The sequence below is a fragment of the Curtobacterium sp. PvP017 genome, assembly GCF_054060195.1.
In genome coordinates this window covers 1-107175 of sequence record NZ_JBSSCY010000009.1, presented here as the reverse complement: position 1 = coordinate 107175, position 107175 = coordinate 1, and the positions used below count along the sequence as shown (strand labels likewise).

105 protein-coding genes and 1 tRNA gene are annotated in these 107175 nt (G+C 71.5%); 44 read left to right on the top strand and 62 right to left on the bottom strand.

Going from position 1 to position 107175, the window contains the following annotated elements:
- Window positions 1-163: 163 nt before the first annotated feature.
- The gene (locus tag ACVKXF_RS16120; RefSeq protein WP_123310550.1) at window positions 164-589 is read right to left on the bottom strand and encodes a DUF3151 domain-containing protein; all 426 of its coding nucleotides are present in this window, start codon (window positions 587-589) and stop codon (window positions 164-166) included.
- A 272-nt stretch (window positions 590-861) separates the two neighbouring features.
- On the opposite strand from ACVKXF_RS16120, the gene ACVKXF_RS16115 reads away from it, so the two are divergent.
- Entirely contained in the window at window positions 862-2433 is a 1572-nt protein-coding gene (locus ACVKXF_RS16115) for an ABC-F family ATP-binding cassette domain-containing protein (protein ID WP_456796336.1), read from the top strand.
- 7 nt (window positions 2434-2440) lie between these two features.
- On the opposite strand, the gene ACVKXF_RS16110 is transcribed toward ACVKXF_RS16115, so the two are convergent.
- From ACVKXF_RS16110 to ACVKXF_RS16060, 11 genes are all read right to left on the bottom strand, one after another.
- Window positions 2441-3136, bottom strand: a complete 696-nt coding sequence (locus ACVKXF_RS16110; protein WP_456796335.1) for an SDR family oxidoreductase — start codon at window positions 3134-3136, stop codon at window positions 2441-2443.
- Between the two features lie 10 nt (window positions 3137-3146).
- On the bottom strand, window positions 3147-3638 hold the full coding sequence (locus tag ACVKXF_RS16105) for a VTT domain-containing protein (protein ID WP_340197460.1): 492 nt from the start codon (window positions 3636-3638) through the stop codon (window positions 3147-3149).
- Window positions 3639-3681: 43 nt separating this feature from the next.
- Window positions 3682-4713, bottom strand: a complete 1032-nt coding sequence (locus tag ACVKXF_RS16100) for a YihY/virulence factor BrkB family protein (RefSeq protein ID WP_123310554.1) — start codon at window positions 4711-4713, stop codon at window positions 3682-3684.
- Between the two features lie 4 nt (window positions 4714-4717).
- Window positions 4718-5233 carry a hypothetical protein gene (locus ACVKXF_RS16095; RefSeq protein ID WP_123310557.1) on the bottom strand — a complete coding sequence of 172 codons (516 nt, stop codon included), beginning with the start codon at window positions 5231-5233 and terminating at the stop codon, window positions 4718-4720.
- Between the two features lie 200 nt (window positions 5234-5433).
- Window positions 5434-6477: a Gfo/Idh/MocA family protein gene (locus tag ACVKXF_RS16090; protein ID WP_123310559.1), complete on the bottom strand. Its 1044-nt coding sequence runs from the start codon at window positions 6475-6477 to the stop codon at window positions 5434-5436.
- A 247-nt stretch (window positions 6478-6724) separates the two neighbouring features.
- Entirely contained in the window at window positions 6725-7651 is a 927-nt protein-coding gene (locus ACVKXF_RS16085) for a prenyltransferase (RefSeq protein WP_123310561.1), read from the bottom strand.
- Window positions 7648-8046, bottom strand: a complete 399-nt coding sequence (locus ACVKXF_RS16080) for a lycopene cyclase domain-containing protein (protein ID WP_340197270.1) — start codon at window positions 8044-8046, stop codon at window positions 7648-7650. Before ACVKXF_RS16080 ends, ACVKXF_RS16085 begins: the two co-directional genes overlap by 4 nt.
- Window positions 8043-8375 (bottom strand): lycopene cyclase domain-containing protein, encoded by a 333-nt coding sequence (locus tag ACVKXF_RS16075; RefSeq protein WP_456796334.1) that lies wholly within the window; start codon window positions 8373-8375, stop codon window positions 8043-8045. Before ACVKXF_RS16075 ends, ACVKXF_RS16080 begins: the two co-directional genes overlap by 4 nt.
- Window positions 8375-10015 (bottom strand): phytoene desaturase family protein, encoded by a 1641-nt coding sequence (gene crtI / locus ACVKXF_RS16070; protein ID WP_456796333.1) that lies wholly within the window; start codon window positions 10013-10015, stop codon window positions 8375-8377. The genes ACVKXF_RS16075 and crtI overlap by 1 nt, the downstream gene beginning before the upstream one ends.
- Window positions 10012-10950, bottom strand: coding sequence for a phytoene/squalene synthase family protein (locus tag ACVKXF_RS16065; RefSeq protein WP_456796332.1), 939 nt, complete (start codon window positions 10948-10950; stop codon window positions 10012-10014). Before ACVKXF_RS16065 ends, crtI begins: the two co-directional genes overlap by 4 nt.
- Window positions 10947-12005 (bottom strand): polyprenyl synthetase family protein, encoded by a 1059-nt coding sequence (locus tag ACVKXF_RS16060; RefSeq protein WP_456796331.1) that lies wholly within the window; start codon window positions 12003-12005, stop codon window positions 10947-10949. Before ACVKXF_RS16060 ends, ACVKXF_RS16065 begins: the two co-directional genes overlap by 4 nt.
- 21 nt (window positions 12006-12026) lie before the next feature.
- Here ACVKXF_RS16060 and idi point away from each other — a divergent pair, with 21 nt between their 5' ends.
- The 7 genes from idi (at window position 12027) to ACVKXF_RS16025 (ending at window position 21449) form a co-directional block, all read left to right on the top strand.
- Window positions 12027-12569 (top strand): isopentenyl-diphosphate Delta-isomerase, encoded by a 543-nt coding sequence (gene idi / locus ACVKXF_RS16055; RefSeq protein ID WP_111085474.1) that lies wholly within the window; start codon window positions 12027-12029, stop codon window positions 12567-12569.
- Between the two features lie 271 nt (window positions 12570-12840).
- Complete coding sequence (locus ACVKXF_RS16050) at window positions 12841-13905, top strand: magnesium and cobalt transport protein CorA (protein ID WP_123310569.1); 1065 nt, start codon at window positions 12841-12843, stop codon at window positions 13903-13905.
- 42 nt (window positions 13906-13947) lie between these two features.
- Window positions 13948-15933, top strand: coding sequence for a CshA/CshB family fibrillar adhesin-related protein (locus ACVKXF_RS16045; protein ID WP_456796330.1), 1986 nt, complete (start codon window positions 13948-13950; stop codon window positions 15931-15933).
- A gap of 160 nt (window positions 15934-16093) precedes the next feature.
- Window positions 16094-17113 (top strand): LacI family DNA-binding transcriptional regulator, encoded by a 1020-nt coding sequence (locus ACVKXF_RS16040; protein ID WP_123310573.1) that lies wholly within the window; start codon window positions 16094-16096, stop codon window positions 17111-17113.
- Window positions 17114-17480: 367 nt separating this feature from the next.
- Window positions 17481-19004: a multiple monosaccharide ABC transporter ATP-binding protein gene (gene mmsA / locus ACVKXF_RS16035; RefSeq protein ID WP_181437544.1), complete on the top strand. Its 1524-nt coding sequence runs from the start codon at window positions 17481-17483 to the stop codon at window positions 19002-19004.
- Window positions 19001-20293, top strand: coding sequence for a multiple monosaccharide ABC transporter permease (mmsB, locus tag ACVKXF_RS16030; protein ID WP_123310575.1), 1293 nt, complete (start codon window positions 19001-19003; stop codon window positions 20291-20293). The genes mmsA and mmsB overlap by 4 nt, the downstream gene beginning before the upstream one ends.
- A 52-nt stretch (window positions 20294-20345) precedes the next feature.
- Window positions 20346-21449, top strand: a complete 1104-nt coding sequence (locus ACVKXF_RS16025; protein ID WP_123310577.1) for a substrate-binding domain-containing protein — start codon at window positions 20346-20348, stop codon at window positions 21447-21449.
- Window positions 21450-21611: 162 nt separating this feature from the next.
- On the opposite strand, the gene ACVKXF_RS16020 is transcribed toward ACVKXF_RS16025, so the two are convergent.
- The 3 genes from ACVKXF_RS16020 to dcd all read right to left on the bottom strand — a co-directional run bounded on the left by ACVKXF_RS16020 (window position 21612) and on the right by dcd (window position 23180).
- Window positions 21612-21959 (bottom strand): HepT-like ribonuclease domain-containing protein, encoded by a 348-nt coding sequence (locus ACVKXF_RS16020; protein WP_123310579.1) that lies wholly within the window; start codon window positions 21957-21959, stop codon window positions 21612-21614.
- Entirely contained in the window at window positions 21956-22471 is a 516-nt protein-coding gene (locus ACVKXF_RS16015) for a helix-turn-helix domain-containing protein (protein WP_185021238.1), read from the bottom strand. The genes ACVKXF_RS16020 and ACVKXF_RS16015 overlap by 4 nt, the downstream gene beginning before the upstream one ends.
- A gap of 121 nt (window positions 22472-22592) precedes the next feature.
- Window positions 22593-23180: a dCTP deaminase gene (gene dcd / locus ACVKXF_RS16010; RefSeq protein ID WP_111085408.1), complete on the bottom strand. Its 588-nt coding sequence runs from the start codon at window positions 23178-23180 to the stop codon at window positions 22593-22595.
- 89 nt (window positions 23181-23269) lie between these two features.
- Here dcd and ACVKXF_RS16005 point away from each other — a divergent pair, with 89 nt between their 5' ends.
- The 3 genes from ACVKXF_RS16005 (at window position 23270) to ACVKXF_RS15995 (ending at window position 27240) form a co-directional block, all read left to right on the top strand.
- Window positions 23270-24364: a GNAT family N-acetyltransferase gene (locus ACVKXF_RS16005; RefSeq protein WP_185021239.1), complete on the top strand. Its 1095-nt coding sequence runs from the start codon at window positions 23270-23272 to the stop codon at window positions 24362-24364.
- 9 nt (window positions 24365-24373) lie between these two features.
- A complete protein-coding gene (locus ACVKXF_RS16000; protein ID WP_396290020.1) occupies window positions 24374-25072 on the top strand; it encodes a DUF6882 domain-containing protein in 699 nt (232 codons plus the stop codon).
- A 107-nt stretch (window positions 25073-25179) separates the two neighbouring features.
- Window positions 25180-27240 carry a cytochrome c oxidase assembly protein gene (locus ACVKXF_RS15995; protein ID WP_456796329.1) on the top strand — a complete coding sequence of 687 codons (2061 nt, stop codon included), beginning with the start codon at window positions 25180-25182 and terminating at the stop codon, window positions 27238-27240.
- 28 nt (window positions 27241-27268) lie between these two features.
- Here ACVKXF_RS15995 and ACVKXF_RS15990 read toward each other — a convergent pair whose 3' ends face one another.
- Window positions 27269-27616 (bottom strand): hypothetical protein, encoded by a 348-nt coding sequence (locus ACVKXF_RS15990; RefSeq protein ID WP_123310590.1) that lies wholly within the window; start codon window positions 27614-27616, stop codon window positions 27269-27271.
- Entirely contained in the window at window positions 27606-28724 is a 1119-nt protein-coding gene (locus tag ACVKXF_RS15985; protein ID WP_456796328.1) for a DUF6177 family protein, read from the bottom strand. Before ACVKXF_RS15985 ends, ACVKXF_RS15990 begins: the two co-directional genes overlap by 11 nt.
- A 198-nt stretch (window positions 28725-28922) precedes the next feature.
- Here ACVKXF_RS15985 and ACVKXF_RS15980 point away from each other — a divergent pair.
- From ACVKXF_RS15980 to ACVKXF_RS15955, 6 genes are all read left to right on the top strand, one after another.
- Window positions 28923-28996, top strand: a tRNA-Gly gene (locus tag ACVKXF_RS15980).
- Window positions 28996-29946 carry a class A beta-lactamase gene (bla, locus tag ACVKXF_RS15975; protein WP_456796327.1) on the top strand — a complete coding sequence of 317 codons (951 nt, stop codon included), beginning with the start codon at window positions 28996-28998 and terminating at the stop codon, window positions 29944-29946. The genes ACVKXF_RS15980 and bla overlap by 1 nt, the downstream gene beginning before the upstream one ends.
- Before the next feature lie 90 nt (window positions 29947-30036).
- Window positions 30037-31305, top strand: coding sequence for an NAD(P)/FAD-dependent oxidoreductase (locus tag ACVKXF_RS15970; RefSeq protein WP_456796326.1), 1269 nt, complete (start codon window positions 30037-30039; stop codon window positions 31303-31305).
- Window positions 31302-32438: an FAD-dependent oxidoreductase gene (locus ACVKXF_RS15965; protein WP_456796325.1), complete on the top strand. Its 1137-nt coding sequence runs from the start codon at window positions 31302-31304 to the stop codon at window positions 32436-32438. The genes ACVKXF_RS15970 and ACVKXF_RS15965 overlap by 4 nt, the downstream gene beginning before the upstream one ends.
- Window positions 32435-33994 carry an ABC transporter substrate-binding protein gene (locus ACVKXF_RS15960; RefSeq protein ID WP_456796324.1) on the top strand — a complete coding sequence of 520 codons (1560 nt, stop codon included), beginning with the start codon at window positions 32435-32437 and terminating at the stop codon, window positions 33992-33994. Before ACVKXF_RS15965 ends, ACVKXF_RS15960 begins: the two co-directional genes overlap by 4 nt.
- Complete coding sequence (locus tag ACVKXF_RS15955; protein WP_456796323.1) at window positions 33991-35385, top strand: M20/M25/M40 family metallo-hydrolase; 1395 nt, start codon at window positions 33991-33993, stop codon at window positions 35383-35385. Before ACVKXF_RS15960 ends, ACVKXF_RS15955 begins: the two co-directional genes overlap by 4 nt.
- Window positions 35386-35413: 28 nt before the next feature.
- Here ACVKXF_RS15955 and ACVKXF_RS15950 read toward each other — a convergent pair whose 3' ends face one another.
- The 6 genes from ACVKXF_RS15950 to ACVKXF_RS15925 form a co-directional block, all read right to left on the bottom strand.
- Entirely contained in the window at window positions 35414-38980 is a 3567-nt protein-coding gene (locus ACVKXF_RS15950) for an HtaA domain-containing protein (RefSeq protein WP_456796322.1), read from the bottom strand.
- A gap of 70 nt (window positions 38981-39050) precedes the next feature.
- Complete coding sequence (locus tag ACVKXF_RS15945; protein WP_456796321.1) at window positions 39051-39626, bottom strand: hypothetical protein; 576 nt, start codon at window positions 39624-39626, stop codon at window positions 39051-39053.
- 55 nt (window positions 39627-39681) lie between these two features.
- The gene (locus ACVKXF_RS15940; protein ID WP_456796320.1) at window positions 39682-40686 is read right to left on the bottom strand and encodes a hypothetical protein; all 1005 of its coding nucleotides are present in this window, start codon (window positions 40684-40686) and stop codon (window positions 39682-39684) included.
- Window positions 40683-41486, bottom strand: coding sequence for a heme ABC transporter ATP-binding protein (locus ACVKXF_RS15935; RefSeq protein WP_456796319.1), 804 nt, complete (start codon window positions 41484-41486; stop codon window positions 40683-40685). The genes ACVKXF_RS15940 and ACVKXF_RS15935 overlap by 4 nt, the downstream gene beginning before the upstream one ends.
- Entirely contained in the window at window positions 41483-42586 is a 1104-nt protein-coding gene (locus tag ACVKXF_RS15930; protein WP_456796318.1) for a FecCD family ABC transporter permease, read from the bottom strand. The genes ACVKXF_RS15935 and ACVKXF_RS15930 overlap by 4 nt, the downstream gene beginning before the upstream one ends.
- Window positions 42583-43710, bottom strand: a complete 1128-nt coding sequence (locus tag ACVKXF_RS15925) for a heme/hemin ABC transporter substrate-binding protein (RefSeq protein ID WP_456796317.1) — start codon at window positions 43708-43710, stop codon at window positions 42583-42585. Before ACVKXF_RS15925 ends, ACVKXF_RS15930 begins: the two co-directional genes overlap by 4 nt.
- A 126-nt stretch (window positions 43711-43836) precedes the next feature.
- Here ACVKXF_RS15925 and ACVKXF_RS15920 point away from each other — a divergent pair, with 126 nt between their 5' ends.
- Entirely contained in the window at window positions 43837-44874 is a 1038-nt protein-coding gene (locus tag ACVKXF_RS15920; RefSeq protein WP_456796316.1) for a glycerate kinase, read from the top strand.
- Between the two features lie 117 nt (window positions 44875-44991).
- Entirely contained in the window at window positions 44992-46038 is a 1047-nt protein-coding gene (locus ACVKXF_RS15915; protein ID WP_123310619.1) for an NAD(P)-dependent alcohol dehydrogenase, read from the top strand.
- Between the two features lie 79 nt (window positions 46039-46117).
- Here the strand turns inward: ACVKXF_RS15915 and ACVKXF_RS15910 are convergent, their stop codons facing one another.
- The 4 genes from ACVKXF_RS15910 to ACVKXF_RS15895 form a co-directional block, all read right to left on the bottom strand.
- Window positions 46118-47527 (bottom strand): hypothetical protein, encoded by a 1410-nt coding sequence (locus ACVKXF_RS15910; RefSeq protein ID WP_456796315.1) that lies wholly within the window; start codon window positions 47525-47527, stop codon window positions 46118-46120.
- Window positions 47517-48344: a TIGR03943 family putative permease subunit gene (locus ACVKXF_RS15905; RefSeq protein ID WP_456796314.1), complete on the bottom strand. Its 828-nt coding sequence runs from the start codon at window positions 48342-48344 to the stop codon at window positions 47517-47519. The genes ACVKXF_RS15910 and ACVKXF_RS15905 overlap by 11 nt, the downstream gene beginning before the upstream one ends.
- A complete protein-coding gene (locus ACVKXF_RS15900; RefSeq protein ID WP_456796313.1) occupies window positions 48331-49350 on the bottom strand; it encodes a permease in 1020 nt (339 codons plus the stop codon). Before ACVKXF_RS15900 ends, ACVKXF_RS15905 begins: the two co-directional genes overlap by 14 nt.
- Before the next feature lie 227 nt (window positions 49351-49577).
- Complete coding sequence (locus ACVKXF_RS15895; protein ID WP_260232933.1) at window positions 49578-50156, bottom strand: TetR/AcrR family transcriptional regulator; 579 nt, start codon at window positions 50154-50156, stop codon at window positions 49578-49580.
- 97 nt (window positions 50157-50253) lie between these two features.
- On the opposite strand from ACVKXF_RS15895, the gene ACVKXF_RS15890 reads away from it, so the two are divergent.
- Complete coding sequence (locus ACVKXF_RS15890) at window positions 50254-50568, top strand: DMT family transporter (protein WP_456796312.1); 315 nt, start codon at window positions 50254-50256, stop codon at window positions 50566-50568.
- A gap of 1 nt (window position 50569) precedes the next feature.
- Window positions 50570-50941 (top strand): DMT family transporter, encoded by a 372-nt coding sequence (locus ACVKXF_RS15885; protein ID WP_456796311.1) that lies wholly within the window; start codon window positions 50570-50572, stop codon window positions 50939-50941.
- Between the two features lie 216 nt (window positions 50942-51157).
- Here ACVKXF_RS15885 and ACVKXF_RS15880 read toward each other — a convergent pair whose 3' ends face one another.
- Window positions 51158-52297: a CE1758 family FMN-dependent luciferase-like monooxygenase gene (locus ACVKXF_RS15880; RefSeq protein ID WP_123310633.1), complete on the bottom strand. Its 1140-nt coding sequence runs from the start codon at window positions 52295-52297 to the stop codon at window positions 51158-51160.
- A gap of 98 nt (window positions 52298-52395) precedes the next feature.
- Entirely contained in the window at window positions 52396-53295 is a 900-nt protein-coding gene (locus ACVKXF_RS15875) for a phosphatase PAP2 family protein (protein ID WP_148061693.1), read from the bottom strand.
- A 151-nt stretch (window positions 53296-53446) separates the two neighbouring features.
- Between ACVKXF_RS15875 and ACVKXF_RS15870 the strand changes: the two genes are divergently transcribed.
- Complete coding sequence (locus tag ACVKXF_RS15870; RefSeq protein ID WP_456796310.1) at window positions 53447-53983, top strand: DUF4383 domain-containing protein; 537 nt, start codon at window positions 53447-53449, stop codon at window positions 53981-53983.
- A 102-nt stretch (window positions 53984-54085) separates the two neighbouring features.
- Here ACVKXF_RS15870 and ACVKXF_RS15865 read toward each other — a convergent pair whose 3' ends face one another.
- The 12 genes from ACVKXF_RS15865 to ACVKXF_RS15810 form a co-directional block, all read right to left on the bottom strand.
- Window positions 54086-55417, bottom strand: a complete 1332-nt coding sequence (locus ACVKXF_RS15865) for an ATP-dependent DNA helicase (RefSeq protein ID WP_123310641.1) — start codon at window positions 55415-55417, stop codon at window positions 54086-54088.
- Window positions 55414-57393, bottom strand: a complete 1980-nt coding sequence (locus tag ACVKXF_RS15860; protein WP_456796309.1) for a cytochrome c oxidase assembly protein — start codon at window positions 57391-57393, stop codon at window positions 55414-55416. The genes ACVKXF_RS15865 and ACVKXF_RS15860 overlap by 4 nt, the downstream gene beginning before the upstream one ends.
- 231 nt (window positions 57394-57624) lie before the next feature.
- The gene (locus ACVKXF_RS15855; RefSeq protein WP_111085379.1) at window positions 57625-57912 is read right to left on the bottom strand and encodes an HU family DNA-binding protein; all 288 of its coding nucleotides are present in this window, start codon (window positions 57910-57912) and stop codon (window positions 57625-57627) included.
- A gap of 290 nt (window positions 57913-58202) precedes the next feature.
- Window positions 58203-58508 (bottom strand): 30S ribosomal protein S14, encoded by a 306-nt coding sequence (gene rpsN / locus ACVKXF_RS15850; protein WP_017886455.1) that lies wholly within the window; start codon window positions 58506-58508, stop codon window positions 58203-58205.
- Window positions 58509-58510: 2 nt separating this feature from the next.
- Window positions 58511-58681 (bottom strand): 50S ribosomal protein L33, encoded by a 171-nt coding sequence (rpmG, locus tag ACVKXF_RS15845; RefSeq protein ID WP_017886456.1) that lies wholly within the window; start codon window positions 58679-58681, stop codon window positions 58511-58513.
- On the bottom strand, window positions 58681-58917 hold the full coding sequence (gene rpmB, locus ACVKXF_RS15840; protein WP_111085377.1) for a 50S ribosomal protein L28: 237 nt from the start codon (window positions 58915-58917) through the stop codon (window positions 58681-58683). Before rpmB ends, rpmG begins: the two co-directional genes overlap by 1 nt.
- Window positions 58918-59147: 230 nt before the next feature.
- A complete protein-coding gene (locus ACVKXF_RS15835; protein WP_123310645.1) occupies window positions 59148-59840 on the bottom strand; it encodes an alpha/beta fold hydrolase in 693 nt (230 codons plus the stop codon).
- A gap of 10 nt (window positions 59841-59850) precedes the next feature.
- Window positions 59851-60300, bottom strand: a complete 450-nt coding sequence (locus tag ACVKXF_RS15830; protein WP_456796308.1) for a Fur family transcriptional regulator — start codon at window positions 60298-60300, stop codon at window positions 59851-59853.
- Window positions 60297-61274 carry a metal ABC transporter permease gene (locus ACVKXF_RS15825; protein ID WP_456796307.1) on the bottom strand — a complete coding sequence of 326 codons (978 nt, stop codon included), beginning with the start codon at window positions 61272-61274 and terminating at the stop codon, window positions 60297-60299. The genes ACVKXF_RS15830 and ACVKXF_RS15825 overlap by 4 nt, the downstream gene beginning before the upstream one ends.
- Window positions 61274-62119, bottom strand: a complete 846-nt coding sequence (locus ACVKXF_RS15820; RefSeq protein WP_456796337.1) for a metal ABC transporter ATP-binding protein — start codon at window positions 62117-62119, stop codon at window positions 61274-61276. Before ACVKXF_RS15820 ends, ACVKXF_RS15825 begins: the two co-directional genes overlap by 1 nt.
- A gap of 47 nt (window positions 62120-62166) precedes the next feature.
- Window positions 62167-63078, bottom strand: coding sequence for a metal ABC transporter solute-binding protein, Zn/Mn family (locus ACVKXF_RS15815; protein WP_456796306.1), 912 nt, complete (start codon window positions 63076-63078; stop codon window positions 62167-62169).
- Window positions 63079-63205: 127 nt separating this feature from the next.
- A complete protein-coding gene (locus ACVKXF_RS15810; protein WP_456796305.1) occupies window positions 63206-64474 on the bottom strand; it encodes a PTS transporter subunit EIIC in 1269 nt (422 codons plus the stop codon).
- A 178-nt stretch (window positions 64475-64652) separates the two neighbouring features.
- Here ACVKXF_RS15810 and ACVKXF_RS15805 point away from each other — a divergent pair, with 178 nt between their 5' ends.
- Together ACVKXF_RS15805 and ACVKXF_RS15800 are read left to right on the top strand one after the other, a co-directional pair.
- Window positions 64653-64889 carry a PTS transporter subunit EIIB gene (locus ACVKXF_RS15805; RefSeq protein ID WP_071253138.1) on the top strand — a complete coding sequence of 79 codons (237 nt, stop codon included), beginning with the start codon at window positions 64653-64655 and terminating at the stop codon, window positions 64887-64889.
- A complete protein-coding gene (locus ACVKXF_RS15800) occupies window positions 64886-65338 on the top strand; it encodes a PTS sugar transporter subunit IIA (RefSeq protein ID WP_456796304.1) in 453 nt (150 codons plus the stop codon). Before ACVKXF_RS15805 ends, ACVKXF_RS15800 begins: the two co-directional genes overlap by 4 nt.
- Window positions 65339-65439: 101 nt before the next feature.
- Here ACVKXF_RS15800 and ACVKXF_RS15795 read toward each other — a convergent pair whose 3' ends face one another.
- A complete protein-coding gene (locus tag ACVKXF_RS15795; protein ID WP_123293453.1) occupies window positions 65440-66174 on the bottom strand; it encodes a GntR family transcriptional regulator in 735 nt (244 codons plus the stop codon).
- A 219-nt stretch (window positions 66175-66393) separates the two neighbouring features.
- Here ACVKXF_RS15795 and ACVKXF_RS15790 point away from each other — a divergent pair, with 219 nt between their 5' ends.
- The 3 genes from ACVKXF_RS15790 to ACVKXF_RS15780 are packed head-to-tail and all read left to right on the top strand — an operon-like array spanning window position 66394 to window position 69498.
- Entirely contained in the window at window positions 66394-66786 is a 393-nt protein-coding gene (locus ACVKXF_RS15790) for a lactococcin 972 family bacteriocin (RefSeq protein WP_123310656.1), read from the top strand.
- A 55-nt stretch (window positions 66787-66841) separates the two neighbouring features.
- Window positions 66842-68869, top strand: coding sequence for a hypothetical protein (locus ACVKXF_RS15785; protein WP_456796303.1), 2028 nt, complete (start codon window positions 66842-66844; stop codon window positions 68867-68869).
- The gene (locus ACVKXF_RS15780; protein WP_456796302.1) at window positions 68866-69498 is read left to right on the top strand and encodes an ABC transporter ATP-binding protein; all 633 of its coding nucleotides are present in this window, start codon (window positions 68866-68868) and stop codon (window positions 69496-69498) included. The genes ACVKXF_RS15785 and ACVKXF_RS15780 overlap by 4 nt, the downstream gene beginning before the upstream one ends.
- Before the next feature lie 6 nt (window positions 69499-69504).
- On the opposite strand, the gene ACVKXF_RS15775 is transcribed toward ACVKXF_RS15780, so the two are convergent.
- Entirely contained in the window at window positions 69505-70086 is a 582-nt protein-coding gene (locus ACVKXF_RS15775; protein WP_456796301.1) for a GNAT family N-acetyltransferase, read from the bottom strand.
- Window positions 70087-70208: 122 nt separating this feature from the next.
- Here ACVKXF_RS15775 and ACVKXF_RS15770 point away from each other — a divergent pair, with 122 nt between their 5' ends.
- Window positions 70209-71267: a hypothetical protein gene (locus ACVKXF_RS15770; protein WP_456796300.1), complete on the top strand. Its 1059-nt coding sequence runs from the start codon at window positions 70209-70211 to the stop codon at window positions 71265-71267.
- A gap of 71 nt (window positions 71268-71338) precedes the next feature.
- Window positions 71339-72103, top strand: a complete 765-nt coding sequence (locus ACVKXF_RS15765; RefSeq protein WP_456796299.1) for a hypothetical protein — start codon at window positions 71339-71341, stop codon at window positions 72101-72103.
- A gap of 6 nt (window positions 72104-72109) precedes the next feature.
- Here the strand turns inward: ACVKXF_RS15765 and ACVKXF_RS15760 are convergent, their stop codons facing one another.
- The 4 genes from ACVKXF_RS15760 to ACVKXF_RS15745 all read right to left on the bottom strand — a co-directional run bounded on the left by ACVKXF_RS15760 (window position 72110) and on the right by ACVKXF_RS15745 (window position 77049).
- Window positions 72110-73717, bottom strand: a complete 1608-nt coding sequence (locus ACVKXF_RS15760; RefSeq protein ID WP_456796298.1) for a dihydrolipoamide acetyltransferase family protein — start codon at window positions 73715-73717, stop codon at window positions 72110-72112.
- Between the two features lie 46 nt (window positions 73718-73763).
- The gene (locus ACVKXF_RS15755) at window positions 73764-74723 is read right to left on the bottom strand and encodes an alpha-ketoacid dehydrogenase subunit beta (RefSeq protein WP_123312162.1); all 960 of its coding nucleotides are present in this window, start codon (window positions 74721-74723) and stop codon (window positions 73764-73766) included.
- 86 nt (window positions 74724-74809) lie between these two features.
- Complete coding sequence (locus ACVKXF_RS15750) at window positions 74810-75946, bottom strand: thiamine pyrophosphate-dependent dehydrogenase E1 component subunit alpha (RefSeq protein ID WP_123310666.1); 1137 nt, start codon at window positions 75944-75946, stop codon at window positions 74810-74812.
- A 23-nt stretch (window positions 75947-75969) separates the two neighbouring features.
- Window positions 75970-77049, bottom strand: coding sequence for a histidinol-phosphate transaminase (locus tag ACVKXF_RS15745; protein ID WP_340197231.1), 1080 nt, complete (start codon window positions 77047-77049; stop codon window positions 75970-75972).
- Window positions 77050-77099: 50 nt separating this feature from the next.
- Between ACVKXF_RS15745 and ACVKXF_RS15740 the strand changes: the two genes are divergently transcribed.
- The 5 genes from ACVKXF_RS15740 (at window position 77100) to ACVKXF_RS15720 (ending at window position 81730) form a co-directional block, all read left to right on the top strand.
- A complete protein-coding gene (locus ACVKXF_RS15740) occupies window positions 77100-77498 on the top strand; it encodes a phage holin family protein (protein ID WP_111087052.1) in 399 nt (132 codons plus the stop codon).
- Window positions 77499-77545: 47 nt separating this feature from the next.
- Window positions 77546-78058 carry a low molecular weight protein-tyrosine-phosphatase gene (locus ACVKXF_RS15735; RefSeq protein ID WP_123312163.1) on the top strand — a complete coding sequence of 171 codons (513 nt, stop codon included), beginning with the start codon at window positions 77546-77548 and terminating at the stop codon, window positions 78056-78058.
- Window positions 78055-79440: an adenylosuccinate lyase gene (purB, locus tag ACVKXF_RS15730; protein WP_456796297.1), complete on the top strand. Its 1386-nt coding sequence runs from the start codon at window positions 78055-78057 to the stop codon at window positions 79438-79440. Before ACVKXF_RS15735 ends, purB begins: the two co-directional genes overlap by 4 nt.
- 212 nt (window positions 79441-79652) lie before the next feature.
- A complete protein-coding gene (locus ACVKXF_RS15725) occupies window positions 79653-80918 on the top strand; it encodes a hypothetical protein (protein ID WP_456796296.1) in 1266 nt (421 codons plus the stop codon).
- A 2-nt stretch (window positions 80919-80920) separates the two neighbouring features.
- Window positions 80921-81730: a L,D-transpeptidase family protein gene (locus tag ACVKXF_RS15720; RefSeq protein WP_456796295.1), complete on the top strand. Its 810-nt coding sequence runs from the start codon at window positions 80921-80923 to the stop codon at window positions 81728-81730.
- Between the two features lie 86 nt (window positions 81731-81816).
- On the opposite strand, the gene ACVKXF_RS15715 is transcribed toward ACVKXF_RS15720, so the two are convergent.
- On the bottom strand, window positions 81817-82731 hold the full coding sequence (locus tag ACVKXF_RS15715) for a LysR family transcriptional regulator (RefSeq protein ID WP_123310680.1): 915 nt from the start codon (window positions 82729-82731) through the stop codon (window positions 81817-81819).
- 71 nt (window positions 82732-82802) lie between these two features.
- Here ACVKXF_RS15715 and ACVKXF_RS15710 point away from each other — a divergent pair, with 71 nt between their 5' ends.
- On the top strand, window positions 82803-83792 hold the full coding sequence (locus ACVKXF_RS15710; protein WP_456796294.1) for an EamA family transporter: 990 nt from the start codon (window positions 82803-82805) through the stop codon (window positions 83790-83792).
- Here ACVKXF_RS15710 and ACVKXF_RS15705 read toward each other — a convergent pair.
- Both ACVKXF_RS15705 and ACVKXF_RS15700 read right to left on the bottom strand, forming a co-directional pair.
- Window positions 83761-84738, bottom strand: coding sequence for an epimerase (locus tag ACVKXF_RS15705; RefSeq protein WP_456796293.1), 978 nt, complete (start codon window positions 84736-84738; stop codon window positions 83761-83763). The genes ACVKXF_RS15710 and ACVKXF_RS15705 overlap by 32 nt on opposite strands.
- 1 nt (window position 84739) lies before the next feature.
- Window positions 84740-85408, bottom strand: a complete 669-nt coding sequence (locus ACVKXF_RS15700; RefSeq protein WP_456796292.1) for a DUF4166 domain-containing protein — start codon at window positions 85406-85408, stop codon at window positions 84740-84742.
- 47 nt (window positions 85409-85455) lie between these two features.
- On the opposite strand from ACVKXF_RS15700, the gene ACVKXF_RS15695 reads away from it, so the two are divergent.
- Window positions 85456-86370, top strand: a complete 915-nt coding sequence (locus tag ACVKXF_RS15695; RefSeq protein ID WP_456796291.1) for a cation diffusion facilitator family transporter — start codon at window positions 85456-85458, stop codon at window positions 86368-86370.
- A gap of 249 nt (window positions 86371-86619) precedes the next feature.
- Here the strand turns inward: ACVKXF_RS15695 and ACVKXF_RS15690 are convergent, their stop codons facing one another.
- Both ACVKXF_RS15690 and ACVKXF_RS15685 read right to left on the bottom strand, forming a co-directional pair.
- Entirely contained in the window at window positions 86620-87225 is a 606-nt protein-coding gene (locus tag ACVKXF_RS15690) for a hypothetical protein (RefSeq protein ID WP_456796290.1), read from the bottom strand.
- 132 nt (window positions 87226-87357) lie between these two features.
- The gene (locus ACVKXF_RS15685) at window positions 87358-88647 is read right to left on the bottom strand and encodes an MFS transporter (RefSeq protein ID WP_456796289.1); all 1290 of its coding nucleotides are present in this window, start codon (window positions 88645-88647) and stop codon (window positions 87358-87360) included.
- Window positions 88648-88728: 81 nt separating this feature from the next.
- Between ACVKXF_RS15685 and ACVKXF_RS15680 the strand changes: the two genes are divergently transcribed.
- Window positions 88729-89607: a LysR family transcriptional regulator gene (locus ACVKXF_RS15680; protein ID WP_185021243.1), complete on the top strand. Its 879-nt coding sequence runs from the start codon at window positions 88729-88731 to the stop codon at window positions 89605-89607.
- Window positions 89608-89679: 72 nt separating this feature from the next.
- Here ACVKXF_RS15680 and ACVKXF_RS15675 read toward each other — a convergent pair whose 3' ends face one another.
- From ACVKXF_RS15675 to ACVKXF_RS15650, 6 genes are all read right to left on the bottom strand, one after another.
- Window positions 89680-90447, bottom strand: a complete 768-nt coding sequence (locus ACVKXF_RS15675; RefSeq protein WP_456796288.1) for a hypothetical protein — start codon at window positions 90445-90447, stop codon at window positions 89680-89682.
- On the bottom strand, window positions 90437-90976 hold the full coding sequence (locus ACVKXF_RS15670) for an RNA polymerase sigma factor (protein WP_340195964.1): 540 nt from the start codon (window positions 90974-90976) through the stop codon (window positions 90437-90439). Before ACVKXF_RS15670 ends, ACVKXF_RS15675 begins: the two co-directional genes overlap by 11 nt.
- A gap of 123 nt (window positions 90977-91099) precedes the next feature.
- Window positions 91100-91369: a hypothetical protein gene (locus ACVKXF_RS15665; protein WP_456796287.1), complete on the bottom strand. Its 270-nt coding sequence runs from the start codon at window positions 91367-91369 to the stop codon at window positions 91100-91102.
- Complete coding sequence (locus ACVKXF_RS15660; protein ID WP_456796286.1) at window positions 91366-92025, bottom strand: DUF308 domain-containing protein; 660 nt, start codon at window positions 92023-92025, stop codon at window positions 91366-91368. Before ACVKXF_RS15660 ends, ACVKXF_RS15665 begins: the two co-directional genes overlap by 4 nt.
- Before the next feature lie 146 nt (window positions 92026-92171).
- Window positions 92172-94127, bottom strand: coding sequence for a hypothetical protein (locus ACVKXF_RS15655; RefSeq protein ID WP_456796285.1), 1956 nt, complete (start codon window positions 94125-94127; stop codon window positions 92172-92174).
- Between the two features lie 110 nt (window positions 94128-94237).
- Window positions 94238-95893, bottom strand: coding sequence for a glycoside hydrolase family 13 protein (locus ACVKXF_RS15650; RefSeq protein WP_456796284.1), 1656 nt, complete (start codon window positions 95891-95893; stop codon window positions 94238-94240).
- A 124-nt stretch (window positions 95894-96017) separates the two neighbouring features.
- Between ACVKXF_RS15650 and ACVKXF_RS15645 the strand changes: the two genes are divergently transcribed.
- The 5 genes from ACVKXF_RS15645 to ACVKXF_RS15625 all read left to right on the top strand — a co-directional run bounded on the left by ACVKXF_RS15645 (window position 96018) and on the right by ACVKXF_RS15625 (window position 99800).
- Entirely contained in the window at window positions 96018-96575 is a 558-nt protein-coding gene (locus ACVKXF_RS15645) for an NADPH-dependent FMN reductase (RefSeq protein ID WP_123310704.1), read from the top strand.
- 88 nt (window positions 96576-96663) lie between these two features.
- Window positions 96664-97176, top strand: coding sequence for a MarR family winged helix-turn-helix transcriptional regulator (locus ACVKXF_RS15640; RefSeq protein ID WP_340195968.1), 513 nt, complete (start codon window positions 96664-96666; stop codon window positions 97174-97176).
- Between the two features lie 101 nt (window positions 97177-97277).
- Complete coding sequence (locus ACVKXF_RS15635; RefSeq protein WP_111086918.1) at window positions 97278-97784, top strand: Dps family protein; 507 nt, start codon at window positions 97278-97280, stop codon at window positions 97782-97784.
- An 8-nt stretch (window positions 97785-97792) separates the two neighbouring features.
- On the top strand, window positions 97793-98593 hold the full coding sequence (locus tag ACVKXF_RS15630) for an SDR family NAD(P)-dependent oxidoreductase (RefSeq protein WP_123310708.1): 801 nt from the start codon (window positions 97793-97795) through the stop codon (window positions 98591-98593).
- Window positions 98594-98606: 13 nt separating this feature from the next.
- Window positions 98607-99800, top strand: coding sequence for an NAD(P)/FAD-dependent oxidoreductase (locus ACVKXF_RS15625; protein ID WP_456796283.1), 1194 nt, complete (start codon window positions 98607-98609; stop codon window positions 99798-99800).
- 99 nt (window positions 99801-99899) lie between these two features.
- On the opposite strand, the gene ACVKXF_RS15620 is transcribed toward ACVKXF_RS15625, so the two are convergent.
- From ACVKXF_RS15620 to ACVKXF_RS15605, 4 genes are all read right to left on the bottom strand, one after another.
- Window positions 99900-100979 (bottom strand): alpha/beta fold hydrolase, encoded by a 1080-nt coding sequence (locus ACVKXF_RS15620; protein ID WP_456796282.1) that lies wholly within the window; start codon window positions 100977-100979, stop codon window positions 99900-99902.
- A 71-nt stretch (window positions 100980-101050) separates the two neighbouring features.
- Window positions 101051-101926: an SMP-30/gluconolactonase/LRE family protein gene (locus ACVKXF_RS15615; RefSeq protein WP_456796281.1), complete on the bottom strand. Its 876-nt coding sequence runs from the start codon at window positions 101924-101926 to the stop codon at window positions 101051-101053.
- 61 nt (window positions 101927-101987) lie between these two features.
- Entirely contained in the window at window positions 101988-102821 is an 834-nt protein-coding gene (locus ACVKXF_RS15610; protein ID WP_123310716.1) for a DUF1206 domain-containing protein, read from the bottom strand.
- Window positions 102822-102948: 127 nt separating this feature from the next.
- Window positions 102949-104115: an RtcB family protein gene (locus ACVKXF_RS15605; protein WP_456796280.1), complete on the bottom strand. Its 1167-nt coding sequence runs from the start codon at window positions 104113-104115 to the stop codon at window positions 102949-102951.
- Window positions 104116-104582: 467 nt separating this feature from the next.
- Here ACVKXF_RS15605 and ACVKXF_RS15600 point away from each other — a divergent pair, with 467 nt between their 5' ends.
- Window positions 104583-106412, top strand: coding sequence for a glycoside hydrolase family 15 protein (locus ACVKXF_RS15600; protein ID WP_456796279.1), 1830 nt, complete (start codon window positions 104583-104585; stop codon window positions 106410-106412).
- Between the two features lie 13 nt (window positions 106413-106425).
- Window positions 106426-107028, top strand: coding sequence for a DnaJ family domain-containing protein (locus tag ACVKXF_RS15595; protein ID WP_123310722.1), 603 nt, complete (start codon window positions 106426-106428; stop codon window positions 107026-107028).
- Window positions 107029-107175 lie beyond the last annotated feature (147 nt).

The window sequence follows — 107175 nt, the reverse complement described above, 5'->3', positions numbered from 1 at the left end:
GCGGCGGGGGGGCGGGGGGGGGGGGCGGCGGGGGGCGGGGGGGGGGGGGGGGGCCCCCCCCCCGGGGCCCCCCCCCCCGGCCCCCCCCCCCCCCCCCCCGCGGCGCCCCCCCCCCCACCGCCACGGGGCGCGAATCGTCGGCCGCACCGTGCGCCGCGCTGCGCTACGCGCCGGCGGACAGGGCGCGCAGGGCCTCGGGGTCGCTCGCGTCGAGGAAGTCGGTCAGGCGCTCGGCCTCTCCGGGCTCCTCGATCGCCTCGGCCGCACGGCGCAGGGCGAACAGCGCCCGCAGGACGCCACGGTTCGGTTCGTGCGACCACGGCACCGGACCGACACCGCGCCACCCGGCCTTGCGCAGGGCGTCGAGCCCACGGTGGTACCCGACACGGGCGTAGGCGTAGGACTCCAGGGTCGCGCCGCGCGCCCACGCCTCGTCGGCGAGCAGGGCCCACGCCAGGCTCGACGAGGGGTGCGACACCACCACGCTGGCGACGGGAGCGTCGGCGGCGAGCGCCGCGGTCACCTCGGGTTCAGCGGGCAGCAGGGTCTCGGGGTTCGTCGAGGGGTTCGGCAACAGGTTCTCCGGCATGCCCCCAGCCTGTCATCCCTTGCGCGTCCCCGTGGCCGGGATTACCGTGGGTGGCACCTCGTCGTCATCGCGAGGCCCCCGGGGCGGGAGACCGACCGGCGGCGCGGATGGCGGTCACGGGGGTCCCCGACGGAAGAAGACGGATTGCTGTCGATCACCGGTTCTGCTCAGCCCACGCGCTGACACCGTGATCGCGCGCCCCGTCGGGCGCTCCACCGCACCGCGGTGGGTTCGGTGTCGTGCGCCCAGCATCGACACCGGGAGGCATCCCCATGCCCAGCAGTCCATCCGTCGTCCTGCACGACGTCACGTTCGCCTGGCCCGACGGCACCGTCGCGCTCGACCACCTCACCGCCGCCTTCGGGCGGGGCCGGACCGGCCTGGTCGGGAGGAACGGGGCCGGCAAGTCCACGCTGGTCCGGCTCGCCACCGGCCGGCTCCACCCCACGTCGGGCACCATCTCGACGTCGGGTCCCGTCGACCACCTGCCGCAACGCATCGCGACCGGGAGGGACGACGCCGTCGCCGACCTGCTCGGCATCCGGTCGACTCTCACCGCGCTCCGGGCCGTGCTGTCCGGTGACGCGTCGCCCGAGCACTTCGAGGCGGTCGGCGACGACTGGGACCTCGAGGAGCGGGCTGCCGCAGCGATCGCGAGCGTCGGGCTCGACGGCGCCGATCTGGAACGTCCGGTGTCGACGCTGTCGGGCGGGCAGTCCGTGCTCGTCGCCGTCGCCGGGGTGCGGTTGCGCGGCCGGCCGATCGCGTTCCTGGACGAGCCGACGAACAACCTCGACCGGCGGACACGCGGGCTCCTGCTCGACCTGGTCGACGACTGGCGCGGGACCCTCGTGGTGGTCAGCCACGACCGGGAGCTCCTCGAACACGTCGACGAGACGGTGGAGCTGCGGTCCGGGTCGATGACCGTGTTCGGTGGGACGTTCAGCGCGTTCGAGGACCACCTCGCCGTGCAGCAGGCGGCCGTCGAGCGCGAGGTCCGCGTCGCCGAGCAGCGGCACCGCACCGAGAAGCGACAGCGCATCGAGGCGGAGACGAAGATCGCCCGACGGGCGAAGGCCGGCGAGAAGGCCGGCCGCTCGATGCCGAAGATCCTGGCGAACGAGCAGCGGAAGAAGGCGCAGGAGACCGCCGGCCGGCTCCGCGTCGGGTACGCCGACGACGAGGCCGCTGCCCTCGAGGCGAAGCGGGAGGCACAGCTCCGGCTCCGTGACGACGAGTCCATCCACGTGACGCTGCCCGACCCGCACGTTCCCGCGTCTCGGCAGATCGCGACCGTCACGGTGCGCGGGCGGGACCAGATCGTGCAGGGACCGGAGCGCATCGCGGTCACCGGGGACAACGGCGTCGGCAAGTCCACGCTGCTCGAACAGCTCGTCGGCGACCCCGCGGCCCGCGAGCACCCGTTGCCGGAGACCACGGCCGTCGCGCACGTCGACCGGATCGCCTACCTGCCGCAGCGCAAGGACACCCTCGACGACGCCGCGACCGTGCTCGACAACGTGCGCCGGGACGCCCCGCACGTCGCCGTCGCCGAGGTGCGGAACCGGCTCGCGAAGTTCCTGGTGCGCGGCGACACCGTCGACCGGCCGGCCGGGGCGCTGTCCGGCGGAGAACGGTTCCGGGTGGCGCTCGCGGCCCTGGTGCTGGCCGACCCGCCGCCACAGCTGCTGGTGCTCGACGAACCGACGAACGACCTCGACCTCACGAGCGTCGACCAGCTCGTCGACGCGTTGCGGGCCTACCGCGGGGCGCTCGTCGTGGTCAGCCACGACGAGACGTTCCTGGAGCGCCTGGAGCTCGACGCGCGCATCGAGCTGTCGTAGCCCGCGGTCAGCGCCGTCGGGTCGGTCGGATCGCGAGCGACTCGACGGTGCCGCGCTCGGGCAGGTCGACGACGGCGCGGACCGCGGCGGCCACGTCCTCGGGTGCCAGGTAGTAGGCGGTGTCGTAGGACTCCCCGAGCTTCGCCACGAGCTGCCGCTGCATGTCCGAGTCGGTCCGTCCGGGGTGCACGCTCGACACCCGCACGCCGTTCGCCCGCTCCTCTTCTCGCAGGGCGTCGGCGAAGGCCCGCAGTGCGAACTTCGACGCCGCATACACGCCACCACCCGGGCCGGAGTGGAACCCGGAACCGCTGTTGATCGGCACGACGATGCCCCGCGCCGTCCGGAGTGCGGGCAGCGCCAGCCGGGTGAGCTCGGCGACGGCGAAGACGTTCGTCGCGAAGACCTGCTCCCACACGGCACGCGGGGTGTCGGCGACGGTCGTGCCCTGCTCGACGCCGGCGGAGTGCACGAGCACGTCGAGCCGCTCGGGCAACGCGGGGAACTCGCCCGCGCCCAGGTCACCGACGAACGGCGCCGCGCTCGGCAGTTCCGCGACGAGGGAGTCCACCGCGTCGGCGGACCGGCCACCCACGAGGACGTGGTGGGTGCGGCCGAGGTCGGCGGCGATCGCCCGGCCGATGCCGCGGGTGGCACCGGTCACCAGGGCGACCGGACGGTTCTGGAGCTGGTCTGTCGTCACGGAGGCCAGCCTACGGAAGCCGGGCCGGGCCTCCCGTCCGCTTCCGCGATCTGTGGAGAACCGTCACCGCGACGACCGCCGCGACCACCAGGACGGCCACCGCTGCGATGCCCCACGGCGAACCGGCGAGTGCAGCCACGACCGCCCAGAACACCGCGAGCCCGACGGTCGCGTAGAGGAAGGCCCACGCGACGCAGCCCGGCACCATCGCCATCGTGTACCGCCACCACGCCACCCGGGCCAGGCCAGCGGCGGCGTTCATCACCGTCTGCAGACCGACGACCACGAAGCTCACCGTCACCACGGGCAGTCCCCAGCGCTCGAGGAGCGTCGACCCACGGCGGACCGCTGGCGAGTGCAGCCAGCCGCCCCAACGGGAGCGGGACGCCCCCGTCACCGCGAGTCGCGCCACCCAGTACGTGGCCTGCGCGCGGCAGAACACGATCGCGAAGAGCGCGAGGACGAGCCACCGGAACGGCAGTCCCTCGAGGAAGTCGGGCACGCCTCGCACCGTAACGCCTCCGCCCGGAGGAACGCCCCGCGGGTCAGTCGCCGTCGGCGCCCTGCCGGATCCGGATCCCCTCGAGGACGTCCTGCGCGCGCTTCTCGTCCTGCTTCTCGATCTGACGGGTGTCGCGCTCGGGGAGCTGGATGTCCTCCTCTGCCCGGATGCCCGCCTGCAGCTCGCGGCCGCGCTCGATCTCGGCGTCGAACTCGGCGCCGAAGAGCAGCGCGTTGTTCGTGATCCAGATCCACAGCAGGAACACGATGACCCCACCGAGGGAGCCGTAGGTGGCGTTGTAGTTCGAGAAGTTCCCGACGTAGAAGCCGAAGCCGACGCTCGCGATGATCCAGATGAGGAGCGCCAGGATCGACCCGCCGCTGACCCAGGTGAACTTCGGCTGCTTGACGTTCGGCGACCAGTAGTAGAGCACCGCGACCACGACGATCGCGATGATCAGCAGGATCGGCCACTGCACGATGAGGAGCACCGTCGCAGCGACGTCCCCGAGGCCGATGACGTCACCGAAGCTGCGGGCGAGCGGACCGGAGACGAGCGTCAGCAGTCCGAGGACGAGCAGGATGACGGTCGCGAGCGTCACGCCGAGCATCGTCGGGCGGAGCTTCCAGATCGGACGCCCCTCGCGGACGTTGTAGATCCGGTTCATCGCCCGGCCGAACGCACCGACGTAGCCGGAGGCCGACCACAGGGCACCGACGAGACCGACGATGAACGTGACCGGGGCGGCGGGCGAGCGGACGAGTCCCTCGATCGGGTCCTGGAGCAAGTCCGCGACCTGGCCGCCGCCGACGTTGCGGACGACGTCCAGCAGCGACGTGATGGTGTCCGACGGGTTCGACACGAGACCGAGGATCGAGACGATCGCGAGCAGTCCGGGGAACAGCGCGAGGACCGTGTAGTACGTCAGGCCCGCTGCGAGGTCGGTGCACTGGTCGCTCGAGAACTCGCGCAACGTCTTCTTGAGCGTGTAGACGAGCGTCGGCTTCGTGAGGTCGGTGGGGTTGTCCGGCTTCCGGGAGTCGTCCGGGTCCGGCTTCTGCTGTTCCTGTGCCATCGGACTACCCCCGCGCCTTCAGGGCCTGCTTCGACCGCTTCACCGCTGCCTTGCGGTTCTTGTTCGCTCGTCGCTGCACCGCACTGATGCCGACCTGCTGCTTGACCCGGGCCTTGTGCGCCGGATCGCGTTCGAGCGCCTCCTCGGCAGCCTTCGCGCGGGCCTTGCGGCCCTTGCGGCCGGACTGCGCCTGCTCCTTGGCGGAGGGGGCGTCGCCGCGCGCGCCGAAGGGCAGCAGCGCGGTGAAGGCCGAACTCGCCGGCGGCGCGGCCAGGTGCCCAGCAGGGCGGTTCCGCAGCGCGATGCCGAGGACGATCGCCGCGACACCGGTCAGCCCGGTGATGCCCATCGCGACGAGCGGGGTCGGGTCGCGGTGCCAGCGCTGGCGGGTCTTCGCAGCAGCGAGACGTGCCCGCGCGGGGAGGTTCGCACGGCGCTTGAGTTCGGTGACGGTGTCGGTCATGCGCTCACGCGTGCGGACGTTCGCGAGTTCGAGCTCGGGGAGACTGTCCTTGGCCATTCCCCAGTTTCTACACGTCCGCGCCGGGGGCGCGCCCAGATGGCCGCGGCGCGGTCACGCGGGCCGTGTCGCGAGAGCGACAGTCCGCCGCGAACGTTCCGCGGCAGACCGTCGCTTTCGCAGCAGTGGGCGCGACCCCACGGCGGACGGGAGGCCCGGTGCGGGCCCGCCACGCGCCTCCCGTCCGTCAGCCGGTGCGCTCAGGACGGGACGACGACGTCCTCTGGCTGGCCGCTGGCCGCCGAGCGGGTGGCGGCCTCCATCAGCGCGAGGCTGCGCAGGTTGTCGCGGCCGCTCGTCGCCGGTGCGGGACCACCCTCGACCGAGCGTGCGAAGGCCTGCAGTCCACCCTGGCGGTCGGTGTGCTCGAGCACGGGCAGCTCGACGGGCTCGGCCTCGTCGTCCTGGGTCCGGCGGAGGGTGACGACGTCGCCGTCGATCGCGTTCGGCGCGCCGTCGCGGCTGGTGAACCAGAGCTCGCCGTCCTCGCCCTGGATGCTCCACTCGCCGGCCCACGCCGTACGGGGCCCACGGCTCAGCCAGCTGCCGCGGTAGCTGACCACCAGGCCGCCGTCGAGCTCGATGATCATCGAGGCGATGGCTTCGTCCTGGTACTTGCTGTACGACGGGAAGGTCGCCTTGGCGAAGACCCGGACGGCCTCCTGCCCGGTGACCATCCGGAGCAGGTCGAAGTGGTGGATGGCCATGTCGTTGATCATGGCGTGGGGGAACTTGTAGTGCGGGTGCTCCTCGAACGCCAGGTCGTTGTCCCACTGCCGGAAGTCGATGTTGATCGCGGACAGCTCGCCCACGGTGCCCGCAGCGAGCAGGTCCTGGACGGCGCGCGGTGCCGGGTACCAGCGGTAGTTCTGGCTGACCTGCAGCACGAGGCCGAGTTCCTCGGCACGGCGCACGGCGGTGACGGCCTCGTCCGTGGTGTTGGCGAACGGCTTCTCGACCAGGACGTGCTTGCCGGCGTCCAGGGCCTCGAGCGCGAGCGGCACGTGCGTGACGGCGGGCGCGGTGATGACGACGGCGTCGGCGTCGACCCCGGCGAGCGCCTCGGTCAGGGACGCGAACGCGGCGGACTCCGGCAGCCCGAGGTCCTGCTGCACGGCGGTCAGCGTCGCCGGCACCGGGTCGACGAGCCCGACCACCTCTACTTCGGCTACCTCTGGGATGGCGGTGCGGGCCCAGTTGCCGCCCCACCCTCCGAGACCGACGTGGATGATCCGGACCGTCATGCGTGCACTCCTTCGTGGCTGCTGCGTCACGACTCCCGTGGCGCGTCCGTCCAGTCTGTCAGGGCTGCGTACGGCGGCGCCGAGGTTGCGCGGCTCGCCGTGCGCGTGGCGCCGAGGTTCCACGACTCGCCGTGCGCGTGGCGCCGAGGTTCCACGGAACGCGCTCCGCGGCGCCGAGATGCCGAGATTTCGGAACCCGGAGCGGAGCGGGCGGGCGGGCGGGCGGGCGGGCGGGCGGGCGCAGCGCTCAGTGCGTGAAGGCGTAGGCGATGAGGGCCATCGTCACGATGAATCCCGCCAGGTAGTTGATCCAGAGGAACCGCTTCCACCCGGCGTTCGCGGCCTCGGCCCCCTGGTCCGTGATGTTCCACCACGGCAGCACGTTGAGCGCGTACGGGATCACGACGACGGCGGCGATCGGCCCGGGGAACGCCGAGAACAGCAGCGCGACGCCGGCGACCAGGTACGCGACGAACGCGAGGCGCACGGTCGCCCGCGCACCGATGACGGTCGCGACGGAGCCGATGCCGCCGGCCCGGTCGGCGAGGACGTCCTGCACGGCGCCGAACGCGTGCGAGGCCACGCCCCACAGGAAGAACGCGATGCACACGGCGACGAGTTCGCCGGTCCAGTGCGGGCCGGCGAGGGCGAGGCCGTAGATCGCGGGCGAGACGAAGTGCGTCGACGACGTGAGGGAGTCGAGGAACGGCTTCTCCTTGAACCGCAGCCCCGGCGCCGAGTACGCGATGACCGCGAACACGCTGATCGCCAGGACGAGCCACGACCACGGCCCGTTCCCGCTCACCGCGCCGAGCACGACCAGCGCGACCAGGAACGGCACGTTCGTGACGACGACGGCCCAGAGGGTGGTGCGGTGGACGCTCTTGTCGAGCAGGGCACCCTCGACGCCGCCCTTGCGCGGGTTGCGCAGGTCGGACTCGTAGTCGAAGACGTCGTTGATGCCGTACATCGCCAGGTTGTAGGGCACCAGGAAGTACACGACGCCGACCAGGAACGCGACGAGCGAGAACCCGCCGCCGCCCTCGACCCCGACCCCACTGCCGAGCAGGTAGGCGGCACCGAACGGGTAGGCGGTGTTCACCCAGCTAATCGGTCGGGACGACACGAACAGGGCGCGCAGGGTCGACGGCCTGGAGGCGGTGCTGGCGTTCACTTCGTGTCCTCCGGTGGTGCGGTGGTCGGGTCGGTCGCGGGGCGCGCGCCGGTCCGGTCGAACAGGACCCACAGGCTGGGCAGCAGCACGATCGCCGCCATCGCGTACGCGAGGTCCTCGACCGGGATCGCGCCGATCTTCGCCCCGCTGATGAGCGAGGGGTCGTAGGCGACGATGCGCAGGGTCACGATGACGTTGTCGAACACGATCGTCATCACGAGCAGGGCGATGCCCGCGATCACGGACGTGAGCACCGCGACCCGGCGCCCGACCGCAGGCCGCCGACCCGCCGCTCGGGCCCGGCGAGCGGCGACGACACCGGCGAGTACGGCCACGACGGCCGTGACGCCGAAGAACGGCAGGGCGAGGAGCGCGTACGCCCCGGTGCCGTTCACGCGCGCCGCCGATCGGTCGCGCGCTGCACGACGGGCCGGACGAACCCGACCAGGTCCATCGTCGAGTAGCAGAGCAGCAGCAGGAAGAAGAGTTCCTCGAGTGGCACCTCGGGCGCCAGGAGCACCCCGGTCAGCAGGCTCTGCGGGCCGATGAAGAAGATGCCGAACGCGACACCGGCGACGTCCCACACCATGAAGAAGGTGACGCCGACGACCATCACGGCCGCAGCACGCCACGGTGCCCGCCAGAAGAACAGCCGGAAGCGGGCGTCGAGCACGGTCATCCCGACCAGCGAGACGACCAGGCCGGCGAGGTACAGCCCGGGCATCAGACGGTGCCGGCCCGGTTCCGCGGGGTGCCGAGCGGGGTGGGCAGCGGTTCGGTGCTCGTGTCCCCGTGGATGCGCTTGAGCAGGACCTCGGCGCTGATCAGGCACATCGGCAAGCCGATGCCCGGGATCGTGGACGCCCCGGCGTAGTACAGCCCCTCGACCTTGGCGGACGCGTTCTTCTCACGGAAGAACGCGCTCTGCTTGAGCGTGTGCGCGGGGCCGAGCATCGACCCGTTCCACGCGTTGAGGTCGTCGGCGAAGTCGCGCGGGCCGATCGTCCGACGGACCCGGATGCGGTCCCGCAGGTCGGGGACGCCCGAGCGCTCGGCGACGACGTCGATGGCGCGGTCGGCGATCTGCTCGACCTCGAAGTCGCCCGCGCCGTCGATCCCGCCCTTGCCGATGGACAGGTCGGCGGGCAGCGGCACCAGGATGAACAGGTTGCTCGAGCCGCGGGGCGCGACGGACGGGTCCGTCTCCGAGGGCGCGCAGACGTAGATCGACGCGGGGTCCGGTACGTGCCGGTCCTTGCCGAAGATCGCGCCGAAGTTCGCCTTCCAGTCCTCGGTGAAGACGAGCGTGTGGTGCAGCAGGCCGGGCGTCGGTCCGTCGATGCCGAGGTAGACGAGCACGGCGCTCGGCCCCGGGTCGCGGGTCTTCCAGTGCTCGGCGCCGTGGGTGCGGTGCTCGCGGTCGAGCAGCTGCATCTCGGTGTGCTGCAGGTCGGCGGCGCTCACGACCAGGTCGGCCGGGGCGGTGTGCTGGACGCCGTCGCGGTCGCGGTGGACGACGCCGGTGGCGACGCCGTCCTCGACGACGATCCGCTCGACCTTGGCACCGGCGATGATCTTCGCGCCCTCGGCGCGGGCCACCCGTTCGACCGCCGCGATCACCTCGGTGATGCCACCCTTGGGGTAGAGCACCCCGTCGGCGAGGTCGAGGTGGCTCATCAGGTGGTACATGCTCGGAGCGGCGTACGGGCTCGTGCCCAGGAACACCGCCGGGTAGCCGAGGATCTGCCAGAGTCGCCGGTCCTTGACCGCCGAGGCGGCACGGGACGACAGCGGCTGCAGCAGGAGTCGCGCGAGCTTCGGCAGACGACGGAGCACGTCGGGCGCGGCGAGCTTCGTGAGGTCCTGGAACGTCGTGTACAGGAACCGCCGGATCGCCATCGCGTAGGTGTCCTCAGCCGAGGCGAGGTACTTCCGGATGCGCTTGCCGGCTCCGGGCTCGACGGACTCGAACAGCGCGATGTTCGCCTCGGCGTCGGCCCGCAGGTCGATCGGCTCGTCGTTGCCCTCGCTGTACACGCGGTACCCGGGGTCGAGCTTCACCAGGTCGAGTTCGGCGTCGGCCGAGGTGCCGAGCAGCTGGAAGAAGTGGTCGAACACCTCGGGCATGAGGTACCACGACGGCCCGGTGTCGAACCGGAAGCCGTCACGCTCCCACGAACCGGCACGGCCGCCGAGCTGGGAGCGCTGCTCGAGCACGGTCACGGCGAAGCCGTCCCGCGCGAGCAGCGCGGCGGACGCCAGTCCGCTGATGCCACCGCCGATGACGACGGCGCGCCGCGCCGGCACCTTGCGCCGGGTGGTGGAGGCGGCGGCCTTCGGACGGGAGGCGCGGGGCGGGGTCATGACGAGCCTCCTGGCTGACGGGTGGCCGCCTTCGACCGCACGGGGGCGCGTCCGGCGAGCACCTGTGCGGCCAGGCGGGCCTTGACCGGGTTCGGGACGCGCACGCGCGTCGTCACCAGACGCGTCGCCGGCGTGCGCGCGATGCGGTCGTTGAGTTCCTGGAACAGGGCGTGCGCGAGCCCGACGGCGGCGCGCGCGTCGGACGGCAGCAGGCGGATCGTCCGGGCCGCGTGGTCGAGGTCGGCCTGCACGTCGGCGACCAGCCGGTCCTTCGTGGCCTCGTCGAACGAACGGATGTCGACCCCCGGGAAGTAGGAGCGACCGAGCACCTCGAAGTCGGCGTGCAGGTCCCGCAGGAAGTTCACCTTCTGGAACGCGGCGCCGAGCGCACGGGCCCCCGCGACCAGTTCTGCCTGGTCGAAGGTCGGTCGGCCGGCGCGGTGGACGAAAGCCCGCAGGCACATCAGCCCCACGACCTCGGCTGAGCCGTACACGTAGGCGTCGAACGAGGCGTCGTCGTGCTCGGTGCGCTCCAGGTCCATCCGCATCGACGCGAAGAACGGCTTCGTGAGCTCCGCGCCGAAGCCCGTGACCCGCGCGGTCCGGGCGAACGCGTGCACGACGGGGTTCACCGAGAAGCCGAGGGCGATCGCTCGCTCGGTGTCGGCCTCGAGTTCGTCGAGGACCGTCCGAGCCAGGTCGGGGTCGAGACCCGCCTCGGTCGCGGGACCGTCGACGACCTCATCGGCGACCCGCACCAGCGCGTAGACGTTCCGGATGTGCTCGCGGGCGTCCTTGGCGAGCAACCGGCTCGCCAGACCGAACGACGTCGAGTAGCGGTCGATGACGACGCTCGACGCGGCCTCGGCCGTGGCGTCGTACAGGGGCAGCCGACCGGACGGCGCGCTGCCGGTCCGGGTGGTCTCGGTCGTCACCGGGCGCGCTCCACGAGTTCGGTCACGAGGCCCTCCAGGCGGTCGGCGAGGTCGTACGGCAGTCCGGAGAGCTCGGCACGGGCGAGTGCGACGTGGTCGGCGATCCGGGACTCGGCTGCGGCACGGGCGCCGCAGGTGACCAGGGTCGCACGGAGTTCGGCCGCGCGTTCCTCGGTCAGGTCCGGGTCGCCCAGGTAGGGAGCGATGTCCGGCCAGCAGTCCGTCGTCGCCGCGTACGCGATGAGCATGGTCCGCTTGCCCTCGCGCAGGTCGCCCAGCACGCTCTTGCCGGTGGTGGTCTCGTCGCCGAACACCCCGAGCAGGTCGTCGACGATCTGGTAGGCGATGCCGATCTCGCGGCCGAAGGCGCCGAGCGCGGTGACGACGGTCTCGGGCGCGCCGGCGAGCACGGCCCCGGACTGCAGCGGCGCCTCGAACGAGTACACGCTGGTCTTCGCACGCTCCATCGCCAGGACCTCGTCCACCGTCGGCATCACGCCGAGGGCCAGGTCGACGTCGGTCATCTCGCCGGCGGCACTGGCGAACACGGCTTCGTCCAGCAGCTCCAGCAGGCGACCACGGCGGTCCCCCGTCACCCCCGCGGACTCGATGAACCGCGGTGCGCCGGAGAGCGCGAGGTCGCCCGCGATCACGGCGGCGCTCATGCCCCGGTGCTCGGCGGTGGGGAGCGGCAGACCGCCGGTCGTGCCGGCGTCGCGGTAGGACCCGGCGACGTTCGGCTGGCCGCGGCGGGCCCAGTCGCGGTCGATGACGTCGTCGTGCACCACGAGCGCGGTGTGCAGGAGCTCGTAGGCGGCGGCGACGTGTGCAGCGGCGTGCACGTCGTCCCCGCCGAGGCCGAGGTACGCGGTCAGGACCATGCGGGGCCGGAAGCGCTTGCCGCCCATGCTCGCCTTGCGGAGCACCCGCCAGAGTTCCTCGGACGGACGGCCGTAGCGCGCGGCACGAGCCGAGGACACGACGAAGAAGCGCTCGAGACAGTCGTCGACGAGCGCGAGGTCGATGTGCGCCACGGTGGCCGCTTCCTCGCTCATTGGCCTAACCTATCGGTGCAGATGAGCGCTTTCCCGGAAACCGTGGTCCTGCTGGCCGACGACCGTACCCCGATCGGCACAGCGGACAAGTTCACGGTGCACACAGACCACACGCCCCTCCACCTGGCCTTCTCGTGCCACGTCCGGAACACCGACGGGGACGTGCTGGTGACCCGTCGCGCCCTGTCGAAGAAGACGTGGCCCGGTGTCTGGACGAACACGTTCTGCGGGCACCCCGGCCCCGACGAGTCCTTCGAGGACGCCATCGCCCGCCGTGCCTCGCGCGAGCTCGGCATCACCGTGCGCGACGTCGAACTCGTGCTGCCCGACTTCCGGTACCGCGCCGTCGACGCCTCGGGCATCGTCGAGAACGAGGTCTGCCCGGTGTTCCGCGCCGTCACCGACGACCTGCCCGCCCCCGCGGACGACGAGGTCGCCGAGTACGCGTGGGTCTCCGAGGACTCCCTGCGGGCCGCCGTCGCCGGTGCACCGTTCGGCTGGAGCCCCTGGCTGGGCTGGCAGCTGACCGAACTCGAAGCCGCGGGTCTGCACATCACTCGCTGACCCGGGCGCACGCGCACCCGTCGACCGTCGGGTTGTCGGGGCGCGCCGGCGGGCGTACGCTCGACCGTCGGCAGCGCCCTGGGCGCCGCCGCAGGACCAACGAACGACGCAGACGAGAAGGGCAGGTGAGGCGCGATGTCGGGTGACCATCCTCGCGCGGGCCGGCAGCCCCTCCCCCTCCCCGCCGCGCCCGTGTCCTAGATCTCCTCCGCCCGCCGCGGTCCGCCGCGGCATCGCGTCTGCCTGCTCCCCGACCACGAGGAGCACGCGCATGGCAATGATCGACAACGCGATCTACGTCGAAGGACGTCGCGTCCAGTCGCCGTCGACCCTGGCGCTCGGCGCCCGCCACCAGGTCCCCCGCTGCGACCTGGCGTGGATCGGGCTGCTCCGCCCCGACCCGAAGGAACTCGACGCCGTCGCGACCGAGTTCGACCTGCACGAGAACGCCGTCGAGGACGCCCGCAAGGGACACCAGCGCGCGAAGCTCGAGCGCTACGGCGACACCCTGTTCCTGGTGCTCCGGCCGGCCTGGTTCGACCAGTCCGAGGGCACCGTCGAGTTCGGCGAGGTGCACCTGTTCGTCGGCGACCGGTTCGTGGTGAGCGTCCGGCACGCCGAGCGCCCCGACCTCGCGGCGCTCCGCGCGCAGGTCGAGGCCGACCCCGAGTTCCTGGCGCTGGGGTCGGAGGCCGTGACCGCCGCGGTGCTCGACGAGGTCGTGGACGGCTACGCGCCGGTCGTCGAGGTCCTGCAGGACGGGATCGACGCCATCGAGGACCAGCTCTTCGCCGGACAGGTGGACCCGGGTGTCTCGAAGCGGATCTACCAGCTGCTCAGCGAGGTGCTCTCGTTCCAGCGGGCCACGAAGCCGGTGCCGGCGATGGTGAAGGGCCTGCTGCGCGGGGCCGACAAGTACGGCGTCGACGACGAGGTGCAGCACCGCCTGCGGAACGTGCTGGACCACGCCCTGCGCGTGACCGAGCGGGTCGACTCGTTCCGGTCCCTGCTCGAGAACGCCCTGACGCTGCACGCGACCCTGGTGTCGCAGGAGCAGAACGAGGCCATGCGCCGGATGACCAGCGCCAGCCTGGCCCAGGGCGAGGAGAGCCGTCAGCTCGCCCGCGCGGCACACCGTCAGGGCGAAGAGGTCAAGAAGATCTCCTCGTGGGCGGCGATCCTGTTCGCGCCCGGCTTGATCGCCGGCGTCTACGGGATGAACTTCGACCACATGCCGGAGCTGCACTGGCGGTACGGCTACCCGGTGGCGATCCTCGGCATGCTCGCGCTGATGGGCGTGCTCTGGGCGATCTTCCGCAAGCGCAACTGGCTCTGACGATCCGGACACACCGCCCGACCCATGGTTATCGTCATCGCCATGAGGACCAGTCGGATCCGCGGCGTCGTTGCCGTGCTCGCAACCGTGACCGCACTCGTCGCGGCCGCGATGCCCACCAGCACGGCGGCCGCCGCTCCGGCCGCACCCGGCTGCGACTTCGCGGACCCCGGCACCGGGACGTACGCGGACACCCTCTGCTGGCTCGACCTGAGCTCGCTCGACCAGGCCGTCGCCGGCACACCCGAGGGCCAGGAACTCGACCTGCAGCTCCCCGGCGGGTACCGGCTGGCGGCGACCGTGACGGTGACCGGCGGAGCGGTCGCACCGGTCCGCCTGCCGACCTACGTCGGGTCGTGGCTCGGCAACCGCGGGCACTACACGGGCATCGACCCCGCCGTCCGACCGGCGCTGTACCAGCAGGCCGCCGCCACCACCACGACGGCGACCCTGGCCGACGTCCGGGTGACCGACGCCACCGGCACCCCGGTCACCGGGTGGTCGCTCGTCGGCGCCGACGCCGAGGAGACGGCCGCACGCGAGTCGATCACGTGGACGTCGGACGCGCCGATCACGTCGTTGACGGTGCGCCCGGACGGCGTCGACGAGCGCGGGACCGCGTGCGGCGGCGGCTTCACCGGCATCGGCACCACGACCGTGACCTGCACGGGGAACGGCGGAACCCCGACCGGCACGGCGATCGTGGCGACCCGCGAGCCGTCGACCTTCAGCCAGACGATGGCGAGCCGCGGCGGCCGCGAGGGCGTCGCCTTCGGCGTGCTCGTGTCCCGGGTCTCCCTGACCAAGCAGATCGTCGGCGGGTTCGGCGGCGACGCCTTCCGCGCAGCGGTCGTCGACGCGGCCGGCCGGCCGGTCGCCGCAGCCGACACGACGGGCTCGAGCAGCGCCTCCACGGGCGAGGTCACGCTGCTCGTCCCCGCGGACGGCACGCCCCTGACCTTCTCCGAGACACCGCTCGGCACGACCGACGTCGCCCGCTACGGCGACCCGTCGTGGTCCTGCACCCGGAACGGTGCGGCGGCGGCGGACCTGCCGGCCGGCACCGGGGTCGGGGCATCCGTCTCCGTCGCGGTCGGCGTCGGCGACGCGGTGGCCTGCACGATCACGAACACGGCCCTGCCCACGGGGCTCACCCTGACGAAGCAGGGCACCGCCACGGACGTGGACGGCGACCGCCTCGTCGACGCCGGCGACCGGGTCGCGTGGCTCCTCACGGCGGAGAACACCGGCCGCGTCCCGCTCTCCGACCTGTCCGTCGACGACCCGACTCTCGGCCCGGTCACCTGTGCGGCCACCGCCCTGGCCCCCGGCGAGCGGACCACGTGCCGGAGCGGCGCGACGACCACCCTCACGGACGACGACGTCACCGCCGGGGTCGTCACGAACACCGCGACCGCCGATGCCGTGGTGACCGGGACGAGCACGACCGTCCGTTCCGTCACTGCGACCGCCGAGGTCGGCGTCGACCGACCGCAGGTCGCCGTCGTGGTCACGGACACGACCGTCGACGGCCCGGACGCACACGTCGTCGTCGAGGTCGACAACCCCGGGACCGTGCCCTTGACCGACGTCACGGTGACGGTCCCCGGCGCCCAGCCGGTCGCCGCGCCCGACCTCGAGCCGGGCGCCGACGCGGAGGTCACCGTCGACGTCCCCCTGCCGGACGCCGCCGGGACCGTTCCCATGTCGGTCGTCGCGACGCCGACCACGGCGCTCGGCGAGGCACCGTCGGTCCGGGCCGCGGCCGAGGTGGCGCTGCCCGCAGCCGCACCGACACCGACTCCCGTGCCGAGCGCGTTTCCCACGGCGTCGCCGACCGCGCAACCCGCACCGCCCGCCGGTGCGGCCATCCCGCCGGGGTCGGCCCCGTCGGACCCGGCCGGACCGACCGGGTCGCTCGCCTTCACCGGGGCGTCCGGGGCGCTCCTGCCGCTCGGTGGCCTCGCCGTCCTGGCGGTCCTGCTCGGCGGTGCCCTGGTGGTCCGGCGCCGCACGGCTCGGGGCTGAGGCAGCCGCTGCCGCTCCCCTGGCGCGCTGTCTGCACGCACCGGAAGCCACGGCCGACGGCGTCGGGCTGGCGTGCAGCGCACGGCAGTGCATAATGATCTGGCCCGGAATGTGAACGTGCACATCGATGTGCCACGGACCCGGGCGGAAACGAGCAGCAATGGCGTCATCGCGGGCACAGCAACCGCGTTCGCCCAGCATCCGTGACGTCGCACGGATCGCGGGCGTCTCCCACCAGACCGTCTCGCGGGTGCTGAACAACTCCGACGCCATCCGCGACGCCACGCGCGACAAGGTCCTGGCGGCGATGGAGCAGCTGCAGTACCGGCCGAACCGTGCGGCGCGGGCCCTGGTGACGAGCCGGACCCACACGATCGGCGTCCTCACCGCTCGCCGCGCCCACTACGGCCCGGCGGTCGCGCTGCAGGCGATCGAGGACGCGGCCATGCTCCGCGGGTACTCGGTGACGACGGCGAACATCGCCGAGGCGACCGACACCGCCGTGCGCGAGGGGCTCGGGCACCTGCTCGACCTCGACGTCGAGGGCATCGTCGTCATCGCACCCCAGCAGCGGGTGTTCGACCTGATCGAGGAACTCGGCATCCGCACGCCGTACGTCACGATGCGGGCCAGTGTCGGCGAGGACCCGACGGCCCTGTGGGTCGACCAGATGGAGGGCGCGCGACTCGCGACCGAGCACCTGCTCGACCTGGGCCACGAGTACATCCGGCACATCGCCGGCCCGCAGGACTGGATCGAGGCCGACGCCCGCATGCAGGGCTTCCTGCGCGCCATGTCCGACCGCGACATGTCCGTCGTCCCGCCGATCCTCGGCGACTGGACGGCGGACTTCGGTTACCACGCCGGCCGTGAACTCCTGCGGTGGCGGGACTGCACCGCGGTCTTCTGCTCGAACGACCAGATGGCCCTGGGCGTCATGCACGCAGCGCGCTCCTACGGGCTCGACGTGCCGGGCGACCTGTCGGTGGTCGGCTACGACGACATCCCCGAGGCGAAGCACTACTGGCCGCCGCTCACCACGGTGCAGGTCGACTTCGCCGAACTCGGACGCCGCTGCGTCGACCTGCTCCTGCCCGGCGAGGACGAGCTCCTGCGGCCGATCGACATCGTCCCGCAGCTCGTCGTGCGTGCGTCCACGGGAGCCCCGCGCAGCCGCTGACCCGACCGGTGGAACGTGCGGGACTCCGCACGATCACCCCAACGCGGGGGACGTGATCGGCCTGCTTCCGCCAGATCACGCAGGCCGTTACGGAAACGCGACCAATCCGAATTGACAGCCGCACCGGGGCTGTGCGTAAATTACCTCCGTCCAGCCGATGTGACCGTTCACATGAGCGTCACACGAGCAGGACACCGGACGCGACAACGAAGTCCACGCAGGCCACCTGCGCCCATTCGCTGCCGCAGCAGAACCACCCGAAGAACTGCCGCATCGCAGCGGCAGAAGGAGATGCACTGTGGCGTCACACCCGATCGACACCGGACTCGAGACCCGGTCGATCACCGCACCCGAGACCATCCTCGAGATGCGCTCGATCACCAAGGAGTTCCCTGGTGTGAAGGCGCTCTCCGACGTCTCTCTCAGCGTCCGCGCCGGCGAGATCCACGCGATCTGCGGCGAGAACGGCGCCGGCAAGTCGACCCTGATGAAGGTCCTCTCGGGCGTCTACCCCTACGGCACCTACAGCGGCGAGATCGTCTACGAGGGCGAAGAGGTCCGCTTCTCGAACATCAAGCAGTCCGAGCAGGCCGGCATCGTCATCATCCACCAGGAGCTCGCGCTCATCCCGGAGCTCTCGATCACCGAGAACCTGTTCCTCGGCAACGAGCCCGGCCGCTTCGGGCGCATCGACTGGACCGCCGCGCAGCTCCGTGCGCAGGACCTGCTCGCCCGCGTCGGCCTGGCCGACGACCCGGACACGCAGATCAAGAACCTCGGTGTCGGCAAGCAGCAGCTCGTCGAGATCGCGAAGGCCCTGCACAAGGACGTCAAGCTCCTCATCCTCGACGAGCCGACCGCCGCGCTCAACGAGAACGACTCGCAGCACCTGCTCGACCTGATCGTCGGGCTGAAGGCCAAGGGCATCGCGAGCATCATCATCAGCCACAAGCTCAACGAGATCGAGCAGATCGCCGACGAGATCACGATCATCCGCGACGGCAAGGCCATCGAGACGCTCAACGTCAAGGCGGACGGCGTCAACGAGGACCGCATCATCCGCGGCATGGTCGGCCGCTCGCTCGAGAGCCGGTTCCCGGACCGCACTCCGAAGATCGGCGAGACCTTCTTCGAGGTCCGCAACTGGACCGTGCAGCACCCGCTCGACTCGTCACGTCTGGTCTGCAAGGGCTCGAACTTCCACGTCCGCCGCGGTGAGATCGTCGGCTTCGCGGGCCTGATGGGCGCCGGACGCACCGAGCTCGCGATGAGCCTGTTCGGTCGCTCGTACGGCACCTGGCTCGACGGCCAGATCATCAAGGACGGCCGCGAGATCAAGGTCACGAACGTCCAGCAGGCGATCGAGAACGGCCTCGGCTACGTCTCCGAGGACCGCAAGGCGCTCGGCCTGAACCTGCTCGACACGGTGAAGCGTTCGACGGTCGCCGCCGACCTGAAGAAGATCTCGAAGGTCGGCGTCGTCGACTCGCTCGAGGAGTACTCCGTCGCCGAGAAGTACCGCAAGATGCTCCGCACCAAGGTGCCGAGCGTCGAGGACAACGTCGGCAAGCTGTCCGGTGGCAACCAGCAGAAGGTCGTCCTGTCCAAGTGGATGTTCACCGACCCGGACATCCTGATCCTCGACGAACCCACCCGCGGCATCGACGTGGGCGCGAAGTTCGAGATCTACGGCATCATCCAGCAGCTCGCGGCCGAGGGGAAGGGCATCATCCTCATCTCGTCCGAGCTCCCCGAACTCCTCGGTCTCTCCGACCGGATCTACACCATCTTCGAGGGTCAGATCACCGCTGACCTCCCGGCCGACCAGGCCGATCCCGAATCGCTCATGCGCAGCATGACCTCCGCGCGGAAGGGCGCCACCGCCTCATGAACAACCTGAAACTGCTCTTCGGCAAGGGCAACAGCATCGGCCAGTACGGCATGATCATCGCCCTCATCGTGCTGTTGGTCTTCTTCTCGGTCACGACGAACGGGCTCATCCTCGAGCCGACCAACGTCATCAACCTGTTCCTGCAGTACTCGTACATCCTGATCCTGGCGCTCGGCATGGTCATGGTCATCATCGCGGGGCACATCGACCTGTCGGTGGGTTCGGTCGCAGCGGTCGTCGGCATCGTCGTGGCGCAGTCCATGGCCGTGTGGGACTTCCCGGTGTGGGCCGCCATCATCCTGGGTCTCGCGTGCGGTGCCCTGATCGGTGCGTGGCAGGGCTTCTGGGTCGCGTTCGTGAAGGTCCCGGCCTTCATCGTGACGCTGGCCGGTCAGCTCATCTTCCGTGGTGTGAACCAGATCATCGGCAACTCGACGTCGGTCCCCGTCCCGGACGCCTTCACCCCGATCGGTGCCGGCTTCCTCGGTGACTTCGGCCCCGACTTCGGCTTCAGCAACGGCACGCTCCTCATCGGCCTCGTCACGATCCTCGCGCTCATCATCATCGAGGCCCGTGGCCGTGCCCGCCGTCGGAAGATGCAGGCCGAGGTCCCGCCGCTGTGGGTCTCGATCGTCCGCACCGGCATCCTGGTCGCCGTCACGCTCGTCGCCACGTACCTGTTCGGCGCCGGCCCGGTCGGCACCTCGGTCCCGATCGTCGCGATCATCCTCGGTGTCCTGACCATCATCTACGGCTTCGTCACGAAGAACACGATCTTCGGTCGCCAGGTCTACGCCGTCGGTGGCAACGCCAACGCCGCCGTCCTGTCCGGCGTCTCGGCGCGACGGGTCAACTTCTTCGTCATGATGAACATGTCGATCCTCGCCGCGATCGCGGGCATGGTGTTCGTCGCCTACTCCGGCGCCTCGGGCCCCGCGGACGGCACCGGCTGGGAGCTCGACGCGATCGCCGCCGTGTTCGTCGGTGGTGCTGCGGTCGCCGGTGGCGTCGGCACGATCTCGGGCTCGATCATCGGTGGTCTCGTCATGGCGCTGCTGTCGAACGGTCTGCAGCTCATGGGCCTCGAGTCCAACCAGGTGCAGATCATCCGCGGTCTGGTCCTCCTCGTGGCCGTCGCCTTCGACGTCTACTCGAAGTCGCAGGGTCGTCCGTCCCTGATCGGCGGCATGCTGCGGCAGTTCCAGCGGAAGGACACCGAGCAGAACACGGTGGCCGCCCAGCAGCCGCGGTCCATCGAGGACCAGCCGGACAAGATCACCCTCCCCTAGTCCAACCCTTCCCCTCACAGCACCACCACCTCAACGAAGAGAAAGCAATCTCATGCGCAAGAAGCTCATCGCTGGCATCGGTCTGGCACTCGTCGCGGGCCTGGCCCTCAGCGGCTGCTCGGCACGCGGCTCGTCCGACGACGCCGGCAGCACCAGCAGCATCAAGAAGGGCGACCTCATCGGCGTCGCCCTGCCGGCCAAGACCTCGCAGAACTGGGTCCTCGCGGGTGCCGCGTTCAAGAAGTCGATCGAGGACGCCGGCTTCAAGGCCGACATCCAGTACGCCAACGCCGGCAACCCCGTTCCGGACCAGCAGTCGCAGATCTCGGGCATGATCACCAAGGGCGCCAAGGCCGTCATCATCGGTGCAGCCGATGGTTCGCAGCTGACCGCGCAGGTCAAGTCCGCCAAGGACCGTGGCGCCGTCGTCATCGCCTGGGACCGCAACATCCTGAACACGAAGAACGTCGACTACTACGTGGCGTTCAACAACTTCAAGGTCGGCCAGCTCCAGGCCGAGGCGCTGCTCAAGGGCCTCGAGGAGAAGAAGGGCGACAAGCCGTACAACGTCGAGCTCTTCGCCGGTTCGCCGGACGACGCCAACGCGACCGTGTTCTTCAACGGTGCGATGGACGTCCTGCAGCCGAAGATCGACGACGGCACGATCAAGGTCGTCTCCGGCCAGACCACGTTCCAGAAGGTCGTCACGCAGGGCTGGCTCGCGCAGAAGGCCCAGTCGCGCATGACCGACCTGCTCTCGCAGTACTACACGGGTGACACCGAGCTCGACGGCGTCCTGTCGCCGAACGACACCCTCGCCCGTGCGATCCTCACCGCGACCAAGGCCGCCGGCAAGGACAACCCCGTCGTGACGGGCCAGGACTCGGAGACCGCGTCCATCCCGCTCATCATGAAGGGCACGCAGTACTCGACGATCTTCAAGGACACGTCGAAGGAGGCCCAGGCGGCCGTCGACCTCGTCTCCACGCTGTCGAAGGGCGACAAGCCCGACACGAAGATGGACAAGACGAACAACTACAACGGCAAGAAGACGGTCCCCGCGATCGAGCTCACGCCGGTCCTGGTCACCAAGGACAACGCCGTCGAGGCCTACAAGGGCAACGACACCCTCGAGGAGCTCGCCAAGAAGGGCTGATCTCCCCAGCACCACGGACGGCCCCGTCTCGCTTCGGCGAGACGGGGCCGTCCTGCGTCGTCCTGGGGCCGGCCACGGTCGGACGGGAGGCCCGGGGCACGTCGTGATCCGTGCCTCCCGTCCGCCGTGCACGCACGTCCGGTACCCGCGCGACCCGCCGGGTCAGGACCGGGTCGCGCGCAACCGACGCGCCGCCTCCGCCAGGTGCGGCACGTCGGTGTGGGCGGTGCCGAACACCACCGCGCGGGTGGTGTCGAAGTAGCGCCGGGTCAGGCGTTCGCCGAGGTCGGACACCCGCGACCACGGGATGTCCGGCTCGCTCGCGGTGACGGTGCTCGGCAGGACGCGGACCGCCTCGCCGATCTCGACCAGGCGCATCCGGACCGCGTCGTGCACCAGGTCCTCCGGCAAGCGCGCGTCCCCCACGTAGCGCCTGATCGCCTCGCACGCACCGATGACGTCGTCGAGTCGGTCCCGGACCAGGCGGTGCGTCGTCGGGTCCTGACTCACAGCGGCACCGCGCGGCGGACGACCTCGGGGCTCATGCCGGCGGCGTCCACGACGTCGACGCGCACGCCGAGCAGCCGTTCGGCGGCGTCCTGGATCCGCATCAGCGCGAAGATGCCGAGCCCCGCGTCGACGTCGATCATCAGGTCGACGTCGCTGCCCGGGCCGTCCTCACCGCGGGCGACGCTGCCGAACAAGCGCGGGTTCCGACCGCCGAACCGTTCGACGACGGTGATCAGGTCCTGCCGTGCGGCGGCGACGCGTTCGCGCAGGGGTGGCGGGTCCTCGACCGGCAGCAGGTCGATCGACGTGGTGAAGCCCGCGGCCCGGAGCATGCGCTGGAGCGCGGCGAGCGAGGGTTCGCGCCGGCCGTTCTCGTACGTGCTGATGACGCTCTGCGTGACACCGGCCCGCCGGGCGAGCTGCACCTGCGTGAGTTCGGCGCGTTCTCGGGCATCGCGGATGAGCGCGGCCGCCGACACCGTCGGCGCCGAACGTGGAGGGACTGCGGACATGCTGCAACGATACACAGAATGCGACATTTCGTCCGCTGGATGACGCGAGTCCTCGACCCGTGACGACGACATCGATGTCGTGCGACGTCGGTGGAGTCGTTCCGGGTCGGGCGAACCGCGGTCAGGGGCGCGCTGAGACGTCCGCGCGGTGGAAGTTCTGCGCCGAACGCGACGGCGTCGGGCCGCGCTGGCCCTGGTACCGCGACTGGTACTCGGCCGAGCCGTACGGCTTGTCGGCGGGACTGGACAGCTGGAAGAAGCAAAGCTGCCCGATCTTCATGCCGGGCCAGAGCTTGATCGGCAGCGTCGCGACGTTCGAGAGCTCGAGCGTGACGTGCCCGGAGAACCCGGGGTCGATGAACCCGGCGGTCGAGTGGGTCAGCAGCCCGAGGCGGCCGAGCGAGCTCTTGCCCTCGAGCCGTGCCGCGATGTCGTCGGGCAGCGTGACGACCTCGTACGTCGAGCCGAGCACGAATTCGCCGGGGTGCAGCACGAACGCTTCGTCCGGGTCGGTCTCGACCAGCCGGGTCAGGTCGGGCTGGTCGACCGCCGGGTCGATGTGCGGGTACTTGTGGTTGTCGAACAGCCGGAAGAACTTGTCGAGCCGGACGTCGATGCTCGACGGCTGGACGAGCGAGGCGTCGTGGGGGTCGAGACCGATCCGGCCCTCGGCGAGCTGGGCGGTGATGTCGCGATCGGAGAGCAGCACGCCGTGCAGCCTAGCGGCAGCGGACCCCCGCCGATATGCTGCGAGGCTGTCCGGGGCCGGGCGGCGTCGCACCGCCGGGAGGAACCGACATGACCGCGTACACCGTCCACGAACTCGTGGTCCCCGCCACGATGGACGACGACCCGGGGACCGTGCAGGCGTTCCGCGAATGGCTCGCTGTGTCCGACGCCGCCGAGGTCGCGGTGCACGGACTCCGTGAACTCGTGTGGGTACCGGACGAGTACCTGCCGATGTGCCACGAGCCAGGAGCTCCGAGCCGCCTGTTCGCGGTGCGCGACGAGACCGGCGCGACGGTCGCCGCCGGGTCGTACGACACCAAGCAGGAACCGGGCACGAGCAACTGCTGGCTGGCCGTCGGTGTCGCGCCCGAGCACGTGCGTCGCGGGGTCGGGACACTGCTCGCCGACCACCTCGAGGGCATCGCCCGAGCCGAGGGACGCACGCAGTGCAAGACGTACGCCGTGTCCCGCCAGGTGGGTCCGGCGTCCGGACCCGGGTACGTGCAGGCGCCGACGGGATTCGGTGCCGTGCCCGAGGACGAAGCGGGGGTCCGGTTCCTGACCCGCCGCGGCTGGCGGTTCGGGCAGGTGAACCGGATCAGCCGGCTGCCACTGCCCGCCGACCACTCCGTCGTGCGCGAGCTGCACGACCGGGCGTCGGCCGCTGCCGGACCGGACTACGCGGTGCACGCCTGGACGGGCCGGACCCCCGATGAGTGGCTCGAGGGCATCGCGCTGCTCGAGACCCGAATGAGCACCGATGCGCCGTCCGGCGACATGGACGAACCCGAGGACGTCTGGACCCCCGAACGACTGCGCGCCCACGAGGACGAGCTCGCCCGGGCACCGCGCACCATGCTCACCGTCGCGGTCGAGCACGTCCCGAGCGGGATCTTGGCCGGCTTCACGCAGGTGGCGGTGCCGGACGACTCCGCGCGCGCCGCGATGCAGTGGGACACCCTGGTGCTGCGGGAGCACCGCGGCCACCGGCTCGGGTGGCTGCTCAAGGTGGTCGGGATCGAGGAGCTGGAGCGGCGCTTCCCGGGCCGACCGTCGATCATCACGTTCAACGCGGAGGAGAACCGCCCGATGCTCGACGTGAACGAGGCCGTCGGGTTCGTCGGCGTCGGCAGCGAGGGGATCTGGGAACACCGCCCGGCGTAGGGTTCCCCCATGGCACGCTCACGGGGGTTGGACGATCTGGTCAGCGACGGGGTCTTCCTGGCCTGGGAGGCGCAGCTGCAGCTCGCCGACCGGTACGACGACCACGAACGCTGGAACGTCGACCTCGCCGCCGGCACCCTGCAGTTCGTCGGGCCGCACCCAGGTGAGTTCCGCATCCAGCTCCTCGGGTCGGCCGCACCGGGGCCGCGCACCTGGCTCTGGGGCTGGGCGAACCCGTCGCAGTACCCCGCGTCGGTGCTCGCCGCCGCGAACGCCACCCGCGCGCTGGGCGAACGGCTCGGTGTCCCGGAACTCGTGCAGGGCGAGGTCCCGTTCGGCGAGCACCGGCAGGCCGACGCCGCAGACGCCGGGTACGAGTTCGCGTGGGACATGTCGATCGCGGCACGGCTGGCGACCGGTTCGTGGTTCGGCTTCGGCGGCCACGTCGGTGGGGGTTCCCGGCTGTGGGTCCTGTTCGAGGACGTCCTGTTCGTGCCGCCGACGGTCCCCCGGATGGTGCGGGTCTTCAGTGAGGGCCTGCAGACGACCGAGGTGCGCGACCACCGCCGCGCCGTGGGGAGCTGGGCGTCGCTCCGCGGTGTCCCCTGGGACGGGCGCACGCTGACGTTGGCGGACGGGACCATCACGGTCGACTTCGACGAGCTGGGCCGGATCCGCGACCTGCAGGGGTCGTCGGCGCGAGCCTGAGGCGGGCCGCAGCGCGCGCTGCGGACTGACACCGCTCCTCCAGACCGACCCGCCTACCATGGAGGGTCCGCGGTCTCGCGGACGCACGCGTCCCTGGAACAAGGTTGATGACCGTCACGTCCCCCGCAACCCAGCCCGGAGGCCCGGCGCCGGAATCCGCGCCCGTCACCGCACGCACGTCCACCGTCGCGACCGTGCTGGTCGTCGCGATCCCGCTCGCCGTCGCGTGCTCGCTCCTCGGGCTGACGATCACCGGAGCGTTCACCGCGAACCAGCAGCTGGTGTCCGCCGGTGACGTCGTCGAGTACGGCCTGCCGATCGCCCGCGTGGTGCACGACACCATGGCGGCCCTGACGGTCGGCCTGCTCATCGTCGCCGCGTTCGCGCTGCCGGCGCAGAAGAAGGACCACCGGGCACTCTCGAGCGTGCAGCACCGCGCCACGCGCTGGGCGGCGGCGACGGGATCGGTCTGGTTCCTCGCGGCTGCCGTCACCGTCGTGCTGACCGGCGCCAACACCCTCGGCGTCCCGCTCACCAGTCCGGTGTTCGCCCGCAACTTCATGCTGTTCGCGTTCCAGGTCGAGATCGGTCAGGCGCTCGTGGTCTCGGCGGCGGCGATCCTCATCGCGACCGTGATCGCCGCGTTCGCCACCCGGGTCACGACGCTCGCCGTCGCCACGGTGTTCGGCGTCTTCGCACTGCTCCCCCTGGCGCTGTCCGGCCACGCCGCCGGCTCGCTCGAGCACGCCAACGCGGTGAACTCGCTCGCGATCCACCTGATCGGGGTGTGCGTCTGGGCCGGTGGGCTCGTCGCCGTGGTGCTGCTGCGCACCCGCACGAAGGGCGCGACCGGACGGGTGGTCTCCCGCTACTCGACGTTGGCCGGCTGGTCGTTCGGTGCCGTCGCGTTCTCCGGCATCGTCAACGCCTCGCTGCGGCTGACCGGTCCGCTCGACCTCGTCACCACCCCCTACGGCGCGCTCATCACGGTCAAGGCGACCATCCTCGTGCTGCTCGGGATCGCCGGCGTCGTGCAGCGCCGCAAGCTCGTGCCCGGGCTGCTCCGCGCGCCGCTCGACCGTCGCCGGTTCACCCGGTTCGCGCTGGCCGAGATCGTCTTCATGGCCGTCGCGATCGGCGTCTCGGTCGCCGTCTCGCGCTCCCAGCCGCCGATCCCGCAGACGCCCGAGACGGGGGAGGACACCCGCTCCGGCCTGATCGGGTTCCCGTTCCCGCCGGCGCAGACGATGCAGACGTACCTGACGCAGTGGCACGTCGACTGGGTGTGGCTCGGGCTCGCCGTCGTCGGGGCAGTCTGGTACCTGCTCGCCGTGCGGAAGCTCCGGAAGCGCGGCGACAAGTGGCCCGTCGGGCGCACCATCGCGTGGGTCATCGGCTGCGCCCTGTTCATCTGGACCACCTCGGCCGGCCCGGCCGTGTACGGCATGATCCACTTCTCGTCGCACATGGTCCAGCACATGCTGCTCATGATGTTCGTGCCGCTGCCGCTCGTGCTCGGTGGTCCGGTGCTCCTGGCCATGCGCACCCTGCCGGTCCGGAACGACGGCTCCCGCGGGGCCCGCGAGTGGCTCATGCTCTTCGTGCACTCGCGGTACATGCAGTTCATGGGCAAGCCCGCCGTCGCCGGTGTCATCTTCGCCGGGTCGCTCGTGGTGTTCTACTTCACGCCGGCGTACCAGTCGGCGATGCAGTCGCACGAGTGGCACGTGGCGATGGTCGTCCACTTCGTGTTGAGTGGCTACCTGTTCTTCTGGGTGTTCGTCGGCGTCGACCCGGGTCCGAAGCGTCCGCCGTACCCGATCCTGATCATCGCGCTGCTCGCGACGCTGGCCTTCCACGCGTTCTTCGGGGTCGCCGTGATGACCTCGCAGTCGGTGTTCGCGATCGACTGGTTCCACGCCCTCGGCCAGACGAACGACGCGGCGCTGCTCGACGACCAGCACACCGGCGGCGGCATCGCCTGGGGCGCCTCCGAGCTGCCCATGGTCTTCGTGGCGTTGCTCGTGGTGCGGAACTGGATCCGGACGGACAAGCGTGACGCGAAGCGGCTCGACCGCAAGGCCGAGCGCGACGGTGACGCCGACCTGAAGGCGTACAACGAACGCCTGGCGGCGATCAACGCGTCGGACAGCGCGCGCCGCGACTGACGCGCGCCCGGCGGCCGCGCCCGCTCCGTCAGTCGCCGTGGACGATGCAGACCGCGTCGAGGTCCAGTGCGGCCTCGAGCGCCGCCGAGATCCCGGACTCGCCGTCGGAGCCCGCGGGGGTGACGGTGTCCACCCACCACAGCGGCGTCGCGATCGTGGGGGCGTCCGGCAGGATCCGCTCGACCTCGTCGAACGAGTCCACCCGCCGCACCCCGAGCACCGTGATCACCGGGTGGGTGGCGTCGCGGCAGACCTGCAGCATCGGGCCGTCGTCGAGGGCGCGGACACCCCAGGACTCGTCGTGCAGGAGCAGCGCCTCGGCGACCTCCCGCGTCTCGACCGGTCGACGGCAGAGCATGGTGACGTCACGGGGCACCGTGACCGCCCGTCACCCGGGCGTCCCGCACGTGCCCGTCGAGCGTGCCCTCGTCGTGGGCGGGATCGAGCGGTGCTCCGCCGACGAGCTGCAGGAAGCGGTCCTCGTCGATGCGGTCGAGGAAGGACTCGAGGGCCTCCCAGCCGTCCTCGAACCGGACGATCATGCCGCCGTCGGCGCTGTCCGTGTCGCCGTCCTCGCTCCGGTCGCCGTCGGCCCCGGCCCGGGTGCCGAACGTCGCCGTCGTGGTGCGCGGCGGCGGCCAGACCCCGTCGCGGTCGAGGAACTCGGATGCTTCGGGCCCGACGACCACGGCGAGCGGCGACGGCTCGCCGTGCGACACCGCGCGGACCAGGTGGTCGGCGTCTCCGCGGCGCTGCATGACCACACCGAAGACCGGCACCACCTGGTCAGCGACCTGCTGGACGGCGTCGAACAGGCGGTTCGCGAGCTCCGGGTCGGTGTTCTCCTCGGGCACGGTGAGCACGGCGGACATCGTCTCGACGACGACGCCACCGACCAGGTGAGCGGTCATGGTGGCGGAGAAGCCCTCACCCACGGCGTACGACGTCGACACCCCGGGCGCCTCGTGCTTGGCGTACTGCGTGACGACCCAGCGGTCCCACGGCACGGTGAGTGGTTCGGCGGTGCCCCAGCGGGTGGGGCAGGTCCCCACGGTGTGGCACAGGGCCTCGATCGCGGATCCCATGTCCACGGCGCGCTCGGCGTGGTGGCGGAGGGTCAGGTCGATGCTGATCTGGCGGACGGAGTCCGCCGAGACGGGGTGCTCGGGCGACGGTGTGCCGACGAGTTCGGGACCGCGGTGCACGAAGTCCTCGATGCCCGAGGCGGCGACGCCCGTCCGGCCGTCCCGGAGCGTGCCGTCGAAGTCCGCGACGGCCCACGCGGCACCGTACGCCCCGAGCGCGTGCCGGAGGGCCGGGGTGATCGCGGATTCCCGCCCGGTCCGCAGCACGACCGTGCGGCCGGCGTCCGCCGACCGACGGAGCAGTGAGGCGAGCGCGTCGGTCAGCCACACGACCGGCGAGGCGGACTCGACCACGATGGCGGGACCGACCACGTCGTCGATGAGGGGATGCCTGACCATCCGGTCCTCCTCGGGTTCTTCGGCGCTGGAACTCCCTGGACGGTACACACGAGGACGACACCTGTCCGTCAGGCCGGCGTGCTCACAGCGGAGACTCGGGAGGCACGACACACGCCCGGCAGGAGGCGTACGGTGCGCGGTCGGCTGGCTTCCAGCCGAGAATCCGCTAGGCTTGCGGAGTCCCGTTCAGCGGGGCGCGCGAGTGTAGTTCAATGGTAGAACTCCAGCTTCCCAAGCTGGTAGCGCGGGTTCGATTCCCGTCACTCGCTCCATGCGTCGTCTGCCCTCCACCGTCGCCCGCGGCGTCGTGGTGTCCACGGTCATCGTGGTCGCCGTGACCGGGTGCTCCGGTGGAACGGCTCCGGCACCGGGTGGTTCCCGGACGTCGCCTTCTTCGCCCACTCCGTCGTCGAGCGCCGCCGCACTCGACCACCGGAGTGTCGACCGAGCGCTCGCGGCCCTCGAGCGGGAGTACGACGCCACGGTCGGCGTCGTCGCGACCGACACCGTCACGGGTGCGACCGTCGCGTACAACGGCGACCGTCGGTTCGGCTACGCCTCCACGATCAAGGTGTTCGCCGCGGCACAGTTCCTGCGCTCGGTCCCCACGGACGCCCGCGACGAGGTCGTGCACTGGACGGCCGCGGACGTCGCGGCCGCGGGGTACTCGCCCGTCACCGAGCAGCACGTCGCCGACGGGCTGACGTCCGCGCAGCTCGCCGAGGCGGCCGTCCGGATGAGCGACAACACGGCCCTGAACCTCGTGCTCACGCGCATCGGCGGTCCGAGCGGTCTCGACACTGCGCTGGCCGAGTTCGGCGACACCACGACCGAGGTGGTCCACGGCGAGCCGGACCTCAACACCATCGAGCCGGGCAGCACCGAGGACACCACCACCCCGGCGGCGTTCACCGCGGCCCTGGCGACCGTGCTCGACGGCAGCACCTTGAACAGCGCCGACACCGCGCTGCTGGTCGACTGGATGGGCGGCAACGCGACCGGCGACGCCCTGATCCGCGCCGGTGCGCCCGACGGCTGGGTCGTCGTGGACAAGTCCGGTGGCGCGGGCGGGATCCGGAACGACGTCGCACGGGTCACGCCGCCCGACGGCGAACCGATCGTGCTCTCCGTGCTGACCACGCGGAACGACCCCGACGCCGCCTACGACGACGCCTTGGTGGCGCGGTCGGCCGCGGCGGTGCTCGACGCGTTCGACCGCTGAGCGACCGGGGCGACGGCCGCCGTTCTGCACCGCGTCACACGGCGTCATGAACGACACCTGTCGGCGACCTCGGGACACTACGCTCGCTCCATGTCCTCCCCCGAGTCCCCCGTGGTCGTCGTCGGTGCCGGCATCATCGGGCTGAGTGCGGCATGGCACCTCGCCGGGCTCGGGCAGCGCGTCCTGCTCCTCGACAGCGGGACGGTCGCCGGCGGCACCACCACCGCGGGTGCCGGGTTCGTGGGCCAGTGGGCAGCCGGCTACGCCTGGTACTGGAACGAGTCCGAACGCGACGTCGAGCAGTACGGCATCGACTTCTACCGCGACCTCGCCGGCGCCGGTCACGGCCCGACCGGGTACCGGCAGAACGGCAACGTGTGGCTGACCGTCACCGAGCAGGGCCGGGCCGACCACCTGCCGCCGTTCGAGCAGCACCCGCTCCGACCGGCCGGGGCGCGCACCCTCACCCCCGCCGAGGCGGCCGACCTCGTGCCCGGGCTCGACCCGGCCGCGGTCACCGCCGGCTTCCTGCACCCCGACGGCATCCAGATCAGCGCGCCGGACACCGCGCGTGCCCTGGCGGCATCGGCACGCGCACGCGGTGTCGAGATCCGCGAGCACACGCCGGTGGCCGGACTGGAGGCCCGTGACGGCTCCGTCACGGGCATCCGGACCGCCGGTGGCGAGGTCATCAGCGCCGATCGGGTCGTGCTCGCCGCCGGCAGCTGGACGAACGCGCTGCTCGCCCCCTTCGGGCGCGAGCTGCCGACGGTCCGGGTGGTCGCCAGCCGCCTCGTGACGACGCCGTTCGGGCTGCCGGGGTCCCTGCCGACCCTGATGCTGCCAGAGCTGCACGGCCTGTGGATCCGCGAGCACCGCGGCGGCCTGACGTACGGTGCCGGCCCCGGGTACGAGCCGCTGCACGTCGTTGGCGCGGACCGGCGCGACGAGCCCGCTCGCCGCCCCGTGCGCACGGACCTGCTCGACGCCATGCGCACGTACCTGCACCCGATCGTCGCCCGGCTGCTCCCTGCTGCCGCGAGCGTGCTCGGGGTCGACGAGACCCCCACGCAGGGCGTCGTCTCGATGACCGCCGACCGGAACTTCATCGTCGGCGCGGTCCCCGAGCTGCGCGGGCTCGTGGTGGCGGGCGGCGACAACGAGTCCGGCGTCACGCACGGTCCGGGGCTCGGGCGGATCGCGGCGGAGCTGAGCGTCACGGGCACGACCACCCTCGGCGATGCGAGCCGCTACGCCCCGGCGCGGTTCCCGGCGGCGGCCCCGACCGAGGCCGAGGTGGTCGCGATGATGCCGGCGCGGCGCGAAGCCGACGCCCGACGTGCAGGAGCAGTGTCGTGAGCGACGCGCTGAGCGACCGGGCCCCGACGCACGTCGTGATCGGCGGCGGGGTCGTCGGTGCAGCCACCGCGTACGCCCTCACACTCCGCGGCGAGCGCGTCCTGCTCGTCGAACAGCACGAGCGCGGACACCACAACGGCTCGTCGCACGGCGCCACCCGGATCTTCCGGCAGGGCTACGCCGACCCCGAGTACGTCGCCCTGACCTCCCGCGCCCTGGTGCTGTGGGAAGCGCTCGAGGGCGCTGCGGGCGAGGAGCTCATCGTCCGCACCGGAGCCGTCGACCACGGCCGCGCCGAGGTCGTCGACGCCATCGCCGCCGCGCTGACGGACGCCGGCATCCCCCACGAGACCCTCAGCCCGGACGACGCCGCCGCGCGCTGGCCGGGGATCGCGTTCGAGGGGCACGTGCTCGCGCACGCCACGGCCGGTCGCATCCGGTCCGACCACGCGATCGAGGCCTTCCTGACCCTCGCCGAGCGGACCGGGCTCGCCGACCTGCGCTTCGACACCCGGGTCACCGGGCTCGACGACCACGGCGACGACGTGACGGTGACGCTGTCCGACGGGTCCACCCACCGCAGCTCGTCCGTGGTGGCGGCCGTGGGGTCGTGGGCTCCCACGTTGGTCGGCGACCTGCTCGCCGGACGCGGGGCGGGCCTCCCGGCCATCCGCGTCACCCAGGAACAGCCCGCGCACTTCCCCAGCCACCTGCCGGACCAGGCGTGGCCGAGCTTCGTGCACTGGGCCGCCGACGACGACGTGTACGGGCTGCTCACCCCGGGCGAGGGCGTCAAGGTCGGGTTCCACGGCACCGGCCCCGTCGTCGATCCCGACCACCGCGACTTCACGCCCGTGCCGGCCGAGGCCGAGCGGCTGCAGGCCTACGTCGCGCGGTACGTGCCCGGTGTCGACGCGTCGAAGCCGACCTTCATCAGCTGCCTGTACGACAACTCCCCCGACGAGGACTTCGTGATCGACCGACGTGGTCCCGTCACCGTCGCGACCGGGTTCTCCGGCCACGGCTTCAAGTTCGCACCGCTGCTCGGCGACATGATCGCCGACCTCGCGACCGGCGGGGCCGCACATCCCCGTTTCTCCCTCTCGAAACCATCCCCCTCAGGAACCCCGTGACGACCCGACTCCTCTCCGCGCTCGCGCTCTCCGCTGCCGTCGCCGCCGTGCTCACCGGCTGCGTCTCGACAGGGGCGTCCACCGACGTCTCCGACGGCCTGGTGATCGGGACGACCGATCCCGTCACGTCCCTCGACCCGGCCGGCGCCTGGGACCGCGGCAGCTACACGGTGCAGACGCAGCTGTACCAGCACCTGCTCACCTACCCGGCCGGCGGGACCACGCCGAGTCCCGAGGTCGCCGAGTCCTGCGACTTCACCGACGGCACCCACTACGCGTGCCGGATCCGCGACGGGCTCACGTTCTCGAACGGTGACGCCCTGACGGCGGAGGACGTCGTGTTCTCGTTCGAGCGCCAGGTCGGCATCGGCTCCGAGAACGGTCCGGGGTCGCTGCTCGCCAACATGGCGTCCGTGGCGGCCGACGGCGACGAGGTCACGTTCACCCTGGAGCAGGCGAACGACCAGACGTTCCCGTACGTCCTGGCGAGCATGGCCGGCGCGATCGTCGACAGCAGTTTGTTCTCGAAGACGAAGGTCCACGCGGACGACGGGGTCGTCGGGTCCGGTCCGTACGCGCTGCAGCAGTCCGCCGACGGCGGGGCGACCATCGCCCTGACGGCGAACGAGGAGTACGACGGCACCGCGCCGGAGTCGTCGAGCGTGACGATCAAGCAGTACACGAAGTCCGCCGACCTCAAGCTCGCGGTGCAGGAGGGCGACGCCGACGTGGCGTACCGCCAGCTCACGCCGACCGAGGTCACCTCGTTGTCCGAGGACGACGGCCTGCAGCGGGTCCAGGGCTCGTCGGGCGAGGTCCGGTTCCTCGGCTTCAACCTCGACACGATGCCCGGTGACGACACCGCGCAGAAGACCGCGATCCGCCAGGCCGTCGCCGCGACGGTCGACCGCGCGGCGATCGCGAAGGACGTCTACCAGGGCACCTACGCTCCGGCGTACTCGATCGTGCCGTCCGACTTCACCGGCGCGACCGATGCGTTCCAGACGGAGTACGACGGCGCCGACCCCGCGGCCATCCTCGAGGAGGCCGGCGTGCACACGCCCGTCGCGCTGCCGATCGAGTACACGACCGACCACTACGGCTCCGGGTCGGACGACGAGTACGCACTGATCGAGCAGCAGCTCGAGGACACCGGCCTGTTCACCGTCGACCTGCAGTCGGCGAGCTGGGACACCTACGTCGGGAACGTCGGCAAGGGCGAGTACCCGGTCTTCCAGCTCGGGTTCTTCCAGGACTACCCCGACGCCTCGTCGTACCTGACGCCGGCCTACGGTTCCGAGGACGTCAACCTGCTCGCGAACCACTTCGACGACCAGGCCGTGCAGCAGCTGGTCGCATCGCAGGCGGTCGAGGCCGACGCGACCGAGCGGACCAAGCAGATCGAGGAGATCCAGCAGGACACCGCCGAGTCCGTGCCGCTCATCCCGTTGCTCGCCGGGCAGGAGAACGTCATCGGGCAAAAGTCGCTCACTGGGCTGACGAAGTCGGTTGACGCCTCGGGGGAGTTCCGCATCTGGGAGATCGGGCGCTCGTGAGCACCGGCGACGCCGCGCTGTCGGGGGCCGCGTCCGCTGACCTGCTCCGCGACGCGGTCCGGAGCGGGATGCCCGCGGGGCTCGACGAGCTCGCGACGCTCGTCGCCATCCCGTCCGTGCACGACGCGGCCGTGCAGTCGCTCGACGACTGCGACCGGGTCGCCGAGCGCGTGCGGGTCGCGTTCGACGGCCTCGGCCTGGCGTCGCGCCTCGTCACGACGTCGGACGGCTCACAGGCGGTCCTCGCCACCCACCCGGCCCCGCCCGGCGCCCCGACGGTCCTGCTCTACGCCCACCACGACGTCCAACCCGCCGGCGACCTCGCGGCGTGGACGAGCGACCCGTGGACCCTCACCGAGCGCCAGGGTCGCCTGTACGGTCGCGGTGCCGCGGACTGCAAGGGCGGGGTCGTCACCCACCTCGTGGCCCTGCGGGCGCTGCTCGACGTGCACGGCGCGTTCCCGGTCGGGCTCGTCGTGGTCGTCGAGGGATCCGAGGAACAGGGCACCGACGGTCTCGAGCAGTACGTGTCCACCCACGCAGCGGACTTCGCCGACGTCGACGCCGCCGTCGTGATGGACGCAGGCAACGCCGCCGTCGGGGCCCCAGCGCTCGTGACCACCCTGCGCGGCACCGCGTTCGTCGAACTGCGCATCCGGGCGCTGCACGGCACCGTGCACTCGGGGATGTTCGGCGGTGCGGCGCCCGATGCCATCGCGACCCTGGTGGCCCTGCTCGCCACGCTGCGCGACGACGCCGGGGACACCACCGTCGACGGACTCGACGGGTCCCAGACCTGGGACGGCCTGCCCTACGACGCCGGCCGGTTCGCCGCCGACGCCGGGCTGCTCGACGGCGCGGTGCCGATCGGGTCCGGGGACCCGGCATCCCAGGTCTGGGCACGGCCGGCGCTGACCGTCGTCGGCATCGATGCGCCGGCCGTCGCCGGGTCGTCGCCGTCCGTGCAGGCGACCGCCGGTGCCGCGCTGAACCTCCGGGTGCCGCCGGGCGTCGACCCCGCTGCCGCCGGCGAACTGCTGGTGGCGCACCTGCTGCGGCGAGCGCCCGCCGGGGTCGAGGTCACCGCGCGCGTGACGGGGACCGGCGACGGGTTCCGCGCGACGGCCGGGCGGTACTCGTCGGCGTTCCGGAGCGCACTGGCGTCGTCGTACCGGGTGTCGTCGGTGGGCTCCCTCGGTGGCGGCGGATCGATCCCGCTCTGCGCGACGCTCGAACGGGCGATCCCCGGGGTCGAGGTCGTCCTGGCGGGGGTGTCCGAGCCCGCTGCGAACGTGCACGCGCCGGACGAGAGCGTGGACCCGTCCGAGATCGAGCACATGGCCCTGGCCGAGGCACTGTTCCTCGTCGGGCTCGGTCCCGTCGGCGCCTGACGCAGCACGCACGCGCACGACGCCGTCGTCAGACGACCGCTGCAGCCGGAGCCACCACCGGCCTCCGCCGGGTCCGGACCTGCAGCACTCCGGTCAGCAGCAGCACCACGAGCCCGATCGCCAGGACCACGAGCCCGGCGAGGAACCCGATCACGACGAGCAGCAGCGTCTCGGTGGACATCCCGTCGCCGCCCGGGTCGGAGGCAGCCGCGGCGGCGATCGACCCGTCGGCCGGCTGCGCGACCGCCTCGACGCCGTCGGTCACCGCGAACGGCACCGCCACGACCGTGCCCGCGTCGCCGACGAGCACGACGTGGTGGTCGCCGACCTCCAGGCCGGTGGTGTCGACCGTGGCGGTGGCGACGTCGTCGTCGACGGCGAAGTCGTCGCCCTGCACCGGTTCGGAGTAGGTCCACACGCTCCCGCCCGCGTCGTCGCCCGTCCACGCCAGACGGAGCTCGAGCTGGTCGCCCGCGCTGACCTCGTCGGGGATCCCGGCGTCGGCGGCTGCGACGGTCCTGATGTCCCCGGCGCGGATCCGGCGCAGCAGCTCGTCCGAGTCCGCGGCCGGAGCGGTGGGCGGCTCAGCGGCCGACGGGGCCTTCGCCGTGTTCCGGGGCGCGGTGTTCCGGGGCGCGGCGGCCCCGGCACTGTTCTCCGGCACGGTGTCCGCTGCGGTGGTGATCGTCGGCGGCCCCGCCGTCGGGGGCAGCTGCACGAGGGGCGGCTGGATGACCGTGCCGCCGGCGCCGGCACCACCGCCACCCGAGGTCGGACCGGTCGGCAGCGAGCCGGGGACCGTCTGTCCGGCGAAGTACACCGGGGTGAAGGTCTCGACCGCGGCGTCGGCGGCGCCGTGCGCACCGATCGTCAGGACACCGCACTGCACGGCACCGGACAGGCAGTCGACGCGCTTCGTCGACTGGCCCGTGAACGAGGAGCGCGCGACGATGCCGCCCTGCGTGAAGCCCGCGTTCTTCGTGCCGCTGAGCGCCGCGGTCGCTGCTGCTCCGGTTCCGGTGTTGTCGGGCCAGGCGACGAAGCCCTGGCCGTCCTGCCCGGTGCCGCCGGACCCGGGGACGTAGTCGTAGCCCGCGCCGGCCGCTCCCCCGGCGCTGGGGTGCTTCGTGACGTACCCGAACAGCACGTACAGCCCGGAGCCGTTCGTGTTCTTCGTGAAGCCGGAGCCCGTCACGGTGAGCTTCGTGCCCGCCGCGGCGGTCGAGAGGCCCGTGGCCGGCCGCACGTTCGTGGAGGCGCCGCGGGCGTTCTTCGCCCCGGTGATCGAACCGTCCGCCCCGACGACGGTCGACCCGCCACCGGTGCCGCCGCCGCCCGTTCCCCCGCCGCCGTCCCCACCACCGGGGTTCGTCGGCGCCTGCACGGTGACACGCAGGGTCGCGGTGTCGGACGCGACCCGTCCGACGACGGTGGACCCGACGACGTTCGTGGCGACCGCACGGTACCGGTCGCCGTCCAGGCCCTCGGTGGCGGTGATGCGGAGCGTGCTGGTCGTCGCGCCGGACACCGACGGGCCGTCCTGCAGGTCGGCCCAGCCGGACGGGGTCTGCTGCTGCCACTGCACGGTGGGCGTCGGGGTCCCGGTGGTGGCGACGGTGAACGACACCGGCTTCGGAGTCGCCGGGGTCGTGCCGCCGTCCGTGCCGGTGGTCGCGCCGGTCAACGTGACGGAGACGTCCGCCGGCTGCTTGGTGACGGACGGCGTGGTCGCGACGGTGAAGGTGCGGAGGCCCTGGGCGCCGGCGTCGGACGCGGCGTTCGTGATCCCGACGACCACACGCCCGTCGTCGGTGAGCACGAACGGATCACCGGTGTAGGTGGAGCCGGGCGTGTACTCGGCACCGATCGTCGCCGCGGTCCTGCCGTCGATCGCGTACGAGCGCAGGACGTTGCCCGCGTCGGTGGAGCCGGCAGCGGACACCCAGAGGCGCTTCGCGGACTCGTCGACGGCCAGGTACGCGGCGCCGCCGACCCGGTCGATCGAGGTCGTCACGGCCGGGGCCCCCCGGAGCGAGACGGCGCGGAGCGTGGCGTCGCCGTCGTTGCTCCACCAGGCCCGGCCCTGCGAGTCGACGACGGTCCCGCCGGTGGCCCAGGACGTCGCTGCGGCGCCGATCGACACGTCGGCGACCGAGGCTCCGGTGCCGAGGTCGAGCACACGTGCGAGTGCGGCTGCCTGGTCGAACACGACGGCGCGCTTCCCCGTCCAGTCGATGCCGACCGACGAGATCGTCCCGGTGACTGAGCCGATCAGGGTGGCCGTGCGGGTCACGGCTCGGACGGTCCCGCCGGCAGGGCTGGTGCCGACCTCGGCCACCGCAGCAGAACCGGAACCGGAACCAGAACCCGAACCCGAACCCGAACCCGAGCCCGCTCCACTGCCGCCGGCCACCCGCAGCAGCCCCGCGGACCCGCCGTTCGCAGCCGGGGCGACCTGCGCGACGATCGAGCCGTCCGCGGGGTCGACCGCGAACGCCTTCGCAGCGGGCACCGCGACGGACGGCTTCACGTGCACGACGTTCCGGTACGCGGCGTCCGCGCCTCGCTCGATGACGACCCAGCCCTGGACGTTCGCGCCGGTGCCGCCGAACTCCGCGGCGGGCAGCGATGCGGTCGCGACGATGTCGCCCGTGGACGGGTCGACGCTCGGCTTCGAGGTGGCGATCCCTGGGTCGATCGGCCCGGCGATGCGCTTGCCGTCGTCGTCCACGACGAAGTAACTGGCCTTGGCGGTTCCGGCAGCGGGGACCTGCACCACGATCGCAGCACGCGGGGCGTCCCGCACCACCGTGGTGACCCGGCCGATGGTCGTGTCACCGACCGCGGTCTGCACCCCCGTGCTGATGACGCCGGCGACACCCGGGTCGCTGAACTCCTCGTCGCCGCCCGCCCCCTCGGCGGCCCAGTCGCCCGTGACCGAGACCGACAGCGGGTCGAGCGCGGTGCCCGCCGCGTAGAACTGCGTCGGATTGCTGCCACCGGTGACGTCCGCGGCGAAGGCCGCTGCCCCCGCCGCGGTGATCGTCGTCGGCAGACCGGTCCACGAGTACTTCCCGTCGGTGACCGAGCGGGTGCCCTTGGTGACGTCGATCGTCGCGAACGCGATGCGCTTCGTTCCCGGGTCGGACGTGGTGGCACCGGTGGTCGGGTCCACCAGCCGCACGTCGACCCCGGCGGTCAGGGTGCCGGTGGTCGGCGTGAGCTCGATCGCCGGGTCGCGCAGCGAGATGACGAACGTGTGCGCCCGGTAGTCGAACACCGCGGCGCCGGAACCCGTAACGCTGAGCTTCCGCGTGCCGGGGTCGTAGCTCCCGCCCGATGCGGCGAACCGGAACGTGCCGTCGGCGTTCTTCGACGCACCGCCGGACACCGACTGCCCCGCGGCCGGCACGTAGTTCCGGAACGACTGCTTGAACCCCCAGTCGAGCGTCCCACCCGACACGGTCGCGGCGGGACCCGCGGCTTCGGCTGCCGTGGGCGCGGTGCCGACGACGGCCGCCGTCAGGCCGATGATCGCGGCGACGGTGGCGCTGAGCGCCCGGAGACGACGGGCGGGTCTGGTCTGGGTGTGCATCGGTTCCTCGGGTCGGGTGGTGCGGGTGTGGGGAGACGGTGCCCCGGGCGGACCCGGGGCCCCGCGGGGGTCACCAGGTGACGGGGACCTGGACCTCGTCGAGGTCGGCCGGGTCGTTGGCGACGCCGTGGGCCGAGAACGTCTGCACGAAGCACTCGTACTGCCCGAGCGCCGCGTTGGCGGTCGCGGTCTTCGTGGTGTCGTAGTCGCAGCTCACGGTCGACGCCGCGTCACCGGTGTGGTGCGGGTCGGCCGTGTAGGACTTCACGATGTCGATCGTCGTGGTGAACCCGCCACCGGCCGTGAACGCGCTCTTCGACACCCACTGCGCGGACGCGAACCAGCCGGAGTTGGTGGCGTAGTCCGCCTGCTTGGGCCCGTAGACGACGTAGACGCCGAAGCCGCGCCCCTGGGCGTTCCCGTCGAAGCCGTCGCCGGTCACCGTGACCGTGCCGTTCGAGACGCCGTGGACGGACCCCGAGCCGTCCGTGACGACCGAGGCCGGTCCGCTGACCGACAGGCTGGCGCCGTAGTCGTTCGTGACGGCGGTCGCGGCGGACGCGCTGACGGCGGGCAGGACGGCGATGCCGACCGCTGCGACCCCTGCCGCGAGCGTGATCCCGAAGGAGCGTGCGATTCGTGCCATGTCGGTGTTCCCTTTCGATGAGGGCGCCCCCTGTGGGCGCCCGGGTCTGGTGGTCCTACGGGGCGTCGGGGGCGACGTCCGAGACGTCGGTCGCAACGCGCCGTGCGGTGCGCCGGGAGTGCACGATCGCGACGGCGACGAGTGCGGCGACGGCCACGACGAGCGCGGACAGCCCGCCGAGCACGATCCGCAGGACGCCCGGGTCGATCCCGCCCGTGGAACCGTCCGCAGCGGCGGCCACGGTCGACGGGGTCGCCCCCGGTGCAGTGGGCGCCGCCGATGCAGTGGGGCGCGCGGTCGCGGTGGGCTTCGCGGTCGCGGTCGGCCGCGTGGTCGCCTTCGCGGTCGCGCTCGCCCCGGGCGACGGCTCGGCGACCGGACGGGAGGCACTGCCCGCGTCCGCCGGGTCGGCCTGCGGCTGCCCGGTGGTCGGCCTGGTCCCCCCACCGGCCAACGTGCCGCCGCTGCCGTACAGGTTCTGGACGGCGACCGGGGTGAACGACTCGTTGTTCGCGTTCGCGACGCCGTGCGCACCGATCGTGATGATCCCGCACTGCACCACCGTGCAGTCGACGGTCGTCACCGTGCCGTTCCGGTCGAGCGCCTGGAACGTCGAACCGGGGACCTGGAGGGTTGCCGACCAGGTACCCGTGGCCGAGTCGACCGTGCCGCCGTTCGCCGCCGACGCGGTGGAGCTGCCCTCGAAGGCGACGAAGTCGAGGTACCCGGTGGGGTTCGACTCGTCGTCGGGCACGTAGCTGTAGTCCGCGCCCGTCACTCCGCCCTTGCTCGGCTGCCAGGTGCCGGTCACGGTGCCGAACGCCACGTAGATGCCGCCGTACCCGTTCTTGATGCCCTGGAAGCCGGAACCGTTCAGGCGCAGGGTCGTCAGGTAGGTCGAGTCGACCTGGTTCGTGACCTCGGGGTGCCCCTCGATCGCGACGCTGACCCGGCCGGCTGCCGATGCGGGGGCGACCCCGGCCAGGGCGGCTCCCCCGGCGCTCAGCGCGACGAGCAGTCCGGCGAGCGCGAGCCGGAGCGGGCGGGTGCGGGTGGTCACGAGGAGGCCTCCTGGACGGTTCGGGACGGCACGACGACGGGCGTGCCGGTGTTCGGGTCGGGCACGACCGTGACCGGGTGCCGGTAGACCGCGCCGATGCGGTCGGCGGTGAGGACGTCGGTGGGGGTGCCGTCGGCGACGATCCGGCCACCGGCGAGCATGGCGACGCGGTCGGCGTACGCTCCGGCGAGGCTCAGGTCGTGGAGCACGACGACGACGGCGCCACCGGCCCGGGCGTGCGCGCGGGCGACGGCCAGCACGGCCTCCTGGTGGCGCAGGTCGAGGGCGGCGGTCGGCTCGTCGAGCAGCAGCACCGGGGTCGACTGCGCCAGGACCCGGGCGAACGAGGCCCGGGCGCGTTCGCCGCCGGACAGCGAGGGGAACGCCTGGTCGATCCGGTCGGCGAGTTCGACCTGGTCGAGCACGCGCGCGACCACGGTGTCGTCGTCGACCGCTCGCCGGGTCCCACGCCACGGTGCCCGGCCCATCCGGACGACCTCGCCGACGCGGAACCCGAAGGCCACCGCGGTGTCCTGCTCGAGCACGGCGCGCCGACGAGCGGTGGCGAGCGGTGCTTCGCCGCCGGTGCGCACCCCGTCGATCGCGATCGTGCCGCTGTGGGCGAGGTCACCGGCGATCGCCCGGAGCAGGGTCGACTTGCCGGCACCGTTCGGACCGACGAGCGCCAGGACCTCGCCCGCGCACACCGTCAGGTCGACGTCGGCGAGCAGCGGTCGCCCGTCGATGACGACGCCGATCCCGGAGACCACGACCGCGCCGGCGGTGCTCGCCCCGATCATGCCCAGCCCCCCGACCGACGGCGCGCACGGCGCAGGAGCCAGAAGAAGAAGGGACCGCCGACGAGCGAGGTCAGCATGCCGATCGGCAGGTCCGCGTACGGCACCAGGGTGCGCGCGAGCAGGTCGGCGATCGTCAGCAGCAGGGCGCCGCCGAGCGTCGAGACGAGCAGGAGCGGACCGTGCGCCGGGCCGATGACCATCCGCATCAGGTGTGGGACGACGAGCCCGACGAACGCGATGATGCCGGCGAACGCGACGGCTGCGCCGACGAGCAGGGCGACCACGACGATCGCGACGACCCGGACGGCCTCGACCCGCACCCCGACGTGCCGCGCGGCCCGGTCGCCGAGCGCGAGCAGGTCGAGCGAGCGCGTCAGCACCACGGCGCCGACGAGCCCCGCACCGACGACGGGGGCGATCGCCGCGGCCTGGTCCCACATCGAACCGTTCAGGGACCCCAGCTGCCAGAACACGATCTGCTCACGCGCCTGCTGATCGCCGAGGAACGTCAGGAAGGCGAGCCCCGCCCCGGTGAACGCGTTGACCGCGATGCCCGTGAGCAGGAGCGTGACGACCTCGGTCCGGCCGCCGGCACGGGACAGCCCGTAGACGAGCAGCGTCGCGACCAGGCCCGCGGAGAAGGCCATCAGCGGCGTCGTCCAGTACCCGGCGAACTGCAGGCCGAAGACGATCGAGGCGCACGCCCCGAAGGCGGCTCCGCCGGACACCCCGACGACACCGGGGTCGGCCAGGGGGTTCGCGAACACGGCCTGCATGAGCACACCGGCTGCGGCGAGCGCGGCACCGATCAGCAGCGCCATCACCACGCGGGGGAACCGGATCGTCCACAGCGCCTGGGTGACGAGGTCGTTGGCGGGGCCGTCCACCGGCAGCCCGGCCGACCGGGCCACCGTCCGGAGCACCTCGGCCGGCGAGATGCCGAGCTGTCCGACGCTCGCCGACACCAGCGTCGCGACGACGAGCGCCACCACGAGCCCGGTGGTGAGGAGCGCGATGCGGCCGACCCGCGACCTGGACGTGACCGCCTGCGCGGCGGGGACGCGCGTTGCGGGCGTGATCCGTTCCTCCCGGACGGTCACGAGGCGTCCGCCGGACCGTAGATCGCCGTGGCCAAGGCGGCCACGATCTCGGGCGTGCGCGGCCCGAAGCTCATCACCGTGGTGTCGGCCATGTCCACGATGCGGCGGTGCTCACCCGCGGGCGTCTTCGCGATCGCGGGGACCCGCTGGAGCAGGCCGTCGACCCCGTCGACGGACTCGAGCCCCTTCGTCATCATGATGACCAGGTCCGGCTGCATCGCGACGAGCGCCTCGGCGTTGACCGGCCGCATGCCCGTCCAGTCCTGTTCCGTCGCGACGTCCCGCCCGCCGACGGCGTCGATGAGCGAGTCGGCGCCGGATTCTCGGCCGAACAGGTAGTAGATCCCGGCGTTCCCCCGCACGTACAGGAACACCATCTTCAGCTGGTCGGCGCGATCCGACGGCGCGATGCGGGCCACCTGCGCGGCGACGGCCTGCTCCTGCGCGTGCACCTCGGCGGCCAGACGGTCGCCGGTCGCCGGGACGCCGAGCGCCGTGGCGACCTGGTCGATGATCGCGTCGGTGTTCGTGGTGTCCCGGTGCGGGTCCACGACGACGACGGGGACGCCGGCCTTCCGGATCTGCAGGACGACGTCCCACGGTCCGAGCGAGGTGTCGGTGAGCAGGACCGTCGGCCGGAGCGCGAGGATCGCCTCCGCGGAGAGTTCGTGGCCGTTCTGGGTGACGAGCGGCAGGTCCTCGGTGCCCGAGAAGCCGGTCGACACGTCCCGCCCGACCAGGTGGTCCCCCAGACCGAGGCCGTACACGGTGGACGACAGCGTGCCGGAGATGTCGAGCGCGAGGATGCGGTCCGCGCTCGTGACGGTCACCTCGGTGTCCTGGTTGTCGGTGACGGTGACGGGCAGCTCGGGCTCGTCGACCTCGCTCGCCGTCGGCGGCAGGTCTGTCGCCAGGGTCGCGGTCCGCGGGCCGGTCACGCCCTTCGCGTCGGTCACCGGGGCGATGGCCTGGAGGCCCGCGGCCGGGTCCGTCGCGCTCGTCCCGCGACCAGCCGCGTGCGTCGCACCCGCGGTGCCGGCACCGACGCCGGTGCAGCCGGTCGCCACGGCGAGGACGACGAGGGCGGACGCTGCGGCCGTGCAGGCGCGACGGAGTGACGACATGGAGATGATCCCGAGTGCTGGTTCGTGAAGTTAGGTGAGCCTCACCTAACTGTTAACTTAGGACACCCTTACCTGCCGTGTCCAGCACGTGTGGGGTGTCACTCGGCGCCCGCTACGGTGGTCCTCGTGCGCATCGTGGTGGCTCCGGACTCGTTCAAGGGCACCGCGACCGCGGCGTCCGTCGCCCAGGCAGTCCGCGACGGCTGGCTGTCCGAGCGACCCGACGACGACGTCGTGCTCGTGCCGATGGCCGACGGCGGCGAGGGCACCCTCGACGCCTTCGCGACCGCGGTCCCCGGCGCGGTCCGCGTGCCCGTCACGGTCACGGGTCCGGCCGGCGAACCCGTCGACACCCACTGGCTGCGGCTGCCCGACGGCCGCGCGGTGGTCGAGCTCGCGGCGACGAGCGGGCTCCCCCTGCTCACCGAACTGCTGCCGGACACCGCCACGAGCCGGGGGTTCGGCGAGGCGATCGCCGCCGCGCTGGACGCCGGCGCCACGGGGCTCGTGCTCGGCATCGGCGGCAGCGCGTCGACCGACGGCGGACGGCCCGTGCTCGAGGCGCTCGGGTTCGACGGCGACCGCGGTTCGCTGCGTGCCCTGCCGCCGCTCGGCGTGACCGTGCTGACCGACGTGACGTCGCCCCTGCTCGGCCCGACCGGCGCCGCCGCGGTCTTCGGGCCGCAGAAGGGCATCGCGCCCTCGCGCGTCGCCGCGTTCGACGAGCAGCTGGCCGCCTGGGCCGCGCGCTTCCCTTCGGTGGACCCCGCGACCCCGGGCGCCGGCGCCGCGGGTGGCGTCGGCTTCGGCCTGCTCGTCTGGGGTGCGACCCTGGCCCGCGGCGCGGACGGTGTCGCCGAGGTGCTCGGGCTGGCCGACCGACTCGACGGCGCCGACGTCGTGATCAGCGGCGAGGGCCGGTACGACGGCCAGTCCGCCGCCGGCAAGGTCCCGTCGGTGGTGCGGTCGCTCACGGCGACGCACGCACCCGGGGCTCGGTCGATGCTCGTCGCCGGCGCGATCGAGACATCGCTCGACGACTACGCCGCCGCTGCCTCGCTCACCGTGCTCGCCACGCAGACCACCGGCGAACCGGACGACGCCCTCGCCGATCCGCTGCGCTTCGCCGCCATCGCGGGCCAGCGGCTCGCACGGTTGGCCTGAGCACCCCGATTCCCGCCCTGGGGAGCCCCATCGGAACCTCCCACGCCGTGGCGCGCTCCATCAGACTGGTTCCGGGCCGGAACCGGCCCGCAACGAACCACCCCCACGAGGAGATCATTGCGCACCGTCAACGCGTACGCGGCACCGTCAGCGACCGAGCCGCTCGTCAAGACCACCATCACCCGTCGGGACGTCGGCCCGGACGACGTCGCGATCGACATCGCCTACGCCGGCATCTGCCACTCGGACATCCACACCGTCCGCGGTGAGTGGGGCCCCATCCAGTACCCGCAGGTCGTCGGCCACGAGATCGTCGGCCACGTCACCGCCGTCGGCGAGAACGTCACCAAGCACCAGGTCGGCGACCGCGTCGGCGTCGGCTGCATGGTCAACTCCTGCGGCGAGTGCGAGAACTGCGTCGCCGGCCAGGAGCAGTACTGCCTCAAGGGCAACATCGGCACCTACGCCAGCGTCGACCCCGCCGACGGCTCGATCACCCAGGGCGGCTACTCGCAGGCCGTCGTCGTGAACGAGGACTTCGTGCTCCGCGTCCCCGAGTCGCTCGACATCGAGAAGGTCGCGCCGCTGCTCTGCGCCGGCATCACCACCTACTCCCCGCTGCACCACTGGAAGGCCGGCCCCGGCACGAAGGTCGCCGTCGTCGGCATGGGCGGGCTCGGCCACATGGCCGTCAAGATCGCCGTCGCGCTCGGCGCCGAGGTCACCGTCCTGTCGCAGACCACCTCGAAGCAGGAGGACTCGCTCCGCTACGGCGCGAAGGCCCACTACGCGACGAAGGACCCGGAGACGTTCGAGAAGCTCGCGAACTCCTTCGAGCTCATCATCAACACCGTCTCGGCGAAGATCCCGATGGGTTCGTACCTCGGCCTGCTCAAGGTCGACGGCACGCTCGTCAACGTCGGTGCACCGTCCGAGCCGCTCGAGGTCCCGGCCTTCGCGCTCATCCCGCGTCGGCTCAGCTGGGCCGGTTCCGCCATCGGCGGCATCCAGGAGACCCAGGAGATGCTCGACTTCTGCGCCGAGCACGACATCCTGCCGGAGACCGAGCTCATCAGCGCCGACCAGATCAACGAGGCCTACGAGCGCGTCCTGTCCTCGGACGTCCGCTACCGCTTCGTGATCGACGCGGCCACGCTGGCGTAGTCGTCACCACCTGCGCGACAGGGAGGCCCGTTGCCAGCCGGCAACGGGCCTCCCGTCTGTCCGCCTGTCCGTCGGACCGTCAGCCGACCTCGTCGCCCGACGGCAGGGCACCGCACCAGTCGACCGAGCCGGCGTCGATGCTCGCCTCGAGCGCGCCGGAGGTCGCGTCGACGATGCTCACGAGCTCGTCGGTCGCCGACTTCGTCGCGACCGCGGCGAACTGGCCGTTCGGCGACGGGCAGACCGCGGTGACGCTCGCGTCGTCGGGGATGCTCACCGGCAGCCGGGAGGCCCGTCCCCCGTCCACACGCACGATCCGTGCCGAGACGGTCCCGTCCGACCGCACGTCCCCCAGGACCCGCAGGTACGTGTCGTCCGTCAGCGGGGCGATGCGGCCGAGGACCGCCGCGTCGGTGCTGGCGGCCGGGGCCCGCAGCGCCGTCTTCGCACCGTCGGTCAGGTCGAGCCGCTCGATGCCGGTGCCGGTCTCGACCACGGCCGTGGTGCCCGTGCCGACGAACCCGTGCAGGTACGTGGCGCTGCCGAGCCGGACCGGATCGGCACGGCCGCTCATGTCGACGAGCACCAGGTCGTCGCTGCCCGTCCGGACCAGGGCACTCTCGGTGCGCGGGACGTAGGCCCACTGCCCGACCGTCATCGGCACGGCACCGGTCTTCGGTTTGCCGTTCGCCGCGATCGCGGTGGGCAGGTGCGTGCCCGTCATGTCGACCACGTACAGGCCGGTGTTCCGCGACTGCCCGGTCGAGGTGTCGGCGTACTCGAACCCGAACGAGGCGCCGTCGTCGGCGACGTGCAGCGCGGTGACCCGACCCTGCGACGACGGCAGGGTGAGGTGCTCGACGGGGGCGTCGTCGTCCTGCACCCCACCGCTCAGCGCCACGACGTCGACGGACGAACTGGCGTCCGTGCCGCTCACGACCACCAGGGAACGACCGAGCCGGGCGTACTCGCTGATCGCCGTGCCCTCGTAGACCGTGGTCGCACCGCCCGCGTCGAGGGACCGGCGGACGATGCGGTCCTTCGCCCCGGCCGGCCCGGGGACGAGGGCGAGGACGTCGGTGCTGCCGGTGCGGATCGCCGCCGTGAGGTCCGACGTGGCGCGCTGCCCCGGCGCCCGGACGTTCACGACCGTCACGGTGTAGTCGCGGTCGTAAGCCAGGGGTCCGGCGAACTCGACCGCGATCGTGTTGCCGCTCGAGGTCACCGTGTGGGCCGCTGCCGGGCTGACCCGGACGTCGTCGGCGGACACCTGCTGCAGGGCCTGGTTCGCCGTCAGGATCACCCGCTGCGCCGGTCGGGACACCAGGCCGCTGGCGTCGTACGACACGTCGCGCAGGCGCGGTCCCTGCTGCGACCCGACGACGGCCGCGAGCGCCGCCACCACGGCCAGGACCACCACGACGGCAAGGTACCGGCGGTGGAACCGGTGCGCGACCGGGCGGCGACCACGGCGCCCCTCAGTACTCATACGGGTCCTTCGGCTGCGCGATCTCGGTGACCTTCGCGGCCTTGATGACGATGCGGGCGTCGGCGGACTGGTCCGGGTTGGCTGCGAGGGCGCCGGTCACCGTGACCCACTGTCCCTCGTCGGGCACCGCGTCGGGACGGTCGCCGGCGTCCGTCACGACACCGAGACCGACGGGCTGGGCATCGACGGCGCAGCAGCTGATCACGAACCGGGTGAGCGTGAACGAGCCGTCCTGGCCGGGGACCACGAAGCCGGACAGCCGCACCTGCTTGCCGACGAGCGCAGTGGTGTCGGTGGTCTGCCGGATGAGCGCCGCCCAGTCCTTGACGCCGTACTGCGAGGTGTCGACGCCCTCGCTGCCGAGCAGGGACACCGCTGCCTCGGAGCCCGTGGCGTTCGACAGGGTGGCCGAGTCGACGCTCCGCTGCTGCGCGGTGCGGGCGGAGAGCGTCGTCGGGGGCAGGACGAGCATCGCGACGGTGACGCCGATCGTGACGATCGCGGCTGCCCCGCCGAGCGCGATGCGCGTGCGGCGACCCGCGCCTCCCGGTCGCCCACCGAGTTCGTGTTCGTGTTCGTGCTCGTGCTCATCGTCGCCGTGCGTGTGGCCGTGCCCCCGGGCGATGACGACGAGGCCGGCGATCGACGCGGGGACCCCGACGGCGGCGAGCACGATCGTGAACACCGAGTAGCGCGGGTTGATGTACAGGTCGAGGTGCCCGACCAGTGCCAGCCACAGCGTGCAGAGCGCCACGGCCAGCACCGACCCGAGGCCCAGGTACGCGGGCGCGTTGCCGCGTGCATCAGACGAGGACATTCATCACCAATCCCACGGCGCCGGCGAACAGGACGCACACGACGGCGAGCAGCACCAGGAACCGGACCCGGAACGTCGTGCGCAGCAGCGCGATCATCTTCACGTCGATGATCGGCCCGATGATCAGGAAGGCCGTGATCGACCCGGGCAGGAACGTCGAGGCGAACGACAGCGCGAAGAAGGCGTCGACGTTCGAGCAGAGCGACACCGTCATCGCCAGCAGCATCATCGCCGCGACGGACAGCACCGGGTTCGAGCCGATCGCGACCAGGGTCGAGCGGGGCACGGCGACCTGGATCGCGGCGGCCAGGCCGGCACCGACGAACAGCGCCGGCATCATCGTCGCCGTCTCGCCGCCGAACTGTGCGGCGCTCTGTCGCCAGCGGTGCACACCCCGGGGTGCTCCGACGGCCGCGCGGCACCGGGCCTCGAAGGCGGGGAGCAGCAGGTCGGCCGGACGGCGGTGCGCGGCGACGATCCAGCCGACCAGGTTCGCGATCACGAACCCGCCGACGATCCGGACCGGCAGGATCCACCCGGACCAGCCGAACGCCTGCGCGGTGCTGATGATGACGAGCGGGTTGAGGATCGGGGCGGCGACCAGGAAGGTCACGGCCTCGGCGGGGGTGAACCCGCGCATCATCAGGCCGCGGGCGAGGGGCACGTTGCCGCACTCGCACACCGGGAAGAGCATGCCGATCAGGGAGATCACGGCGCGGCGGCCGAAGGCGTTCTGCGGCAGGACCTTCTCGAGCGCGCCGACCGGCACCCAGACCTCGACGACGATCGACAGCACGATGCCGAGCACCACGAACGGCAGCGACTCGACGACGACGCTGATCGCCAGCGTCAGGAAGTCCTGCACGACGTCCGGCAGCCCGGCGGTCCCGATGCTCGGGGACAGCAGCCGGATCCCCAGGAGCACGACGACGGTGAGCAGCACGAGGCCCGGGCCCGTCAGGGAACGGAAGCGGGAGCGCTGCTGCGGCGGCGTGGTCGTCGTCACCCGGAAAGGATAGGCGACGCGTGCTGCGTGGCGGTCCGTGCGCGCGCACCCGCGCACCGTGCGAATTCGTTCACCCCGTGCAGGGTTGCTCGCTCGGTGCAGGCCTGAAGCGCCGCACGGAGCAACCAACGACGCACGGGTTCGCGAACCCAGCACCGTGCACCTGCTCCCCCGCCAGCCACAACGCCGCACCGGCCCGCGAACCCGGCACCGTGCGAGGGCCGCGGTCAGCCCCGGGCGATGCCCGCCACGTGCCGGTCGAGGGTGTCGATCGCCCACGAGGCGTCACCCCCTGGATCGAGCCGCACGATGTGCATCGCGAGCCCGTCCACCAGGGCGTGCAGGCGGCGGGTCTCGTAGGCGGCGTCGGCGTCCGGCACTCCGAGCGCCCGCAGGATCCGCCCGCACCACTCGCGCATCTCGTCGACGACCCGGTCGTGGAACGGCCGGAGTTCGGCGTCGGTCAGCGCCGCGGTGCCGAGGCCCAGGTAGACGTCGAGCTCGATGCGTCGTTCCTCGTCGAGGGGCAGCAGCTCGAGCAGCACCGCGTGCGCGTAGGCCGTCCCCTCCAGGTCCGTGGGCACGGCGTCGATCCGGGCTGCGGTCGCGTCGAACACGAGCTCGAGCGCGTGGGACCGGACGCTCGCCTGGGTCGGGAAGGTGTAGCGGACGGTGCTCGGCGGCAGCCCCGCCTCTGCCGCCACGTTCCGGACGCTCAGCGCCCCCAGTCCGTCGCGGGCGAGCACCCGGCACGCCGCCTCGGACACGGTCCGACGCCGCTGCTCCACGTCCATGCTCCTGGCCACGACGCCATACTCGCACAGTCGTACGAACTCGTGCTAGCGTCGGAACGGTTGTCGCACAGTCGTGCGACTACTCGATCGGAACGAAGGGAACATCGTCATGGCATGGGTCATCCTCGTGCTGAGCGGCGTGCTCGAGGCCGTCTGGGCCACCGCGCTGAGCGCGTCGAACGGATTCAAGAAGGTCGTCCCGACGATCGTGTTCGTCGCCGGCATGGCCCTCAGCATGGTCGGCCTGGCGTTCGCGATGAAGTCGATCCCGGTCGGCACCGCCTACGCCGTCTGGGTGGGCATCGGCGCCTCACTGACGGTCGTCGTGTCGATCCTGCGCCGGCAGGAAGCCGCGTCGCTCGCCCGCCTCGGCCTGGTGTTCGGCCTGGTCGCCTGCGTCGTCGGCCTCAAGGTGGTGAGCTGAGGTGGCCTGGATCGTCCTGTTCGTGAGCGCCGCACTCGAGACCGTGTGGGCGACCGCCCTCGGCGAGAGCGACGGCTTCACGCGCCCCGGCCCCACGCTCGTGTTCGCGGTCACGATCGTGATCAGCCTCGTCGCGTTCGGCTACGTCCTCAAGCACATCCCGATCAGCACGGCGTACGCGGTGTGGACCGGCACCGGTGCAGCCCTGACCGTCCTGTGGGGCATGGCGACCGGCGCCGAGCCCGTCACGGTGCTGCGCGTGCTGTTCATCGCCGGGATCGTCGGCTGCGTCGTCGGCCTGAAGCTCGTGCCGGCTCGTCCCGTCGCAGAGCCCGCCGCTCCTCTCGCGAAAGCGACAGATCTCCGCGGATGATCGGCGGGCAACTGTCGCTCTTGCGAAGGTGACGACAGCGCCATCCGCAGGACTGTCGCGTTCGCGACGCAGCGCACTGGGCGCGCGCCGAGACGGACGGGAGGCCCGGTGCCAGCTGGCACCGTCCCTCCCGGCACGGCCGTCGTGCCACTGGCGCGTCACGCCGGAACCGGCGGATGGGGCCCACCTCCCGTCCGTCAGGTGGTCACGTGACGATCAGACGGACGCGCCCGTCCACTCGTCCTCGGCGGCGACGTGGTCGCTGCCGACCGTGCCGGCGGCGAGCGCCGCGGCGGCGCGTTCCGTGTGGCTCGGCGGGTTCGACGGCACGTCGGCCGGACGACCCTCGTCATTCAGCTTGCGGAGTTCGGGCACGATGTCCGTCGCCAGGATGTCGATCTGCTCGAGCACCGTCTTGAGCGGCAGTCCCGCGTGGTCGACCAGGAACAGCTGTCGCTGGTAGTGGCCGACGTGGTCCTTCATCGCGGCGTACCGGTCGATGACCTGCTGCGGCGAACCGACCGTGAGCGGGGTCTGGGCGGCGAAGTCCTCCATCGAGGGACCGTGGCCGTAGACCGGGGCGTTGTCGAAGTAGGGCCGGAACTCGTCGACCGCGTCCTGCGAGTTCTTCCGGGCGAAGAACTGCCCGCCCAGACCGACGATCGCCTGGTCGGCACGGCCGTGACCGTAGTGCTCGAAGCGCTGGCGGTACAGCCCGACCATCTGCTCGGTGTGCTGGATCGGCCAGAAGATGTTGTTGTGGAAGAAGCCGTCACCGTAGTAGGCGGCCTGCTCCGCGATCTCGGGCGTGCGGATCGAGCCGTGCCAGACGAACGGGGGCACGCCGTCGAGGGGGCGCGGCGTCGAGGTGAAGCCCTGCAGCGGCGTGCGGAACTTGCCCTGCCAGTTGACGACGTCGTTCTCCCAGAGCTGGCGGACGAGCGCGTAGTTCTCGATCGCCAGGTTGACGCCCTGGCGGATGTCCTGCCCGAACCACGGGTACACGGGGCCGGTGTTGCCGCGCCCCATCATGAGGTCCATGCGGCCGTCGGAGATCACCTGGAGCATCGCGTACTCCTCGGCGATGCGCACCGGGTCGTTCGTGGTGATGAGTGTGGTGCTCGTCGAGAGCGTGATGTCCTTCGTCTTCGCCGCGAGGTAGGCCAGCAGGGTGGTCGGCGACGAGGCGACGAACGGCGGGTTGTGGTGCTCACCGGTGGCGAAGACGTCGAGTCCGGCCTGGTCGGCGTGCTGCGCGATGGTGAGGATGTCACGGACGCGCTGGGTGTCGTCCGGCGTGGTGCCGGTCGTGGGATCGGTCGTGACGTCACTGACCGTGAAGATGCCGAACTGCATGATGCGCCGCCTTTCGCGATATCGATGCGTTTGCATCGACTTGCTGGGTACAACGTAGCGCACGCCGGCGCATTCCCGCCAGGTGTGGACCGGTCGCGTCAGCGGGCGTCGGGCAGTGCGGCCGGGTCCGTCCGGGCCGCGTGGTGCATGCCGTCGAGGAACCACACCGCGGTCACCACCGCCAGGACGCTCGCACTCGAGGCCAGGCGTCCGGCCATCAGGATCGCGGCACGGTCGTGGGCCCCGTCCCCGGTCAGGCCGACGACGAGCGCCGCGACACCGACGGCCAGCGTGACCCCGGTCGCGACGAGCAGGACGACACTGACCACCCGGCGCGGCCCCCGACGGCCGTCCCGGTCACCGCGGAGCCCCCGGTCGACCCTCGGCCCGAACGCCCGGACGACGCCGAGCCAGAACATCGCGATCGCGCACGCGCCGATGATGTCGCTCACCCGGTGCCAGCCGTACACGACCGTCTGGTTGGCCACGAAGACCGCGTAGACCGCCCCGAGCAGGGTGACGATCGGCCGGAAGCGACGGGGCGTGACCATCAGCACGGCGAACAGCGCGGCGAGCGCGATCGTCGCGTGCCCCGAGGGGAACGAGTTCGGCGTCGTCGACTGGGCGATCTCCGGGCGCTCGGCGATACGCTTGACGAGCGTCGAGGTGGCCGCCGACGCGAGCACCACTGCACCCGCGCCGAGCCCCACCGAGAGCCGTCGCCTGGCGAACGCCACCGCGACGATCACGACAACGAGCAACAGGATCACCGGCACCGAGATGACGTTGAGCGCAGTGTCCGAGCTGAACAGGTCGGACTCCCGGACCCCGCCGAGCGCGGCGTCCTCCATGCGCTGCCCCACCGGCGTCAGCACCGCGGCCGCGTAGACGGAAGGCACGATCACGAACCCCAGAGCCGCCAGCACACCCCACCGCAACCGCCGCGAGACGCTCGGTCCACGCGACTCCGGTGCATTGCGCTCGGGTGTCAAGGTCACCGGGCTGGTCCTCCTCGGAGTGGTCGTCGTCGGTCTCGTCGCACGCCTGGTGACGGCGCTGCGATTCGGACGGTCGGGGTCGGACACGATACCGTTGGCACACCGGCCGGAGGCTGGGAACCGTGCGGCCGTCGCCCGCGGATCCCGCGCCGTGCCCATCAGTGCCGCGCCGCGCAGTCCGGCGGGCACCGCCGGACTGACGCACGTCGCGTCGGCAGTGTACGAGGAGGAGACCGAAGTGGCCATCAAGGAACCGGGCATCACCGCCTCACCGAACCGCGGGCTCGCGCTCACGGTCGGTGGCGTCCTCGCACTCTGGGGCATCCTGGGCTTCTTCTTCGCCGCCGACGGCGACCCGGGCTTCTTCAGCCGCCAGGGTGGGATGCTGTGGAACGCCTTCGGGGTGAACCCGCCGCTCGCCCTCATCTGGGTGCTGCTCGCCGCCGTCCTCCTCATCACCGGCCTCGGCAACACCATCGGTTCACGGAACGGCAACCTGCTCGTCGGTGCCGTGCTCGTCGTGCTGGCGGTCTACGGCTTCGTGTTCGTGAACACCTCGGCGAACATCTTCGCGCTGAACACCACCGACAACGTGTTCCACGCGATCGTCGGGGTCGTCCTGCTGCTGACGGCGTTCGGTGCCGACAAGGAGAACCTCCGCGCGCTGCGTGCGGCGGCTCGCGCCTGACGCACCGACCCGCTCCCCGACGCCCGTCTGCCGCTCCGGCAGGCGGGCGTCGTCGTGTGCGCGGAGCGTGGGTGCAGTGCGCGGGTGCAGTGCGCGAGTGCGTCAGGCGTCGTCGTCGGAGTCGGGGTCCGACGCGGGCTCCGGCTTCGGGGCTTCGAGTGCCGTCGCGACGATGCGTGGCGCCTCGGACATGAAGCGTCGGACGTCCGTGTCGACGATGATGTCCTGCGGCCGCAGCGGCCGGGTCAGGTACAGCCCCTCGAGCGAGGTCAGCCGTGACAGCGCGACGTAGGTCTGCCCGGCACTGAACACCCGGTTGCCGAGGTCGACCACCGCTCGGTCGTAGGTGCTGCCCTGGGACTTGTGGATCGTGACCGCCCAGGCGAGCCGCAACGGGAACTGCTGGAACTCGCCGACGGTGTCCTTCTTGAGTTCCTTCTTGTCGGCGTCGTAGGAGTACTTGAACTTCTCCCACACCGACGGCTGGACCTCGAACGACTCCCCGTCCACGTCGACCCACACCGTGTCGCGGATCGCCGTGACGATGCCGAGCGTGCCGTTCACCCACCGCTGGTCGGCGTCGTTGCGCAGGAACATCACGTGCGCGCCGGGCTTCAGCTCGAGGGCTTCGTCGGCCGGGAAGTTCCGCCCGCCGAAGTCGCCGTTGACGTCGGCCTTCGCGGTCTTGACCTTGCCGGGCAACCGATCGAGCGCCGCCTTGTTGATGCGCGCGACGGTGTCGTTCCGGGTGGCGAGGGTGATGGCGTCGTCGGGCGAGGGCCGCGCGCCTGCGGTGTTCAACTGGTCCGCGATCTCGGCGGTGACCCGGCCGTGCCGCACCGCCGTGAGCATGGCGGCGAACGCGTCGTCGCGCTGGCGGTGCACGGTGGCGAGCTCGATGATGTTCAGCTTCGCCTCGAGCCACACCTTGGCGTCGAAGAACCACATCGACCGGTAGTGGTCGGTGAAGTACGCGCGCTCGTCGGCGCCGCCCGGTACCGGCGGCAACTGGTACGGGTCACCGAACATCACGACCTGCACGCCGCCGAACGCCTCGAACTGCCGGCCACGGGCCTTCCGCAGCGAGCGGTCCATCCCGTCGAGCAGGTCGGCGTTCACCATGGAGACCTCGTCGATGACCAGGGTGTCGATGGTGTTCAGGAGCTTCCGGGTGTCCGGCCCCTGGCGCAGCTCGGCGTCGGCGATCAGGCCGATCGGCAAGCGGAACAAGGAGTGGATCGTCTGACCGCCGACGTTCAGGGCCGCGACCCCGGTCGGTGCGCAGATCACGACCTGCTTCTCGGTGTTCCACGACAGGTGGTTGAGCAGGGTGGACTTGCCCGTCCCCGCCCGACCGGTGATGAAGACGTGGTCGCGGGTGTGCTCGATGTACTCGAAGACGGCCCGCTGCTCGTCGCTGAGTTCGATGCTCATCGTGCGTCCTGCTCGAGGGCGCGCGTGTCCGCCGCGGCCGTGCGAGCGTCCGCCGCGGCCGTGCGAGCGTCCGCCGCGGCCGTGCGACCCGACGTTCCGGCACGCCGCAGCTGCGCGAGCACCACGACGACGACCGCCACCAGGAGCAGCACGCCGGCGGCCACGAGCACGAGCCCGCCGCGGGCCTGGTCGACGAGCGGGTCGGGCCCCCACGTGCGTCCCATCGCGCCGAACCACGAGGCCTGCAGCAGCCCGAGCGGCCCGCGCATCGCGATGCCGAGTGACACCGCCCCTGCCGCGACGACCACGGCGCCGACGATCCGGACGACCGCGGCCCCCCGGGTCGGGTGGCTCCGGCCCGCCGCGACGGGGGTGAACAGCGTCGGCATCGCGAGGAGCCCGACGAGCAGGAAGCCCACGTCGATGACGGTGCGCCCCGTGGAGTCGCTCACCGACCACCGGACGGCGTCGGTGGCGAAGTACGCCCACCACACCGCTGCGGCGAGCAGGAACGCGGGGAAGGGCTGCACGAGGTAGCGGACCGCGGCGTTGTCGACCAGCACACCGGTCCACTCGCGCACCCCGGTGCTGTCGTCGTCGCGCGGGTGCACCGCAGCCCGGATGAGCACGACCGGAGCCGCCGCCCACACCAACGCCGGCACCACGAGTCCGAGCAGCACGTGCGCGCCGACGTTCGCCGACACCAGGAACCGGTCGTACTGGTGCAGCGAACCGGACGTCGCGACGACGAGCGACACGACCGCCAGGGCCGCCGCCACCGAACGGCGCACCGGCCAGCGGACCCCGGCACGGCGCAGGCGGACGACGCCGGCGACGTAGGTCGCGGCGAGCAGCACGGCGGCCATCAGCCAGAACAGGTCGATGTTCCACTGCGTCAGCCAACCCCAGGCCCCGGGCGCGTGCGGCAGCAGGTCGTCGGTGAGCAGCTCGGCCGGGCTCGGGTCGGTCGTCTTGCTCAGCGCGATCTGGTCGACCGGGGTCGCCGTGCGTCCGAGCGCCGCGGCGAAGCCGGACGCGACGCCCATCACGGCGAGTTCGACCACGATCAGGGTCCAGAACGGGCGGTGCCGTGCCGGGGCCTCGGTCAGGGAGCGGATCGCACGCCGACGCTGCACGGCGCCGAGGACCCCGATGGCCACGATGGCGCCGATCTTCACCAGCACGAGGGTGCCGTACGGCGTGAACAGGTTCGACAGGGCGCCGACACGGATCTGGGCCGAGGCGACACCCGACACCGCGACGAGCACGAAGCAGCCGAGCGCGATGCTCGAGTACCGCGCGACGACCACGGCCAGACGGTCACCGGGCAGCACGCCGCGCAGGAGCACGAGCATGGTCAGACCACCGACCCAGAGCGCGGCACCGACCAGGTGCAGCCCGAGCGCGGTGACCGCGGCGTCGTGGCTGGCGGTACCGGCGGCGTGGCCCTGCTGCGCGAGCGGGATGAGGCCGATCATCGAGACGCCGGCGGTCAGGGCGACCATCCCCCGCGAGCGCACGGCGAAGCAGAGCACCGTGACCGCGGCGGCGACGAGCACCGTGACGAGCCAGGCGAGGCCGAGGTCCGTGCCCGTCAGGAACACGCCCATCGACTGGCCGAACTGCTCGTCGATGCTGATCTTCGAGCCGGCGACGCTCAGGAAGGTGAAGAAGGTGGTGACCGCGGACGACACCGTCCAGATGCCGCTGGCGGCGGCCGCGACGTCGATGGCGCGGTTCCACTCGGGGCCGGACCGCGAGAGCCCGACGGTGGCGAGCGCCAGACCGCCGATCGTCGCGGCGGCGGACAGGTCCACGACCAGCCGGGAGATCGGCAGCCCGAAACGGACCAGGGGGCCGGGGTCGGCGATCAGCGCTGCGTTCGCACCACCGCCGATGACGAGTGCCGTGAGCAGCGCCACGAACCCGACGAGCAGGAGCACGGCGGGACCGGCGATGCGCGCGATCCGATTCACCCGTCAAGCCTAGGCGGTGCCCACCAGGCCGCAGAACCGGCCGAGCCGACCTGTGGGAACCGGCACGGGCCTCCCGGCCGACGCAGCGCGACGAACGCGACCCAACGCGATGCAACGCGACCCGACGCGATGGGACGCGCCGCGAAGCGCCGCGACCCCACCCGACGAACGCACCCCCGGGAACGACGAAAGGGACGGCCGAAGCCGTCCCTCCCGATGCGCGGAACAGTCTTACTTGACCGCAGCCTTGAGCTTCGAGCCGGCGCTGACCTTGACCGAGTCGCTCGCGGCGATCTCGATGGCCTCACCCGTCTGCGGGTTGCGGCCGGTGCGGGCGGCGCGGTGCGTCTTCTCGAAGGCGATCCAACCGGGGATCGTGACCTTCGTGCCGTCCGCGACGGACGACGAGACGACGCTGAAGAGCGCGTCGACGACGCCGTTGACGGTGGCCTGGCTCTGGCCGGACTCGGCGGCGACGGCAGCGACGAGCTCGGTGCGGTTCAGTGACTTGTCAGCCATGGATGTCCTCCTCGGACTTCTTGCAGTATCGGTCGGACGAGCGTGCCGTCCGGCGCCCGGAGCGGTTGCCCCGTGCCACGGTGCCAGTGGGCCGAGGGCCCGGCGGAACCGGAGTTGAACCTACCAGCCGCAGGGGGTGAAAACAGCCGACTCGCCCGGATTTCCGGGCTTGTCGGGCTCGGAGACGGGTGCTGGAGGGGCAGATGTGACGAATGACGGGTCGCATGTACCCCGTACACAGCGAACGCCCCGCCACCAGGAGGTGACGGGGCGTCGGGTACTGCGAGTGCTTACCAGGAGCTCTTCGTGATGCCGGGGAGCTCTCCACGGTGGGCCATGTCGCGGAAGCGGACACGGCTGATGCCGAACTCACCCAGGTGGCCACGGGGGCGGCCGTCGATCGCGTCGCGGTTGCGGTAGCGGATCGGGGATGCGTCGCGGGGCAGCTTCTGCAGGCCCACGCGAGCGGCCTCACGCGACTCGTCGGTGCCGTTCGGGTCCACGAGGGCCTTCTTCAGCTCGAGACGACGCTCGGCGTAGCGCGCGATGATGACGGCACGCTGGTTGTTCTTCGCGATCTTGCTCTTCTTCGCCATGCTTAGCGCTCCTCACGGAAGTCGACGTGCTTGCGGATCACCGGGTCGTACTTCTTCAGCACGAGACGGTCGGGGTTGTTCCGACGGTTCTTCTTGGTCACGTACGTGAACCCGGTGCCCGCCGTCGAGCGGAGCTTGATGATCGGACGGATGTCCTGACCCTTTTTCGCCATCAGATCTTCTCCCCACGGGCGAGGACGTCCTTGACGACGGACTCGATGCCGCGTGCGTCGATGACCTTGATGCCCTTAGCGCTGACGTTGAGCGTCACGTTGCGACGCAGCGACGGCACGTAGTACGTCTTCTTCTGCACGTTCGGGTCGAAGCGGCGCTTCGTCCGGCGGTGCGAGTGCGAGATGTTGTGACCGAAGCCGGGAACGGCGCCGGTCACCTGGCACACTGCTGCCATGGTTTCCTCCTGAGGTACCGTGCGACCGGACGGCCGCACCCAAGTTCACTTGCCTGGTGCGCACGCGCAGGACCACCGGAGTGGTGCATGCGAGGGGGTTGTGCACACCGCCCAGGCCCGCAGCCCCTGTCGAAGGGGGAACGAACACCACGCGACCGCGGCGTTCGCGACGGTCGGAGGGCTTGGAACAACGGGTCCACCACGCGGACGTGGAGAACCAAGGGGAGAGCCTACGCGAGGTCCGGGCGTGTCGCAAGCGCACGCACCATGAGCTCCCCGAGCTCGAGCGGTGCCGTGAACATCGGCCAGTGTCCGGTCTCGAGTCCGACGATGCTGAGTTCCTCGGTGGCGACGAGTTCCTCGGCCCAGGTCTGGTGGTCGGCCACCATCGTCGCGAGCTCGGTCGCCGGGATCTCGCAGGTGATCACCGTCGCCGGGATCGTGTGCCGGGCGGCGTCGGCGTAGTGGAAGCGATCGGACGGCACCGCGGCGGGCTCCGGGATCGCCCGGTGCTCGAACGCTTCGCGCAAGGACGGCGTCATCCCGCGCACCGTGGCCGGCTCCCAGACGTCCCACGACGGCAGCGGGACCACTCCGTCGACCACGGGCAGTTCGTCGTTGACGCAGCCACCGGCGGGGCCGGGGAACGTGTCGACGTACAGCAGGTGCGCGACGAGCGAGGGCCGCTGGTCGGCGGCCATGTACGCGATCGGTCCGGCACCAGAGTGTCCGGCGAGCACGACGGGCTCGTCGGGGCTGGCGACGTCGTCCAGGCGCTCCACGAGCGCCGCGACCTGTTCGTCGAGCGTGTCGCCGTCGCGGGTGATCGCCTCGACCGTGTGGCCCGCCTGCAGCAGTACCGGGGCGACGTCGTCCCACGCGCTCGCGTCGAGCCAGAACCCGGGGACGAGGATGACGTGCATGGCGCGGACCCTACTCGCCGGCGGCGTCGCCGGTCCGCGATCCGGTTCCGGTTCCAGCAGCCGCCGCCGTGCACACCGCGCACTCGCCGAAGATGTCGACGACGTGGCTGGCGTTCGTGAACCCGTTCGCCGCGGCGACGTCCTGCGCCCACTGCTCGACGGGGTCCGCCTCGATCTCGACGGTCCGGCCGCAGTTCCGGCAGATCAGGTGGTGGTGGTGCGCGTCCGTCGTGCACGCCCGGTACAGCGATTCGCCGTCCTGCTGCAACGAGTCGGCGTCGCCCTCGGTCGCCAGGTCGGCGAGCGCCCGGTAGACGGTGGCGAGACCGATCGTCGAGCCCTCGTCACGCAGGTGCTGGTGCAGCGCCTGCGCACTGACGAACCCCTCGGTGGAGTCGAGGGCACCGCGCACCGCTTCGCGCTGCCACGTGTTCCGCTTGACCTTCTGCACGGCGTTCATGCTGGCACCTCTTCCTTCTGGCCGGCTGCCGGCTTCGTCCCGGTGGTTCCGGTTCCGGTGGTTCCAGTTCCGTTCGTTCCGGACGGGAGGCCCGGTGCGCCCCCGCCACGCTGGTCGCGGCGGACGACCCGGTCGCGTCCACGGCGGTCGCGCCTGGCCCCGACGATCCGGCAGACCACCCAGATCGCGAACGAGATGGTCGTCACGTAGGGGCTGATCGGCAGACCGCCGCCGAGTGCGAGCAGGATGCCACCGACGACCGACACCACGGCGAACACCGTGGACAGCACCGGCACGACGACCGGGTGCGAGCTGAGCCGCAGGGCCGCGGCCGCCGGGGTGACGAGCAGCGACAGCACGAGCAGCGCGCCGACGATCTGCACCGACACCGCGGTGGCCAGGCCCAGGACGAGCATGAACACGATCGCGAGGGTCCGTACCGGGATGCCGGCGGCCGCGGCCACGTCGGGGTCCACCGACGCGAACATCAGCGGGCGCCAGATGACGAGCAGGGTCGCGACGACGATGGCGGCGATGACGATCAGGAACGTCAGCTGCGGGTTGTCCACCGACACGATCTGGCCGGTGAGCAGCCCGAACTTGTTGGCCGCACGCCCCTTGTAGAGCGCCAGGCACAGGATGCCGAGCCCGAGGCCGAACGGCATGAGCACCGCGATGATCGAGTTGCGGTCGCGCGCCCGCGAGCCGAGCACCCCGATGAGCAGCGCTGCGATCACCGACCCGACGAGCGAGCCCGTGACGACGTTGACGCCGAGCAGCAGGGACGCGCTCGCGCCGGCGAAGGACAGCTCCGAGATGCCGTGCACCGCGAAGGGCATGTTCCGGGCGACGACGAACGGGCCGATGAGCCCGCCGACGATGCCGAGCACCGCGCCGGCCCAGATCGAGTTCTGCACCAGGGCCACGAGCTCGCCGTAGTCCTGGAACGAGAAGACCGTCGACAGGACGTCCATCAGATCCGCCCTTCGTCCGACGCCGGGGCGTGCGGGTCGACCTCGCCGTGGTGGTGGTCGTGCGCGTCGTTCGCGCCGACGATGACGATGCGGCCCATCGTGCGGACGACGTCGACGGGGGTGCCGTACAGGTCGCTGAGGACGTCGGCACGCAGGACCTCGTCCGGGGAACCGATCCGGAACCGGCCGCCGGCGATGTACAGGACCCGGTCGACGACGTCGAGGATCGGGTTCACGTCGTGCGTCACGAACAGCACGGCGGCCTCGTGCTGCCGACGCTGCCGGTCGATGAGCTCGGTGACGCCGCGTTGGTGCCGGAGGTCGAGCGAGATGAGGGGTTCGTCGCAGAGCAGCAGCGCCGGGTCGGCGGCGATGGCCTGACCGACGCGGGTGCGCTGCTGCTCACCGCCGGACAGCTCGGCGACCGGGGCGTCCGCGAACGCGGTGGCACCGACCTCGTCGAGGATCCGGTCGATGCGGGCCCGGTCGGCCTTCGACGTCGGCAGGACGCCCCAGCGGTGTCCCGTCACGCCCTGCGCGATCATGTCGCGCGCGCGCAGCGGGGTGCCGGCCTCCATGAGCCGCTGCTGCGGGATGTAGCCGATCTTCCGGTGCCCGCGACGGACGGGCTGGCCGAGGAACGACATCGTGCCGCTCGTCAGGCGCTGCTGCCCGAGCACCGTGCGCAGGAGCGAGGTCTTGCCGGCACCGTTCGGCCCGAGGACCGCGACGAACTCCCCCGGCGCGATGTCCAGGTCGAGGTGGCCCCAGAGCTTCCGTTCACCGAAGGACAACCCGGCGTCGCGCAGCGCCAGGACCGGACGGGCCGCAGCCCGGTCGTCCACCGAGGTGGTCGCCGGGCCGTCGGTCGTCGCTGCTGCGGTCGAGGTCGTCACTTCTGGAGCGCCGCCTGCACCGCGTCGATGTTCGCCTGCTGCCACGAGACGTAATCCTGCCCTTTGGGGAGCGTCTCCGTGACACCGACCACCGGGACGTCGTTGTCCTCCGCCGCCTTCTTGACCTGTTCGGTCTCGGGGCTGGAGGTCTGGTCGTTGTAGGCCAGGAGCTTCACGTCGCCGCTCGTGAACAGCGCGAGGGTGTCCCTGAGGGCGGCCGGCGGCACGTCGTCGTCCTCCTCGATCGCCTCGGAGAAGGCGTCGGGGGTCTCGTTGTCCAGGCCGATCGCGTCGAACAGGTAGCCCGGCACCGGCTCGGTGTACGCCACCGCGTCGCCGTCGTACGTCTTCTTCAGGTCGGCGGTCTGGGACTCGAGGTCCTCGAGCTTCGTGGTGAGCGCGTCGGCGTTCTGCTCGAACGTGGCCTTCTCGCCTTGGTCGAGCGCGGACAGGCGCTTCGTGACGTCGTCGACGAGCTTGACCATCGTCGGGTAGCTGTAGAACACGTGCTCGTTGAACTCGGCGTCGCCACCCCTGTCCAAGCCGGACAGCTTCACGACGTTGATGGTGTCGGCCGTGGTGTCCGAGGCGTCGGCGATCGTGGTCATGAAGTCGTCGTACCCGCCGCCGTTCTCGATGAGCAGGTCGGCCTTCGACACCGCGAGCTGGGTGCGGGCGCTCGATTCGAACGAGTGCGGGTCCTGCGAGGGGTCGTCGAGGATGCTCGTGACCGACACGTGGTCGCCACCGATCGACTCGACGATCGAGCCGTAGACGTTGGTCGAGGCCACGACGGCGATCTTCCCGCCACTGTCGGCGTCGCCCGAGCTCGAAGACGTCGCGCAGCCCGTCAGGGCGAGCGCGGCGGCGCCGGCGACGAGCGGGAGGGCGAGGAGTCGGTTGTGCATGCTCCGACGGTAGCGCTTGCTGATAACGATTGTCAAAACCGGTATCAGCGCTCTGGTGGTGACGACAGACGGACGGGAGGCGCGGTGCCAGCTGGCACCGGGCCTCCCGCCATGGAGACGCTCGCGTCTACGGCTTGGTGGCCGCGTCGATCGTGTTCTCGGCGATCGTGTCCTCTTCACGCCCGGGCGTGCGGAGGTTCCACTTCTTGATCACGAAACTGAACAGGAAGTAGTACACGACCGCGTAGCCGAGGCCGATCGGGATGAGCCAGATCGCCCCGTCCGCCTTGCCGAAGTTGAGCACGAAGTCGATCGCACCGGCCGAGAACGAGAACCCGTCGTGGATCCCGAGCGCGTTGACGAGGGCCAGCGAGGTGCCGGTGAGCACCGCGTGGATGACGTACAGCGGGAACGCCACGAACATGAAGGAGTACTCGAGCGGCTCGGTGATGCCGGTCACGAACGAGGTGAGTGCTGCCGAGAGCATGATGCCGCCGACGAGCTTGCGGTTCTGCGGCTTGGCGTTGCGCCAGATCGCCAGGGCACCGGCGGGCAGGGCGAACATCATGATCGGGAAGAAGCCGGTCATGAACGTGCCGGCCGTCGGGTCGCCCGCGAGGAAGCGGTTCACGTCACCGTGCGCGATGACGCCGTCCGCACCGGTGAAGCTGCCGAGCTGGAACCACGGGAAGAAGTTGAGCAGCTGGTGCAGCCCGATCGGGATCAGCATGCGGTTCGCGAACCCGAAGATGCCGCCACCGATGACCGCGTTGTCGGCGACGGCCTGACCGGCGGCCGTGAGCGCGATGTCGAAGTAGCGGTACACGAAGGACATGGCGACCGCGATGACCAGACCGGCGGCAGCGGTGAGGATCGGGACCAGTCGACGACCGGAGAAGAAGCCGAGGAAGTCGGGCATCTTCGTCCGGTGGAACTTCTCCCACAGCACGGCAGCCACGAGGCCCATCACGATGCCGCCGAGGACACCGAAGTTGATGGTCGCGGGGTTGCCGTTCGCGTCCTTCACCCCGTCGAGCACGATCGGCGACATGGCCGCGAAGACCTGGTACATGACCATGTAGCCGACGACGGCGGCCAGTGCGGTGGTGCCGTCCGACTTCTTCGCCCACCCGATCGCGATGCCGACCGCGAAGAGCAGCGGCAGCCAGGTGAACACGGCCTGACCGGCCGCGGCGATGATGGTCGCGCCCTGCTCGAAGCCGGGGATCGCACCGAGCATGTCGGACTGCCCCAGGCGGAGCAGGATGCCCGCGGCGGGCATGACCGCGATCGGCAGGAGCAGGCTCCGTCCGAGGCGCTGCGCTTGCGCGAACAGCCGGGACTGCTTCTTCGGCTTCTTCTTCTCCGGCACGTCCGTGGCAGTGGTGGCGCTCATCGGAGGTCCTCTCGTCATTGGGTGGAGCTGTCGGGGTGAGTTGAGTCGTGCAGCCAGCGCAGGTAACCTCGGCGGTGTCGCCAGGTCCGGTCCTGTCCGGTCATGACCAGTTCCGTAGTCTGAACCGAGACCGGTCCCGTGTCAACCTGGTACGCAAACCCTTAACGAGGAGGAAACGATGGCCGACATCAAGGCAGCCGACATCATCGCCGCGCTCGGCGGTGCCGACAACATCGAAGAGGTCGAGGGCTGCATCACGCGCCTCCGCGTCGAGGTCGAGGACGGCGACCTCGTCGACAAGGCCGCGCTGCAGGCCGCGGGCGCCCAGGCCGTCGTCGGTGGCGGCACCGGCTGGCAGGTCATCGTCGGCACGGTCGCCGACAACCTCGCGCAGGACATCCAGGACGAACTGTGACGGCGGTCCGCACGCCGTTCGCCGGTCCGGTCGTCGCCCTCGCTGACGTGCCGGACCCGGTGTTCGCCGGCCAGCTCGTCGGTGCTGGCGTGGCCGTCGACCCGACGGGCGTCGAGGGCGCGGTCACCGCGGTGGCCCCGGTCGACGGCACCATCGTGAAGCTGCACCCGCACGCCTTCGCGCTGCAGGGCTCGGCGGGCACGGACGTGCTCGTCCACGTCGGCATCGACACCGTGAAGCTGTCGGGCGAGGGCTTCGAGCTCCTCGCGGCCGAGGGCGCGACGGTCACGGCCGGCGACCCCGTCGTCCGGTTCACCCCCTCGGTGATCTCGGCCGCCGGCTACTCGCCGATCTGCCCCGTCGTGGTGCTCGGCTCCGCGCCGGACACCGTCGACCAGGGCACGGTGGGCACCTCGGTGCTCGACGGCGACACCCTGTTCGAGGTCTGACCCGGATCCACCCCGGCCCTTCCCGGTCCTTCCCGCCGAAGCGACTGTGCACCGCGAACCGTTCGCGGCACACAGTCGCTTTCGCGTACCCGGCCGGAGACTCAGGCGACCGCAGGGGTCGCCGTGACCTCCATCTGCACGCGGTAGCGGTCCGAGCGGTACCAGCTGCGGGTGTGCTCCACGGGGCGCTCCCCCGCGTACGACACCCGGTCGAACTCGAGCACCGGAGCGCCGGTCTTCGTGCCGAGCAGGGTCGCGACGTCGTCGGCGGCCGGGTTCGCGGCCACCGTCTGCTGCGCCCGGTCGATCGGGGTGCCGTACTCGTTGGCGATGATCGAGTACACCGACCCGGACAGGTCGTGGTCGAGCAGGCCCGGGAACGCGTCGGCCACGAGCCAGGCGTCGTCGATCGACACCGGAGCGCCGTCCGCCATCCGCAGCCGCTTCACGTGGAAGGCCGACACCTCGGCGTCGAGCCGCAGGGCCGCGACGGTGTCGCTCGGCGGCACACGCTCCTCGCGCACCAGGACGACCGTCGTCGGCACGTGGCCCATCGCCCGCATCTCCTCGGTGAACGACGCCAGGTGCAACGTCGACTGCACGGGCCGGTGCGCCACGAACGTGCCCTTGCCGCGCACGCGCTCCAGGTAGCCCTCGTTGACGAGCTGCCCGAGGGCTTCGCGCACGGTGATCCGCGAGACGCCGTACTCGGCGATGAGCTGGCGTTCGGACGGGATCGCGGCGCCGGGGGCCAGGCGCGCGGTGGCGAGGTCGAGCAGGATGCGCCGCAACTGCTGGTGCTTCGGTTCGGCACCCTCGGTGATGCGGCTCGTCATGCGTCCCTCGTGCTCCGTTGCTGGTCCTGGGTGGTGGTCATGCGCGGACATGACCAGTTCCCATCACAGTAGCGAGTCGACCTCGGAACGCCAACGTGCGTGACGTTCCGCCTGGGCAGGACGGCGGGGAGTGTTGATGTTTCACCGGCTTGACATCACATTCTCAGCTCTGTCAGTGTGACGCTCGAGTCCCACAGGGGGGCGTCCGAAAGGGGAACCATGCAGAACAGCAAGGCGAAGGCATTGATCGGGATCGGTCTGGCAGTGGGCCTGATCGCCGGGCCGGCCACGGTCGCATCCGCGTCAGCGCTCAAGGTCCTCGGGTCCGGCGCGGAAACCGGCGGCGTCACGATCATCGACCCGGGTGCGGGCGTGAGCGGTGAAACCCGCGACTACTCGACGCATGGCGACGGTGGGGGTGGGAGCTTCTGGCAGTGGGGTGTGGGTCGAGACGACACGTGGTCGAACTACTTCCGCGAGAAGCGGTGCCACGGCGCGACCGCCGTCGGCAAGAAGTCGAAGCGCGTGTCGAACGTGCCCGGTGGGAAGTACGCGATGGCGATGACTCCGAAGGCGAGCAGCGGCAACAAGGCGTACTACCACAACTGCTGAGGCGAGGAGCGGGCGCTCCGAGGGAGAGCCCGCTCCTCCGATCGCAAGGGGGAGCATGAACATCCGCTCGGTGACACTCGCGTACGTCGTCCCGCCGCTCCTCGCGTCCGTTCTCGGGTTCATCGGCCTCGTGCAGGTCAGTGAGGCCGGGCTCGTCGGTGCATCGTCGGTGGTGACCGCTGCAGCGGGCGCCGACACCGCGTCGAACCAGCGGGTCGCGAAGTCTCTCGAACAGGTCGCCGAGACCGAGGGCGCGACGATCGTCCGTGTCGTGGCCGATCGCGCGGCACCGACGACGCTCCGCCAGGCGCTGGTCACCGGTGCGCCGTCGAGTCTGGGTGCCGGCTGGCTCAGCGACGGGTACGGCGACTTCACCAGGTCGATGAGCACCACCGTCCTCCCGATGTCGGACCTCGACCACTTCGATCCCGTCGGCTCCTACGCGGTCTTCGGCGACGACGCTGCTCGGCGCGCGGTACTCGATGCCCTCTCCGGCCTCGGCTACGACGTCAGCTCGGAACAAGTGCCGTTCCTGCGCCGCATCGGAGTCAGCGACGGGTTCAGCGGGACGTCCGGCCTCGTCGGCGCCCTCATGTTGGGATGCGTCACGCTGTGCCTGATGGGGACGCTCGGCGCCCCTCGCCGGAGTGCGGTTCGACGACTGCACGGACAGAGCACCGCCTCCATCGTGGTCAGTGAGCTGGCCGAGGTCCGCGGCACCCTGCTCGCCACCGTCGTCGGCACCCCCGTGGTCGTCTTCGGTCTGTTCTTGTACAACGGGCTCGCGTCAGCGGCGACCTTCGCCACAGCAGTCGTCGTGATCGGCACAGCGTTGCTGGCACCGGTCATCGCCGCCCACACGATCGGCACCGTGCTCGCCTGTCGACAGCCGCTGGCCACCGCACTCCGAGGTGCTCGACCCGTCGGAGCGCTCGTGCTCGTCGCGCAGGTCGCCCGCGCTCCCGCGCTCCTCTTGCTCGTCACCGCCGTGTTCGACCTGTCGGGTGCCGTTGCGACCGTCCGTTCCGGGACAGCAGAACGCGACCTCCGAGCCGCAGGTGAGACCGTCCAGCTCTGGGTCACCCCGGACCCCCGTCCGATCGACTCGCAGCAGTACTGGAACCGCATCGGAGCCTTCGCCGGAAGAGCGCTCGAGCAGCGTGATGCGCTGCTCGCCGCGACCGTCGAGGTGTCCAGTGGGCAGGGGAAGTCCACGGTTCCGGCGCTCTTCGTCGACGCTGGCTACCTCGGTCTGCAGGACGTCCGCACCGAGGACGGCAGCCGCATCACCGCCGACGACGCGGACATCTCCGTGTGGATCCCAGCCGACAGTCGACTCGATCGGCGTCGGCTCGTCGCCGCGCTCGCCGACTGGCAGCTGCGCGAAGCGCCCGCCGCCGCGCGGGAGCAGATCACCGGTGGTCGACTTGCACGCCAGCAGGTCTACTCGTACCCGGACGATTCGTCGACGCGCTCCTGGCTCGCTGACGCGGTCATCGTGGTCGTCCCGGAACCCGCGGAGGTCTTCTCCGCCGATCAGCTCGGTTCGTGGCTGTCCACTGGAGACGTGGTGTTCAAGAACCGCACCGTCGCGGAACGGTCGATCAACACGTCAGACGTCCGCAGGGAGTTCAGCGCGGTGGTCGCAGTGGGACAGGTCGCCGCCGAGCAAGCACGGCTCGCGGCCACGATGACCGTGATCGCCACGGCCACGGTGGTCAGCACCCTGATCGTCAGCATCATGCTGGGGCTGCTCGGGACCATCGCCCACCGGCGTCGCCACGGCCGCGCGCTGTTCGCGAAGCTCGCCAGCGGCACCTCAGCCGTCCGGGCCGACGCCGGGCTCCTGTTCGTCGAGACCGCCCTGGTCTCGATCGCCGTCGTCGCCACTGTCAACTCCTGGTGGGGCGCTCGCCCGGACGGGACCGGGCGCAGCTCGGTACTCGATCCCGTCGCGCAGTCGGCGGGGACCGCCGGAGCACTGGCGCTGCTCGCCATCGCAGTGGTGAGTGCGGTCAACGGCGCCGTCCTGGCCGCCACCGCGCGCAACACCCTCCGGGATCGAGGAAACGGAGCACGATGATCGAGGTACGACACGCATCGAAACACCACGGACGACGGACACTGTGGAACGATCTGTCGTTCGACGTCGCGCGCGGCGAGATCGTCTGCCTGGTCGGGCCGAGTGGCTCTGGGAAGTCCACACTCCTCGACTGCGTGGGACACCTCGATGCGCTCGACTCGGGGACGATCCGCATCGCCGGCGAACCGGTGAGTCGGAACAGGCGGCAGGCTCGGCTCCTGCGCCAGCGGTACTTGGGCTACCTGTTCCAGGACTTCGGCTTGGTGGCCGACATGACCGTTCAGGCGAACATCGACATCGCTCGGGCCTCCCGCGGACCGAGCCGGGAGGTCCGGACGAGCGACGCTCTCGATCGCGTCGGCCTGACCGGACGGGCAACCGACCGAGTCCACGAGCTCAGCGGCGGGGAGCAGCAACGGGTGGCGATGGCGAGGCTCCTGGTGAAGCGCCCGTCGGTCGTCCTCGCCGACGAGCCGACCAGCGCTCTCGACGACGGGAACGCTGCGATGGTGCTCGACCTGCTGGCCGAACTCGCCGGCGACGGGGCGGCTGTGCTCATCGCGACCCATTCGCCGGCCGTCGAGGCGCTCGCCACTCGGAGCGTCTCGCTGAACGCACCGAGGACGTGACCGCGCTCAGGCGTTGCGGACGAGCCAGGCGAACTGTTCGTCGGAGAGCAGCCGGTCGGTCCAGACCTGCCCCTCAACCCCCGCGGCGGAGGACGTCTGCACCCCGGGAGCCCCTTGCCACACGAGCGACAGCCCGGCACGACGGAGCACCGCTGCGGAGGCCGGGTTGTTCGTGAGCACGCGCCCCGTGACGGGGACGTCCGGTGCGGTGTCGGCAGCCGCGCGCACGGCAGCGAGGGCGATCTCGGAGGCGAAGCCCTGCCCCCAGGCGGAGGGCGCCAACCGGTACCCGAGGTTCCAGACCCCGCCGGCGGTCATGTCCACGCCGCCGACCCCGACGAACGCGTGATCGGCAGCGGTGCGGACGGCCCATGAGCAGAGTCCGTGTCGAGCCCGACCACCGATCTTCCGCTGCACCATGTCCACGCTCGAGCTCCGGGCGACGTGCCGACCGCTCGGCAGGTGCTGCCACGTCCGGGCGTCGGAGAACACCGCGTGCACATCGTCGATGTCGGCCGGCGTGAGCGGGGTGAGCAGGAGGCGATCCGTTCGGATCTCCTGCGAGGGGGTCAGGAGCTGGTGGACCATGTCCCGATCATGCCCCGCACCACCGACATCCGTGTGAACACCACGCGACGTTTGCGGGACCCCGCTGATCCGCAGACCGGAACTATTTCACTCCGTTGCCTTTTTCACTGTACAGTGAAAACGTGCCCAATCTCGAAAATCGAGCAGCCGCAGAAGCAGCACTCCGTGCAGCGCTCCCGCGCGGCTCCGTGTCCCTTCGCACGAGAGCCGACGGCGACTTCAGCGCGGTCTTGCCGGACGGGACGAGGAAGGCACTGCACCTCGCCTGGGCCGGGTACGGGTACCCGAGGGACGTCGAGCGGACGCTTCGCGACGAGCGCGTGATCGATGCACGCTCGAAGGAGGACCTCGTGGTCATCGCGGCCCGAACACTGTCGGACGGGGCGCGCCAGTTGTTGCGTTCGGAGGGGCTCTCCTGGCTCGGCCTCGACGGCTCGGCAGAACTGCGACTCGGCACGGTGTGGGTCGACCGGGACGGCAGCAGGACGAACCCAGCGCTCCGACCCGCGATCGGTTGGACCCGAGGCAGGGCAGACGTCGCAGAGGCTCTCTTGGCAATCATGGCGAAGCGGGAGCCAGAGCGTCCCGGAGCAGACGACGTTCCCGAAGTGGAGGCGCTGGCGGACCTGTCCGGCCGATCGCTGGGAACCGTCGCGAACACCCTCGCCTCGTTCGACGCCAACGGCTGGACAGCCCGAGGAAGGCAGTCGCGCAGTCGGATCGTCGCAAACGCTCCGGCACTCCTCGACTCGTGGGCGATGTGGGAGTCCACCCAGCGGCGACGGTTCGACGGGTACCACTCGATCCACCGCGAACCGCAGCGCGTCATCGACGATCTCAGCGCCGCGTTCGGCCGGTCTCTCATCCTCACCGGAGCGGCCGCGAGCGAAGAGATCCGCCCGATGCTCACGGGGAGCTGGGTGGTGACTGCGTACGTCGACACGACGGACGGGTGGCCGGGGGTGGACCTCGGTACCCGGCGCGCGAAGATGATCCCCGCCGCAGTGCCTCGGATCCGCCTCGCGCCGGCTTCCCAGGTGATCGTGAAGACGAGGGGCCCTGGACACCGCACCTGGGTTTCCTCCCCCGCTCGCACGTACGCGGACCTGCTCGCCGGCTCAGAACGGGAGCTCGAGGCCGCGGAAGCCTTCCGAGAGCTCGCTCTCCGGCAGTTCTCGTGAACGCGTCAGCTCTACGCAGCCGGGATGCGCGCGCACTCGCGGAAACCGGGTTCGCTGCACTCCTCAAGGCAGTGGGCCCGAACCGCGGGCGGCTCCTGCTGATCGGCGGGCTCGTGCCCGAGCACCTGGTGCACTCGGACGAACCACACCAGGGCACCAACGACGTCGACATCCTCCTCGACATCGGCCTCGTCTACGACCGAGACGGCCTCGACTTCGCGTGGCTCGAGCAGGCGCTCGAAACCGCAGGGTTCGTCACGTCGACACCCAACACGGGGTGGCGATGGTTGAAGGAGATCAGTGGTTTCCCGATCCAGGTGGAGTTCCTGGTGGACGTCCCCGACAACCTGGACCAGGAGATCGCGCTACCGGGCGCCGAGACCCTGGGGGCCAAGAACCTCCGGGGTCCGGGGCCGGCGCTCCGGGACGTCCACGACACGGTTGTCGCCGGCGAGCGCGCGACTGTGACCGGGATCGGCGGGTACCTCTCCGCCAAGGGCGCGAGTGCGTACTGGCGCCGAGCGGACAAGGACCTCTACGACTTCGCCTGGGTGCTCGTCGCCGACCTCCGCTCAGGAGAACGGCGAGCGGCCAGAGCCGTGCAGCGAGTCCTGGACCCACTGAGGGAACGCGACCGAGCCGACGCACTCCTCGCGGTCTGCGACCTGTTCAGCGGGCCCGACGCGGTCGGCGCAACGACCTACGCCCGGCTGTCGATCGCGGCGGGCGGTGTCGATGATGCCACGGAGAACCTCGCCCTCGACGCTGTGGTCGCCGTCGGAGCCTTCCGCGCGGAACTCGCCGCGCTGCTCGACGACCGACGCGTCGGTCCCTGAACGCACTCAGTCGAGCAGGAGCGCGGGCTCCTCGAGCACCGAGGCGACGTCGTGCACGAAGCGGGACGCCACGTCACCGTCGACGACCCGGTGGTCGAACGAGGCACCGATGGTCGTGACCATGCGCGACCGGACCTCGCCGTCGACGACCCACGGCTTCGGCTTGATCGTGCCCATGGCGACGATCGCGACCTCGCCCGGGTTGAGGATCGGGGTCCCGGTGTCCATGCCGAACACACCGATGTTCGTGATGGAGACGGTGCCGTTCGCCATCTGCTTCGGCGTCGTCTTGCCGTCGCGGGCGGTGAGGGTGAGTTCCTCGAGCGCCTGCGCCAGCTCGAGCAGCGACATGTCCTGCGCGTCCTTGATGTTCGGCACGATGAGCCCGCGCGGGGTCGCCGCGGCGATGCCGAGGTTCACGAAGTGGTGGACGATGATCTCGCGGTCGGTCCAGGTCGAGTTCACCGAACGGTTGCGGCGGACGGCCCAGATGACGGCCTTCGCGACGATGAGCAGCGGCGAGACCTTGACGCCGGCGAACGTCGGCGAGGCCTTGAGCCGCTTGACGAACTCCATCGTGTGGGTCGCGTCGACGTCGACGAACAGCGACACGTGCGGTGCGGTGAACGCGGAAGTGGTCATCGCGGTCGCGATGGCCTTGCGGACGCCCTTGACCGGGATCGTCTCGCTGCGCACCTCGCCCCACTCGGGTGTCTCGATGTTGCGGAAGACGCTGGCCTGCTTCGCGTGCCGGATGACGTCGTCGCGGGTGACCTCGCCGGCGAGGCCGGTCGCCACGATCTCGACGAGCTCGACGCCGAGGTCCTTCGCGAGCTTCCGGATCGGCGGCTTCGCGAGCACGTTGGTCGCGACGGTCTGCTTGCGTGCGGGCGCGGACGCCAGACCGGCGATGGCCTCGGCGGTGGTGTCCTCACCGGGATCACTGGCCGCTTCGGCCGCTGCTGCGGCATCCACACTGGAGGCACGGCTCGCCTCGGCCGCGAGTGCTGCGGCCCGGCGGGCACCCGGCTTGCGACGCGACGGCGACGAGGTCGCCGAACCGTAGCCGACGAGGACGGCGCCGGACGACTCGTCCGTCCCGACGACGGAGGCGCCGTCGGCGACGGGCTGCACCGGTGCAGCCGACGGGGCCACGGGCGCTGCGGCAGCCGGGGCCGGGGTCGGGGCCGGGCTGACGGGAGCTGCGGCGGGAGCCGGAGCCGGCGGGGTCTGCACGACCGGAGCAGCCGGGGCGGGCGCCACAGGCGGGGTAGGGGCGACCGCGGGCGAGGTCGGGACGCTGTCGCCGACCGGTGCCGGGCCTCCCGACTGAGCGGGCGGAGCCGTCACCGGCGCACCGGACGCGACCGACGCGTCGGACTCGACACGGATGATCGGCTTGCCGACCTCGACCGTGTCGCCCTCGGACACGAGCAGCCCGGTGACGGTGCCGGCGAACGGCGACGGCAGCTCGACGAGCGACTTCGCGGTCTCGATCTCGACCAGGACCTGGTCGACGGTGATCTCGTCCCCGATCGCGACGCGCCACTGCACGATCTCGGCCTCGGTGAGGCCTTCGCCCACGTCGGGCAGGGGGAATTCGGCGACGGCCACTTACGGCTCCTTCGGCGTTCGGACGAGTTGGGTCAGTCGAGCTGGATCAGTACGCGAGGGCGCGGTCGACGGCCTCGAGGACGCGGTCGGCGTCCGGCAGGTGCAGGTGCTCCAACTTCGAGACCGGGAACGGGACGTCGAACCCGGACACCCGCAGCGGCGGCGCCTGCATCGTGTAGAACGCCTTCTCGGCGACCGTGGCGGCGATCTCGCTGCCGACGCTGACGAAGCCGGAGGCTTCCTGCGCGATGACGAGGCGACCGGTCTTGCGGACCGAGGTGAGGATCGGCTCCCAGTCGATGGGCGAGATCGAGCGGAGGTCGATGACCTCGCAGCTCGTGCCCTCGGACTCGGCGAGCTCGGCGGCCTGCATCAGGGTGGCGACCATCGCACCGTGGCCGACGAGGGTGACCTCGGTGCCGGTGCGCGCCACACGGGTGGTGTGCATCGGGACGTGCCCGTCGACGAGGTCGACCTGACCCTTCGGCCAGTAGCGCGACTTCGGCTCGAGGAAGACGACCGGGTCCTTCGAGGCGATGGCCTCCTGGATCATCCAGTAGGCGTCGTTCGGCGTGCTCGGGCTGACGACGCGCAGACCGGGGGTGTGCGCGAAGTACGCCTCGGGCGACTCCTGGTGGTGCTCCACGGCACCGATGTGGCCGCCGTAGGGGATGCGGATGACGACCGGGAGCGACATGTGCGCCGGCAGCCGGTTCGCCATCTTCGCGAGCTGTGAGGTGATCTGGTCGAAGCCGGGCCACACGAAGCCGTCGAACTGGATCTCGACCACGGGGCGGTAGCCACGCAGGGCGAGGCCGATCGCGGTGCCGATGATGCCGGCCTCGGCGAGCGGGGTGTCCCGCACGCGCTCCGGGCCGAACCGGTCCTGCAGGCCCTCGGTGATGCGGAAGACACCGCCGAGCTGGCCGATGTCCTCGCCCATCAGCAGGACCTTGTCGTCCGCCTGCATCGCCGCGGCGAGCCCGGCGTTGAGGGCCTTCGCCATCGGCAGGGTCGGGGTGGGGTCGCTCGGGACCTCGCCGGCGCCCGGGTGGGAGCGCAGCGTGTAGTCGAAGAGCTGCTCGGTGGTGCTCATGCGTGGGCGCCCCCTTCGAAGCCGGCCTCGTACTGTTCGAGCCAGGCCTTCTGCTCGGCGACCAGCGGGTGCGGCTCGCGGTAGACGTTGTCGAACATGACGTCGACGGACGGCGGGGTCAGCGCCACGGTGCGGCGGCGGACGTCGGCGGCGATGTCCTCGCCCTCTTCGTCGAACGCGGCGAACTGTGCGTCGGTGGCACCCTTCGAGCGCAGGTACGCCTCGGAGCGGACGATCGGGTCGCGGCGGACCCAGTCCTCGAGCTCGCCGTCGGCGCGGTACCGGCTCGGGTCGTCCGAGCTGGTGTGCGCGCCGATGCGGTATGTGTCCGCCTCGATGAACGCGGGACCCTGACCGCTGCGGGCGTGGTCCGTGGCGACGACCGAGGCCGTGTACGAGGCGAGGATGTCGTTGCCGTCGATGAGCACGCTCGGGATCCCGAAGCCGCGCGGGCGGTCGACGAGCGGCGTCGGGGACTGCACCGACACCGGCACCGAGATCGCCCAGTGGTTGTTCTGCAGGAAGAAGACGACGGGCGCCTTGGTCGACGCCGAGAACACGTACGCCTCGTTCACGTCGCCCTGGCTCGTCGCGCCGTCGCCGAAGTAGACGATGGAGCAGGCGTCGCGGTCGGGGTCGCCCGTCCCGACGTCGCCGTCGAGCTTCTGCCCGAGCGCGTAGCCCGTGGCGTGCAGGGTCTGCGAACCGATCACCAGGGTGGAGATGTGCGTGTTGCCGCGCTGGTCCGGGTCCCACCCGCCGTGGGTCTGCCCGCGGTACATCGCGATGATCTCCATCGGCTCGACACCGCGCTGCATCGTGACCGCGTGCTCGCGGTACGAGGGGAAGACGTGGTCCTGGGCGCGCAGGGCGAAGGCGGAGCCGGTCTGCGCGGCTTCCTGCCCGTGGCTCGGCACCCAGAGGCCGAGCTGGCCGGTGCGCTGCAGGTTGTGGCCGGCGTGGTCGAACCGTCGGGTGAGGACCATGCGGCGGTGCATCGCCAGCAGGGTCTCGTCGGGGATCGCCCGCGCGGCGGCGGCGAACTCGGCGTTCTCGTCGGTCTCCACGAACCGACCCTCGGGGTCGAGGAGCCGGACGGTGGTCGTCGCGGGAGCCGCGGCGCGGAATGACATGCGGGCCAGCGTAGCGGCAGCCATCAGTCGGCCACCTGGAGGTCCCCCACAAGCGAGCGGGCCGTTTCGAGGAGCGTTTCCACAGCCTCGTGCTCGCCGATCGAGATGCGGAGGCCCTCCGGCGGGAAGGGCCGCACGATGATGCCGGCGTCCTCGAAGGCGGCGGCCGCGGCGACCGTGCCGTCCCCCGTGGGCAGCCAGACGAAGTTGCCCTGGGCGTCCGGCACGGCCCACCCCTGCTCGCGGAGCTCGGTGACGATGTGGTCGCGGAGCGTGGCGATCTCGGACACCCGCTCGAGCAGTTCGTCCTCGCGTTCCAGGCTGGCCAGTGCGGCCGCCTGGCCCTGGGCCGTGACGGAGAGGGGGATCGCGCACGCACGGACCGCGTCGAGCACGTACACCGGGCCGAGGGCGTAGCCGACGCGCAGACCCGCGAGACCGTACGCCTTCGAGAAGGTCCGGAGGACGACCAGGTTCGGGTACTGCGCGAGGAGCGGGTGCCCGTGCACGGCGGTCTCGTCGGTGGCGAACTCGGCGTATGCCTCGTCGAGCACGACCAGGACGGACTGCGGCACCGCGGCCATGAAGGACGCGAACTCGGACTCGGTCACGATCGGGCCGGTCGGGTTGTTCGGGGTGCAGACGATCACCATGCGGGTGCGCTCGGTGACGGCAGCGGCCATCGCGTCGAGGTCGTGGCCGCCGTCCGGCCGGTTCGGCACCTGCACGCTCGTGGCCCCCGCGACGGTGACGACACCCGGGTAGGCCTCGAAGGACCGCCAGGCGTAGACGATCTCGTCACCCGGGCCGGAGGTCGCGCGGGCGAGTTCGTGCAGGATCGCGACGCTGCCGGGGGCGACGTGCACCTCGTCGGCGGTCAGCCCGAAGCGGTTCGCGAGCGCGGCGCGGACGGCGAGGGCGGTGGCGTCGGGGTAGCGGTTGAACGCGGTCTGCGCCTGCACGGCCTGGACGACACCGGGGAGGGGCGGGAACGGGTTCTCGTTGCTCGACAGCTTGAAGGCGTCGTCGGCGGCCTGGCGTCCCTGCTTGTAGGCGGGGAGCACAGCGATCTCCGGCCGGATGTGCACACGCTCGTCAGTCACCGGATCAGGTTACCGGCCCGTGCGCGGGTGTCGGAGGGCATCATGGGTGCATGCGATTCCTCGTCCGCCTCGTCGTCAACGCCGTGGCCCTCTGGCTCACCACGCTCATCGTCAGCGGCGTCTCCGTCACCGCGTTCGGCGACGGTGGGACCACGGCCACCGTGCTCACCTACCTGCTCGTGGCCTTCGTGTTCGGGCTCGTCAACGCCGTGATCGGCACGCTGATCCGGATCGTGGCGTTCCCGATCTACATCCTGACCCTCGGGCTCATCTCCTTCATCGTGAACGCGATCCTGCTGCTCATCGTCGCGGGCATCTCGGACGCGTTCGGCTTCGGACTCGAGGTCGAGTCCTTCGGCTGGGGCATCGTGGGCGCCTTCGTGCTCGCCGTCTTCGCTTGGCTGATCGGGCTGTTCGTCCGTCCGGTGCTGAACCGCCAGCGGGCGTGACGCGGACGGACCTCGCGGAGGACACCTCCCTGGGCCATGATGTGACCATGGCCCCGGACGTCGACGCCCCGTTCCGCGTCTCGTTCGTCTGCAGCGGCAACATCTGCCGGTCCCCCATGGCGGGTGTCGTCTTCGCGCAGATCGCCGCGGACGCCGGGCTCGCCGACCGCTTCCAGGTCGAGTCCGCCGGCACCGGCGACTGGCACGTCGGCGAACCGGCCGACGAGCGCACGATCGCCGCCCTCGCGGCGCGCGGATACGATGGCAGCAGGCATCGCGCCCGTCAGTTCGACCCGGACCGGTTCCCGGACCTCGATCTGGTGGTCGCACTCGACCGCTCCCACGAACGCGTCCTGCGATCGTGGGCCCCGACCATGGACGACTCCGCCAAGGTGACGCTCCTGCTGCGGTACGACGATGCCTGGCCCCAGCAGACCGACGTGCCGGACCCGTACTACGCGGACCGGCACGAGTTCGACCGAGTGCTCTCGACCGTCGAACGGGCCTGCCGGGCGCTCTTCCACCAGCTCGAGCCGGCCGTCCGTCAGGGAGCCCCATGACCCCCCTTCCCCCGCAGCCGATCAGCCCGCTCGACGGGCGCTACTACCCGATCGTGCACACGGTGGGCGAGCACCTCTCCGAGGCCGGGCTCAACCGTGCGCGCATCGTGGTCGAGGTCGAGTGGCTGGTCTTCCTGACCGACCACGCGATGTTCACCACCTCGCCGCTCAGCGTCGACGACAAGGCCGCGCTCCGGCGCATCGCGGAGACCTTCGGGCACGACCAGATCGCCGAACTCGCCGAGATCGAGGCCACCACGCGCCACGACGTCAAGGCCGTCGAGTACTTCGTCCGCCGACGGCTGTCGGAGCTCGGGCTCGACTCGATCGCGGAGCTCACGCACTTCGCCGCCACGAGCGAGGACGTCAACAACCTGTCCTACGCCCTGACCGTGCGGGACACCGTCGACCAGGTCTGGCTGCCGGCGTTCCGTGCCGTGCTCGAGAAGCTGCGGACGCTCGCCGTCGAGCTGCGCGCCGTCCCGATGCTCTCCCACACGCACGGGCAGCCGGCGACCCCCTCGACGCTCGGCAAGGAGCTCGCGGTCGTCGTCTACCGGCTCGAGCGCGTCCTGGCCCAGGTCGAGGGCGGCGAGTACCTCGGCAAGTTCTCCGGTGCGACCGGCACCTTCTCGGCCCACCTCGCCGCCGACCCCGAAGCCGACTGGCCGACGCTGTCCCGCGAGTTCGTCGAGGGCCTCGGGCTGACCTGGAACCCGCTCACCACGCAGATCGAGTCGCACGACTGGCAGGCCGAGCTGTACGACCGGGTCCGGCACGCCAACCGCATCCTGCACAACCTGGCGACCGACGTGTGGACCTACATCTCGATGGGGTACTTCACGCAGATCCCGGTCGCCGGTGCCACGGGGTCGTCGACGATGCCGCACAAGATCAACCCGATCAAGTTCGAGAACGCCGAGGCGAACCTCGAGATCTCGTCGGCGCTGTTCTCCACGCTGTCCGAGACCCTGGTGACGAGCCGTCTGCAGCGCGACCTGACCGACTCGACCACGCAGCGGAACATCGGCGTCGCGTTCGGGCACTCGCTGCTCGCGCTCGACAACCTGCGCCGGGGCCTGGGCGAGATCGCGGTGAACGAGGCCAAGCTCGCCGACGACCTCGACCACAACTGGGAGGTCCTCGCCGAGGCCATCCAGACGGTCATCCGCGCCGAGGTCACCGCCGGGCAGTCGAACATCGAGGACCCCTACGCGATGCTCAAGGACCTCACCCGCGGCAAGCGCGTGACCCAGCAGGACCTCATCGTCTTCGTGAACGGCCTGGACATCTCGGACGGCGCGAAGGCCCGCCTGACGAACCTGACGCCGGCGACGTACACGGGTCTGGCGGACGAGCTGGTCGACCACCTCGACGTCTGAGCACCGTGTGCCGCGCACGCGGTTCGTGAACAGTGGTCGGGTCCCGGTACGGGCCCGACCACTGTTGTTCACCGGCCAGATGCAATGAGAACGACGCAAAGGGGTGCGGAATCCTCATGAAGTCGGTAGGTTCGTGGTGCTGAGCATCGTCTCAGCACCGGGGGCGTCACAGAGGACGATCCCTGCCCTCTGACCGGATGGATCTCCACACCGTGCTTCGTTCCCGCATCACCGCGGCCGCCGTCGGCGCCACCGTGCTCGGCGTCACCGCTGCGCTCGTCCCCACCGTCTCCACCGCCAACGTGTCCGACGATGCCGCTTCGGCCGTCGTCACCTGGACCGACTCGTCCGCCGACTTCACGGCGGCGCCCGAGGGCGAGTTCCCGCTGACCGACCAGTGGTACTGGGCGGCACTGTCCGACCCGACCGCGGGCGGGAAGATCACCGACTTCGCCACGCTGGACGAGGACGGCATCTCCGTCTCCGAGGGCGAGGCCGTCGGCCTGGTCCGCGGGCTCAACACGCCGGTCGCTCCGAGCAGCCTCGGCGCGCTCGTCGCCGGTGCCGGCGCCGAGACCACCGGCGCGACCACGTTCGGCCTCGCCATCCAGGAGGGCGGCGACACCAGTGCGCAGACCGTCGTCTTCGCGGCGGGCGACGGCGACGCCGGCCTCAGCGGTACCTCGACCAAGTGGATCGACCCGAGCACCGGCACCACCGAGTCGACCGCCGACCTCGCTGCGGACCTGAAGGCAGCGGACGCCGAGGTCGTCGGCTACGTCGTCTACGTCGGCATCGACATCACCGCCGAGGTCCCCGCACCGCCCGCGACCGACGAGCCGACCGAGACGCCGGCACCGACCGAGACGCCCGCTCCGACCGAGACGCCGGCCCCGACCGAGACGCCCGTCCCGACGGACGAGCCCACGGTCGAGCCGACCGCGGAGCCGACGGACGAGCCGACCACGGCCCCGACCACCCCGGTCGAGGAAGCCCCCGGCGCCGAGCTGAAGAGCCTCGCCTCGCCGCTCGAGTCCGACGCCCAGGCCCTCGCCGCCGACGCCAGCGGTTCGATCTCGGCCCTGCGCATCGACGACACCACCACGTACTTCACCCCGCAGCCCACCGCGGCAGCACGTCTGCTCACCACCTCCGCCACCCTGACCGAGGCCACCACGACCGGTGTCCGCGTGCAGGGTTCGGGCTTCGCCCCGAACGAGGTCGTCACCGCTGCGGTCGGCGACGCAGCCGACGCCGTCGCGATCCCCGGCGTCCAGTTCCGCGCCGACGCCGACGGCAACGTCTCCGGGACCATCGTCCTGCCCGCTGACCTCGTCGACTCGGCCGGCACCTACGTGCTCGGTCTCGTCGGCCTGTCGTCGGGGCAGACGGCCACGACGACGCTCACCGTGACGGCCGACGCGGCCACGGCGCCGGTCGCCGTGCCGGTGCCCGGAACGGCGACCTTCACGGGCTGATCTTGCCGATCCTCCCGACCGAGCCACGGCGGCGCGCGACACTGATCGCCGCCGCCGTGGCCGTCGTCTGCGCCGGGGCGGTGGCGTTCGTCGCCCTCGGCCCGCTGTCGGCGGCGCCCACGCCGACCCCGACACGGTCCGTCGCCGCGAGCGCGACCCCGACCCCCACGGCGACACCGGGCCCGACGCGCTCCGCGGGCCCGACCGACGCGGTCGACGCGCCCGCGAGCACCACCGTCGCGGCCGTCCGCGGCGACTCGGTGCCGGTCAGCAGCACGCCCGGTGGCGCCGCCACGAGCACCCTGTCGAACCCGCAGCAGTCCGGCGCACCACTCGTCTTCCGTGTGGTCGACCAGCAGGACGGCTGGTCGCAGGTGCAGCTCGCACAGCGCCCGAACGGCAGCACCGGATGGGTCCCGACGAGCGCGGTCACCCTCTCCGAGGACCCGTACGCCATCGTGGTCACCCGCGCGGACAACACGCTCGACCTGTACAAGGACGGCAAGGTCGTCGACAGCTACCCGGTGGCCACCGGCACCGGTGGTACCCCGTCACCGACCGGCCGGTTCGCCCTGACCGAGCTGCTCGCCCCGACGAACAGCGGCTACGGCCCGTACGCGTACGGCACGACGGCGTTCTCGGACGTCCTCAACTCGTTCGGCGGCGGCCCGGGCCAGATCGGCCTGCACGGCACCGACGACAGCTCGAGCATCGGGACCGCCGCATCGCACGGGTGCATCCGCATGCACAACGCCGACATCACCGCGTTGGCCGAGCTCCTGCCGCTCGGCACCCCGTTCCAGGTGCGCTGAGCGCGATCCCGCGCACGGAGCGGGTCTGCCGCGGCCCACGTCCGGACGGGAGGCACGGCGTGCGCCCGGCAGTGGGCGCGACCGTCTCAGGTGGTGACGTCCAGGGCCTCGGCGACCAGTGCCTCCAGGACGGTGCGCACCACGGGGCGGACCGCACGGTCGGGGCGGACCAGCGCCTCGATCCGGCGCCCCGCGCGCACGTCGGCCAGCTCGGCCAGGTGGAACCGGCCGGACGCCCGGGTGCCCGAGGTGTACCGCGGCACGAGTGCGACGCCGTGGCCTGCGGCGACCAGGTTCTCGATGACGGGCAGGTGGATCGTCCGGAAGGCGACGCTCGGTGGGGCGTCCGACGCCGCCGCCATCGCCTGCAGGACCCGGTCGATCGGGTAGCCCTCGGGCACGCCGATCCAGGTCTCGCCGACGACCTCGTCGATCCCGACCCGCTCGCGACCGGCGAGCCGGTGCCCCGGCGGTACCGCGACGTCGAGCGGTTCGCGCAGGAGGGGCACGGTCTCCACCGATCCCTGGTCCGCTGGCCGCACGCCGTCGGACCGGTGCCCGACGGCGATGTCGTGGTCGGCGGCGAGGGGTGCGAACTCCCCCTCGCTGACGTCCACGTCGACCAGCGTCAGCTCGATGCCGGGGTGCGCGCGCATCCGGGTGAGGACCCCGGGCAGCAGCAGTTCGGCTGCCGACGGGAAGATCGCGAGGTCGACGCGTCCCGTCGCCCCGCCCAGGTGCTCCTGCCAGGCGGCGTCGACCCGGGCGATCGCCGTGGCGACGCCGGTGGACAGGCCGGCGAGCACCTCGCCGTGGGCGGTGAGCCGGACGCCGCGACCCACCCGCTCGACGAGTGGGACACCCACCTGCCGCTGCAACGTCTGCAGCTGCTGCGACACCGCGCTGGGGGTCCGGTGGGTGGCCTCGGCGACCGCCGTGACGCTGCCGCGCTCGGCGAGTTCGCGGAGGACGGCGAGCAGCTGCACGTCGAAGTCGACCATGCAGGGAGGCTACAACGTCGGTTGCGAACAATTCGCTGGTCCTACACGTTCGGAGCGGTCACGATCGGAGCATGACCGCTCGTGACCGCCTCCTCGCCCTGGTCGTCGCCGTCGTCTGGGGCCTCAACTTCCCCGCGACCGCGCTCGCCCTCGAGCACTTCCCGCCGTTCCTGCTCGCGGCCCTGCGGTTCACGATCCTGGCGGTCCCGACGCTGCTGTTCGTGCCGCGGCCGAGGATCCCGTTCGGGCGGCTGCTGCTCGTCGGGTTCGGGCTCGGGGTGCTGCAGTTCTCGTTCCTGTACCTGAGCATGGCGTCGGGGATGCCGTCCGGGCTCGCGTCGCTCGTGCTGCAGGCCTCGGCACCGTTCACCGTGGTGCTCGCCGGCGTGTTCCTGCGCGAACGGCTCACCGGACGCCAGGTCGTCGGCGTGACGATCGCGGTCGCCGCCCTCGGCCTGATCGCCCTGCACCGGTCGCAGACGGCGGCGCTGCTGCCGGTGGTGCTGGCGCTCTGCGGCGCGCTCGGGTGGGCGATCGGCAACGTGGCGACCCGACGAGCAGGAGCCGCGAACCCGCTGCACCTGACGCTCTGGTGGTCGGTCGTGCCGCCGATCCCGATGGCCGTGCTGTCCTTCGTGGTCGAGGGGCCGGACCGCATCGGCGCCGCACTCGGCACGGCCTTCACCGCCGAGGCACTGCCAGCCGACCTCGGCCTGCTCTACATCGTGCTGGTCGCAACCCTGGTCGGCTACGGCATCTGGTCGCGACTGATGGCGACCTACCCGTCGAGCACCGTCGCGCCGTTCTCGATGCTCGTGCCGGTCGTCGGCGTGCTGGCGTCGTGGGCAGCCTTCGGCGAGGTGCCCGACCTGGTGGAGGTGCTCGCCGGCGCCGTCGTGGTCGGAGCGGTGCTGTGGTCGTCGCGACCGGCACGCGCGTCGGGTCCGTCGCACTCGTCGGGTCCGTCGCACTCGTCGCCTTCCGCGGTCCCCGTGCAGACGCCGATCGACGGAGTCCCGGTGCCGGTGCTCAGCCCCGGTGCTGGCGACGCTCCGCGATGATCCCGGCGAGCGCACCGCGCAGGTGCGGGTAGCGGAACTCGTAACCCGCCTGGGTCAACCGCGTCGGCACCACCCACCGGCTCTTGAGCACCAGTTCGGTCTCGGTGCGGATCGCGAAGGACCCGACCTCGAGCATCCACCGCGGCGTCGGCAGTCCGAACCGGCGGCCCACGGCGTCGCGGATCGTCGCCATCACGGTGCGGTTGTCGGACGGGTTCGGGCTCGACACGTTCACCGGCCCCTCGAGTTCAGGGTGGTCGCGGACGAACCGGATCGAGCCGAGGACGTCGGCGATGTGCACCCAGCTGAACCGCTGTCGGCCGCGGGTCGGCCGGTGGTGGTGATATGTCCCCGCCCGCAGTCGGGAACGCGTCGGCACCCACGGGCCGTCGTACTGCGGGCCGCCGAGCCCCGTCTGCGCCAGCCGGATGAGCGGCACGAGGGCGCTGCCGTCACCGAAGACGATCGCCATCCGGAGTGCCACCCGACGGGTCGACGGCAGGTCGGCGCCGAAGAGGGCGTCCTCCCACGCGCGCGCCACCGAGACCGAGAACCCCTCGCCGAGCTCGCCGGTCAGTTCGTCCTGTGGTCGGTCGTCGGCGTGCCGGTAGATCGTCGCGGTCGAGGCGTTCAGCCACAGCGGCGGCGGGTGCTCGGCGGTGCGGATGGCCTCGGCGAGCTCGAGCGTGGTGTCCACCCGGGAGCGCATGATCTCGGCGCGGTTGCGTCGTCCGTAGCGGCAGTTGACGCTCTTGCCCGCCATGTTCACGACGAGGGCTGCACCGTCGACGAGCTCGCGGATGCGCAGGGTGTTGCCCCACACCGCATCGCCGGTCCGGCCGACCGTGACGACCTGGTAGCCCTCCTCGGTGAAGGCCTCCCGCAGGTACTGCCCCACGAACCCGCTCGCTCCCGCGATCACGACGCGGCCCTTCTGGTCGCTCATCTCATCCCCGTCCTGTGTCCGGCGCGATCTCGTACCGGAACGCCCCCTCGTACCGGTACAGCGTGCCGAGCACCGGCGCCGTGAGCACCAGGGACACGCGCTGGAGGTCGGCTTCGTCATCGAATCGTTCCTTCAGCGTCACACGCGGTGCGATGCGGGCCGGGAGGCGCACCTCGCGTCCCAGCGCGCGGAACGTCACGCGCGTGGAGACCAGGCGCAGGGCGCCCGCGTCCGGCCCGTGCGCGTCGACCTCCGCCCGGAGCCGGGCGCTGACGCGCCCGTGGCGACCGAGGTGGTCGACCAGGCCGTCCGGTTCGGCGGTGATGGCGTCCACCATCGTGCGGCTGCCGGAGCGGAACCGGAAGGTGCGGTGCGCGCGGACCGCGGGGCGGGCCTCCAGACCGTTCCCGGGTCCACGACGGACGCGAGCCGGCCGGTTCTCGATCGTGAACGGGACGTCCCGTTCCCAGACCGGGAACATGACGGAGTCGCGGGCGAACCAGGCGAGCAGCGGCCAGAGCCACCGGCGAGGCGTGCCGACGACGTCGAACACCCCTTCACCGCGGCCGACGTGACCGGGCGGGATCGCACCGAAGTACGTCGACAGCCGCGGGTGCAACCGGGCCAGCACCTTGGACGGTGTGGACAGCTCGTAGGGCGACCGGGTCACGTGCCGATCCTGGCATGTCGTCGGTGCGGATCCCTACGATGTCGGACATGGGACACGACCACGGGCACGACGTCGGGCACGCGTCCGAGCGCGCACTGCTCATCGCGTTCTGCATCTCGGCGACGATCCTGCTGGCCGAGGTCGTCGGTGCCGTCGTCACGGGCTCCCTCGCGCTGCTGGTCGATGCCGGGCACATGGTCGTCGACACCGGTGGGCTCGGCATCGGACTCGTCGCGACGCGGCTCGCCCGCCGCAGTCCGACGACGCAGCGCACGTGGGGCTTCCAACGTGCCGAGGTGCTCGGTGCCACGGCCCAGGCGGCGATCCTGCTCGCGGTCGGCGTCTTCGTGATCATCTCGGCGGTCCAGCGGCTGTTCGTCCCCGCCGAGATCCACTCGGGGCCGCTGCTCGTGTTCGGGATCATCGGACTCGTCGGCAACCTGGTGGCCTACGGCGTGCTGCTGCGGGCCTCGGGCGAGGGCTTCACCTCGCGCGCCGCCCGGCTCGAGGTCCTCAACGACACCCTCGGCTCGGTCGCCGTCATCGCCGCCGCGGTCGTCCTCATGCTGACCGGGTGGGAGCGTGCCGACTCGGTCGCCGCCATCCTCATCGGCCTGCTCATCCTGCCGCGGGCGATCCGGCTGTTGCGCGAGACCGCGAACGTGCTGCTCGAGTCCACGCCGCCGGGGCTGGACCTCGACGACGTGCGGGGCCACATCCTCGAGCTCGAGCACGTCATCGCGGTGCACGACCTGCACGCGACCCTGGTGGCGACGGGCGTCCCGAACCTGACCGCCCACGTGGTGGTGGACGACGAGTGCTTCTCGACGGCGCACGCTCCGCGGATCCTCGACGAGCTGCAGCAGTGCGTGGCGGAGCACTTCGACGTCCCCGTGGAGCACTCGACCTTCCAGCTGGAGCCCGCGTCGCACCGGCGGCACGAGCACGAGGTGCACGCGTAGGGTCGCGGCGCGCGGGCGTTGCGCCTGTCGACCTGGAACGACATCGTCGACGTCGTACGACATCGGCTTCGTCGTTCGTTGCACGCGCGGGCGATTGCCGACGCACGGTTGCGACATGCTCGACGTCGCACGACATCGGCTTCGTCGTTCGTTGCACGCGCGGGCGATTGCCGACGCACGGTTGCGACATGCTCGACGTCGTACGACATCGAGCGTGTCGTTCGGGATCGATGCCCGCCCGCGCCCGCGTCAGCAGTCGTCGGTGCGCGTCGGGTACGCCGTGATGACGCGGTCGGTGGTGGCCGAGACGATAACCTTCACGAACGGGTCCTCGTCGGGGCGCGAGCCGTCGTCGAACCGCACCGGCGCCGCGTAGCAGACCTTCCCGTCGCCGGCGTCGACCGGGAACCCGTCGCGCGACGAGACCAGCGCCGTCTGCACGGCCGTGAGCATCGCGTCGTCCCAGTCGCGCGAGCCGTGGCCCGCGACGACCCCCTGCCAGTCGGCGGTGTGCCGCTGCCGGATGTGCTCGTAGCCCTGCGCCGACGTGCCGCACTGCAGGGTGACCCGGCCGAGCGCCGCGGTGTCGTACTGGGCGACGGCCGCCTGGGTCGTGGAGTCGCACCGTGCGAGGGCGGCGTCACCAGGGAGGTCCGGCCCGGTGCGGGTGATCGTGACGGTGCCGTCACCGGGGGCGGTCGCAGCGTCGGTCGGCATCCCGGAGCTCGATCCGGCGCCGATGGTCGGGTCGTCCGCGCCCTGCCGCGCCGTCAGGAACAGCCCGCCGGCGAGGAGACCGGCAGCCACCACGGCCGCGATCCCCGTGACGACGGGACGGTTGTGGTTCTGGGGCACGCGCCCAGTATGCCGGGAGTGCGTCGCGGACGACGGAACCTGGTTCCGGACACGACACCGCGCGATCGCGTGGTGCGGTGTCCGGAACCAGGTTCCGGGGACAGGACGGTCGGACGGGAGGCCCGCCCCGCGTCAGGCGCGCGCGGCCAGTCGGGTGCCGGCGATGACGGCCAGGACGGCGACGAGCACCACGTACCCGATCAGGACGGGCAGGGTCGGGATCACCAGGAGCGCCGCGCCGACGGCCACGACCGGCACCGTCAGCCCGGCGTAGGCGATGAGGAAGGTCGCCGCGAGCACCCCGCCCCGACGCTCGGGACCGACCAGGGCTCCGGCACTCGCGATGCTGGCCCGGAAGAGCAGCCCGACCCCGGCGCCCGCCACCACGCCACCGCCGATGAACCCGGCGACCTGCAGCAGGACCGCGGCGACCGCCAGTACCGCCAGGCCGCCGACGAGGAGCACCATGCCGAGCCGGATCTGCGCGCGCTGCGACAGACGGGCGAAGACGATCTGCGACACGGCGCTCGCGGCGAACACCCCGAAGGTCGTCGCACCGGCCGCCAGTCGGTCGGTGACGTGGAACGTGGTGCCGAGGAACGTCGGGGCGACCGAGGTGAAGAGCCCCTGGACCGCGAGGGCCGCGAACGCCGCGGCACCGGCTGCCCAGAACGCCGCGGCCTTGCCCTCCGGCGCCTGCATGCGCTGCGGGCGGTAGGCCACGCGGGTCTCGGGCCGGGCGACGGTCTCCGGGACGACGAGGACGAGCACGAAGGCCACGGCCAGGGCGACGACGAACACGACGTACGGCACCATGAGCGGCGCTCCGACGAACTCGGCCAGTGCACCACCGACGAGGGCGCCGAGCGACAGCCCGCCGAGGTTGACGGCGCCCGCTGCCACGCTCGCGCCCTTCGCCGAGTCGGATGAACCGGTCGCACGGACCCGCAGCTCCCCGAGGTGGGCGGTCGCCGTGGCGGTGAGCGTGCCGACGCCGAGACCGGTCACGAGACGCGCGACGATCAGGCCGGTGACGTCGTTCCAGACCAGGAACAGCACGGCGGCGACGAGTTCGAGCGCGATCGACACCAGGATGAGCGGCTTCCGCCCGTGCACGTCGCTGAGGTGTCCTGCCAGGTAGAGGGACCCGACGACCCCGACGCCGTACGCGGCGAAGATGATCGTGGTGGTGAACGTCGGGAAGCCGTCGCGTGCCTGGTAGATGACGTAGAGCGGTGCGGGGACGGTCGCGAAGGCCATCACCGACAGGAACGCGAAGGCGACGGCCCAGAAGCCGAAGCCGTGGCGCCGACGGGTGTGCGCGCGACGGCCGCGCGGGGCCGGGACACGCTCGCTCGCGGGAGCGGTGGCGGTGTCGGTGGCGGGGAGAGCGCCCGTCGGGGTGTCGGTCACGGTTGACATGCTCCGATGATCGCGCGGCTCGACCATCGAGTCCAACGGATGCTCTTGATGTCAGCAATCGATCGGATCGATGATGAGTGCATGGAGACCCGCCTGCTCGAACAGTTCGTGACCGTCGCCGCCGAGGGCAGTGTGACCCGTGCGGCCGAGCGGCTCTGGGCGGCGCAGTCCACGGTGTCGGCGGGGATCGCGTCGCTCGAGCGGACGTTCGGCGTCCGGCTGTTCGACCGCACCGGGCGGCACCTCGTGCTGACGACCGCCGGCGAGGACCTGCTCCCCCACGCCCGCGCCGTGCTGGAGTCGCTCGACCGGATGCGTGACCTGGCGACCGTGGATGACGCCGACCTGCGCGGACGGGTGCGACTGGGCATCTTCACGAGCATGGACATCGTCGACCTGACCGGCGTGCTGCAGCGGTTCCGGCGGCGGCACCCGCTCGTCACCGTGGAGCTCATGACCTCGCCGTCCGGGACGACCGGGCTCGTGCAGGACCTCGTCGCCGGGCGGCTCGACCTCGCGTACACGGGCCTGCCGACGGTGCCCGCCGGGGTGGTGGTCGAACCGCTGCGCGAGATGCCGTTCCGGGTCTTCACGGCATCGGACCACCCGCTGGCCGGGCGGCACTCGGTGTCACTCGCCGAACTCGCGGACGAACCCTTCGTCGACACCGCGCACGGGTTCGGCAACCGGATCATCCTGGACGGCGCACTCGAACGACTCGGGATCCGTCGGCGGATCGTCGCCGAGATGAACGACATGCCCGCGGTGATCCGGTTCGCCTCGGCGGGGCTGGGCGTCGGGGTCGTGCCGGACTCCGGGGTGCGGCACGACGGAGCGGTCCTGGAACTCGAGGACACGGTCGAACCGCTCCGCATCGGCCTGGCGATCCGCACGAGTCCGGAGCCGAACCGCGCGGTGCGCACGCTGGCGCGCGACCTCGTCGCTGCGCGCGTCGTGTGACGCGGCGCCGGCGGGTGAGACCCACCGACGGACTGGAGGCACGGCGCGGGTCCGCCGCGTACCTCCAGGCCGTCAGTCCCCCCAGATCGTCGCGATGAGCGCGGGCAGGAGCCCGTCGGTCGGGACGTTGGTCTGCTCGATGGTGATCCAGGTGTCACCTCGGGCGAAGTACGTGTACGCCTTCTCCGCGCCGTAGGGCTCCACGATCCCGCGGGACTGGCAGAACGTCCCGCCGTCGCGTTCGGTGCACGTCCCCCCGCCGTCGTGCGCCGGGAACTCGTCGATCTCCTGCTGGATGGTGGCCTCGGTGGCGGTCCCGGCCCGGACCTCGATCCCCGAGACGTCCGCGCGCGGATCACGCCACGTGCAGGAGACCTTCGACTCGACGCCTGCCGGGTCCTGGCCGTCGGGGACCCGATCGGTTCCCGACGGCGGGTCGGCCTGCGTCAACGGAGCGTCGCCGAAGAACCGGCTGTAGTCCTCTGCCGAGACGAGCGCGCGACAGTCCGTCGGGATCGTCGCCACGGCCACCGGGGCGCTCGGGGTGGACGTCGGGGTCGGTGCGCCGGTGATCGGCGCGGAGGACGGGGTCGTCGCGGTGGGTGACGGCTCGGGCGCCTGCGTCCGGGTGGGCGCAGCGACCGGAGTGTCCTGCTGCGAGAGCGTCAGGGCGACGGCTCCGGTCGCGGTGCCCACGGCCAGGAGCGCGACGACACCGATGACGATGCCGGATCGGCCACGACCCCGCCTCGTCCGCGGGGTGGCGCGCTCGAGGACGTTCTGCTTCATCGAGACGAGCATGCGCTGCAGGTCGTCTCCCTCGGGAGGTTCAGTGTTCATCGTGCGTCACCACCTTCTTGAGTCGGCGCCGGCTGCGGGAGACCCGCTGCGTGACCGCCCCGACGCTGAGGCCGAGCATCTCGGCGGCCTCGGCGTAGGAGTAGCCCTCGAGCAGGCAGAGCTCGCAGATACGACGGTCGGTCTCGGGGAGCGCGGCGATCTCGTCACGCACCCACCGCAGGAGCTCCCGCGCTTCGTCCTGGTCGGTCGGTGCGGCGAGGTGCTCGGGCAGCTCGTCCGCCCGCCGCCGGGCCTGCTTGCGGCCGGTGTTGAACGCGTGGTTGCGGCAGACGACGAGCAGCCACGGCAGCACGGTGTCCGCGGGGAGTTCGAGCGTCGCCGCGCGCTGCCAGAGGGTCAGGAACGAGTCCTGCACGATCTCCTCGACGTCCGACCGGTCGTCGACGAGTGCCCAGGCGTACCGGGTGAGCGTGGCCGCGTAGCGGTCGAACACCCGTGCGAGCGCACCGGTGTCCCCCTGCGCGATCGCACGGACGAGTCCTTCGTCCGTGTCGGTGCCGGTCGTCACGTCCACATCCCACCTCCTTCACTCAGAGGTGTCGGCGGGACGCGCGATCCTGACAGGACCGTGGCGGAAACGGGATCTCGGGCGTGTCCGGACAGCGATCCGCGTGACGGCGCCCGCCGTGGATCAGTGGAAGTCGTCGCCCTCGCCCTCGCCCTCGCCGGGCGCCTTGTGCCCGCCGAGCATGTCGTTGTCGTCCTGGTCGCTCGTCGAGGCGAGCTGGAGCATCGCGAGCACGACGACCACCACGATGAACGCGACGCCGAGGAAGATCACGGCCAGCTGCAGTTCCCGCGTCGAGAACAGCACGACGAGCCCGGTGAACACCGCGATGATCGCGGAGATCCCGAGGAGCTCGACCGGGCGCAGACGGTCACGACGGCTGGGGGTGGTCATGCGTGTGGTGCTCCGTCCGGGGCGACGGCCGGCGTGGCCGTGCCCCACTTGTGCGAGAGGCCGGCGATCACGTGGAAGACCGCCGTGATGGCGAGGTAGGCGCCGAGCAGGCCGACCAGGACGATCGAGGCGTCGAGGGTGCCGGTGACCTGTTCCACGCCACCGAGCTGCTGCGAGTAGTCCGGCGGGGTGACGAGGAACGCGACCGCGAGCAGCAGGGTGAGCGCACCGATCGTGGTCCAGTCGCGCGCGAAGGGGGAACGTCGACGGGCACGCAGCCCCTGTGCCAGCTCGAGCGCCCCGGTCAGCACGGCGAAGGCCACGATGATCGAGATGAACGCCGGCAGCCCGAGGCCGTTGCCGGCGAAGCCCGCCACCGCGGCGAGCAGGGTGATGACCGCCTGCAGCAGCGTCGTGCGGCGTGACCGTCCGTCCAGCGGGAGACGCGCGACGCCGGCCCACAGGAGCACGAGACCCTCGACCAGCGCGAAGCCGGCGAACAGCAGGAGGCCGTAGCCGGCGGCGTGGTTCGTCGAGAAGGTGATGACGAGCGCGACGACCGCGGCGGGGACGGCCCGGAGGATCGGGATCGGCCAGTACCGCGCGCGTTGGGTCGCCTCGTTCACGGTGGTGGCGTCGTCCACGGTGTCGGACACGGGACCTCTTTCAGGCATGCGGATCGTGAGATCGATCCTACCGCCGCGGTGAGAGCCGACCGACCGCCGTGGGTCCGGCAGCACTGAGGATGCTCGAATGCCCGGTCGGGGCGGCGCCGGCCGAGCGACGCCACCCCACCGCCGGGTCAGGCCCGCCGCTGGTCGTCCGACACCGCCGACCGCCGTGCGCGCCGACGAGCGAGCCACCAGCAGGTCGACCCGGCCGCGACGACCACCCCGGCGAGCGCGGCGAGCAGCCCGAGGTCCTCGACGCCGGTGTAGGCGAGGGCACCCTGCACGGCCCGCGGCCCGGCGTCGGGAGCGGGTCCGCGGGCGTCCCGGTCGCCGTCGTCACCGGCGTCATCGTCGGGCGCATCCGGCACCGACGCCTCGACGTCGTCCGGACCGGGAGCCGGAGACGGGGACGGGCTCGGTACCGGGCCCTCGTCCTCCTGCTCCACGACGATCGCGACCTCCGTCGACGGGTCGCCGCCGTCCGGGTCCGTCGGGGAGGTCGCCGTGGCCACGTTCACCACGTCGGACCCGTCCCCCTGGTAGTCCGGATCGAGCACGGCACGGAGCCGGAAGTCGTGGGTCTCCCCCACCGCGAGTGCGACCTCGGACCGGCAGGTCACCCGCTGCCCCTCGGCGGTGCAGCCGTCGTCGGACCCGACGAACCGCATCGCCGCGGGCAGGTCGTCCACCGCTCCGACCTGCTGGGCGACCGAGGGGCCACGGTTCCGTGCGGTCACGGTGTACTCGACCTCGTCACCGGGCGCGACGGTGGACGGCGACACCGTCTTGTCCGTCTCGACGTGGGCGGCCGCGGCGACCGTGGTGCTCGCTCGCGAGGTGTTGTCGGACTCGTCCGTGTCGGACAGCGACGTCGGTGGCGCGATGGTCGCGACGCTCTCGAGCGGCCCCTCGACCCCGTCGGCGATCCGTCCCTCGATCGTCACCACCGCGGACCCGCCGCGGGGCAGGTCCAGGTCGGTCGCCACGTCGCCCTGCCCGGATGCGGTGGCGCAACCGGAGCCCGACGCCGGTTCACAGGTCCACGTGGCGTCCTGGATGCCGTCGGGGACGTCCACCTGCAGTGGGCTGGGGTCGGCGGCGTTCGGACCGGGGTTCCGCGCCGTGACGGTGTAGCGGACGGGTGCCCCGGCGACCGCGGTGGCGGGCAGGTCGTGCTCGACGGACAGGTCGGCGGGCTTCCACACCCTGAGGGCGTCGACCTCGTGGTTGTCCACGTGACTGCCCGTCGCGCCGGCGAACCCGAGGCGGAGGGTGCTCGGCAGCGGCGTCTGGTCGTCCCCGTGCAGGGGGACGGAGTCGAGCACGGTGCGCATCGTCGAGCCCACCTGCAGCCGGACGGTCATCGAGAGTTCGCCGGCGTCGCCCGGCAGCAGCGTGATGCGGACCTTCCGCGGCGTCGATCCGTTCGTCACCGTGCCGCCGGGTGCGGGAGCCCCGGCGACGTACCGGTAGCCCTCGATCCCGTTGCCGGACCCGCGCACGACGACGTGGTCCGGCTGGGCTCCCGGCCCGGACGCGTTGATGCGCGACGAGAAGTTGCCGTAGTGGTCGATCGCGATCCCGGCGAACCCACCGGGGACACCGGGCAGGTCGCACAGTCGCCCACCGCCCTCGGTGGACTCCTTGCGGCAGGCGTACCCGAGCCCGGCGCCGAACGACCCCACGCCCTGCGCAGCCGCGCCGTCGGCGAGGTAGAGGAGCAGGCCGTCGGCCCCGGGGTCGTCCTTCGCGGTGTGCATCGCGTAGGTGAACTCGATCTCGAGTCCGGTGTCGGAGGGGAAGGTGTCGTTCGTCGACCAGGCGCCGGCCTGGTTGCGGACGTCCTCGGTCAGGCGCAGCCGTCCGCCGGCGACGGTGGCGTCACCGTGCAGGGCTCCGCCGGACGCGCTGGAGAACTGGTTGACGTACGGGAAGTCGAGTGCCGCCGCGCTCGACCCCGCGGGCAGGATCGTCGGGGCCGCGAGGACGGCGAGCGCGGTCAGTGCGGTGCACGCCGCTGCGAGGCGGCGGGCCACCCGCGGCCGGGTCGGACGTGGGACGGGTGCTGGAGCAGTGGGTTCTGTCATGCCCCGATCGTCGCGATCCGGACGTCACCGGACGGCGGACCGGAGCCGATCTGTGGAACGCCGCCCCGGGCCTCCTGGCTGTGGAGGAAGGACCACCTGAGCCGGACTGCTCAGGCCAGCCACACCGTCGTCTCGCCCGGCAGGACGCTCGGCAGGACACCGGCCGCGTCACCGAGCGGACCGGACGCGACCACGACCTCCCCCGACGGCATCGGCACCGGTGTCGACCCGAGGTTCGTGACCGACCGCCACCCGTCGTGCCGGGCGAAGGCCACGACGCCGTCGCCGGACTCCAACCAGGTGAGCTCCTCGTCCCGCTGCAACCGTCGCCGGGCCGCGAGCGCTGCGCGGTACAGGGTCAGGGTCGACGATGGGTCGCCGTCCTCCGCCTCGACCGACGACGCTCCGAAGTCGGCGGGCTGCGGCAGCAGCGGCGCGACGTCGCCGAAGCCGAACGACGGCCCGGAGGTCGTCCACGGGATCGGCACACGGCACCCGTCCCGGCCCTTCACGGTGTGTCCGGAGCGCAGCCACTTCGGGTCCTGCAGCCGGTCACGCGGGATGGCGGCGGCTTCGTGCAGGCCGAGCTCCTCACCCTGGTAGACGTACGACGACCCCGGAAGGGCGAGCATCAGCAGGGTCGCGGCGCGGGCTCGGCGCAGTCCCCGCTCCCGGTCGAGCTCCGGCTTGGTCCCTTCCGTCAGCAGCCACGCATCGGTGTCGGTGCCGTCCGGCAGGCCGTAGCGGCTGGCGTGCCGCACGACGTCGTGGTTCGACAGCACCCAGGTGCTCGAGGCGCCGGACTGCTCGGACGCCGCCAGGTTCCGCTCGATGATGCTCCGGAAGGCGGGTGCCTCGAACGGCGCCTCGAGCAGGTCGAAGTTGAACGCCTGTCCGAGTTCGGTGGGACGGGCGTACAGGACGCGTCGCGGTGCAGGCGCCCAGGCCTCGGCGACCGCGGCCCGGGGCGGGTCGTACTCGTCGAGCACGGTGCGCCAGGACGCGAAGACCTCGTGCACCTCGTCGCGGTCGTACAGCGGGTCGGAACCGTCGAGCGGCAGCGCGTGCTCGTTCGATGCGCGGTACGGCGTCGACAGGTCCTTCGCCAGGCCGTGTGCGACGTCGACCCGGAACCCGTCGACCCCGCGGTCCGACCAGAAGCGCAGCGTGTCCTCGAAGTCGGCGCGGACCTCGGGGTTCGACCAGTCCAGGTCGGGCTGCTCGGGCGCGAAGAGGTGCAGGTACCACTGGCCGTCGGGGACCCTCGTCCAGGCGCTCCCGCCGAAGTTCGACACCCAGTCGCTCGGCGGCAACGCTCCGGAGGGACCGCTCCCGTCGCGGAACACGTACCGCGCCCGTTCCGCCGACCCCGGCGCGGAGGCGAGTGCCGCCCGGAACCACTCGTGCTCGTCCGAGGTGTGGTTCGGCACGATGTCCACGATCACCCGGAGGTCGTGCTCGTGCGCTGACCGGAGCAGGGCGTCCAGGTCCTCGAGCGAACCGAGTCGCGGGTCGACCGCCCGGTAGTCGGCCACGTCGTACCCGCCGTCGGCGAGGGGCGACGGGAAGAACGGGGAGAGCCAGAGGGCGTCGACACCGAGGGACGCCAGGTACGGCACACGGCTCGTGATGCCCGCGACGTCACCCAGGCCGTCGGCGTTCGAGTCCGCGAAGCTGCGTGGGTAGACCTGGTAGACGACGGCGTCGCGCCACCAGTCCGGGTTCGTCGTGCGGGGCGTGCTGGCCGGCGTCCGAAGCGTGCTCACGTCGCCACCGTACCCAGCGGAGCGGACACCGGGCACGGATCGGGAATGGCTGACGACGTGACAGCATTGGTTGTCGCTGACACCTTTCCGCCCCAGTACAACGTCCAGAACGAGAAGGATCACCATGACGAACGTCCTCGCACTCGTCGGCAGCCTGCGCGCCGACTCCATCAACCGCAAGCTCGCCGAGGCCGCGGCCCACCACGCGCCGGAGGGCATCGAGGTCACCACGTTCGACGGCATCGTCGACCTGCCGTTCTACAACGAGGACATCGACGGCGACACCCCGCCCGCCGCGGCCGTCGCCTTCCGTGACGCGATCGCCGCCGCGGACGCCGTCCTGCTCGTCACCCCCGAGTACAACGGCACGATCCCGGCCGTGCTGAAGAACGCCCTCGACTGGGCATCGCGTCCGTTCGGCGCCTCGCCGCTGTCAGGCAAGCCGCTCGCCGCCATCGGTTCGGCGTTCGGCCAGTACGGCGGCGTGTGGGCCCACGACGACGCCCGCAAGGTCGCCGGCATCGCCGGTGCGAAGGTCCTGGAGGACGTCAAGGTCGCGATCCCGCAGTCGGTCGTCCGCTTCGCGGAGACCCACCCGCGCGAGGACGCCGAGGTCACCACGCTCGTCCAGGGCGCACTGACCGCGCTCGCCGACGCGTCGACGGAGCAGGCCGCCGCGTAGTCGACCGGGGTGCGGTCGGCCGTGCGGTCGACCGCACCCACAGGAAGTCGCTAGACAGCCTCCATACGAGACGGACTAGCCTGTGCCAATGGCAACGCAGGAGATCACCGAGCCGTCCGGGTACTGGTTCCCCGACGACGACGCGACCCAGCGCGGGGTCGCCGTGCTCAACGCGCTGCGCCGCTACCGGGCCGCCGAGACCGCCATGCGCCGACGCACCCGTGACTCGATGGGCATGGGCGAGACCGACCTGCTCGCCGTGCGCTTCCTGCTGCAGTCGCAGCGCTCGGGCCGCAGCGTGAGCCCGAAGGACCTCGCCGCCTACCTCAAGATCTCGTCGGCCTCGACCACGATCCTGATCGACCGGCTGGTGAAGTCGAACCACGTGCGCCGTGATCCGCACCCCACGGACCGTCGTGCACTCGTGATCACCCCGACGACCGAGACCGACGACGAGGTCCGCGCGACCCTCGGCATCATGCACCGCCGGATGATGTCCATCGCCGAGGGGCTCCCAGCGTCCGAGGCCCGCATCGTCGCGTCGTTCCTCGAGCAGATGCGCGGCGCCGTCGACCAGGTCGACCCGGCCCCAGCGCACTGAGCCGCACCCCCGGGGGACAGCGCGGTTCCGTGCGCACTGAGAGTGGACTCGGCCGCGGCGCGTAGACCGGAGTGGTCACCGACGCGAAAGGAGCCACCACCATGCACGCTTCGGACAAGATGGCCAAGAACCTCCAGGCGGTCCTCGTGGACCTCATCGACCTGCACCTCCAGGGCAAGCAGGCCCACTGGAACATCCTCGGCACGAACTTCCGCGACCTGCACCTGCAGCTCGACGAGATCGTCGACGCCGCACGCGAGTTCGCCGACGACACCGCTGAGCGCATGCGCGCCCTGTACGCCGTGCCGGACGGACGCTCGAGCACGGTCGCGGCGTCGAGCCACCTCGACCAGTTCCCCGACGGCGAGATCACGACCCACGACGCCATCGACCAGGTGACGCTCCGCCTCTACCAGGCGACCGGCACCATGCGCGACGTCCACGACGAGGTCGACGAGGAGGACCCGACGACCGCGGACCTGCTCCACGGCTTCATCGAGCGCCTCGAGCAGCTCGCGTGGATGGTCTCCGCCGAGAACCGCGCGCCGAGCACGCCGCTGGCCTCCGCCACGACGCCTGCCGTCGCCGACGCCTCGGCGCACGCCTAGGGGACCGAGTGGACCTCGGCATCCAGGGCAAGACCGCGCTCGTCTTCGGTGCCGACTCCGGCATCGGCTGGAACACGGCTCGCATCCTCCTGGCGGAGGGTGCGACCGTGGTCGTGAGCGACATCGACCAGGCGCAGCTCGACAACAGCGCCGACCAGCTCGAAGCGCCGCTCGGCAAGCTGCACGCGTTCGCGGCCGACGTCACGAGCGCTGCGAGCTTGGCGGACCTGCACGGCAAGGTGCGGGACGCCGTGGGTGCGATCGACATCCTCGTGCAGTCCTCGGGCGTCACCGGCGCCCAGGGGCTGTTCCACGAGATCGACGAGCAGGGCTGGGCCGACACCATCGACGTCGACCTGATGGGCCCCGTCCGCATCACGCGCGAGTTCATCGGCGACCTGCGGCAGGGCGGTTGGGGCCGGATCGTGTACCTGGTGTCCGAGGACGCCTCGCAGCCCTACGACGACGAACTGCCCTACTGCGCCGCGAAGGCCGGGGTCCTGTCGTTCGCGAAGGGCCTGTCGCGCACCTACGCGCGGGAGGGCGTGCTCGTGAACACCGTCAGCCCAGCGTTCATCCACACGCCCATGACGGACGCAATGATGAACAAGCGCGCCAAGGAGACGAACCAGAGCTTCGACGACGCGATCACCAGCTTCCTCGACGAGGAGCGCCCCTACATGGAGCTGAAGCGCCGCGGCGAGCCGGAAGAGGTCGCGAACGTCATCGCGTTCCTCTGCTCCGACCTCGCGAGCTTCGTGAACGGCTCCAACTACCGGGTCGACTCCGGCTCGGTCGCCACGATCTGACCCGGGAGGCACCGTGACCGACTACCGATACCTCATCATCGGCGGCGGGATGGTCGCCGACGCCGCCGCCCGCGGTGTCCGCGAGCTCGACGCCGACGGCACGATCGGCATCCTCAGCGAGGACGTCGACCGGCCCTACGCCCGCCCGGCCCTGTCGAAGAAGCTGTGGACCGATCCGGACTTCAGCTGGGACGAGAAGGTCGACCTGCACACCGAGGAGACGGGGGCGTCCTTCGTCCTCGGCACCGCGGTGACGGGGATCGACCGTGCCGCGAAGACCGTGACCACGGCCGACGGTCAGACCCACGGGTACGAGCGTCTGCTCATCGCCACGGGCGGCAAGCCCCGTGGGCTGCCCGGTCTTGCACCCTCGGACCGTGTGCTCGACTACCGCAGCGCCGACGACTACCGGAAGCTCCGCGAGCTCGCCGACGCCGGGGCGCACGTGGTCGTGGTGGGCGGCGGCTACATCGGCCAGGAGATCACCGCCGGGGTCGTGCAGAACGGCGCCCGCGTCACCCTGGTCGACCCGGACGAGGTCGTGGGCGGACGGATGTTCCCGGACGACCTCGCGCGCGCTTTCCAGCAGCGCTTCGTCGACGCCGGCGTCGACCTGCGACTCGGCCGCCGGGTCGAGTCCGGCACCCAGACGCCGGACGGTGTGCGTCTCACCCTCGACGACGGTTCCGTCCTCGAGGCGGATGCGGTCGTCGCCGGCCTCGGCATCGAGCCCGCCACGCAGCTCGCCGCCGACGCCGGCCTGACCGTGCGCGACGGCATCGTCGTCTCGTCGACGCTGCTGACCGACGACGAATCGGTCTTCGCCGCCGGTGACGTCGCCGAGTACCCGGACCGGATCCTCGGGACCCGACGGGTCGAGCACGTCGACAACGCGCAGCAGCAGGGTCGGCAAGCCGGCCGGAACCTCGCGGACGCCGACGAGACCTACGACCACACGCCGATGTTCTACTCCGACGTCTTCGACATGGGGTACGAGGCGATGGGGCAGGTCTCCACCAAGCTCCGCACCGTCGAGGACTGGCAGGACCCCACGGTCACCGGCGTCGTCTACTACCTGGACGACGACGACCTGGTCCGCGGCGTGCTGCTCTGGAACGTCTGGGACAAGACCGACGAGGCCCGCAAGGTCCTCGCCGAGGCCCACGCGCTGACGCCCGACATGCTGCCGGGCCGCATCACGGCCTGACCGGCGCGCTGGTCGCCGTGGACGCGACCGACGGGAGGCCCGGTGCCGGTTCGCGGAACCGGCACCGGGCCTCCAGTCCGTTGCGTGCAGTGCCCGGCGTCAGCGGGTCGTGTCGGCTTCGGGCGCGACCGCGTCGACGACCGCCTTGCGGTCGGTGGGGTCGACCGGCAGGTCGTCACCGTCGGCCATGGCGACCGCGTGGGCGGACTTGGCCGCCTCGAGCGTCTCGTCGTCGTTCTTCGCCATGCCGACCAGCTCGACGAAACGCGACTTGACGAGCATCCACGCCTCGCTCGGGCTCAGTCGCGACAGGTCGGACGCCGTCGAGTCGTCGCGCACGCGCTGCAGCGAACCGACTCCGCGGTCCGGCAGGCGGTGGTCGACGTGCGCGACCGCCAGCCGGGCGACCGCGTCGGCCTGGGCGTGCATCACCGAGTGGGCGCCGTCGACGACCTCGCGCAGCACGGCGTACGGGAACACCCGCGCGAGCCGCCGGATCCAGTCCCGCGGGACCATCGCGTCGTGCTCGCCACGGACGATGAGCGTGCGTGCCTGCACGTGGGCGGCACGTTCCTCGATCGGGAACGCGATCATCCGCGGCAGCACCTTCGAGAACCAGTGCCAGCCGCACAGCGCGTACGCGGTGATGCCGTGCCACCGGACCGCCGACGGCTCGTGCAGCGTCGACCGCAGGAACCGGAACGCGGACTGCCGGACCGTGCGCGCGTGCGAGTCCACGACGGGGCTGATGAGCACGAGGTCCGAGATCTCCGGGTGACGCGCCGCGACCTCGGTCACGACCTGGGTGCCCATCGAGTGGCCGACCAGGACCGGGTCGACCAGCCCGAGGTCGTCGATGACCTTCTCGACGGCGTCGGCGTACCGCTCGATCGACACCTTCCCCCGGAACCGCGGAACGCCCGCGAAGCCGGGCAGGTCGAGTGCGTGCACCGGGCCGTTCTCGTTGAGGTGCGGGGCGAGTCGCTCGTAGTAGGTGGCCGCGATGCCGAGGCCGGCGACGAGCAGGAACGCCCGCTCCCCCGGCTCCCCGATCGAACTCACGCGGACGTAGGTACCGTCCACCGCGACCCGGTCCACCTCGACGGTGACGTCGGCGTCCTCCGCCTTCGCGAGTTCGCCTCCCGGGTCCGGGGTCGCTGCCGTGCGCTCGTCGTCCACGTGGGTCTCCTCCGGTCGGGCGAGCGCCCACGATACCTGCGGACCCCGACGCTGCGTGCGCTCCCGGCCGGTCAGCCGCTGAACGTGTTCGCGGGGAAGCCGTGCACCCGGGTCGGCACCGCGAGGATCGCCCCCGAGGACGGATGCTGCTCGAGCTGCTCCTCGGTGAGGTTCTCCCGCGCCGAGGCGACGAACAGGGTCGACATGTCCGGGCCGCCGAAGGCCACCGACGTCACGTTCGGGGTCGGCAGCTCCACGGTCTCGAGGTGCGACCCGTCCGGGCCGTACCGCTCCACCCGGCCGCCGCCGTAGATCGCGCTCCAGGAGCAGCCCTCGTCGTCGCGGACCAGACCGTCGTGCGCGTTGCCGACGACGAACGGTTCGAGCTCGCCGAGTTCCCCGTCAGGACCGTAGGAACCGCGGTAGATCGTCGACGCGCTCGTGTCGGTGACGTACATCACCGTGCCGTCGTCCGACCACTCGAAGCCGTTCGTCACGCCGAAGCCGCCACGGAGCAGCCGCGTCGTGCCGTCGGCCTCGACCGAGTAGAGCGCACCGTCGGGCTCCCCGGTCGTCAGGTTCATGCTGCCGACCAGGAACCGGCCGAACGGGTCGCACTTGCCCTCGTTGAAGCGGAGACCGGCGGTGGCGTGCTCGACGCGGGTGAGTTCACGCTCGATCGCCCCGTGCTCGTCGGTCACGACGACGGTGTCGCCGAGGGCTGCGACGAACCCACCGGACGCCCGCGGCTGGAAGCTCGCGAGCGGCGGCGGGAGCGGGACGGTCGACACGACGGTGCCGTCAGCCCGCGCGGTGACGAGGGTGCCGAGGGTGATGTCGGTCCACCGGAGCAGCTGCGCCAACGGGTCCCACACGATGCTCTCGGCGAGGACCGCCCGGGTGTCGGAGAAGACGGTCGCGGGTCCGGTCGTCACACTGGTGCTCATCGGACCGGTCTACCGGCGTCGGCTCCGTGCCCCCTCAGCCGGGGCCACCTCGCCCGGCACGTCAGAGGCGGGCGTACCGCGCGCGGAAGAAGCTGTAGACGCCGAAGGCGAGGAACCCGATGCCGATCGCGACCAGGACGAACACGCCGCCGGGCATCGAGCGCACCGCGTCGAACGCCGCGTCGAGGCCCGTCGCCTGGTCGGGGTCGCTCCGCAGTCCGGCCACGCCGATGAGCACGCCGACGATGACCACGGCGATGCCCTTGCCGACGTACCCGACGACCCCGAGCACGGTGACGACGCGGTCGAGCTGGCCCGACGGTCGCGTGATCTGCTTGCGGAACGACCGGCGGCAACCGATCACCACGAGCCCGATGCCGACCGCGACCGCGATCGCGCCGGCGAGGAGCAGCACGAACACCCCGCCGGGCGTCGCGAGGGTCTTCGCCGCGGCACTCTGCGACGAGCTGCTGGAACTCGACCCGGCGCCGAGGGCGTACGAGGCCGACGAGTACGCGATGATCCCGTAGACCACGGCCTTCGCGACGTCCTTGAGCCGGGCGAGCCAGCCCCGGGTGGTGTCCGAACGACCGCCGACGATCGCCTCGACGACCAGACGCACGGTGAGTGCGGCCGTGCCGATCGCGATCAGCCAGAGCAGGAACACCCCACCGGGGACCGCGGCGATCTGCTGCAGCGCCCCGGACTGGTCGGTCTCACCGCCGGAGGACGCGTTGCCGATGCCCAGCAGGATCGCGAGGTAGCCGATCAGCAGGTGGACGATGCCGCTGCCGACGAATCCGGCGCGAGCGGTCAGCTCGAACCAGCGGCTGTCCGCCGCTCGTCGGACCTGTCGTCCGGTCTCCTGTGCTGCGTGCTCTGCTGTGTCGCTCATCCGGTCAAGCGTGCCCGACGCGGGCCGGTCTGTCCGGGCCGCGCCGGGCAGTGGGGCCGACCCGCCGCCGGACGGGAGGCGCGGGGCGGGCCGCACCCGCGCCTCCCGTCCGACGGGCGCCCGCGTCTCAGTCCCCCTTCACGTTGACGACCTGGCGCAGCGTGTGCCGGATCGACACGAGCTCCGACGCGTCCGCCATGACCTGGTCGATCGGCTTGTACGCGCCGGGGATCTCGTCGAGGAACGCGTCGGTGTCGCGGTACTCGATGCCGACCATCGCCTCGCGCAGCTGCTCGTGGGTGAAGGTCCGCCGGGCCGCGCTCCGCGAGAACAGCCGACCCGCACCGTGCGGGGACGACTCGAGCGAGGGCTTGTTGCCGAGCCCCTCGACCACGTACGACGCGGTGCCCATCGACCCGGGGATCAGGCCGGGCTGACCGGCCTTCGCCTGGATCGCACCCTTCCGCGACACCCACACCGACTTCCCCCAGTGCGTCTCACGCTGCGTGAAGTTGTGGTGGCAGTTGATCCGCTCCTGCTCGTCGACGGGGGTGCCGACGGCCTCGGACAGCTGCCGCACGACGCGGTCCATCATCTCCTCACGGTTGAGCAGCGCGAAGTGCTGGGCCCACCGCAGCTCGGCGATGTACCGGTCGAACTCCGGCGTGCCCTCGACCAGGTACGCCAGGTCGGGGTCCGCCAGCTGGATCCACCACCGCTCCATCAGCCGCTTGGCGACCGTGATGTGGCGCTGCGCGATCTTGTTGCCGACGCCCCGCGACCCGGAGTGCAGGAAGAGCCAGACCCGGTCCTCCTCGTCGAGGGAGACCTCGATGAAGTGGTTCCCGGAGCCGAGCGTGCCGAGCTGGTTCCGCCAGCCACCGTGCACCTGCGTGGGGTCGAACCCGGCGGTCTCGGCCATGGCCTCGAGCTCGGCGATCCGCGGCGCGGCGGTCGCGACGATCTTCCGGTTCGACGCACCCGCCGACAGCGGGATCGCGCGCTCGATCTGCTCGCGCAGGCCCTGCAGGTCGGCGGGCAGGTCGGCGACGGTGAACTGGGTCCGGACCGCGATCATGCCGCAGCCGATGTCCACCCCGACGGCAGCCGGCATGACCGCTCCGAGCGTCGGGATGACGGAGCCGACGGTGGCGCCGAGGCCGAGGTGGGCGTCCGGCATCAGGGCCAGGTGAGGGAACACGAACGGCATGCGCGCGGTCGTGCGGGCCTGCTGCTCGGTGTTGTCCTCGAGCATCGAGGCCCAGCTGAGCAATCGGTCGTTGATCTTCTTCATGGTGTCGTCTCGCTTTCGTGACGGTCGAGGTGACGGTCCGAGACGGTCGCACGCCGCGCCTCCTGGTCGTCGCCGGACGTGGCGGACGGACGGGAGGAAGCGGTGATGACGAACGCCCCGGGCCGGGTGGGCACGGGGCGTCGTGGGACGTCGCGTGCCTACGCGGGATAGCGGAGGGACCGCTGCTGCTGCTGTTCGGGCAGCACGGCGATCGCGTCGAGCTGGAGCTCGACGCGTTCCTCGTTGTGCAGCACGGCGCGCATGCGCGGTCCTTCCGGTGTGCCCGGGGCGGGCGGTCCTGCCGACGGCGTTGGTGCCGCGGGCGTTCCTGCCGATGGGCAGGAGAGCGACAGTAGTGCGACACGCCCGGGATGCGCAACTCACCCGGGTGTGTCGCGACTCGTGCACAGCCACAGCGGGGTACGTCCGCCTGATGGTCGCGCCTCGGGCCCGGGCAGGCTGGGTGCATGACGGAGCGCACCGAAGACACCCTCGACGCGGTCGACACCCACGCACGCACCGACGGGTACGCCCCGCTCCGCACCTACGGAGCGATCGGGGACGGCCGGACCGTCGCGCTCATCGCCCGCGACGGGCAGATCGACTGGCTGCCCATCCCCTCGATGGACTCACCGCCCGTGTTCGCGAGCATCCTCGACGCCGAGCACGGCGGTCACGTGGCGCTCCGCCCGGTGGACCGGTCGGCCGAGGTCACCCGCGAGTACCTGCCGGGGACCAACGTCCTCGTCACCACGTGGACGACCTCGTCCGGGCAGGCCACCGTGACGGACGCGATGGTCACCGGCGTCGCCGGCCGCCTGCCGTGGGCCGAGGTCGCGCGCTGCGTCCAGGCGGTCAGCGGCTCCGTGGAGTTCGAGTGGGCGGTGGTGCCCGGCACCCTGCTGGGTACCGCCGAGCCGAAGCGCCTCGACACCGCGAACGGCGCCGTCATCGGCATCGACGGCATCACGATCGCCATCGTCGAGCAGGGGTTCCACCCGGCGCACGACGACGGCCCGCGCTTCTCCGGCCGGTTCACCGCTGACGAGGGCTCGAAGCACATCCTGACCATCGTCGGCACGCACGACGAGCCGATCTTCATGCCGCGGCCGGAGAGCGCGCTCGCCGCGATGGACCGGACGATCGCCAACTGGGCGACCTGGTCCGAGGAGTTCTCCTACGACGGCCCCTGGGCCGAAGCGGTGCAGCGGAGCGCCCTCGCCCTGAAGCTGCTCATCTTCTCGCCGACCGGCGCGATCGCGGCGGCACCGACCACGAGCCTGCCCGAAGACCAGACGGGCGGCAAGAACTGGGACTACCGCTTCGCCTGGGTGCGCGACCTGTCGTACACCGTGCACGCCCTGACCCGGTTCGGCCTGCGCGAGGAGACCCACGCGGCGGTGTCGTGGGTGATGCGCACCATCGCCGAGCACGACGAGGACATGCCGATCTTCTACGAGCTCGACGGCACGAAGAGCGACGACGTCGAGGAGCGCGACGTCCCCGGGTGGAACGGCATCGGTCCGGTCACGGTGGGCAACCGGGCCGGCGACCAGCTGCAGCTCGGGGTCTGGGGCGACGTCTTCGAGATCCTGCGCCAGTACGTGGCCGCCGGCAACGTCCTCGACCGGAAGACCGCCGCGGTCCTGCAGCAGCTCGCCGACGACGCCTGTCACCGCTGGGAGGAACCGGACTCCGGCATGTGGGAGCTCGAGGACACCCAGCATTACGTCACGAGCAAGATCGGCTGCTGGCAGGCACTCGACGCCGCCGTGGAACTCCACGACGCCGGCATGATCGACGGCCCCCGCGACAAGTGGATCGAGAACCGCGAACTCATCGAGCAGTGGGTCGCCGAGCACGGGTGGGACGAGGAACGCGGCCACTACGTGATGTACCCGGGCTCGGACGCGCTCGACACGTCGATCCTGCTGCACGCGATGAGTGCCTTCGACCGCGGACCGCGCATGGCCTCGACCATCCGGGCGATCGAGAAGCACCTGCAGCGTGGTCCGCTGGTGTACCGCTACTCCGGCATCGAGGACGAGGAATCGCCGTTCGTCGCCTGCTCGTTCTGGCTCGCGGCCGCGATGGCCTGCACCGGCCGGATCGACGACGCGCGGACGCTGATGGACGACATGGTCGGCCAGGCGAACGACGTCGGGCTGTTCAGCGAGATGATCAGCGAGAACGGAGCGTTCATGGGGAACATCCCGCAGGGACTGTCCCACCTGGCGCTCATCCAGGCAGCGCTGACGATCGAGGAGCTGACTGGCGAGGACGACCACTCGGCGTGATCATGGAGGGGTCATGAACGACGTCGATGCGCGGATGGACCGGCTCAGGAGGGCCGCCCGGTACCGCTACCAGCAGCTGGTCGACAGCGAGATCGAGCGGGGGTCGCTCGATCCGGACGAGGTGCGCGAGGAACGCCGGCTGCTGAAGGCCGCCGACGTCGCAGCGCATGCGCGGGCACAGATCGAGGAGGCCGAGCGCCGAGGCGTCTTCGAGGGCAACCCGTACCACGGCAAGCCGCTGCCCGGGAACGACGGGCAGCACGACCCGGACTGGTGGATCCGCTCCAAGATCGAACGCGAGGACATCCGCGGCATCGCACCGCCCGCACTCGCGCTCCGCACCGAGGACGCGGAGCTCGACGATGCCCTCGACGCGCTGTCCACGGAGGCCGACGTGCGCGATGTCCTCGTGGACTTCAACGCCCGGGTGAAGGAAGCCCGACGCCAACTGCTCGGTGGGCCGCCGGTCGTGACGCCGCTGCGGGACGTCGACGACGAGGTGACCGCGTGGCGGGAGCGACGGGAGGCCCGTCTCGCCGCTGCCGCAGCGGCTGCGGCTGCACTGGTGGCCGGGTCTGACGACCGACCTCGCCGGTGGTGGCGCCGCCGTCGCTGAACGTGACGAAGGGCCGTCCCGGTTGTCCGGGGCGGCCCTTCGCGTGGTGGTGCGTGGGGGTGTTACTTGATCTGTGCGGTGATGGTGGCGGTGCCGACGAGGAGGCCGCGCTTGACGGCGTCGGTGCCGAAGGTCTTGTTCAGCAGG

Excerpts from the sequence above, each read along its gene's own strand:
- ACVKXF_RS15640 (WP_340195968.1), top strand. The coding sequence starts at position 96,664 with ATGGCAACGCAGGAGATCACCGAGCCGTCCGGGTACTGGTTCCCCGAC.
- ACVKXF_RS15735 (WP_123312163.1), top strand. The coding sequence starts at position 77,546 with ATGGCCCCGGACGTCGACGCCCCGTTCCGCGTCTCGTTCGTCTGCAGC.
- rpmG (WP_017886456.1), bottom strand. The coding sequence starts at position 58,681 with ATGGCGAAAAAGGGTCAGGACATCCGTCCGATCATCAAGCTCCGCTCG.
- ACVKXF_RS15785 (WP_456796303.1), top strand. The coding sequence starts at position 66,842 with ATGAACATCCGCTCGGTGACACTCGCGTACGTCGTCCCGCCGCTCCTC.
- ACVKXF_RS16000 (WP_396290020.1), top strand. The coding sequence starts at position 24,374 with ATGGCACGCTCACGGGGGTTGGACGATCTGGTCAGCGACGGGGTCTTC.
- ACVKXF_RS15705 (WP_456796293.1), bottom strand. The coding sequence starts at position 84,738 with ATGAGCGACCAGAAGGGCCGCGTCGTGATCGCGGGAGCGAGCGGGTTC.
- ACVKXF_RS16050 (WP_123310569.1), top strand. The coding sequence starts at position 12,841 with ATGGCAATGATCGACAACGCGATCTACGTCGAAGGACGTCGCGTCCAG.
- mmsB (WP_123310575.1), top strand. The coding sequence starts at position 19,001 with ATGAACAACCTGAAACTGCTCTTCGGCAAGGGCAACAGCATCGGCCAG.
- ACVKXF_RS15645 (WP_123310704.1), top strand. The coding sequence starts at position 96,018 with ATGACGAACGTCCTCGCACTCGTCGGCAGCCTGCGCGCCGACTCCATC.
- rpsN (WP_017886455.1), bottom strand. The coding sequence starts at position 58,508 with ATGGCGAAGAAGAGCAAGATCGCGAAGAACAACCAGCGTGCCGTCATC.
- ACVKXF_RS15810 (WP_456796305.1), bottom strand. The coding sequence starts at position 64,474 with ATGAGCGCCACCACTGCCACGGACGTGCCGGAGAAGAAGAAGCCGAAG.
- ACVKXF_RS15890 (WP_456796312.1), top strand. The coding sequence starts at position 50,254 with ATGGCATGGGTCATCCTCGTGCTGAGCGGCGTGCTCGAGGCCGTCTGG.
- ACVKXF_RS15880 (WP_123310633.1), bottom strand. The coding sequence starts at position 52,297 with ATGCAGTTCGGCATCTTCACGGTCAGTGACGTCACGACCGATCCCACG.
- ACVKXF_RS15675 (WP_456796288.1), bottom strand. The coding sequence starts at position 90,447 with ATGAACACTGAACCTCCCGAGGGAGACGACCTGCAGCGCATGCTCGTC.
- ACVKXF_RS16005 (WP_185021239.1), top strand. The coding sequence starts at position 23,270 with ATGACCGCGTACACCGTCCACGAACTCGTGGTCCCCGCCACGATGGAC.
- ACVKXF_RS15970 (WP_456796326.1), top strand. The coding sequence starts at position 30,037 with ATGTCCTCCCCCGAGTCCCCCGTGGTCGTCGTCGGTGCCGGCATCATC.
- ACVKXF_RS15935 (WP_456796319.1), bottom strand. The coding sequence starts at position 41,486 with ATGATCGGGGCGAGCACCGCCGGCGCGGTCGTGGTCTCCGGGATCGGC.
- ACVKXF_RS15750 (WP_123310666.1), bottom strand. The coding sequence starts at position 75,946 with ATGTCATTCCGCGCCGCGGCTCCCGCGACGACCACCGTCCGGCTCCTC.
- ACVKXF_RS15755 (WP_123312162.1), bottom strand. The coding sequence starts at position 74,723 with ATGGCGAAGGCCCTCAACGCCGGGCTCGCCGCGGCGATGCAGGCGGAC.
- ACVKXF_RS15740 (WP_111087052.1), top strand. The coding sequence starts at position 77,100 with ATGCGATTCCTCGTCCGCCTCGTCGTCAACGCCGTGGCCCTCTGGCTC.
- rpmB (WP_111085377.1), bottom strand. The coding sequence starts at position 58,917 with ATGGCAGCAGTGTGCCAGGTGACCGGCGCCGTTCCCGGCTTCGGTCAC.
- idi (WP_111085474.1), top strand. The coding sequence starts at position 12,027 with ATGAGCGCTTTCCCGGAAACCGTGGTCCTGCTGGCCGACGACCGTACC.
- ACVKXF_RS15830 (WP_456796308.1), bottom strand. The coding sequence starts at position 60,300 with ATGAACGCCGTGCAGAAGGTCAAGCGGAACACGTGGCAGCGCGAAGCG.
- ACVKXF_RS15775 (WP_456796301.1), bottom strand. The coding sequence starts at position 70,086 with ATGGTCCACCAGCTCCTGACCCCCTCGCAGGAGATCCGAACGGATCGC.
- ACVKXF_RS15655 (WP_456796285.1), bottom strand. The coding sequence starts at position 94,127 with ATGACAGAACCCACTGCTCCAGCACCCGTCCCACGTCCGACCCGGCCG.
- ACVKXF_RS15710 (WP_456796294.1), top strand. The coding sequence starts at position 82,803 with ATGACCGCTCGTGACCGCCTCCTCGCCCTGGTCGTCGCCGTCGTCTGG.
- ACVKXF_RS16075 (WP_456796334.1), bottom strand. The coding sequence starts at position 8,375 with ATGCCCGGGCTGTACCTCGCCGGCCTGGTCGTCTCGCTGGTCGGGATG.
- ACVKXF_RS15665 (WP_456796287.1), bottom strand. The coding sequence starts at position 91,369 with ATGACCACCCCCAGCCGTCGTGACCGTCTGCGCCCGGTCGAGCTCCTC.
- ACVKXF_RS16100 (WP_123310554.1), bottom strand. The coding sequence starts at position 4,713 with ATGGCACAGGAACAGCAGAAGCCGGACCCGGACGACTCCCGGAAGCCG.
- ACVKXF_RS16120 (WP_123310550.1), bottom strand. The coding sequence starts at position 589 with ATGCCGGAGAACCTGTTGCCGAACCCCTCGACGAACCCCGAGACCCTG.
- ACVKXF_RS15795 (WP_123293453.1), bottom strand. The coding sequence starts at position 66,174 with ATGACGAGCCGCATCACCGAGGGTGCCGAACCGAAGCACCAGCAGTTG.
- ACVKXF_RS15790 (WP_123310656.1), top strand. The coding sequence starts at position 66,394 with ATGCAGAACAGCAAGGCGAAGGCATTGATCGGGATCGGTCTGGCAGTG.
- ACVKXF_RS16060 (WP_456796331.1), bottom strand. The coding sequence starts at position 12,005 with ATGAGCGAGGAAGCGGCCACCGTGGCGCACATCGACCTCGCGCTCGTC.
- mmsA (WP_181437544.1), top strand. The coding sequence starts at position 17,481 with ATGCGCTCGATCACCAAGGAGTTCCCTGGTGTGAAGGCGCTCTCCGAC.
- ACVKXF_RS15695 (WP_456796291.1), top strand. The coding sequence starts at position 85,456 with ATGGGACACGACCACGGGCACGACGTCGGGCACGCGTCCGAGCGCGCA.
- ACVKXF_RS15680 (WP_185021243.1), top strand. The coding sequence starts at position 88,729 with ATGGAGACCCGCCTGCTCGAACAGTTCGTGACCGTCGCCGCCGAGGGC.
- ACVKXF_RS16015 (WP_185021238.1), bottom strand. The coding sequence starts at position 22,471 with ATGTCCGCAGTCCCTCCACGTTCGGCGCCGACGGTGTCGGCGGCCGCG.
- ACVKXF_RS15995 (WP_456796329.1), top strand. The coding sequence starts at position 25,180 with ATGACCGTCACGTCCCCCGCAACCCAGCCCGGAGGCCCGGCGCCGGAA.
- ACVKXF_RS15985 (WP_456796328.1), bottom strand. The coding sequence starts at position 28,724 with ATGGTCAGGCATCCCCTCATCGACGACGTGGTCGGTCCCGCCATCGTG.
- ACVKXF_RS15685 (WP_456796289.1), bottom strand. The coding sequence starts at position 88,647 with ATGTCAACCGTGACCGACACCCCGACGGGCGCTCTCCCCGCCACCGAC.
- ACVKXF_RS16095 (WP_123310557.1), bottom strand. The coding sequence starts at position 5,233 with ATGGCCAAGGACAGTCTCCCCGAGCTCGAACTCGCGAACGTCCGCACG.
- ACVKXF_RS15605 (WP_456796280.1), bottom strand. The coding sequence starts at position 104,115 with ATGAAGAAGATCAACGACCGATTGCTCAGCTGGGCCTCGATGCTCGAG.
- ACVKXF_RS16025 (WP_123310577.1), top strand. The coding sequence starts at position 20,346 with ATGCGCAAGAAGCTCATCGCTGGCATCGGTCTGGCACTCGTCGCGGGC.
- ACVKXF_RS15610 (WP_123310716.1), bottom strand. The coding sequence starts at position 102,821 with ATGAGCGACACAGCAGAGCACGCAGCACAGGAGACCGGACGACAGGTC.
- ACVKXF_RS15835 (WP_123310645.1), bottom strand. The coding sequence starts at position 59,840 with ATGCACGTCATCCTCGTCCCCGGGTTCTGGCTCGACGCGAGCGCGTGG.
- ACVKXF_RS16115 (WP_456796336.1), top strand. The coding sequence starts at position 862 with ATGCCCAGCAGTCCATCCGTCGTCCTGCACGACGTCACGTTCGCCTGG.
- ACVKXF_RS15615 (WP_456796281.1), bottom strand. The coding sequence starts at position 101,926 with ATGAGCACCAGTGTGACGACCGGACCCGCGACCGTCTTCTCCGACACC.
- ACVKXF_RS15865 (WP_123310641.1), bottom strand. The coding sequence starts at position 55,417 with ATGAGCATCGAACTCAGCGACGAGCAGCGGGCCGTCTTCGAGTACATC.
- ACVKXF_RS15925 (WP_456796317.1), bottom strand. The coding sequence starts at position 43,710 with ATGTCGTCACTCCGTCGCGCCTGCACGGCCGCAGCGTCCGCCCTCGTC.
- ACVKXF_RS16045 (WP_456796330.1), top strand. The coding sequence starts at position 13,948 with ATGAGGACCAGTCGGATCCGCGGCGTCGTTGCCGTGCTCGCAACCGTG.
- ACVKXF_RS15780 (WP_456796302.1), top strand. The coding sequence starts at position 68,866 with ATGATCGAGGTACGACACGCATCGAAACACCACGGACGACGGACACTG.
- ACVKXF_RS15910 (WP_456796315.1), bottom strand. The coding sequence starts at position 47,527 with ATGAGTACTGAGGGGCGCCGTGGTCGCCGCCCGGTCGCGCACCGGTTC.
- ACVKXF_RS15950 (WP_456796322.1), bottom strand. The coding sequence starts at position 38,980 with ATGCACACCCAGACCAGACCCGCCCGTCGTCTCCGGGCGCTCAGCGCC.
- ACVKXF_RS16090 (WP_123310559.1), bottom strand. The coding sequence starts at position 6,477 with ATGACGGTCCGGATCATCCACGTCGGTCTCGGAGGGTGGGGCGGCAAC.
- ACVKXF_RS15825 (WP_456796307.1), bottom strand. The coding sequence starts at position 61,274 with ATGGACGTCCTGTCGACGGTCTTCTCGTTCCAGGACTACGGCGAGCTC.
- ACVKXF_RS15635 (WP_111086918.1), top strand. The coding sequence starts at position 97,278 with ATGCACGCTTCGGACAAGATGGCCAAGAACCTCCAGGCGGTCCTCGTG.
- bla (WP_456796327.1), top strand. The coding sequence starts at position 28,996 with ATGCGTCGTCTGCCCTCCACCGTCGCCCGCGGCGTCGTGGTGTCCACG.
- ACVKXF_RS15945 (WP_456796321.1), bottom strand. The coding sequence starts at position 39,626 with ATGGCACGAATCGCACGCTCCTTCGGGATCACGCTCGCGGCAGGGGTC.
- ACVKXF_RS15715 (WP_123310680.1), bottom strand. The coding sequence starts at position 82,731 with ATGGTCGACTTCGACGTGCAGCTGCTCGCCGTCCTCCGCGAACTCGCC.
- ACVKXF_RS15805 (WP_071253138.1), top strand. The coding sequence starts at position 64,653 with ATGGCCGACATCAAGGCAGCCGACATCATCGCCGCGCTCGGCGGTGCC.
- purB (WP_456796297.1), top strand. The coding sequence starts at position 78,055 with ATGACCCCCCTTCCCCCGCAGCCGATCAGCCCGCTCGACGGGCGCTAC.
- ACVKXF_RS15815 (WP_456796306.1), bottom strand. The coding sequence starts at position 63,078 with ATGCACAACCGACTCCTCGCCCTCCCGCTCGTCGCCGGCGCCGCCGCG.
- crtI (WP_456796333.1), bottom strand. The coding sequence starts at position 10,015 with ATGACCCCGCCCCGCGCCTCCCGTCCGAAGGCCGCCGCCTCCACCACC.
- ACVKXF_RS16040 (WP_123310573.1), top strand. The coding sequence starts at position 16,094 with ATGGCGTCATCGCGGGCACAGCAACCGCGTTCGCCCAGCATCCGTGAC.
- ACVKXF_RS15595 (WP_123310722.1), top strand. The coding sequence starts at position 106,426 with ATGAACGACGTCGATGCGCGGATGGACCGGCTCAGGAGGGCCGCCCGG.
- ACVKXF_RS15600 (WP_456796279.1), top strand. The coding sequence starts at position 104,583 with ATGACGGAGCGCACCGAAGACACCCTCGACGCGGTCGACACCCACGCA.
- ACVKXF_RS15905 (WP_456796314.1), bottom strand. The coding sequence starts at position 48,344 with ATGTCCTCGTCTGATGCACGCGGCAACGCGCCCGCGTACCTGGGCCTC.
- ACVKXF_RS15855 (WP_111085379.1), bottom strand. The coding sequence starts at position 57,912 with ATGGCTGACAAGTCACTGAACCGCACCGAGCTCGTCGCTGCCGTCGCC.